The 114374-nt window shown below is 70.4% G+C and carries 101 protein-coding genes and 1 tRNA gene (1 of these 102 cut by a window edge); 54 read left to right on the forward strand and 48 right to left on the reverse strand.

Translation table 11 applies throughout. The features are described from left to right. The 3 genes from pepN to OG787_RS37495 all read left to right on the forward strand — a co-directional run. On the forward strand, positions 1 to 519 hold the 3' portion of the coding sequence (pepN, locus tag OG787_RS37485) for an aminopeptidase N (protein WP_405538218.1). 2001 nt of this gene lie to the left of the window's left edge; only the last 519 of its 2520 coding nucleotides appear in the window; its start codon lies beyond the left edge, outside the window; it ends in the stop codon at positions 517 to 519. A 168-nt stretch (positions 520 to 687) separates the two neighbouring features. Beyond that, entirely contained in the window at positions 688 to 2187 is a 1500-nt protein-coding gene (locus OG787_RS37490; RefSeq protein ID WP_405538220.1) for a pyridoxal phosphate-dependent decarboxylase family protein, read from the forward strand. Then, the gene (locus OG787_RS37495) at positions 2184 to 3659 is read left to right on the forward strand and encodes a lysine N(6)-hydroxylase/L-ornithine N(5)-oxygenase family protein (RefSeq protein WP_369035136.1); all 1476 of its coding nucleotides are present in this window, start codon (positions 2184 to 2186) and stop codon (positions 3657 to 3659) included. Before OG787_RS37490 ends, OG787_RS37495 begins: the two co-directional genes overlap by 4 nt. A gap of 29 nt (positions 3660 to 3688) precedes the next feature. On the opposite strand, the gene OG787_RS37500 is transcribed toward OG787_RS37495, so the two are convergent. Beyond that, positions 3689 to 5494: a bifunctional UDP-sugar hydrolase/5'-nucleotidase gene (locus OG787_RS37500; protein WP_369035137.1), complete on the reverse strand. Its 1806-nt coding sequence runs from the start codon at positions 5492 to 5494 to the stop codon at positions 3689 to 3691. A 150-nt stretch (positions 5495 to 5644) separates the two neighbouring features. On the opposite strand from OG787_RS37500, the gene OG787_RS37505 reads away from it, so the two are divergent. Further along, positions 5645 to 6361 (forward strand): SIMPL domain-containing protein, encoded by a 717-nt coding sequence (locus OG787_RS37505; RefSeq protein WP_369035138.1) that lies wholly within the window; start codon positions 5645 to 5647, stop codon positions 6359 to 6361. Positions 6362 to 6505: 144 nt separating this feature from the next. Further along, complete coding sequence (gene pyk / locus OG787_RS37510) at positions 6506 to 7936, forward strand: pyruvate kinase (protein ID WP_405538223.1); 1431 nt, start codon at positions 6506 to 6508, stop codon at positions 7934 to 7936. A gap of 46 nt (positions 7937 to 7982) precedes the next feature. Here pyk and OG787_RS37515 read toward each other — a convergent pair whose 3' ends face one another. Then, positions 7983 to 8756 carry a transcriptional regulator gene (locus OG787_RS37515; protein ID WP_405538224.1) on the reverse strand — a complete coding sequence of 258 codons (774 nt, stop codon included), beginning with the start codon at positions 8754 to 8756 and terminating at the stop codon, positions 7983 to 7985. A 106-nt stretch (positions 8757 to 8862) separates the two neighbouring features. After that, positions 8863 to 8937, reverse strand: a tRNA-Leu gene (locus tag OG787_RS37520). A 100-nt stretch (positions 8938 to 9037) separates the two neighbouring features. On the opposite strand from OG787_RS37520, the gene OG787_RS37525 reads away from it, so the two are divergent. After that, positions 9038 to 9694: an ANTAR domain-containing response regulator gene (locus OG787_RS37525; protein WP_369035141.1), complete on the forward strand. Its 657-nt coding sequence runs from the start codon at positions 9038 to 9040 to the stop codon at positions 9692 to 9694. 81 nt (positions 9695 to 9775) lie between these two features. Here the strand turns inward: OG787_RS37525 and OG787_RS37530 are convergent, their stop codons facing one another. The 8 genes from OG787_RS37530 to OG787_RS37565 all read right to left on the reverse strand — a co-directional run bounded on the left by OG787_RS37530 (position 9776) and on the right by OG787_RS37565 (position 19496). After that, the gene (locus OG787_RS37530; protein WP_369035142.1) at positions 9776 to 10492 is read right to left on the reverse strand and encodes an ABC transporter ATP-binding protein; all 717 of its coding nucleotides are present in this window, start codon (positions 10490 to 10492) and stop codon (positions 9776 to 9778) included. Beyond that, complete coding sequence (locus OG787_RS37535) at positions 10489 to 11361, reverse strand: ABC transporter ATP-binding protein (RefSeq protein WP_405538225.1); 873 nt, start codon at positions 11359 to 11361, stop codon at positions 10489 to 10491. Before OG787_RS37535 ends, OG787_RS37530 begins: the two co-directional genes overlap by 4 nt. 5 nt (positions 11362 to 11366) lie before the next feature. Then, on the reverse strand, positions 11367 to 13226 hold the full coding sequence (locus tag OG787_RS37540) for a branched-chain amino acid ABC transporter permease (protein ID WP_369035149.1): 1860 nt from the start codon (positions 13224 to 13226) through the stop codon (positions 11367 to 11369). Between the two features lie 5 nt (positions 13227 to 13231). Then, positions 13232 to 14161: a branched-chain amino acid ABC transporter permease gene (locus tag OG787_RS37545; protein WP_369035144.1), complete on the reverse strand. Its 930-nt coding sequence runs from the start codon at positions 14159 to 14161 to the stop codon at positions 13232 to 13234. 157 nt (positions 14162 to 14318) lie between these two features. After that, a complete protein-coding gene (locus tag OG787_RS37550) occupies positions 14319 to 15536 on the reverse strand; it encodes a branched-chain amino acid ABC transporter substrate-binding protein (protein ID WP_369035150.1) in 1218 nt (405 codons plus the stop codon). 109 nt (positions 15537 to 15645) lie between these two features. Continuing rightward, complete coding sequence (locus OG787_RS37555) at positions 15646 to 16431, reverse strand: hypothetical protein (RefSeq protein WP_405538226.1); 786 nt, start codon at positions 16429 to 16431, stop codon at positions 15646 to 15648. A 274-nt stretch (positions 16432 to 16705) separates the two neighbouring features. Continuing rightward, on the reverse strand, positions 16706 to 17170 hold the full coding sequence (locus OG787_RS37560) for a PaaI family thioesterase (protein WP_369033632.1): 465 nt from the start codon (positions 17168 to 17170) through the stop codon (positions 16706 to 16708). Between the two features lie 46 nt (positions 17171 to 17216). Next, a complete protein-coding gene (locus tag OG787_RS37565) occupies positions 17217 to 19496 on the reverse strand; it encodes an FdhF/YdeP family oxidoreductase (protein ID WP_405538227.1) in 2280 nt (759 codons plus the stop codon). Between the two features lie 168 nt (positions 19497 to 19664). On the opposite strand from OG787_RS37565, the gene polA reads away from it, so the two are divergent. Next, positions 19665 to 22391 (forward strand): DNA polymerase I, encoded by a 2727-nt coding sequence (gene polA / locus OG787_RS37570; RefSeq protein WP_405538229.1) that lies wholly within the window; start codon positions 19665 to 19667, stop codon positions 22389 to 22391. Positions 22392 to 22650: 259 nt separating this feature from the next. After that, entirely contained in the window at positions 22651 to 22878 is a 228-nt protein-coding gene (locus OG787_RS37575; RefSeq protein ID WP_405538231.1) for a hypothetical protein, read from the forward strand. Here OG787_RS37575 and OG787_RS37580 read toward each other — a convergent pair. After that, on the reverse strand, positions 22836 to 23771 hold the full coding sequence (locus tag OG787_RS37580) for a DUF4184 family protein (protein WP_405538233.1): 936 nt from the start codon (positions 23769 to 23771) through the stop codon (positions 22836 to 22838). The two genes, OG787_RS37575 and OG787_RS37580, sit on opposite strands and share 43 nt — an antisense overlap. Positions 23772 to 24204: 433 nt before the next feature. On the opposite strand from OG787_RS37580, the gene OG787_RS37585 reads away from it, so the two are divergent. The 3 genes from OG787_RS37585 (at position 24205) to OG787_RS37595 (ending at position 27270) form a co-directional block, all read left to right on the forward strand. After that, complete coding sequence (locus OG787_RS37585; RefSeq protein WP_405538235.1) at positions 24205 to 25953, forward strand: lytic transglycosylase domain-containing protein; 1749 nt, start codon at positions 24205 to 24207, stop codon at positions 25951 to 25953. Between the two features lie 159 nt (positions 25954 to 26112). Further along, complete coding sequence (locus tag OG787_RS37590; protein WP_369033638.1) at positions 26113 to 26247, forward strand: SPW_0924 family protein; 135 nt, start codon at positions 26113 to 26115, stop codon at positions 26245 to 26247. A 30-nt stretch (positions 26248 to 26277) separates the two neighbouring features. Beyond that, on the forward strand, positions 26278 to 27270 hold the full coding sequence (locus OG787_RS37595) for a DUF3068 domain-containing protein (protein WP_369033639.1): 993 nt from the start codon (positions 26278 to 26280) through the stop codon (positions 27268 to 27270). Here OG787_RS37595 and OG787_RS37600 read toward each other — a convergent pair. Continuing rightward, entirely contained in the window at positions 27260 to 30211 is a 2952-nt protein-coding gene (locus tag OG787_RS37600; protein ID WP_405538236.1) for an ATP-dependent helicase C-terminal domain-containing protein, read from the reverse strand. The two genes, OG787_RS37595 and OG787_RS37600, sit on opposite strands and share 11 nt — an antisense overlap. Before the next feature lie 85 nt (positions 30212 to 30296). Next, positions 30297 to 31166: a class I SAM-dependent methyltransferase gene (locus OG787_RS37605; protein WP_369033641.1), complete on the reverse strand. Its 870-nt coding sequence runs from the start codon at positions 31164 to 31166 to the stop codon at positions 30297 to 30299. Between the two features lie 325 nt (positions 31167 to 31491). Between OG787_RS37605 and rpsA the strand changes: the two genes are divergently transcribed. From rpsA to OG787_RS37630, 5 genes are all read left to right on the forward strand, one after another. Further along, positions 31492 to 32994, forward strand: a complete 1503-nt coding sequence (gene rpsA / locus OG787_RS37610) for a 30S ribosomal protein S1 (RefSeq protein ID WP_369033642.1) — start codon at positions 31492 to 31494, stop codon at positions 32992 to 32994. A gap of 262 nt (positions 32995 to 33256) precedes the next feature. Next, entirely contained in the window at positions 33257 to 34864 is a 1608-nt protein-coding gene (locus OG787_RS37615; RefSeq protein ID WP_405538238.1) for a flavin monoamine oxidase family protein, read from the forward strand. Positions 34865 to 34978: 114 nt separating this feature from the next. Further along, positions 34979 to 35917 carry a PAC2 family protein gene (locus OG787_RS37620; protein WP_369033644.1) on the forward strand — a complete coding sequence of 313 codons (939 nt, stop codon included), beginning with the start codon at positions 34979 to 34981 and terminating at the stop codon, positions 35915 to 35917. Positions 35918 to 36001: 84 nt separating this feature from the next. Continuing rightward, positions 36002 to 36610 carry a dephospho-CoA kinase gene (gene coaE, locus OG787_RS37625; RefSeq protein ID WP_369033645.1) on the forward strand — a complete coding sequence of 203 codons (609 nt, stop codon included), beginning with the start codon at positions 36002 to 36004 and terminating at the stop codon, positions 36608 to 36610. Positions 36611 to 36660: 50 nt separating this feature from the next. Then, complete coding sequence (locus OG787_RS37630) at positions 36661 to 37050, forward strand: tetratricopeptide repeat protein (protein WP_369033646.1); 390 nt, start codon at positions 36661 to 36663, stop codon at positions 37048 to 37050. A gap of 22 nt (positions 37051 to 37072) precedes the next feature. Here the strand turns inward: OG787_RS37630 and OG787_RS37635 are convergent, their stop codons facing one another. Continuing rightward, complete coding sequence (locus tag OG787_RS37635) at positions 37073 to 37339, reverse strand: DUF6343 family protein (protein WP_369033647.1); 267 nt, start codon at positions 37337 to 37339, stop codon at positions 37073 to 37075. A gap of 105 nt (positions 37340 to 37444) precedes the next feature. Here OG787_RS37635 and OG787_RS37640 point away from each other — a divergent pair, with 105 nt between their 5' ends. The 4 genes from OG787_RS37640 (at position 37445) to OG787_RS37655 (ending at position 40336) form a co-directional block, all read left to right on the forward strand. Further along, positions 37445 to 38407, forward strand: coding sequence for an acyltransferase domain-containing protein (locus OG787_RS37640; RefSeq protein WP_405538240.1), 963 nt, complete (start codon positions 37445 to 37447; stop codon positions 38405 to 38407). Between the two features lie 74 nt (positions 38408 to 38481). Then, on the forward strand, positions 38482 to 39159 hold the full coding sequence (locus OG787_RS37645) for a class I SAM-dependent methyltransferase (RefSeq protein WP_405538241.1): 678 nt from the start codon (positions 38482 to 38484) through the stop codon (positions 39157 to 39159). Positions 39160 to 39224: 65 nt separating this feature from the next. Further along, positions 39225 to 39767 carry an MOSC domain-containing protein gene (locus OG787_RS37650; RefSeq protein WP_369033650.1) on the forward strand — a complete coding sequence of 181 codons (543 nt, stop codon included), beginning with the start codon at positions 39225 to 39227 and terminating at the stop codon, positions 39765 to 39767. A gap of 89 nt (positions 39768 to 39856) precedes the next feature. Beyond that, a complete protein-coding gene (locus OG787_RS37655) occupies positions 39857 to 40336 on the forward strand; it encodes a DoxX family protein (protein WP_369033651.1) in 480 nt (159 codons plus the stop codon). A gap of 92 nt (positions 40337 to 40428) precedes the next feature. On the opposite strand, the gene OG787_RS37660 is transcribed toward OG787_RS37655, so the two are convergent. Continuing rightward, positions 40429 to 40977 (reverse strand): RNA-binding S4 domain-containing protein, encoded by a 549-nt coding sequence (locus OG787_RS37660; protein WP_369033652.1) that lies wholly within the window; start codon positions 40975 to 40977, stop codon positions 40429 to 40431. Positions 40978 to 41062: 85 nt separating this feature from the next. On the opposite strand from OG787_RS37660, the gene OG787_RS37665 reads away from it, so the two are divergent. Both OG787_RS37665 and pip read left to right on the forward strand, forming a co-directional pair. Beyond that, the gene (locus tag OG787_RS37665) at positions 41063 to 41785 is read left to right on the forward strand and encodes a uracil-DNA glycosylase (protein ID WP_405538243.1); all 723 of its coding nucleotides are present in this window, start codon (positions 41063 to 41065) and stop codon (positions 41783 to 41785) included. A 57-nt stretch (positions 41786 to 41842) separates the two neighbouring features. After that, a complete protein-coding gene (gene pip / locus OG787_RS37670) occupies positions 41843 to 42814 on the forward strand; it encodes a prolyl aminopeptidase (protein WP_369033654.1) in 972 nt (323 codons plus the stop codon). Positions 42815 to 42833: 19 nt separating this feature from the next. Here the strand turns inward: pip and OG787_RS37675 are convergent, their stop codons facing one another. After that, a complete protein-coding gene (locus tag OG787_RS37675) occupies positions 42834 to 43244 on the reverse strand; it encodes a (2Fe-2S) ferredoxin domain-containing protein (RefSeq protein ID WP_369033655.1) in 411 nt (136 codons plus the stop codon). Beyond that, positions 43241 to 43897 (reverse strand): GntR family transcriptional regulator, encoded by a 657-nt coding sequence (locus OG787_RS37680; protein WP_369033656.1) that lies wholly within the window; start codon positions 43895 to 43897, stop codon positions 43241 to 43243. The genes OG787_RS37675 and OG787_RS37680 overlap by 4 nt, the downstream gene beginning before the upstream one ends. A gap of 156 nt (positions 43898 to 44053) precedes the next feature. Here OG787_RS37680 and OG787_RS37685 point away from each other — a divergent pair, with 156 nt between their 5' ends. The 3 genes from OG787_RS37685 to OG787_RS37695 all read left to right on the forward strand — a co-directional run bounded on the left by OG787_RS37685 (position 44054) and on the right by OG787_RS37695 (position 47598). Then, positions 44054 to 45544, forward strand: coding sequence for an NCS1 family nucleobase:cation symporter-1 (locus OG787_RS37685; protein WP_369033657.1), 1491 nt, complete (start codon positions 44054 to 44056; stop codon positions 45542 to 45544). A 2-nt stretch (positions 45545 to 45546) separates the two neighbouring features. After that, a complete protein-coding gene (locus OG787_RS37690; RefSeq protein ID WP_405538245.1) occupies positions 45547 to 46263 on the forward strand; it encodes an aspartate/glutamate racemase family protein in 717 nt (238 codons plus the stop codon). Between the two features lie 279 nt (positions 46264 to 46542). Continuing rightward, entirely contained in the window at positions 46543 to 47598 is a 1056-nt protein-coding gene (locus OG787_RS37695; RefSeq protein WP_405540706.1) for a glycoside hydrolase family 6 protein, read from the forward strand. A gap of 27 nt (positions 47599 to 47625) precedes the next feature. Here OG787_RS37695 and OG787_RS37700 read toward each other — a convergent pair whose 3' ends face one another. From OG787_RS37700 to OG787_RS37715, 4 genes are all read right to left on the reverse strand, one after another. Beyond that, positions 47626 to 48099, reverse strand: coding sequence for an N-acetyltransferase family protein (locus OG787_RS37700; RefSeq protein WP_369033660.1), 474 nt, complete (start codon positions 48097 to 48099; stop codon positions 47626 to 47628). 52 nt (positions 48100 to 48151) lie between these two features. After that, the gene (locus tag OG787_RS37705; protein ID WP_369033661.1) at positions 48152 to 48595 is read right to left on the reverse strand and encodes a RidA family protein; all 444 of its coding nucleotides are present in this window, start codon (positions 48593 to 48595) and stop codon (positions 48152 to 48154) included. Positions 48596 to 48787: 192 nt separating this feature from the next. Beyond that, positions 48788 to 49783, reverse strand: coding sequence for a GNAT family N-acetyltransferase (locus tag OG787_RS37710; RefSeq protein WP_405538247.1), 996 nt, complete (start codon positions 49781 to 49783; stop codon positions 48788 to 48790). A gap of 85 nt (positions 49784 to 49868) precedes the next feature. Beyond that, positions 49869 to 50594, reverse strand: coding sequence for a hypothetical protein (locus OG787_RS37715; protein ID WP_369033663.1), 726 nt, complete (start codon positions 50592 to 50594; stop codon positions 49869 to 49871). A 126-nt stretch (positions 50595 to 50720) separates the two neighbouring features. Here OG787_RS37715 and OG787_RS37720 point away from each other — a divergent pair, with 126 nt between their 5' ends. Beyond that, positions 50721 to 51548, forward strand: coding sequence for a nucleotidyltransferase domain-containing protein (locus tag OG787_RS37720; RefSeq protein ID WP_369033664.1), 828 nt, complete (start codon positions 50721 to 50723; stop codon positions 51546 to 51548). 245 nt (positions 51549 to 51793) lie between these two features. After that, entirely contained in the window at positions 51794 to 53665 is a 1872-nt protein-coding gene (locus tag OG787_RS37725) for an FUSC family protein (protein WP_405538249.1), read from the forward strand. 852 nt (positions 53666 to 54517) lie between these two features. Here the strand turns inward: OG787_RS37725 and OG787_RS37730 are convergent. Beyond that, complete coding sequence (locus OG787_RS37730) at positions 54518 to 55024, reverse strand: endonuclease/exonuclease/phosphatase family protein (RefSeq protein ID WP_405538251.1); 507 nt, start codon at positions 55022 to 55024, stop codon at positions 54518 to 54520. Between the two features lie 179 nt (positions 55025 to 55203). Between OG787_RS37730 and OG787_RS37735 the strand changes: the two genes are divergently transcribed. The 3 genes from OG787_RS37735 (at position 55204) to OG787_RS37745 (ending at position 57639) form a co-directional block, all read left to right on the forward strand. Further along, complete coding sequence (locus OG787_RS37735; protein ID WP_405538253.1) at positions 55204 to 56568, forward strand: amidohydrolase; 1365 nt, start codon at positions 55204 to 55206, stop codon at positions 56566 to 56568. Positions 56569 to 56657: 89 nt separating this feature from the next. Further along, positions 56658 to 57299, forward strand: a complete 642-nt coding sequence (locus OG787_RS37740) for a DUF899 domain-containing protein (RefSeq protein WP_405538254.1) — start codon at positions 56658 to 56660, stop codon at positions 57297 to 57299. A 166-nt stretch (positions 57300 to 57465) separates the two neighbouring features. Continuing rightward, positions 57466 to 57639: a hypothetical protein gene (locus OG787_RS37745; RefSeq protein ID WP_405538255.1), complete on the forward strand. Its 174-nt coding sequence runs from the start codon at positions 57466 to 57468 to the stop codon at positions 57637 to 57639. A gap of 6 nt (positions 57640 to 57645) precedes the next feature. On the opposite strand, the gene OG787_RS37750 is transcribed toward OG787_RS37745, so the two are convergent. Further along, entirely contained in the window at positions 57646 to 58098 is a 453-nt protein-coding gene (locus OG787_RS37750) for a hypothetical protein (protein WP_369033669.1), read from the reverse strand. Continuing rightward, entirely contained in the window at positions 58089 to 58772 is a 684-nt protein-coding gene (locus OG787_RS37755; RefSeq protein ID WP_405538256.1) for an ATP-binding protein, read from the reverse strand. The genes OG787_RS37750 and OG787_RS37755 overlap by 10 nt, the downstream gene beginning before the upstream one ends. A 223-nt stretch (positions 58773 to 58995) precedes the next feature. On the opposite strand from OG787_RS37755, the gene OG787_RS37760 reads away from it, so the two are divergent. The 3 genes from OG787_RS37760 (at position 58996) to OG787_RS37770 (ending at position 61093) form a co-directional block, all read left to right on the forward strand. After that, positions 58996 to 59856, forward strand: coding sequence for a helix-turn-helix transcriptional regulator (locus OG787_RS37760; protein ID WP_369033671.1), 861 nt, complete (start codon positions 58996 to 58998; stop codon positions 59854 to 59856). A 110-nt stretch (positions 59857 to 59966) separates the two neighbouring features. Continuing rightward, positions 59967 to 60182 carry a DUF397 domain-containing protein gene (locus OG787_RS37765; RefSeq protein ID WP_105973954.1) on the forward strand — a complete coding sequence of 72 codons (216 nt, stop codon included), beginning with the start codon at positions 59967 to 59969 and terminating at the stop codon, positions 60180 to 60182. A gap of 107 nt (positions 60183 to 60289) precedes the next feature. Further along, on the forward strand, positions 60290 to 61093 hold the full coding sequence (locus OG787_RS37770; RefSeq protein ID WP_369033672.1) for an SAM-dependent methyltransferase: 804 nt from the start codon (positions 60290 to 60292) through the stop codon (positions 61091 to 61093). Between the two features lie 29 nt (positions 61094 to 61122). On the opposite strand, the gene OG787_RS37775 is transcribed toward OG787_RS37770, so the two are convergent. The 4 genes from OG787_RS37775 to OG787_RS37790 form a co-directional block, all read right to left on the reverse strand. After that, positions 61123 to 61827: a fused DSP-PTPase phosphatase/NAD kinase-like protein gene (locus OG787_RS37775; RefSeq protein ID WP_369033673.1), complete on the reverse strand. Its 705-nt coding sequence runs from the start codon at positions 61825 to 61827 to the stop codon at positions 61123 to 61125. Positions 61828 to 61985: 158 nt separating this feature from the next. Beyond that, positions 61986 to 62912 carry a hypothetical protein gene (locus tag OG787_RS37780; protein ID WP_369033674.1) on the reverse strand — a complete coding sequence of 309 codons (927 nt, stop codon included), beginning with the start codon at positions 62910 to 62912 and terminating at the stop codon, positions 61986 to 61988. Next, positions 62909 to 65206, reverse strand: coding sequence for a PEP/pyruvate-binding domain-containing protein (locus tag OG787_RS37785; protein WP_369033675.1), 2298 nt, complete (start codon positions 65204 to 65206; stop codon positions 62909 to 62911). Before OG787_RS37785 ends, OG787_RS37780 begins: the two co-directional genes overlap by 4 nt. A gap of 237 nt (positions 65207 to 65443) precedes the next feature. Continuing rightward, positions 65444 to 66919 (reverse strand): PLP-dependent aminotransferase family protein, encoded by a 1476-nt coding sequence (locus OG787_RS37790; RefSeq protein WP_405538257.1) that lies wholly within the window; start codon positions 66917 to 66919, stop codon positions 65444 to 65446. Between the two features lie 47 nt (positions 66920 to 66966). Here OG787_RS37790 and OG787_RS37795 point away from each other — a divergent pair, with 47 nt between their 5' ends. Then, positions 66967 to 67473 carry a carboxymuconolactone decarboxylase family protein gene (locus OG787_RS37795; protein WP_369033677.1) on the forward strand — a complete coding sequence of 169 codons (507 nt, stop codon included), beginning with the start codon at positions 66967 to 66969 and terminating at the stop codon, positions 67471 to 67473. A gap of 26 nt (positions 67474 to 67499) precedes the next feature. On the opposite strand, the gene OG787_RS37800 is transcribed toward OG787_RS37795, so the two are convergent. From OG787_RS37800 to OG787_RS37810, 3 genes are all read right to left on the reverse strand, one after another. After that, a complete protein-coding gene (locus OG787_RS37800; protein ID WP_405538259.1) occupies positions 67500 to 68987 on the reverse strand; it encodes a glutamate synthase subunit beta in 1488 nt (495 codons plus the stop codon). 117 nt (positions 68988 to 69104) lie between these two features. Then, positions 69105 to 69584: a DUF1772 domain-containing protein gene (locus OG787_RS37805; protein ID WP_369033714.1), complete on the reverse strand. Its 480-nt coding sequence runs from the start codon at positions 69582 to 69584 to the stop codon at positions 69105 to 69107. Between the two features lie 144 nt (positions 69585 to 69728). Beyond that, positions 69729 to 70460, reverse strand: a complete 732-nt coding sequence (locus tag OG787_RS37810) for a DUF2293 domain-containing protein (RefSeq protein WP_405538261.1) — start codon at positions 70458 to 70460, stop codon at positions 69729 to 69731. A gap of 104 nt (positions 70461 to 70564) precedes the next feature. On the opposite strand from OG787_RS37810, the gene OG787_RS37815 reads away from it, so the two are divergent. Further along, positions 70565 to 71206 carry a uridine kinase gene (locus OG787_RS37815; protein WP_369033680.1) on the forward strand — a complete coding sequence of 214 codons (642 nt, stop codon included), beginning with the start codon at positions 70565 to 70567 and terminating at the stop codon, positions 71204 to 71206. 154 nt (positions 71207 to 71360) lie between these two features. After that, positions 71361 to 71789 (forward strand): CBS domain-containing protein, encoded by a 429-nt coding sequence (locus tag OG787_RS37820; protein ID WP_405538262.1) that lies wholly within the window; start codon positions 71361 to 71363, stop codon positions 71787 to 71789. Positions 71790 to 71861: 72 nt separating this feature from the next. On the opposite strand, the gene OG787_RS37825 is transcribed toward OG787_RS37820, so the two are convergent. Next, positions 71862 to 72989 carry a magnesium and cobalt transport protein CorA gene (locus OG787_RS37825; RefSeq protein ID WP_369033682.1) on the reverse strand — a complete coding sequence of 376 codons (1128 nt, stop codon included), beginning with the start codon at positions 72987 to 72989 and terminating at the stop codon, positions 71862 to 71864. 168 nt (positions 72990 to 73157) lie between these two features. Here OG787_RS37825 and OG787_RS37830 point away from each other — a divergent pair, with 168 nt between their 5' ends. Next, positions 73158 to 73952, forward strand: a complete 795-nt coding sequence (locus tag OG787_RS37830) for a methyltransferase domain-containing protein (protein ID WP_369033683.1) — start codon at positions 73158 to 73160, stop codon at positions 73950 to 73952. Between the two features lie 35 nt (positions 73953 to 73987). On the opposite strand, the gene OG787_RS37835 is transcribed toward OG787_RS37830, so the two are convergent. Further along, on the reverse strand, positions 73988 to 74899 hold the full coding sequence (locus OG787_RS37835) for a carbohydrate kinase family protein (RefSeq protein ID WP_405538264.1): 912 nt from the start codon (positions 74897 to 74899) through the stop codon (positions 73988 to 73990). Beyond that, positions 74896 to 75801 carry a pseudouridine-5'-phosphate glycosidase gene (locus OG787_RS37840; protein ID WP_369033715.1) on the reverse strand — a complete coding sequence of 302 codons (906 nt, stop codon included), beginning with the start codon at positions 75799 to 75801 and terminating at the stop codon, positions 74896 to 74898. The genes OG787_RS37835 and OG787_RS37840 overlap by 4 nt, the downstream gene beginning before the upstream one ends. Positions 75802 to 75903: 102 nt before the next feature. On the opposite strand from OG787_RS37840, the gene OG787_RS37845 reads away from it, so the two are divergent. Beyond that, the gene (locus tag OG787_RS37845; RefSeq protein ID WP_405538266.1) at positions 75904 to 76332 is read left to right on the forward strand and encodes a VOC family protein; all 429 of its coding nucleotides are present in this window, start codon (positions 75904 to 75906) and stop codon (positions 76330 to 76332) included. 67 nt (positions 76333 to 76399) lie between these two features. Here the strand turns inward: OG787_RS37845 and fdhA are convergent, their stop codons facing one another. The 3 genes from fdhA to OG787_RS37860 all read right to left on the reverse strand — a co-directional run bounded on the left by fdhA (position 76400) and on the right by OG787_RS37860 (position 79653). Then, complete coding sequence (fdhA, locus tag OG787_RS37850) at positions 76400 to 77626, reverse strand: formaldehyde dehydrogenase, glutathione-independent (protein ID WP_369033686.1); 1227 nt, start codon at positions 77624 to 77626, stop codon at positions 76400 to 76402. Positions 77627 to 77746: 120 nt separating this feature from the next. Further along, positions 77747 to 79024, reverse strand: coding sequence for an MFS transporter (locus tag OG787_RS37855; protein WP_405538267.1), 1278 nt, complete (start codon positions 79022 to 79024; stop codon positions 77747 to 77749). Positions 79025 to 79077: 53 nt separating this feature from the next. Further along, positions 79078 to 79653 carry a methylated-DNA--[protein]-cysteine S-methyltransferase gene (locus tag OG787_RS37860; protein ID WP_405538268.1) on the reverse strand — a complete coding sequence of 192 codons (576 nt, stop codon included), beginning with the start codon at positions 79651 to 79653 and terminating at the stop codon, positions 79078 to 79080. 313 nt (positions 79654 to 79966) lie between these two features. Here OG787_RS37860 and OG787_RS37865 point away from each other — a divergent pair, with 313 nt between their 5' ends. The 6 genes from OG787_RS37865 to OG787_RS37890 all read left to right on the forward strand — a co-directional run bounded on the left by OG787_RS37865 (position 79967) and on the right by OG787_RS37890 (position 88589). Next, positions 79967 to 80833, forward strand: coding sequence for an MHYT domain-containing protein (locus OG787_RS37865; RefSeq protein ID WP_369033689.1), 867 nt, complete (start codon positions 79967 to 79969; stop codon positions 80831 to 80833). 40 nt (positions 80834 to 80873) lie between these two features. Then, positions 80874 to 83003, forward strand: a complete 2130-nt coding sequence (uvrB, locus tag OG787_RS37870; RefSeq protein ID WP_405538269.1) for an excinuclease ABC subunit UvrB — start codon at positions 80874 to 80876, stop codon at positions 83001 to 83003. 248 nt (positions 83004 to 83251) lie between these two features. Beyond that, entirely contained in the window at positions 83252 to 83818 is a 567-nt protein-coding gene (locus OG787_RS37875) for a TerD family protein (RefSeq protein ID WP_369033716.1), read from the forward strand. Between the two features lie 53 nt (positions 83819 to 83871). Beyond that, positions 83872 to 86046, forward strand: coding sequence for a TerD family protein (locus tag OG787_RS37880; RefSeq protein ID WP_369033691.1), 2175 nt, complete (start codon positions 83872 to 83874; stop codon positions 86044 to 86046). Between the two features lie 284 nt (positions 86047 to 86330). Further along, positions 86331 to 87332 (forward strand): TerC/Alx family metal homeostasis membrane protein, encoded by a 1002-nt coding sequence (locus OG787_RS37885; protein ID WP_369033692.1) that lies wholly within the window; start codon positions 86331 to 86333, stop codon positions 87330 to 87332. Positions 87333 to 87488: 156 nt separating this feature from the next. Continuing rightward, positions 87489 to 88589 (forward strand): calcium:proton antiporter, encoded by a 1101-nt coding sequence (locus OG787_RS37890; protein ID WP_405538270.1) that lies wholly within the window; start codon positions 87489 to 87491, stop codon positions 88587 to 88589. Positions 88590 to 88611: 22 nt separating this feature from the next. Here the strand turns inward: OG787_RS37890 and OG787_RS37895 are convergent, their stop codons facing one another. Together OG787_RS37895 and OG787_RS37900 are read right to left on the reverse strand one after the other, a co-directional pair. Next, positions 88612 to 89916, reverse strand: a complete 1305-nt coding sequence (locus tag OG787_RS37895; RefSeq protein ID WP_405538271.1) for an MFS transporter — start codon at positions 89914 to 89916, stop codon at positions 88612 to 88614. Between the two features lie 59 nt (positions 89917 to 89975). Beyond that, the gene (locus tag OG787_RS37900; RefSeq protein ID WP_369033695.1) at positions 89976 to 91022 is read right to left on the reverse strand and encodes a S66 peptidase family protein; all 1047 of its coding nucleotides are present in this window, start codon (positions 91020 to 91022) and stop codon (positions 89976 to 89978) included. A gap of 102 nt (positions 91023 to 91124) precedes the next feature. Between OG787_RS37900 and aroQ the strand changes: the two genes are divergently transcribed. Beyond that, positions 91125 to 91598, forward strand: a complete 474-nt coding sequence (gene aroQ, locus OG787_RS37905) for a type II 3-dehydroquinate dehydratase (protein WP_405538273.1) — start codon at positions 91125 to 91127, stop codon at positions 91596 to 91598. A 19-nt stretch (positions 91599 to 91617) separates the two neighbouring features. Here aroQ and OG787_RS37910 read toward each other — a convergent pair whose 3' ends face one another. From OG787_RS37910 to OG787_RS37930, 5 genes are all read right to left on the reverse strand, one after another. Then, positions 91618 to 92346 carry an amino acid ABC transporter ATP-binding protein gene (locus tag OG787_RS37910; protein WP_405540708.1) on the reverse strand — a complete coding sequence of 243 codons (729 nt, stop codon included), beginning with the start codon at positions 92344 to 92346 and terminating at the stop codon, positions 91618 to 91620. 47 nt (positions 92347 to 92393) lie between these two features. Next, positions 92394 to 93302 (reverse strand): amino acid ABC transporter permease, encoded by a 909-nt coding sequence (locus OG787_RS37915; RefSeq protein ID WP_369033697.1) that lies wholly within the window; start codon positions 93300 to 93302, stop codon positions 92394 to 92396. Beyond that, positions 93299 to 94183 (reverse strand): ABC transporter substrate-binding protein, encoded by an 885-nt coding sequence (locus OG787_RS37920; protein WP_369033698.1) that lies wholly within the window; start codon positions 94181 to 94183, stop codon positions 93299 to 93301. Before OG787_RS37920 ends, OG787_RS37915 begins: the two co-directional genes overlap by 4 nt. A gap of 304 nt (positions 94184 to 94487) precedes the next feature. Then, positions 94488 to 95144, reverse strand: coding sequence for an MBL fold metallo-hydrolase (locus OG787_RS37925; protein WP_369033699.1), 657 nt, complete (start codon positions 95142 to 95144; stop codon positions 94488 to 94490). Positions 95145 to 95173: 29 nt separating this feature from the next. Continuing rightward, complete coding sequence (locus OG787_RS37930; RefSeq protein ID WP_369033700.1) at positions 95174 to 95860, reverse strand: maleylpyruvate isomerase family mycothiol-dependent enzyme; 687 nt, start codon at positions 95858 to 95860, stop codon at positions 95174 to 95176. A gap of 223 nt (positions 95861 to 96083) precedes the next feature. Between OG787_RS37930 and uvrA the strand changes: the two genes are divergently transcribed. Beyond that, positions 96084 to 99095: an excinuclease ABC subunit UvrA gene (gene uvrA / locus OG787_RS37935; RefSeq protein WP_405538275.1), complete on the forward strand. Its 3012-nt coding sequence runs from the start codon at positions 96084 to 96086 to the stop codon at positions 99093 to 99095. 129 nt (positions 99096 to 99224) lie between these two features. On the opposite strand, the gene OG787_RS37940 is transcribed toward uvrA, so the two are convergent. The 3 genes from OG787_RS37940 to OG787_RS37950 form a co-directional block, all read right to left on the reverse strand. Next, on the reverse strand, positions 99225 to 100136 hold the full coding sequence (locus OG787_RS37940) for a carbohydrate kinase (protein ID WP_405538277.1): 912 nt from the start codon (positions 100134 to 100136) through the stop codon (positions 99225 to 99227). Then, positions 100133 to 101224, reverse strand: coding sequence for a LacI family DNA-binding transcriptional regulator (locus tag OG787_RS37945; RefSeq protein ID WP_405538279.1), 1092 nt, complete (start codon positions 101222 to 101224; stop codon positions 100133 to 100135). The genes OG787_RS37940 and OG787_RS37945 overlap by 4 nt, the downstream gene beginning before the upstream one ends. A 117-nt stretch (positions 101225 to 101341) precedes the next feature. Beyond that, positions 101342 to 102304 carry a hypothetical protein gene (locus OG787_RS37950; RefSeq protein WP_369033704.1) on the reverse strand — a complete coding sequence of 321 codons (963 nt, stop codon included), beginning with the start codon at positions 102302 to 102304 and terminating at the stop codon, positions 101342 to 101344. A 303-nt stretch (positions 102305 to 102607) separates the two neighbouring features. On the opposite strand from OG787_RS37950, the gene uvrC reads away from it, so the two are divergent. The 8 genes from uvrC to tpiA all read left to right on the forward strand — a co-directional run bounded on the left by uvrC (position 102608) and on the right by tpiA (position 114287). Further along, entirely contained in the window at positions 102608 to 104722 is a 2115-nt protein-coding gene (uvrC, locus tag OG787_RS37955; RefSeq protein ID WP_369033705.1) for an excinuclease ABC subunit UvrC, read from the forward strand. Further along, on the forward strand, positions 104719 to 105771 hold the full coding sequence (gene rapZ / locus OG787_RS37960) for an RNase adapter RapZ (RefSeq protein WP_405538280.1): 1053 nt from the start codon (positions 104719 to 104721) through the stop codon (positions 105769 to 105771). Before uvrC ends, rapZ begins: the two co-directional genes overlap by 4 nt. After that, positions 105768 to 106835, forward strand: coding sequence for a uridine diphosphate-N-acetylglucosamine-binding protein YvcK (gene yvcK / locus OG787_RS37965; protein WP_369033707.1), 1068 nt, complete (start codon positions 105768 to 105770; stop codon positions 106833 to 106835). The genes rapZ and yvcK overlap by 4 nt, the downstream gene beginning before the upstream one ends. Continuing rightward, positions 106826 to 107809 carry a DNA-binding protein WhiA gene (gene whiA / locus OG787_RS37970; RefSeq protein WP_105973880.1) on the forward strand — a complete coding sequence of 328 codons (984 nt, stop codon included), beginning with the start codon at positions 106826 to 106828 and terminating at the stop codon, positions 107807 to 107809. Before yvcK ends, whiA begins: the two co-directional genes overlap by 10 nt. Positions 107810 to 107977: 168 nt before the next feature. Next, a complete protein-coding gene (locus tag OG787_RS37975) occupies positions 107978 to 110929 on the forward strand; it encodes a M14 family zinc carboxypeptidase (RefSeq protein WP_405538283.1) in 2952 nt (983 codons plus the stop codon). 225 nt (positions 110930 to 111154) lie between these two features. After that, positions 111155 to 112162: a type I glyceraldehyde-3-phosphate dehydrogenase gene (gene gap, locus OG787_RS37980; protein WP_369033709.1), complete on the forward strand. Its 1008-nt coding sequence runs from the start codon at positions 111155 to 111157 to the stop codon at positions 112160 to 112162. Positions 112163 to 112292: 130 nt separating this feature from the next. Further along, entirely contained in the window at positions 112293 to 113504 is a 1212-nt protein-coding gene (locus OG787_RS37985) for a phosphoglycerate kinase (protein WP_369033710.1), read from the forward strand. 6 nt (positions 113505 to 113510) lie between these two features. Next, positions 113511 to 114287 carry a triose-phosphate isomerase gene (gene tpiA, locus OG787_RS37990; RefSeq protein ID WP_369033711.1) on the forward strand — a complete coding sequence of 259 codons (777 nt, stop codon included), beginning with the start codon at positions 113511 to 113513 and terminating at the stop codon, positions 114285 to 114287. The last annotated feature ends 87 nt before the right edge of the window (positions 114288 to 114374 follow it).

Here is a 114374-nt window from a genome sequence, read left to right on the forward strand (position 1 = left end):
GACCCCGAACTGCGCTGGCGCGTCCTGGCCCGGCTCGCCGTCCTCGGCGCCACCGACGAGACCGAGATCGACGCCGAACTCGCCCGCGACCCCAGCGCCTCCGGCCAGGAGGGCTCCGCCCGCTGCCGCGCCGCCCTGCCCGACCCCGAGTCCAAACTCCGGGCCTGGGAACAGATGTTCACCTCCGACGACCTCTCCAACTACCTCTTCGTCGCCACCGCCCAGGGCTTCTGGCAGCCCGAACAGGCCGACCTCACCGAGGAGTACGTCAAGCGGTACTGGACCGACGCCGTCGCCGTCGCCGCCCGCCGCGGCCCCGCCATCGCCGACGCCGCCGGCCGCTGGGCCTTCCCCGCCCACACCGCCACCCCCGAAACCCTCCGCCTCGGCGAGACATGCCTCCGCGACGCCGACCCCATCCCGTCCCTCCGCCGCAAACTCGTCGACCAACTCGACGACCTGGCACGCGCACTGCGCGTACGCGAAGGGGTCACGGAAGGGGCACGGGAACAGGCGTAAGGCGAACACGGGCACGCTGTGGGGCATGGGGCCACCCCATGCCCCACACACCTCCCCACGACAACCCCCGTACCCCCTTTCGGGTTCCGATCGTTGGTCTTCCCGGGCGCGTCGCCCCCGCCCCGTCCAAGCTGGAACTCCCCAGCCACGCGCCCCGGGAGGACCACCATGAGCACGCCGCCCCTCGCCTCAGGCGCCGAAGGCCCCGACTCCCTGCGGCCGTTGCTCGACACGGTCCTCGACGCCCTCACGGACGGCGCACACGCGCGCGGCGGCCCCCTCCCGGCCGGCGGCCCCGAAACCGTCGCCCAGCGGGTCCGCGACGCCGCCGGAGACGTACTGCCCGACAAGGGCGACCCCAACGCCCTCTACGACCTCGTCCGCGCCCTCGCCGAAGGCGCCGCCGACCCCGCCCACCCCCACTGCGCCGCCCACCTCCACTGCCCACCCCTCGCCGTCGCCACCGCCGCCGACCTCGCCGTCGGCGCCCTCAACCCGTCCCTCGACTCCTGGGACCAGGCCCCGGCCGCCTCCGCACTCGAAGCCCTGGTCACGAGGACCCTCGCCGCCGAGATCTACGGGGGCGCAGAGGCGAGTGAGCCGAAGGGGCGCGCCTGTGTCGAGGGCGTGAGCGCGCGGAGGCCCGAAAGGTCGAGCACGGTCGCGGTCTCGACACAGGCCGCAGCGCCCCGGAGGCGAACCGAGCCGCCAAAGAAAGGTGACGCCCTCGTCACCACAGGCGGCACCGAGTCCAACCAACTCGCCCTGCTCCTCGCCCGCGAGGCACACCCGGGCGTCCGCCTCGTCTGCGGGGCCAACGCCCACCACTCCCTGCCCCGCGCTGCCTGGCTCCTCGGACTCCCCGAACCGGTCATAGTTCCCGCCCCCGCCGGCACCCTCGACCCCGCCGCCCTCGACGAGGCACTGACGGAACTGCCCGGCCCCCGAGGCTCACTCCTCGTCGCCGCCACCGCCGGCACCACCGACGCCGGACTCATCGACCCACTGCCCCAGATCGCCGCCCTCTGCGCGGCCCACGGCGCCCGCCTCCACATCGACGCCGCATACGGCGGCGGACTCCTCTTCAGCGAACGCCACCGCCCCAAAATCGCCGGCCTCGAACACGCCGACACCGTCACCCTCGACCTGCACAAACTCGGCTGGCAACCCGTCGCCGCAGGCCTCCTCGCCGTCAAGAACCCGGACGACCTCACCGCACTCGCCCACCACGCCGACTACCTCAACGCCGACGACGACACCGAAGCCGGCCTCCCCGACCTCCTCGGCCGCTCCCTGCGCACCACCCGACGCCCCGACATCCTCAAGATCGCCGTCACCCTCAAAACCCTCGGCCGCCACGGACTCGGCACCCTCGTCGACCAGGTCTGCGCCCACGCCCACGAGTTCGCCCGCCAGGTCCAGGCCCACCCCGGCTTCGAACTCCACGACGCGCCCACCATCAGCACCGTCCTCTTCCGGCCCACCCGAGCCACCGACGACGCCGTGGCCGCCGTACGCCGACAACTCCTCCACGAAGGCCGCGCCGTCCTCGGCCGCGCCCACCTCGACGGCCGCCTCTGGCTCAAGGTCACCCTCCTCAACCCCCACACCCGGCCGGACGACCTGGCCGCACTCCTGAAGCTGGTGGAAGGAAACACCTCCCGATGACACCACTGCCACCCCCCACGCCCGCCGACAACCCGGCGTCCGCCCCCGACCCCGAAACGCCCCACGACCTCGTCGGCATCGGCATCGGCCCCTGCAACCTCTCCCTCGCCGCCCTCGCCCACCCCCTCACCGAACTCGACGCCGTCTTCTACGAACAACACCCCCGCTTCGACTGGCACCCCGGACTCCTCATCGACGGATCGACCCTCCAAGTCCCCTTCCTCGCCGACCTGGTCACCCTCGCCGACCCCGCAAGCCCCTGGTCCTTCCTCAGCTACCTCAGAACCCGCGAACGGCTCTTCCCGTTCTACTTCGCCGAGCGCTTCCACATCCAACGCGCCGAATACGACGCCTACTGCCGCTGGGTCAGCGAGAACCTCCCCCGGCTCCACTTCGGCCACCAGGTCGACGCCGTCCGCTGGAACCCCGAACGGGACCTCTTCGAAGTCGACTACACCCAGGTCGACGCCGAAGGCGAAGCCGAAGCCCTCGGCCGCACCTACACCAAGAACGTCGTCCTCGGCATCGGCAGCGAACCCCACATCCCCGAACCCCTCAAACCCCTCGTCGAAGCCCCCACCGTGCCCGTCCTCCACGCGGCCGACTACCTCGCCCACCGCGACCGGCTCCTCACCGCCGAACACGTCACCGTCATCGGATCGGGACAGACCGGCGCCGAGATCTTCCTCGACCTGCTGCGCCACCGCCCCCCAGGGCGCGAGAAGATCCACTGGCTCGGCCGCACCGAGGCCTTCGCCCCCATGGAGTACTCCAAACTCGGCCTCGAACACTTCACCCCCGACCACACCCGCTACTTCCACGCCCTCCCCGAACCCGTCCGCGACCGCCTCGTCGCCGCCCAATGGCAACTCCACAAAGGCATCGGTGCCGACACCATCGCCGCCATCCACGACGAGCTCTACCACCGCACCCTCCACGGCGGCTGGCCAGAAGCCGTCCTCACCCCAGGCGTCCACGTCCGCACCGCAGGCCGCGTCGCCACCACCAAAGTCGAGCTCCACCTCGAACACACCCAACAAGGCACCCGCACCCGCCTCACCACCGACGCCGTCGTCCTCGCCACCGGCTACCAGGACCGCCCCCTCGACCGCATCCTCGCCGGCCTCGACCCCTACCTCCGCCGCGACAACAGCGAACGCCCCCGCATCGACGACCAGTACAGACTCGTCCTCGACCCCGCCATCACCGGCTCCGGCAGCCACGTCTACGTCCAGAACGCCGAACTCCACACCCACGGCGTCGGCACCCCCGACCTCGGCCTCGTCGCCTGGCGCAGCGCCTCCATCCTCAACTCCCTCACCGGCCGGGCCCCCTACCCCCTCCCGACCAGAACCGCCTTCACCACCTTCGGCCTCGAACAACCACTGGCCCAGGTCCCCACCCCCCGCCAGAGCCAGGAACGAGGAAAGGGCCAGCACCAAGTGCTGACCCCTCTCGTGGACGGAATCTGAGGCGACCCAGCCACAGACGCCGGACCGGCCTAGAACACAGGCGTACCGTCCCGCGTCAACTTCCAGTCCACCGAAGCGAACTCCTTCGGATCCAGCACACCCTTCGCCGTCACCCACTCGGAGATCCGCGTCCGGATCTCCGTCGACTCCGACCACACCTCCTGCGCCGACGCCACATGCGGGAACGCCCCACCACCATTGGCCCGGTAGTTGTTCACCGCGAACACGAACTGCTGCGCGTCATCCAGCGCGGCACCGTTGTAGGCCAGGTTCTTGATCCGCGAACCCGCCGCCTGCGCGATGTCGATGTCGTACGTCAACCCCGACACATAGTCGTAGTTGTAGTCCGGCCGGTTCGCCGCGTTCGTCAGCTTCTCCACGTCGACCACCGCGTCCGCGGCCGTCTGCACGAAGTACTGCGCCGAGTACTCCAGGTACGCCCGCACCTGCGCACCCGTCATCAACTTCGCGACCAGCGTGTTGTCGTACACATACAGACTCGACAGATCCCGGATCGTCACCTCACCCGCCGGGATCTCCGACGTCCGCGAGAACGGCGACGCCTGCGCGATCACCGGCAGCGACGCGTACGACGTCCCCACCAGCGCCGCCTTCACCACGTCCTCCTGGACCTTCGTGATCAGATCGATGATCGGAGCGTCCTTGTAACGCGCCTCCACCGTCGTCAACGTGTCCGTCGCCGTACCCACCACCTGATTGACGTACGCGACGACCACGTCGTGCTCGTCCTTCAGCAGCTTCGTGATCCTCGGGTCGTCCGCGACCGTCTTCGAGTCACGCACCGTCGCTGCCACCGACTCGACGGTCCACTTGCCCTTCTCGAAAACCAGCTCGATGTCGAACAGCGACAGCCGCTCCGCATACGCCAGCGGCTCCGACAGGACCACCGTCTTCCCCGTCGCCGTGTTCGTCACCTTCAGCTCGGCGATCTCCGTGTGCGCGTGCCCGACCAGAATCGCGTCGATCCCCGGCACCTGCTGCGCCACCAACGCCGCCGAGTTCTCGATGTACGGCAGCTGGTCACCGTACGAAGAAGTCCCCGAAGACCCCGAGTGCGCCGACACCACAACCACATCCGCGCCCATCGAGCGAAGCTTCGGCACCCACTTCGCCGCCTGCTCCTCCAGACCCGGGAACGTCAGCTTCCCCTGCACATACGCCTTGTCCCAGATCGCGATACCAGGATTCGTCAGCCCCAGCACCGCCACCTTTACCGGCGGAGCACCCTTCACATGGAACGTCTTCATGAAGAACGGAGGAAACGCCGGCTTCAGCGTCTTCGCGTCCAGCGCGTTCGCACCCAACAACGGGAAACGGCACTGCGACTCGAACTTCCGCAGCGTCTCGATCCCGTAGTTGAACTCGTGGTTGCCGAGCGCCACCGCGTCGTACCCGATGGCGTTCATCGCCTGCGCCATCGGGTGAACCGGCCCGCCCTTGGCGGTGATCGGGTCCACCTTCGCGTAGTAGTACGTCAGCGGGGTGCCCTGAATCGTGTCGCCCGCGTCGAGCAGCAGCGTGTTGCGACGCCCCTTCTCCTTACGGACCTGCTCCACCAGCGTCGAGATCCGCGCCAGCCCCTGCGCGTTGCCCTTCGCGTCGGAGTACTCCGCGTTCTTGAAGTAGTCCCAGTTGAAGATGTGCCCGTGCAGGTCCGTCGTGCCCATCACGGTCAGGGAGTACCGCTTCGCGGGCCTCGCGGGCTTCTTCGCCTCCGCGGCCTGCGCCGCCGGAGCCACGACAGCGCTGGTCAACGCGACCCCCGCCCCGGTCACAGCGGACTTCGTCAGGAACTTCCGGCGGTTCAACGGCATGTTTCGGGCTCCTCGGGGAATGGTCAACGACGCGCGTAGATTCTGACCCGAGCATGACCGGCCGCAACAGCCCCCGAAGGTTTCGATCTGATGACCGGCAGGGACGGGAACACGGCCCGCACCCCCACCATGAGTGACAGAGTGGGACGTATGACCTCCACCCCGGAGCACCCCACCGCCGTCCCCTACGGCACCCCCGACGCCCCCCGCATAGCCGTCCGAGGCGAAGCCCACCTCGAAGTCGACCCCGAGATCGCCCGCATCGGCATCACCGTCAGCGCACGGGGCACCGACCGCCGCACAGCCCTCGACGACCTCACCCGCCGCAACGCCACAGTGCTCGACCTCGTGAAAACGTACGGCGACGCCGTCGAACGCCTCGAAACAGGCGCCTTCTCCATCGCTCCGGAACTCACCAAACACGGCAGAGGAGAACGAGTCCGCGCGTACCACGGCCGCGTACACCTCACCGCCGAACTCACCGACTTCACCGCCCTCGGCGAACTCACCAGCCGCCTCGCCGACCTTGACCTCACCCGCGTCGACGGCCCCTGGTGGGCCCTGCGCCCCGACTCCCCGGCCCACCGCGACGCCCGCCGACAAGCGGTGCGGGAAGCGGTACAACGAGCCCGCGAATACGCCGAGGCCCTGGGAACCTCACTGGCGGCGCTCGTGGAACTGGCGGACGTGGGCGCGGAGGCAGCACAGCCCATGGGGTACGAGGTCCAGTCACGCTCCCTGCGCCGCGCCGCCTTCGCCGGAGCCGAGGTCGCGGACGAAGCGGCACCACTCGACCTGGAACCACAGCGGCAACAGGTGTACGCGCAGGTGAACGCCCGCTTCACCATGGTGCCGCCGCAGCTGTGAAGAGGGTACTTAAGTAACCGCCTAACGCTCATCGGAGCGACCCTGCGCACAATTCAACACTTGTCAATAACCCTTCACGCAAAGGTTGTTGAGTAGTCATGCAGGGCCAATTCCCTACCCACCGGTAAGGCCTACGCTCGAAACATGCGCCGAGCAAAAATCGTCTGTACTTTGGGCCCCGCCACCGACTCGTACGACCAGATCAAGGCACTGGTCGACGCCGGAATGGACGTCGCCCGCTTCAACCTCAGCCACGGCACCTACGCCGACCACGAGGTGCGTTACCAGCACGTCCGCAAGGCAGCCGACGAAACCGGCCGCAGCATCGGCCTCCTCGCCGACCTTCAAGGCCCGAAGATCCGACTCGGCCGCTTCGCCGAAGGCCCCGTACTCCTTGAACGCGGCGACACCTTCACCATCACCGTCGAGGAAGGCGTCGAAGGCACCCAGCACACCTGCGGAACCACCTACGCCGGCCTCGCCGCCGACGTCACCCCCGGCGAACGCGTCCTCGTCGACGACGGCAAGGTCTGCCTCGAAGTCACCGCCGTCGACGGACCCCGCGTCCACACCAGGGTCGTCGAAGGCGGAGTCATCTCCGACCACAAGGGCCTCAACCTCCCCGGCGTAGCGGTGTCGGTGCCCGCCCTCTCCGACAAGGACGAGGCGGACCTGCGCTGGGCGCTGCGCACGGGCTTCGACGTCATCGCGCTGTCCTTCGTCCGTAGCGGACGCGACATCGAAGACGTCCACCGCATCATGGACGAGGAACACCGCCGCCTCCCGGTGATCGCGAAGGTGGAGAAGCCGCAGGCGGTCGAGGCGATCGACGACATCGTGGCCGCCTTCGACGGCATCATGGTCGCCCGCGGCGACCTGGGCGTCGAGATGCCGCTGGAACAGGTCCCGATCGTCCAGAAGCGAGCGATCAAACTGGCGAAGCGCAACGCCAAGCCGGTCATCGTGGCGACGCAGATGCTGGACTCGATGATCGAGAACTCCCGCCCGACGCGCGCGGAGGCGTCGGACGTGGCCAACGCGGTGATCGACGGCACGGACGCGGTGATGCTGTCCGGCGAGACGAGCGTGGGCAAGTACGCGATCGAGACGGTCCGGACGATGGCGAAGATCGTGGAGGCGGCCGAGGAGGACATCCTGGACAAGGGCCTGCCCCCTCTGACGGAACGCAACAAGCCCCGTACGCAGGGCGGTGCGGTGGCCCGTGCGGCGGCGGAAATGGGTGACTTCCTCGGCGCGAAGTTCCTGGTGGCGTTCACGCAGAGCGGCGACACGGTGAAGCGGTTGTCGCGCTACAGGTCCCCGATCCCGCTCCTGGCCTTCACTCCGGACCCGGCGACGCGCTCGCAGCTGACGTTGACGTGGGGGGTGGAGACGTTTCTTGGCCCGCACGTCGACTCGACGGACGCGATGGTGGACCAGGTGGACGAGCTGTTGTTGAAGTACGGCCGCTGCCAGAAGGGGGATGTGGTGGTGATCACGGCCGGCTCGCCGCCCGGCGTCTCGGGGTCGACGAACCTGGTGCGGGTCCACCACATCGGCGAGGACGACAAGTAGGCGTGGAGTTGGAGGGCCCCTCCTGGGCGGAGGGGCCCTTTGGGGTTCAGTGCTTGGGGCCTACGTGGGCGTCCATGAGGGCTACGGAGGCGCGTCGGGCAACAGAGATGTTGAAAGGGTCGCTGCCGCGGGCGAGGGTGGTCCATTCGACGCCGACTTTGTCGAGGGTGTCGCTGAAGAGCCCACGGATGTCGTCCGACTTGTTGGAGAAGAAGTAGCGGGGATACTCGTAGCGCTTGCGCTCCCCAGCGATGATCTTCGTCGTCCAGTTGGTGATCCGACAGCCGTCGGAGTGGATGAGGCCGCGGATGAATTCCCAGGGGTGCGCATCGACGATGGCTTGCTGCCAGGGTTCTAGGACGATGGGGCGCTCGTGCTTTTTGCCGGGACCGTGTTGGGGAAAGAGGCACGGCCAGTGCTTGCTTGAGCTGGTGACCGCGAAGCAGCCTTGCTTGTTCACCCGGCACACGTTGTTGTCAGGGCGGACCGCGCGGAGCGCCCTTTCACATGCGTCGACGACACCAGGCCATGCCTTGTCCAGGAAGACGCGCATGTAGTAGACCCCCTTTCGATGAGCGCTGATGTAGCCGTCGCCGAGGTAGAGGCCTAGCAGGTAGGCGTACGCGGCTTGATCCTCAGGCGGACGCGGCGGGTCCTCGCATCTGGGGCAGGGCAGACCTCTGCGGCTGTGGGGCTCGATGCGGTGCTGCCAGCTGCGGATCGCGGCCCGGGATATCCCCGTCTCTTTGCTGACGGAGTTCAGGCTGCGTCCCTGGCTCACCAGCACCAGGGCTCGCTTGCGAGTACCAATGTCGTACATGTGGACACCCTGTGCGAGTGATCGCCGCGACACGCAGCAAAAAGCGGACGTTCACCGGAACGGGAACATCCGCTTCTTGGGGGAAACCTTGGAATTGAAGGAAAAGTGCCCCGGGTCGGACTCGAACCGACACTGTATGGGTTTTGAATCCATTGCCTGCTGCCAATTGGGCTACCGGGGCCCAGTGAATCGAAGGTTTGCCTCGACCCGCTGCCCGACTACCTTACCGCAGCTAGGTACGCTCTTGTCAGCAGCACCCCTGGCCTGATCAAGGAGCCCCCGTGACCGCCCCCGAGTCGCCCCAGCCCGCAGACGCGCCCGACGACGACAAGTCGCACGTGCCTCCGCTGACGACCCGTGTCGTCATTGCCGAGGACGAGGCGCTCATTCGGCTCGATCTCAAGGAGATGCTCGAAGAAGAGGGCTACACCGTCGTCGGTGAGGCCGGTGACGGTGAGGAGGCCGTGGAGCTCGCCCGTGAGCACCGGCCCGATCTCGTCATCCTCGATGTGAAGATGCCCAAGCTCGACGGCATCTCGGCGGCCGAGAAGATCGCCGAGGAGTCCATCGCCCCGGTCCTGATGCTCACCGCCTTCTCGCAGCGCGACCTCGTCGAGCGGGCCCGGGACGCCGGCGCCATGGCGTATCTCGTGAAGCCGTTCAGCAAGAGCGACGTCGTCCCGGCGATCGAGATGGCCGTCTCGCGGTTCAGCGAGCTGCGCCAGCTGGAGAACGAGATCGCGGACCTGACCCAGCGTCTGGAGACCCGCAAGCTCGTCGACCGTGCCAAGTCGGTCCTTCAGACGGAGTACGGGCTGACGGAGCCCGCCGCCTTCCGGTGGATCCAGAAGACGTCCATGGACCGGCGGATGTCCATGCAGCAGGTCGCCGAGGCCGTCATCGCCGACGCCGAGGAGAAGAAGGCCGCCAAGGGCTGACGTAGCCCCGCAGACGGAGTACGAGGAGGCCCGCATCCCCAACCGGGGGTGCGGGCCTCCTCGTACATCACGTCGAAGAACTCAGTCCTCGCCGAGGTACGCCTTGCGTACCGACTCGTCGTGGATCAGGTCCTGGCCCGTGCCGGAGAGGACGATGTTGCCGACCTCCATGACATGGCCCTGGTCGGCCAGGGACAGCGCCGCCTGGGCGTTCTGCTCGACCAGGAGGATCGTCGTACCTGTCGATTTCAGCTCGGAGATCGTCGCCATGATCTTCTGCATCATGATCGGGGAGAGGCCCATGGAGGGCTCGTCGAGCATGAGGAGCTTGGGCTGGGACATCAGGGCGCGGCCCATGGCGAGCATCTGCTGTTCACCGCCCGAGAGGGTTCCCGCGGCCTGGTTGCGGCGCTCTCCCAGGATGGGGAAGAGGTCGTAGGCGCGCTGGATGTCCTTCTCGATCCCTTCCTTGTCCTTCCTCAGGAACGCTCCGAGCTGGAGGTTCTCGAAGATGCTGAGGCGGGGGAAGATGTGCCGGCCCTCGGGGGAGTGGGCGAGGCCGAGGGAGACGATCTTGTGGGCCGGGACGCCGTTGAGGGGCTTGCCGTCGAACAGGATCTTGCCGGAGGTCGGCTGGAGCAGCCCCGACAGGGTGCGCAGGGTCGTCGTCTTGCCGGCGCCGTTGGTGCCGATGAGGGTGACGACCTGGCCTGCCTCGACGCTGAAGGAGATGCCCTTGACGGCTTCGATCTTGCCGTACGAGACCCTGAGGTCCTCGACTTCGAGGAGTGCGGTCACTGGCCTTCTCCCTTCGTGCTGGTGGTGCTCGCCGCGTCGGCGGCGGCTTCGGCGGCCTCGACCTCGGCTGCTTCCGCCTGGCCGGGGTCGCCCTCGAAGGGCTCGCCGAGGTAGGCGGCGATAACGCGTTCGTCGGCCTGGACGACCTCGGAGGTGCCCTCGACGAGCTTCTCGCCCTGGACGAGGACGGCGACGCGGTCGGACAGGTTGAAGACGAAGCGCATGTCGTGCTCGATGAGGAGGACGGCGATGCCCTTGTCGCGGATGGCGAAGACCAGGTCCTCGGTCGCCCGCGTCTCCTGGGGGTTCATGCCCGCCGTCGGCTCGTCGAGCAGCAGAAGGCCCGGCTCCGACGCCATCGCTCGGGCGATCTCCAGCTTGCGCTGTTCGCCGTAGGGGAGGTTGCGGGAGAGGTGGTCCCGCTTGTGGGCCAGGCCGATGAACTCCAGGAGTTCCATGGCGCGTTCTTCGCTCGCCTTTTCGGCCTTCTTGAAGCCGGGGCCGCGGAGGAGGGCGGACCAGAGGCCTTCCTTGGTGCGGGTGTGGCGGCCGACGAGGACGTTCTCCAGGACCGTCATGTTGGCGAACAGACGGATGTTCTGGAACGTACGGGCGATGCCTGCCTGGGTGACCAGGTGGGGCTTCGGGGGGAGGACGGTTCCCTTGTAGGAGACCGTGCCCTCGGTGGGGACGTACAGGCCCGTGAGGCAGTTGAAGAACGTGGTCTTGCCGGCGCCGTTGGGGCCGATGAGGCCGACGATCTCGCCGCTGTTGACCGTGAAGTCGACGGAGCGGACGGCGGTGAGGCCGCCGAAGCGCATGGTGACGTTGCGCGCTTCGAGTACGGGGGTGGGTGTGCTTGTGGTCATGGTGGTTACGCCCCCGCCTTGGTGACGGCCGGATCGTCGGCGAGTGTTTCTGTGTCGGGTACGTCGAGCTGGCCGGTCTCGTGGAATTCGAGCTGGTTGCGGCGGTTGGCGATGATGCCCTCGGGGCGGAAGCGCATGAGGACGATCAGGGCGATGCCGAACGCGAGCAGCGACTTGTCCTGGAGGAAGACGAGCTTCTCGGGCAGCAGGTAGAGCAGGGCCGCGCCGAGGATCGGGCCGGCGACCGTGCCCATGCCGCCGAGGACCACCGCGGCCAGGAGGAACGCCGAGTTGGGGGGCGTCGAGCCGGCGAACTGGTACGGGGTGGGTACGACGCTGTAGGTGACGTGGGCGCTGACGGTGCCGGCGAGGCCGGCGAGGGAGGCGCCGAGGGCGAAGGCGATGAGCTTGACGCGGAAGCCGTTGATGCCCATGGCGGTGGCGGCGGTCTCGTCCTCGCGGATGGCGATCCAGGAGCGGCCGATGCGCGAGTCGGCGGCGCGGGTGTAGACGAGTACCACGATCGCCATGATCAGGACCATGAGGAGGTAGTAGTTCGCGAACCGGCCGAGGGTGAATCCGCCGACGTCGTGGGCTTCGCCGAAGTTGAATCCGAAGAAGTCGAGGTCGGGGATGGACGGGATGCCGTTGGGCCCGTTGGTGATGTCGGGTCCTGAGACGCCGTCCATGTTGTTGACGGCGATGCGGAAGATCTCTCCGAAGCCGAGGGTGACGATGGCGAGGTAGTCGCCGCGCAGTCGCAGGGTGGGGGCGCCGATGAGGACGCCGAAGATGAGCGATGCGGCGGCGCCGGAGAGGGCGGCGGCCCAGAAGGGGAACTGGACGCCGGAGAACTTGGAGAACTCGGAGCCGGAGACGAGGGCGGCGGTGTAGGCGCCGACGCCGAGGAAGGCGACGTATCCGAGGTCGAGGAGGCCGGCGAGGCCGACGACGATGTTGAGGCCCAGGGCGACGGTCCCGAAGATCAGGATGTTGACGCCGATGTTGGCGTAGTGGTCGTCGGTCTGGGTGAAGGGGAACGCGATCGCGGCGGCGAAGCCCATGGCCAGTGTGAAGCCGCGGTGGTGGGCGACGAGCCGGGAGAAGCGGTCGGTGAGGCCGGCGGAGTGCAGGGCCCACATGGCGAAGACGACGAGTATGAGGTAGCCGATGAACAGCTCGCCGTACTCGGTGTCGATGCCGTAGGTGAAGACGCCGAGGCCGACGGCGGTGACGGCGGTGATGATGGCGCGCTCGACCCAGGGGGCGAGGGCTTCCGGCGCGGGGACGCGGTCGGGCTTGCCGATGTAGGCGACCAGGCCCTTGAGGCCGGCGATGACTATCCGGCTCTGGGAGGGGATGCCGCCCTTGCGCAGGCCCGCGGCGTAGGCCGCCTTGGCGTTGCGGGTCTCGTCGGCTGCGGCGGGGAGTGCGAAGGCGCCGATGACCGCGAGGAGGGAGGCGACGGCGGCGACGTAGGCGCCCGGTTCGAGGTTGACGAGGCCGTCGAGGTTGACGGCGATCGCGATGACGGTGAACCAGGTGGTGCCGAAGGTGCCCAGGGCGGTGAGGACGGTGGGGCCGTTGTTGCCGGCGGGCAGGAGCCAGCCGAGGCCGCGGATGCCGTAGCCGGCGAGGGCGAAGAGGGTGATGAGGAGGCCACCGGTGAAGGTGAGCCACTGGAGGCCGCCGGGGTAGCCGGTGATGGTGAGGTCGCCGGGGAACTCGGAGGTCCAGGTCCAGGCGAGGAAGGCGGAGGCCGCGGTGGCGATGCCGCCGACGAGGGTGAGGGCGCGGGCCGCCGCTGCGGGCAGGGGGATGAGACCCGGCTCGGGGGCGGTCGTCGTCTTGGTGAGGTCGGTCATCGTGATCACGCCCTGTCCGCGACGCGTTCGCCGAGCAGGCCTTGTGGCCTGACGAGCAGGACGATGATGAGGAGACAGAAGGCCCAGACGTTGGCCCAGCCCTGGCCGCCGAGCTGCTGCATGCCGGGGATGCCGTCGATGTAGGCGGAGGCGAGGGTCTCGGCGACGCCGAGGACGATGCCGCCGAGCATGGCGCCGTAGATGTTGCCGATGCCGCCGAGGACGGCCGCGGTGAAGGCCTTGAGGCCCATCAGGAAGCCCATGCGGTAGTCGACGTTGCCGTACTTGAGGCCGTACGCGACAGCTGCGACGGCGGCGAAGAAGCCGCCGATGGCGAAGGCTATGACGATGATGCGGTTGGTGTCGATGCCCATGAGCTGTGCGGTGTCGGGGTCCTGCGCGGTCGCCTGCATCGCGCGGCCGGTGCGGCTGCGGTTGACGAAGAACGCGAGGCCGGACATGCAGACGATGGCGGCGACGATGAGGAAGATGTCGGCGTCCTTGATGGTGACGGAGCCGATGTCGTGGGTGGCGTCGAGGCCGGGGAAGGCGCGGGCCCGGTCGGCGTCGGGGTAGAAGTTGCGGACGACCTCCTGGAGGGCCAGGGAGAGGCCGATGGCCGTGATGAGCGGTGCCAGTCGTGGTGCTCCGCGTAGGGGGCGGTAGGCGAACCGTTCCGCTCCGACGGCGATGAGGATGGCGACGAGGGCGCCGCCGATCAGCATCAGGGGTACGGCGATGGCCATCGCCGTGTTGTCGGGGAGGACGTAGAAGTAGACCGTGAGGGCGCCGAAGGCCCCGGTCATGAAGATCTCGCCGTGCGCGAAGTTGATGAGCTGGACGATGCCGTACACCATCGTGTAGCCGATGGCGATCAGCCCGTACATCGAGCCGAGGAGCAGCCCGTTGGCCAGCTGCTGCGGCAGGGTGTTCACCGCGTGGCCTCCATGTCGCTGGTGGTCGTGTGCACTGGATGCGTGCCGGGTGGGGGTTGGGGTGTGAAAACGGGCCGCGCGGTGGGGGTCCTCCTGCCGCGCGGCCCGTGATGCGTGGTGCTGGCCGTGGATCAGCCGGTGAGAGCGCTCAGCCTGTTCAGCTGCCGGCCGTACCGGTGTGGACGGCCTTCCAGGCGCCCTTGACGACCTGGTAGACGGTGAGCTGCTTGTTGCCCGTGTCGCCGTACTCGTCGAAGGAGACCTTGCCGGTGATGCCTTCGAAGTCGGACTTCTGGACGGCGTCGACGACCTTGGCACGCAGGTCGTTGGTGTCGGGGAGCTTGCCGTCGTTGGCTTCCTTGACAGCGCCTACGGCCTTGATGATGGCGGTGGCGGCGTCGTAGGAGTAGCCGCCGTAGGCGCCGTAGTCACCCTTGTAGCCCTTGGCCTTGTACTCGGCGACGAAGGCCTTGGCGCCGGCCAGGGTGTCGACGGGGACACCGACGGAGGTGACGAGGTCGCCCTCGGCGGAGGCGCCGGCGGTCTCGATGTAGGTGGTGGCGTACATGCCGTCACCGCCGAAGAGCGGGATCTTGACGCCGGCGTCCTTGAGCTGCTTGGTGATCAGCGCGGACTCGTCGTACTGGCCGCCGTAGTAGAGCAGGTCGGCGCCGGAGGTCTTGATCTTGGTGACGAGGGACGCGAAGTCCTTGTCGCCGGTGTTGACGTGGTCGGTGCCGGCGATGGCGCCGCCGAGGCCCTTGAACTGCTCGTTGAAGATGGAGGCCAGACCGGCGCCGTAGGTCTGCTTGTCGTCGACGACGAAAGCCTTCTTCTTCTTGAGGTTGTTGTACGCGTACTCGGCGGCGAAGGTGCCCTGCAGCTCGTCCGTGGTGGCCGTACGGAAGTACGTCTTGTACGGGCGCTGCTTGTTGGTCTGCCAGTCCTTGCCCAGGGTCAGGGTCGGGTTGGTGTTCGAGGGGGAGATCTCGACCATGTTGGCCGAGGCGAACACCTGCTGCATCGACTGGGCGACGCCGGAGTTCAGGGGGCCGACAGCGCCTACGACGTTGTCGTCGCCGACGAGGGCCGTGGCGTTGGACTGGCCGGTGGCGGGCTGGGCCTTGTCGTCGAGGGCCTTGACCTTGAACTTGACCCCGGGGACGAGGTTGTTCTTGTTGGCGTCGTCGACGGCGATCTGGACGCCGTACTGGATACCGAGGCCGGTGGTCGAGTTCTCACCGGAAAGGGGGGCGTCGACGCCGATGGTCAGGGTGGTGGTGTCTCCGCTGTCGCCGTCACCGCTGTCGTCTCGGGAGCCGCACGCGGTGAGGGTCAGAGCTCCGGTGGTGAGAATGGAGGTGAGTATCACCAAAGAACGCTGTCGCACAATCAGTCCTTTCCGCAGACGTGTCGTCCCTGAGGGATGCGACATATGCGGCGCTGGTACCGAACTCCCGGTGGAGCGGTGACTGGCCGTGACTCTAAGCCCGGTCTACGCGCGGGGGCATCGGAGTGGGCTGGCTTGTGACTTTCTTGTTATGACGTGCTGGTTGGTATGGCTTGGGGGAGTGAGGTTTCAGCCGGTTTGGCCAGAACTGTACTCGGTCCACATTTTGAGAATGTGCACTTCCCGTTGCCCGTGGGCTTGGCCGCGCGGGCAACGGGTCGCAGGCCGCTCTGATCAGCTGGAACAGGTCGTCCGGATAGGCGCCGCCGAAGATGAAGCTGTGGCGTTGTATTGCACGCGTGTTACGGAGCGTTACGTCAAGAAATGGCAGGTCGGCGTCGAGGGGGAAGTCCGCGCAGTCGACCACGGATATCTGGACGGTGATCCGACGGGTGGTCCCGGCGTTGACGGTGGTGGTCTCGGCGGGCGATATCCGGGCGGTGAGTCCGTCGAAGGCGGCGCCGGTGACGCGCACGGTGACGGGCGGCCCGCTGTGTACGGTCACCGCGAACCGGAACAGGCCGCTGGCGGGGGTGGAGTCGAAGGTCGCGGCGAGTCCCGTGTACCGGAACGTGGTGACGGTCGCGGGCCAGGGCATGGGGATGAGGGCCTTGTCCGGTGCGGACGGGCTCGGGGGCAGGAGGACGACGACGCCGGTTGCCGCGGCAGCGAGTGCGGCGCCCCCGAGAGCCGCTCTGCGGACACGCGGGGACAGTGCCTGCCAGCGGTCCGCGAGGCGTGGTGTGTCGGCACCGATGACTTCGTAAGTCTCTTGCGCGTCCGGCGAGTTGACGGGTTCGACGGGGCCGATGCCGGTCATGGTCGCAGCCTCATGGGGGGAACGGTAGTGCCTCCGGCGGAGGGGCGGTGCAGCCCAGGTCTGGTTTGTTCTCGCCCCCGCCGCCCCTACCCGTCCCATCCCTGGGGGCTGCGCCCCCAGACCCCCACTTATCGGCCTGAACGGCCTCGTCCTCAAACGCCGGACGGGCTGGGTATCTCAGCCCGTCCGGCGTTTGAGGACAAAGGGGGTTCGGGGGCGGAGCCCCCGAGGATGGGACGGGTAGGGGCGGCGGGGGCGAAGAAAACCCTGCGCCTCAGCTCGCCGCCGGTGCGTCCCGCAGCAGGCACGTCAGGCGTGCCGTGCACACCCGCTTGTCGTTCTCGTCCGTGATCACGATCTCGTACGTCGCGGTCGACCGCCCCCGGTGGACCGGCGTGGCCACCCCGGTGACCAGACCGGAGCGGGCGCCCCGATGGTGTGTGCAGTTCAGGTCCACGCCCACGGCGATCTTCGTGCTGCCCCCGTGCAGCATCGACCCCACCGACCCGAGCGTCTCGGCCAGCACCGCGGACGCGCCCCCGTGCAGCAACCCGTACGGCTGGGTGTTGCCCTCGACGGGCATCGTGCCGACGACCCGCTCGGCGGACGCCTCCACGATCTGGACGCCCATCCGGTTCCCGAGGTGTCCCGCGGAGAACATGGCGACCACGTCGACACCGAGTGCCGCGTACTCGTCGATGACCTCTTGCGGGAACTTCACGTGCTGCTGCTCACCCATGGGCCCGGCTCCGTTCGTCGCGGTCTGCGTCCGCCTGAGCAAACGCTCAGTCGGTGGCCGATTGTTCCAGACGTACGACAACGGACTTGCTGGCCGGGGTGTTGCTGACGTCCGCGGTGGAGTCCAGCGGGACCAGGACGTTGGTCTCCGGGTAGTAGGCCGCCGCGCAGCCCCGCGCCGTCGGGTAGACCACGATCCGGAAACCGGGCGCGCGCCGCTCGACGCCGTCCTTCCACTCGCTGACGAGGTCGACGTACGACCCGTCGGCGACCCCCAGGGCCCGGGCGTCCTCGGGGTTCACGAGGACGACCCGGCGGCCGTTCTTGATGCCCCGGTAGCGGTCGTCCAGGCCGTAGATCGTGGTGTTGTACTGGTCGTGCGAGCGCAGCGTCTGAAGCAGCAGGCGGCCTTCGGGGAGCTTCGGGAACTCGACGGGCGCCGCGGTGAAGTTGGCCTTGCCGGTGGCCGTCGGGAAGCGGCGCTCGTCGCGCGGGGCGTGCGGGAGGGTGAAGCCCGCGGGGTCGGCGACACGCGCGTTGAAGTCCTGGAAGCCGGGGATCACGCGCGCGATGCGGTCGCGGACCGTGGCGTAGTCCTTCTCGAACTCCTCCCAGGGCGTGCGGGACTCCTCGCCCAGGACGCGCCGGGCCAGGCGGCAGACGATGGCCGGCTCGGAGAGGAGGTGCGTGCTCGCCGGGTCCAGACGGCCCCGGGAGGCGTGCACCATGCCCATGGAGTCCTCGACCGTCACGAACTGCTCGCCGCTGCCCTGGAGGTCGCGCTCGGTACGGCCGAGGGTCGGCAGGATGAGGGCACGCGCGCCCGTGACGACGTGCGAGCGGTTGAGCTTCGTCGACACGTGCACGGTGAGGCTGGCGCGCCGCATGGCGGCCTCGGTGACCTCGGTGTCGGGGGAGGCCGAGACGAAGTTGCCGCCCATGGCGAAGAAGACCTTCGCCTCGCCGTCGCGCAGCGCCTGGATCGCCCGTACGACGTCGTAGCCGTGCTCGCGGGGCGGGGCGAAGCCGAACTCCTTCTCCAGGGCGTCGAGGAAGGCGGGCGCGGGGCGTTCGAAGATGCCCATCGTGCGGTCGCCCTGGACGTTGGAGTGGCCGCGCACCGGGCACACGCCGGCGCCGGGGCGGCCGATGTTGCCGCGCAGGAGAAGGAAGTTGACGACCTCGCGGATGGTGGGCACGGAGTGCTTGTGCTGGGTCAGGCCCATCGCCCAGCACACGATGGTGCGCTCGGAGGCGAGGACCATGGAGAGGGCTTTTTCGATCTCCGTGCGCGTGAGGCCCGTCGCGGTGAGGGTCTCGTCCCAGTCGGCGGCGCGGGCCGCCTCGACGAACTCCTCGTAGCCGTGGGTGTGTTCGCCGACGAAGGCCTCGTCGACCGCGCCCTCTGTGTCGAGGATCAGCTTGTTGAGGAGGCGGAAGAGGGCCTGGTCGCCGCCGATGCGGATCTGTAGGAACAGGTCGGTGAGGGCGGCGCCCTTGAGCATGCCCTGGGGGGTCTGCGGGTTCTTGAAGCGTTCGAGGCCCGCCTCGGGCAGCGGGTTGACGCTGATGATCCGCGCGCCGTTCGCCTTCGCCTTCTCCAGGGCGGAGAGCATCCGGGGGTGGTTCGTGCCGGGGTTCTGGCCGGCGACGATGATCAGGTCGGCCTTGTAGAGGTCCTCCAGGAGGACGCTGCCCTTGCCGATGCCGATGGTCTCGGAGAGGGCGGAACCCGATGACTCGTGGCACATGTTCGAGCAGTCCGGGAGGTTGTTCGTGCCCAGTTCGCGGGCGAACAGCTGGTAGAGGAAGGCCGCCTCGTTGCTGGTGCGGCCCGAGGTGTAGAAGAGGGCCTCGTCGGGCGAGCCGAGGGCCTTCAGCTCTTCGGCGACGATGCCGAAGGCGCGGTCCCAGGAGACCGGTTCGTAGCGGTCGGCGCCCTCGGGCAGGTACATGGGGTGGGTGAGGCGGCCCTGCTGGCCGAGCCAGTAGCCGCTGCGGCCGGCCAGGTCGGTCACGGTGTGCGCGGCGAAGAACTCGGGGGTGACCCGGCGCAGGGTGGCTTCCTCGGCGACCGCCTTCGCGCCGTTCTCGCAGAACTCCGCGGCGTGCCGGTGCTCGGGCTCGGGCCAGGCGCAGCCCGGGCAGTCGAAGCCGTCCTTCTGGTTGACGCGCAGGAGGGTGAGCGCGGTGCGGCGGACGCCCATCTGCTGCTGGGCGATGCGGAGGGTGTGGCCGATGGCGGGCAGTCCGGCTGCGGCGTGCTTGGGGTCGGCGACCTGCGGCGCGTCCTGGACCGGATCACTCTTGGGCGGCTTGCTGGCCATTGCTGAACCCCTTCGCTTGCACGTGTCTCTCCGCCTGCACGTGGTGTGCGTGCGCACGGTTCACCTGTGCGTGTGCCACCTCATCGATCCTCGCACGCGGCACTGACAAGGGTGGTGTCAGGTCCCGGGCGGCCCGCGTTGTCAGTGGCACGTGGCAGGATCGGGGTCGTGGCAGAGACAGCATCGAAGAAGACCGAGAAGACCTCCGGCACGGGCCGCCCCCGGCTGATGCTCATGGACGGGCATTCGCTGGCGTACCGCGCGTTCTTCGCGCTGCCCGCGGAGAATTTCACGACCGCGACGGGACAGCCGACGAACGCGATCTACGGCTTCGCGTCGATGCTCGCCAACACGCTGCGCGACGAGGCGCCCACGCACTTCGCGGTGGCGTTCGACGTGTCCCGCAAGACCTGGCGCTCCGAGGAGTTCACGGAGTACAAGGCGAACCGGTCGAAGACACCGGACGAGTTCAAGGGGCAGGTCGAGCTGATCGGCGAGCTGCTCGACGCGATGCACGCGGAGCGGTTCGCGGTCGACGGCTTCGAGGCCGACGACGTCATCGCGACGCTGACCACGCAGGCCGAGGCCGAGGGTTTCGAGGTGCTGATCGTCACCGGCGACCGGGACTCCTTCCAGCTGGTCACCGAGAACACGACGGTGCTGTATCCGACGAAGGGCGTCTCGGAGCTGACCCGGTTCACTCCGGAGAAGGTCTTCGAGAAGTACGGGCTGACGCCGGCCCAGTACCCCGACTTCGCGGCGCTGCGCGGCGACCCGTCCGACAACCTGCCCGGCATTCCGGGGGTCGGTGAGAAGACGGCGGCGAAGTGGATCAACCAGTTCGGGTCGTTCGCGGACCTGGTCGAGCGGGTCGAGGAGGTCAAGGGCAAGGCCGGGCAGAACCTGCGCGACCACTTGGACGCCGTCAAGCTCAACCGCCGCCTCACGGAGATGGTCCGGGACGTCGAACTCCCGAAGACGGTCACGGACCTGGAGCGCGCCGCGTACGACCGTACGGCGGTGGCGATGGTCCTCGACACCCTGGAGATCCGGAACCCGTCGCTGCGCGAGCGGCTGCTGGCCGTCGATCCGGGCGCCGAGGAGGCCGACGCGGGACCGGTCGCCGAGGCCGGTGTCGAGGTGGACGGGACGGTGCTCGGCACAGGAGAGCTGGCCCCCTGGCTCACCGAGCACGGCACGGCGGTCCTCGGTGTCGCCACGGTCGACACCTGGGCGCTGGGCAGCGGCTCGGTCGCCGAGGTCGCGCTCGCGGCGGGCGGGGGAGCGGCGGCTTGGTTCGACCCGGCGGAGCTGGACCAGGCCGACGAGAACGCGTTCGCGGCCTGGCTGGCCGACGCGGAGCGGCCCAAGGTGTTCCACAACGTCAAGGGCGCGATGCGGGTCTTCGCGGAGCACGGCTGGACCGTGGCCGGGGTGAGCATGGACACGGCACTCGCTGCGTACCTGGTCAAGCCGGGTCGCCGTTCCTTCGACCTGGACGCGCTGTCCCTGGAGTACCTCGGCCGTGAGCTGGCGCCCGCCGCGACGGCGGACGGCCAGCTGGCCTTCGGCGCGGACGACGGCGCGGAGGCCGAGTCCCTGATGGTGCAGGCCCGCACGATCGTCGACCTGGGCGAGGCGTTCGCCGAGCGCCTCCAGGAGGTCGGCGCGGCGGATCTGCTGCGGGACATGGAACTGCCGACGTCGGCGCTGCTGGCCCGGATGGAGCGGCACGGCATCGCGGCGGACCGGGCGCACCTGGAAGCCATGGAACAGATGTTCGCGGGCGCGGTGCAGCAGGCGGTGAAGGAGGCGCACGCGGCGGCCGGCCACGAGTTCAACCTCGGCTCGCCCAAGCAGCTCCAGGAGGTCCTCTTCGGGGAGCTGGGCCTGCCGAAGACGAAGAAGACCAAGACCGGCTACACGACGGACGCGGACGCCCTGGCGTGGCTGGCGGACCAGACGGAGAACGAGCTGCCGGTCATCATGCTCCGCCACCGAGAGCAGGCGAAGCTGCGCGTCACCGTCGAGGGCCTGATCAAGACGATCGCGGCGGACGGCCGTATCCACACGACGTTCAACCAGACGGTCGCGGCGACGGGCCGGCTGTCCTCCACGGACCCCAACCTCCAGAACATCCCGGTCCGTACGGACGAGGGCCGGGCCATCCGGCGCGGCTTCGTGGTCGGCGAGGGCTTCGAGTCCCTGATGACCGCGGACTACAGCCAGATCGAACTCCGGGTGATGGCCCATCTCTCGGAGGACGAGGGCCTGTTGGAGGCGTTCACGTCCGGCGAGGACCTGCACACCACGGTCGCCTCCCAGGTGTTCTCGGTCGAGCGCACGGCGGTGGACGCGGAGATGCGCCGCAAGATCAAGGCGATGTCGTACGGCCTGGCGTACGGTCTGTCGGCGTTCGGCCTTTCCGGTCAGCTGAACATCGACGCGGGCGAGGCGCGGGTCCTGATGGACACGTACTTCGAGCGCTTCGGCGGGGTACGGGACTATCTGCGCCGGGCCGTCGACGAGGCGAGGGCGACGGGCTACACGGAGACCCTCTTCGGCCGCCGCCGCTATCTCCCCGACCTGAACAGCGACAACCGTCAGCGTCGTGAGATGGCCGAGCGCATGGCCCTGAACGCCCCGATCCAGGGCACGGCGGCGGACATCGTCAAGATCGCCATGCTGAAGGTGGGCCAGGCGCTGGAGCAGGCGGAACTGAAGTCCCGCATGCTGCTCCAGGTCCACGACGAAATCGTCCTGGAGATCGCCCCGGGCGAGCGCGAGGCGACGGAGGAACTGGTCCGACGGGAGATGGCGGGGGCGGTGCATCTGCGTGCACCGCTGGATGTGTCGGTGGGCTCGGGGCTGGACTGGGAGTCGGCGGCACATTAGCTCCGCCGGTCGTGCGGTTCGTTGCCGGGCGCGGGCCCGGTGGGGCTTCTCGCGCAGTTCCCCGCGCCCCTAAAGGACCCGGCCCTGCGGGCCGAAAAGCATGGGGCGCAGCCCCTGCTTTTCAGGGGCGCGGGGAACTGCGCGAGAAGCCCCACCGGGCCCGCGCCCGACAACGAACCCGCCCAACCCCCGGAGGGCCCGTCACTCGCGTGGCCCCCGCAGACACGCCTCCTCAGGGCATGCCCACCAGGATGCGGGCATGGGTATACGCATGCTCAGCCGCCGGACAGGTTCCGTGCGGGCATTCGCGGCCGACGCGAGCACCATCCGCGTTCCCGGCAGCAGCCCCGTAACCGCACACCTCGTCCCGCGCACCGACCGGGCCCGGCACTTCTGGGCCGGCTGGAAGAAGCGCCGGTGGCTGCACCACCCCCTCCGCACCGGTCAGCGGGACCCCGTACGCCCCCCGGCGCGCCCACCCGCGTGATCGTCCGCGTGCCCTTCTGAACGACCCTCCGCAGGATCTTCCGTACGGCCTTCCGGGCGGCGGCGCTGGTCCCCAGGGGCAAGATTCCCTGCCCGTTCCCCGGGCCGCCAGGCCCGCACCCCCGCCGCGTACAGGAGCAGTCCCGGCAGCAGGCCCGCGCCGATTCCGAAGCACAGGGTCGGGATGACCTCCCACGGCTTGGCCGTCGAGCCCCAGTGCGCCCACCAGCGCAGCACCCGCTGTACCGCCCCCACCGTCGCGCAGCCGCCGATCACGGCGCAGGCCAGCCACCGGTCCCGTACCGACAGCGCCGGTACGCCCGTCGGCCTGCCCGCGCCGGTCCGCCGTAGGGCGTAGTACACGAACCCCGCGATGACCACCGCGGCCAGCGCCGAGCCGCCGTACTGCAGGTACCAGAACAGAGGCGAGCCGCGCAGTTCGCTGTCGAGCACGGGGAACAGCCGTACCCCCCACCGGTCGTGGTGGGTGAACGCGTCCCAGACGACATGGGTGAGGGCGCCGAGGGCGGCCGAGGCATACCACCGGAGGAACAGGGACGGGGTCACCCGCGCGCGTGGGGTTCCGCAGCCCAGCAGGGTCGCCGTCGGGCCCTGGTGGGCGCGGGGCAGCAGGGCCACCAGGGGCTCGCGCAGGAACAGCCACAGGCCCACCAGTGCCCAGGCGACGGCCACGTCGACGGTGAAGACGCCGGGGAAGGAGTGGGTGAAGGTGCCGAACTCCATCGCCTCGGGCAGGACGCTCGCCGCGAAGTAGGTCAGGTCGGGGGAGAAGGAGCCGGTGACGAGTACCGCCGGTACCAGTCGGCCGCGTCCGGTTCCATCGGCGCGTACGGCGGGCAGTACGGCCGCCGCATGGCTGAGAGTGAACGGCAAGTGGGCTCCCTGGAGCGGATGTTGGTCAAGGGCGAAACCGCCCCGGTGATCATCGGCGTCCAGTATGCGGGACGGCCGCACGCTGCGGCGGGCGGTGACAGGACGGTCGGAGAGGTGAATGAAATGCCGCGTGCGGGCCACCCGCGCCTGCGGAACGCGACAGAATCACAGGTGGTCAATCGGTGAATAACGGGCACGAACGGGTGTCCGTGCAACGCAAGTTGTCGTAGGGTCGCCTGGGTCGGCCTGCTGGGGAGCATGGTCGAACACCGAAGCGCAATGAAGGCGTAACACGCGAACAAGGCGCGAAATCGGGCGAAATGGCCGGATTGCAAGGCTGACCGAGACTGCTCGGGACTGGTCCGGATCGATCGGAACCGGGCAAAAATAGGCGGAACAGGGCGACTTGTCGCCCACGGGAGGGGTTCTCTGTATGGCGGCGTACATCGGCAGGAGGCTCCGCAAGGGAGCGGCGACCACCGCTGTGGCCGCGCTCGCGGTCGCGGCTCTGTCCGCGTCCCAGGCTCCGGGGGTGGTGGTCGACGACCAGGGCAGACGGACCGCCAGTGACTCCCAGCCCACGCCCGACGCGACGGCCGACGACAGCGCGAGCGCGACCGGCAACTCGCCGTACTACACGGACCTTCCGCCCCTGAACAGCCCGAACCCCAGTCCGAGCCCGTCGCAGTCGTCGACCATCGGTACGCCGGTGTCGCGCGGCGAGGCCGAGGCCGGCATCCCCGCGACCGTCCTCGACGCCTACAAGAAGGCCGAGGCGGCGCTGGGCACGGCCAAGCCCCAGTGCAACCTGCCCTGGCAGCTCCTCGCGGCCATCGGCAAGGTCGAGTCGGGCCAGGCCCGCGGCGGCCAGGTCGACGCGAACGGCACCACGACCAGCCCGATCCTCGGCCCGCAGCTCGACGGCAACGGCTTCGCGCTCATCCGGGACACCGACAACGGCGAGTACGACGGCAACAGCAGCTACGACAGCGCCGTCGGGCCCATGCAGTTCATCCCGTCCACCTGGGCGTGGGCGGGCCGCGACGGCAACGCCGACGGCAAGGCGGACCCCAACAACATCTACGACGCGGCCCTCGCCGCCGGCCACTACCTGTGCCGGTACGGCTGGGACCTGTCGACGCAGGCCGACCTGAACCGCGCGATCCTCAGCTACAACAACTCGACGGACTATCTGAACCTCGTGCTGTCGTGGCTGGAGTACTACCGCAAGGGCACCCACGAGGTCCCGGACGGCACGGGCACGGTGCCCGTCAACCGCAGCGACGGCAACTCCGGGTCGAGTTCCACGCCGTCGCCGAGCACGACGACGCCGAGCACCGGCCCGAGCACGCCGGGGACGAGCACCCCGGCCCCGCCGAAGCCGGACAAGCCCACCGTGCCGAGCCCGACCCCCGTGCCCACGCCCACCGACACGGTGCACCACCTGGAGGACGCGGGTACCGCCAAGCTCACCGCCATGGCGGGCGACACGTTCACCAAGAAGATCAGCACGCGCGCGGAGACCTCGGCCGGCAAGGCCGTCGGCAAGGTCAGGATCCGCTTCACGATCGTCGGCGACACCGACACCACCTTCACCGGCGGCGAGAGCGTCGCCACGGTCGTCACCAACAGCGTGGGAGTCGCGGTCGCGCCCGCGCTCGAGGCGGGCGAGAAGACAGGCGACTTCACGGTCCGCGCGGTCGTCGTCGGCCGTACGGTCGGCGCCCTCGACTACTCGGCCACCGTCACCGCCCGCGCCGCCGACACCCTCGCCCGCACCGGCACCACCGCGCTCACCTGCGTGGCGGGCGGCGAGTTCGCCGACCAGGTCGAGGTGAAGGCGACGTACGACGGCGCCGTCGCGGACGGCGTCGCGGCCACCGCCACCCTGATCACCTCGGCGTCCGATGCGACCGTGAACGACAAGGGCCCCTACTTCAAGGACGCGGACGGCAACACGGTCCGCACCCTCACGGGCCTCGAAACGGACGCGAACGGCCTGCTCAAACTGCCGAAGCTGTACGCGGACGACACCGCGGGCACCTTCCTGCTCCGCATCACCACCACCGGCGGCGCCACCCTGACGGTCGAACTGACCGTGACGGCGGCACCCACCCCCACGGAATCGGCGACCCCGACGGAGTCGGCAAGCCCGTCGGCCTCCGCCTCCCCGAGCGCGTAAAGGTTTCTACGCGTTCATACGTACGACTGCGGCACCCCGTTCATGGCGAGGGGTGCCGCTTTCGTGTGTGCGAGTTGTTCTCATCTCGGCCGCCCGTTGCTACGGTGCCCGCGACCTGACGCACCATCAGCTCGTCGTCGCCGACCGGGGAGGCCCCGTATGCGCGCTCTGATCGCCGCCGCGGCCGGTCTCGCCGCCGCGTTCGCGCTCGTCCTCACGATCACCGCCATCGGCACACCGACGGGCACGACGTCCCCGAAGCCGATGCTGACCACGGTTCCGTCACACCCGTAGCCGCCGTACCTCTCCGGGAGGGAGGCCGAGATGCGCCGCAAGTCCGGCCTGGTCCTGCTCGCCCTCGCCGTGTTCTTCGCGGCGCTGTCCCCGCTGCTGCGCTGGTACGCCTTCCCGCGCCTCGCCAAGGTCCCGGCGAACCAGTACCAGGACATGGTGCTGGAGGCGAAGGACGCGACCCTGCTCGACTACAACTCGTTCACGGCCAAGAAGGTCTCCAAGGTCACCATCGTGCAGACCCTCAAGGGCAACGTCGAGGCCTCGGAAGCGATCGAGAGGACGGCGGGCCGGGACGTGGTCGTCTGGGACGGCCTCTCCTATGTCCAGGGTCCCGACGGGAAGATGGTCTCGAAGATCCCCGAGCGCTACATCTTCGACGCGCACACCCAGGAACCGGTCCATGCCACCGGCGAGATGGTCGACGGCGACCCGGTGAAACGGGAGGGCATCGAGTTCAAGTGGCCCTTCCTGGTGGAGAAGCGGGACTACGAGTACTTCGACGCACAGGCGCGCGTGACGGCCCCCATCCACTACAAGGGGACGCAGGACTTCCGCGGCGTGTCTGTCTACTACTTCGAACAGACCATCCCCTGGACGAAGGTCCCCTTCCCCAAGTCCATGCCGGTCAAGGGCATCACGCCCGAGGACGTCGCCGCGACCGGCACGACCCGCTGGTACACCACGGTCCGCAAGTTCTGGGTGGAACCGGTCACCGGGGCGCCCGTCTACGGCGAGGAGATCCACCAGGAGGAACTGCGCGGAGGCAGCCTCCTGGGGGGACGCGAAAAGGTGACGGCCTTCGCCGGGCACGTGAAGATGCGCGAGGACTACATCAGGTCGACGGTCGACCTGGTCAAGTCCCAGCGCGTACTGGTCCTGCTGATGACGTCGTACCTGCCCTGGGGCTTCCTCTCCCTGGGCGTACTCCTGCTGGCCCTCGCCCTCTACCTGGAGGCACGCGGCCGCAGGCCGGCCGACCCCGCCCCCACGAAGACCTCCGCCCCCGAGCCGGTCACCGCCTGAGCCGCGCGTTCGTGTGCCGGGTCGGCTCGGCGGTCGCCGGGTCCTCCGGCCACGGATGCTTCGGATACCGCCCGCGCAACTCCGCACGCACCCCCTTGTAGCCGTCCTTCCAGAAGGAGGCGAGGTCGGCGGTGACGGCCGCGGGCCGCCCGGCGGGCGACAGCAGATGAACGACAACCGGCACCCCGGCCACGACGGGCGACTCCCGCAGCCCGAACATCTCCTGCAACTTCACGGCGAGCACGGGCCGTTCGGGATCGGAGTAGTCGACCCGGATCCTGGACCCGCTCGGCACGGCCAACCGCTCGGGCGCCAGCCCGTCGAGCCGCCCGGCCTCCCCGGAAGCCCACGGCAACAACCGATTGAGGGCCTGCCCGGCCTCGATCCGCCCCAGATCGGCCCGCCGCCGAGCCCGGCCCAACTCGGGCTCCAGCCATTCGTCCACGCGCGCGTGGAGGGCGTTCTCGGAAACGTCGGGCCATGGATCACCCAGATGCAGCCGAAGAAAGGCGAGCCGCTGCCGCAGCACTTCAGCGTCCGCGGACCACCGCAACAACCCGAGCCCGTCCTGCCGCAGCCCCTCAAGAAGGGCCTCGCGTACGAGGGCGGGGTCCGGGTTCCGCAACGGACGCACCGCCAACTCCACCGCCCCGAGCCGCTCGACCCGCCGCGCGACGACGTCCCCGTCGGCCCAGTGGACCTCCTCGCCCGAGGCATACAGGGCACCGGCCGCCGACCGAGCAGTGTCCTCGTCGATACCGACGCCAAGCCGCACACGCGCGTGCCCGGCACCGACCGGCCGATCCGCCACAGCGACCGCGACCCAGGCCGCACCCCGCAACGCCGACCCCTCACCGACCTCCGCCCGGGTACCGGACACCATCAGATACGACCCGCCCTGAGCCCTGCCAACCCGCTCGGGAAAGGCGAGCGCGACGACGAGCCCGACGGCCCGGTCGTCCCCGAAGGCGGGGGCGGGCCCGTGGGGTGCGGTGTCGGGCGCGTCCGGGCGCGGGCGCCGAGCCTCTGTGCGTCGGCGGGCCGCGTCGTCGCCGTGCCGGGCCGCGCGGTCGCCGGCAGCGGGTGCGGGTTCGTGGGGTGCGGTGTCGGGCGCGCCCGGGCCCGGGCGCCGAGCCTCCGTGTGTCGGCGGGCCGCGTCGTCGCCGCGCCTGGCTGCCGCGCGGTCGTCGGGGGTGGTCGGGGCGGGTTCGTGTGGTGCGGTGTCGGGTTCGGCCGGGCTCAGGTGATCGACCTCCGTGGGGCGGCGGGGCAAGTGTGCGAAGTCGCCGCGCGGGGTCGCGCGGTCGTCTCGGGTGGTGGGGGCGGGGTTGCGGGGTCCGTCGGGGCGCGGGCGGCTGCCCGTGCGTGTGTCGTCACCGCTTCGGGCCCCTGCGCGGTCGCCGTCGGCAGTGGGTGCGGGTTCGTGGCGTGCGGCATCCGGTGCCGCCGAGCGCAACCGGCGGGACTCCGTACGCCAGCGGGTCGCGTATGCGTCGTTGGCGTGGCGGGCCGTGCGCCAGGCCGTTGTGAGGTCGTCGCCGTATTCGCGTGGCGGCTCCTCGCTCAGTAGGGCGACCACCTCGGCGGCCCGGGCCGCGCCCACCTCGGGGGCCGCGTCCAGGAGGGCGCGGGCCAGCCGGGGGTGCAGGCCGAGGCGGGACATGCGGGTGCCCCGGTCCGTGGCGCGGCCGGTGGCGTCCACGGCGCCGATCGCCGTCAGTACAGACCGCGCCGCCGCCATCGCACCGCTCGGCGGTGGGTCCAGCAGGGCCAGCCCGGAGGCGTCAGGATCGCCCCAGCAGGCCGCCTGGAGGGCGAACGCCGTCAGGTCGGCCACCTTGATCTCCGGCGACGGAAAACGCGTCAGACGGGCGTCCTCGGCCTCCGCCCAGCAGCGGTACACCGCCCCCGGCGCCTCACGGCCGGCCCGCCCCGCCCGCTGCCGCCCGGCGGCCTGCGAGCCCCGGACCGTCGTCAGCGCGCTCAGCCCGCGCGCGTGGTCCACCCTCGGCTCCCGCGCCAGCCCCGAGTCCACGACCACCCGCACCCCCGGAACCGTCAGCGACGACTCCGCCACGGACGTCGCCAGCACCACCCGGCGGCCCGCCCCGCCCGACAGCACCGCGTCCTGGACGGCAGCCGGAGCCCGCCCGTGTACCTGGAGCACCTCCACGGGGCCGAGGTCCCGCAACTGGCCCGCCACGCGCGCGATCTCGCCGACGCCGGGCAGGAAACACAGCACGTCCCCCGCCCGCTCGGCCAGCGCCCGCCGCACCGTCGACGCCACATGCGTCAGCAGCGCCGGGTCGACACGCATCCCGTGCGGCGGCCGTACGGGACGTACCGGCGGAGCCCACACCACCTCCACCGGATACGACACCCCGGCCGCCTCGACCACCGGCGCGCCGCCCAGCAGCTCCGCCCAGCCCTCGGCGTCGGTCGTCGCCGACGCCGCCACCAGCCGCAGTTCGGGGCGCAGCGCCGCCCGTACGTCGACCAGGAACGCCGCCGTCGTGTCCGCGTCCAGGTGCCGTTCGTGGCACTCGTCGAGCACGACCACGTCGACGCCGGGCAACTCCTGGTCCCGCTGGAGCCGTTGCAGCAGCACACCGGTGGTGACGACCTCCACGCGCGTGTGCCGCCCGATCACCCGCTCCCCGCGCACGGTGTAGCCGACGCTCGCGCCGACCTGTTCGCCCAGCAGCCACGCCATCCGCCGGGCCGCCGCCCGCGCGGCGATCCGCCTCGGCTCGGCGACCACGACCCGCCGCACCGGCCGGCCGTCATCCAGCAGTCCCGCCAGGGCCAGTGGGACCAGCGTCGTCTTGCCGGTGCCGGGCGGGGCCACGAGGACGGCGGTGCCGTGCGCGTCGAGCGCCTCGGTCAGGCCGGGCAGGGCACCGCGTACGGGCAGGACGTCCAGGGCGTCGTAACGGATCACGCCCCCAGTGTCGTACGTCCATGAAAAACGCCCTCCACGCGTGCGTGGAGGGCGTTTTCTCAAGCCGGTTCTCAAGCCGGCCTTCTCAGTCGCGCTCGCAGACGAATATCGCCGTCCCCGGGATGAGGTTGCCGCGCAGCGGGGACCAGCCGCCCCACTCGGACGTGTTCCAGGCCGGCCACTCCGGCTCGACCAGGTCCATCAGACGGAAACCGCCCGCCACGACGTCCCGGACGCGGTCGCCGACCGTCCTGTGGTGCTCGACGTACACCGCGTTGCCGTCGTCGTCCTGCTCGACGTACGGCGTGCGGTCGAAGTACGACCCCGAGACGGACAGCCCTTCGGGGCCGGGCTCGTCCGGGAACGCCCAGCGCAGTGGGTGCGTCACCGAGAAGACGAAGCGCCCGCGCGGGCGCAGCACCCGGCGCACCTCGCGCAGCACCAGCACCGGATCGGCGACGAAGGGCATCGCCCCGTACGCCGAGCACACCAGGTCGAAGGAGCCGTCCGCGAAGGGCAGGGCGCCCGCGTCGGCCTCCACCAGGGGGATGCCGCCGCCGATCCGCAGGGCGTGCTGGAGCTGGCGGTGGGAGAGGTCCAGGGCCACCGGACGGGCGCCCTGGGCGGCCAGCCAGCGGGAGCACTGGGCCGCGCCGGCGCCGATCTCCAGGACGTCCTTGCCCTTGAGGTCCTCGGCCGGACCCAGCAGCTCGGCCTCCACCTCGTCGAGGCCCTCGGGGCACCACACGAAACGGTCGTCGCCGAGGAAGGTGCCGTGCTCGTTCTGGTAGTCGTCCGCGTTCCGGTCCCACCAGCCCCGGTTGGCCCGGGAGCTTTCCGTGACTCCGGCGGCACGCCGGGTGGCCTCGGGCTCGGACGATTCGGGCTCTTGGATGATCGGCTCCCTCGTATTAGTCTGCGGGTCTTCCGTGCGACCTGTTCCGGCGGTCGTCACGAATGGGGTGTCTACACGCGTGCGTGGCCTCCTGGGACACGTCTTGTGCCGGGTATGCGACGATCCGCCCCGGGTGTGCGCCTTCGCGCATTGACCCTGCTCGGCTGCCCCCGTATGCTACAAGTTGCGCTGCGGGCCTGCGCACCTCAGACGTAGCAGGTTGCGCTCGCATCTGTATGTATGTCCCCTCGGTTGTCGAGGCGCCACCGGATCTTCTGGTTCTGGTGTGGCGCTTCCTTGGCTGTCCGGCCTTCTGCAGAGCGAAACGGGCTCCCGGCGTAAGCAGTACCTACGACTCACTGTCCGTACCGGAGCCCTTTCCCACATGACGAGCAGCACCGAGACCACCGCAACGACTCCGCAGGTTGCGGTCAACGACATCGGTAACGAGGAAGCCTTCCTCGCCGCGATCGACGAGACGATCAAGTACTTCAACGACGGCGACATCGTCGACGGCGTCATCGTGAAGGTCGACCGGGACGAGGTCCTGCTCGACATCGGTTACAAGACCGAAGGTGTCATCCCGAGCCGCGAGCTCTCGATCAAGCACGACGTCGACCCGAACGAGGTCGTCAAGGTCGGCGACGAGATCGAAGCCCTTGTTCTCCAGAAGGAGGACAAGGAAGGCCGCCTGATCCTCTCGAAGAAGCGCGCCCAGTACGAGCGCGCCTGGGGCACCATCGAGAAGATCAAGGAAGAGGACGGCATCGTCACCGGTACCGTCATCGAGGTCGTCAAGGGTGGTCTCATCCTCGACATCGGCCTCCGTGGCTTCCTGCCGGCCTCCCTCGTCGAGATGCGCCGTGTCCGCGACCTCCAGCCCTACGTGGGCAAGGAGCTCGAGGCCAAGATCATCGAGCTGGACAAGAACCGCAACAACGTGGTCCTGTCCCGCCGTGCCTGGCTGGAGCAGACCCAGAGCGAGGTCCGCCAGACCTTCCTCACGACCCTCCAGAAGGGTCAGGTCCGCTCCGGTGTGGTCTCCTCGATCGTCAACTTCGGTGCGTTCGTGGACCTCGGTGGCGTCGACGGTCTCGTGCACGTCTCCGAGCTGTCCTGGAAGCACATCGACCACCCCTCCGAGGTTGTCGAGGTCGGCCAGGAAGTCACCGTCGAGGTCCTCGACGTCGACATGGACCGTGAGCGTGTCTCCCTGTCGCTGAAGGCGACGCAGGAAGACCCGTGGCAGCAGTTCGCCCGGACCCACCAGATCGGTCAGGTCGTCCCGGGTAAGGTCACGAAGCTCGTTCCGTTCGGTGCGTTCGTCCGCGTGGACGAGGGCATCGAGGGTCTGGTCCACATCTCCGAGCTGGCCGAGCGCCACGTGGAGATCCCGGAGCAGGTCGTCCAGGTCAACGACGAGATCTTCGTCAAGGTCATCGACATCGACCTCGAGCGCCGCCGCATCAGCCTCTCGCTGAAGCAGGCCAACGAGTCCTTCGGTGCCGACCCGGCCTCGGTCGAGTTCGACCCGACGCTGTACGGCATGGCCGCGTCGTACGACGACCAGGGCAACTACATCTACCCCGAGGGCTTCGACCCCGAGACCAACGACTGGCTCGAGGGCTTCGAGGCTCAGCGCGAGGTGTGGGAGAACCAGTACGCCGAGGCGCAGCAGCGCTTCGAGCAGCACCAGGCTCAGGTCATCAAGTCCCGCGAGGCGGACGCCCAGGCCGAGGCCGAGGGTGTCACCACCCCGGGTGCGGCTCCGGCGGCCTCCGGTGGCGGCGGCTCGTACTCCTCGGAGTCGGACGACACGTCTGGCGCGCTGGCGTCGGACGAGGCGCTTGCGGCTCTGCGCGAGAAGCTGGCTGGTGGTCAGAGCTGACGCTCGCCTCTGAAGCTGAGGCTTAGTCGGTAGCTGAGGGGCCGTACCTTTCGAGGTGCGGCCCCTCAGTCGTTTTGGGGCTGGGGGTTGTCGTTCGGGTGCGGAGCCGTTGCGGCTTGTCGCGCAGTTCCCCGCGCCCCTAGGGGGTTGTCGTTGCCGTTTTTGCAGAAACTTGTGGGATACACGAGTAACTGACGGGTCGTAACGGCTCGTTGGGAGGCTTCCTCGGTCATTCGTGGTCGGGAAAAGGGGAGCCGAAGACATGACGCAGCTTCAGAACGGTTCTGGTGGTAGTCGCCGAGCGTTTTTGCGCAATGTGGGTCTCAGCGGGGGCGCGGGGGCGATGTTCGCCACCATGGGGGCACTCGGCCTCGCGCCCACCGCGCAGGCCGCCCAGCGTGAGCGGTCCTTTCAGGCGCTCAGGCCCGGTGACTTCGCTCTCACCGGACGCGCCGCCGCCAAGGTCGTCATCGTGGGCGGTGGTATCGCGGGGCTGGCCGCGGCGTACGAACTGGGCAAGGCCGGCTACGACTGTACGGTCCTGGAGGCCAGGGACCGTACCGGTGGGCGCAACTTCACCGTGCGGGGCGGTGACTCGACCACCGACCTGTACGGCCACCGGCAGACGGCCCGGTTCGCCGACGGCCACTACATGAACGCCGGGCCCGCACGTCTCCCGCAGTGGATGGTCACCCTCGACTACTGCCGTGAACTCGGCGTCCCCGTGGAGGTGTTCACCAACGTCAACGCGGACGCCTACCTCTACAACGAGTCCGCCGGCATGACCGCGCCGGTGCGCTACCGCACCGCCAAGGCCGATGTGTACGGCTACGTCTCGGAGTTGCTCGCCAAGGCCACCGACAAGGGCGCCCTCGACGAGGAGTTGACGGCCGCCGACCGGGAGCGGCTGGTGGAGTTCCTCAAGGACTACGGGGAACTCGGCGACACCCTGAAGTACGAGGGCGGCGAGCGCCGCGGATACACCACCGTGCCGGGTGCGGCGGGCACCCCCGGTGTGCTGCTGGGCGACGTTCCGACCGCCTCCGAGGTGTTCGCCAGCGGGGTCGGGCGCTACTTCTCCTTCGAGTTCGGCTTCGACCAGGCCATGCTGATGTTCCAGCCGGTGGGTGGCATGGACCAGATTCCCAAGGCGCTCACCAGGGCGATCGGCGCCCACCGTGTCCGTACCGGAGCGGTCGTCTCGGACATCACCGACACCGGGAGCGGTGTTTCCGTCACCTACACCCAGGGCAGCCGTAGGAGGGTGGTCAACGCCGACTACTGCATCGGCGCCCTGCCGCCGAACATCCTCGCGAAGATTCCGCACAACCTCGGCTCCGGAGTGCAGTCCGCCCTGGAGGCGATCACCCCGTCGTCCGCCGCCAAGATCGGCCTGGAGTACCGGTCCCGCTGGTGGGAACTGGACCACCGGATCTACGGCGGCATCACCGAGACCGACCAGGACGTCGCACACATCTGGCACCCGTCGTACGGCTTCCACGGGGAGCGAGGCATCGTCATCGGCTACTACAACTACAGCGCCAACGCGGACTCGTACGCGCGGCTCACGCCCAAGGAACGCGAGAAGCGGGCCGTGGCCGTCGGCGTGAAGATCTACGGCGACAAGTACCGCACCGAACTGGCGTCCTCCTTCTCCCACCACTGGCGTCAGACGCCCCATCTGGAGGCCGCCTGGCACTCCACCCCCGGTGGGCCCGACGACGCCCGCTACAAGCCGCTCAACGAGCCCACCGGGCGCGTGTACTTCGCCGGTGACTGGCTCAGCTACACCGACGCCTGGCAGCACGGCGCGTTCACGTCCGCACGCAGGGCCGTGACCGCGCTCCACGCGCGCGTGCTGTCCTCCTGACGCACCGCGCGCGTGTCGCGGAGGGGTAAGTCGTACCTGTGAGCGGGGTGCGGGCGGGAATGCCCGCGCCCCGTGCCACGTTGTGCAGTACGAACACAAGGAGGAGCGGTCACTGTGCTTGATCCGCAGGGTTTGTACGCATGGGAGCCGAAGGGCCTGGCTGTCGTCGACATGGCGTTGGCACAGGAGTCGGCCGGTCTTGTCATGCTCTACCACTTCGACGGATACATCGACGCGGGCGAGACCGGCGACCAGATCGTCGACCGGCTGCTCGACACACTGCCCCACCAGGTGGTGGCCCGCTTCGACCACGATCGGCTCGTCGACTACCGCGCGCGCCGCCCGTTGCTGACGTTCAAGCGCGACCGCTGGACCGACTACGAGGTGCCCACGCTCGATGTGCGGCTCGTCCAGGACGCCACCGGGGCGCCCTTCCTGCTGCTCTCCGGACCCGAGCCGGACGTCGAGTGGGAGCGCTTCGCCGCGGCCGTCCAGCAGATCGTCGAGCGCCTCGGTGTCCGGCTGTCCGTGAACTTCCACGGCATCCCCATGGGCGTCCCGCACACCCGCCCCGTGGGCCTCACCCCGCACGGCAACCGCAACGAGCTGGTGCCGGGCCATCGCAGCCCCTTCGAGGAGGCGCAGGTCCCCGGCAGCGCCGAGTCGCTCGTCGAGTACCGCCTCATGGAGGCCGGCCACGACGTCCTGGGCGTCGCCGCGCACGTCCCGCACTACATCGCCCGCTCCCCGTACCCGGACGCCGCCCTGACCGTCCTGGAGGCCATCACGGCGGCCACCGGACTGGTCCTGCCCGGCATCGCGCACACGCTGCGCACGGACGCCCACCGCACCCAGACGGAGATCGACCGCCAGATCCAGGAGGGCGACGAGGATCTTGTGGCCCTCGTCCAGGGTCTCGAGCACCAGTACGACGCAGCCGCGGGCGCCGAGAGCAGGGGCAACATGCTCGCCGAGCCGGTCGACATTCCGTCCGCCGACGAGATCGGGCTGGAGTTCGAGCGCTTCCTCGCGGAGCGGGAGGGCGAGGGCTGAGCCCCGAGGGCCGATCCTCAGGAGCCGAGTCCGCTCGGCGCCCTGTCGACGACGCTGTCAGTGGCAGGCCCTAAGCTTCCCGGCATGCTGACAGTGGGCCTGACCGGCGGCATCGGGGCCGGCAAGAGCGAGGTGTCGCGGCTGCTCGTCGCGCGGGGCGCCGTCCTGATCGACGCGGACCGCATCGCGCGCGAGGTCGTCGCGCCGGGAACCGAGGGCCTCGCGGCGGTCGTCGACGCCTTCGGTACGGAGGTGCTCGCCGAGGACGGCGGCCTGGACCGGCCCAAGTTGGGCTCGATCGTCTTCGCCGACCCCGAGAAGCTCGCCCTGCTGAACTCGATCGTGCACCCCTTGGTGGGGGCCCGCTCCCGCGCCCTGGAAGCCGCCGCGGCCGGGGACGACGTCGTGATCCACGACGTACCGCTGCTCGCCGAGAACGGCCTCAAGTCGCTGTACGACCTGGTGATCGTCGTCGACGCGAGCCCCGAGACCCAGCTCGACCGGCTGATCCGGCTGCGCGGCATGACGGAACACGACGCACGCGCGCGGATGGCCGCCCAGGCCACCCGCGAGAAGCGCCTGGAGATCGCGGACGTCGTCATCGACAACGACGTACCCCTGGCAGAGCTGGAACGGCGTGTAACGGACGTATGGGCCGATCTCGTACGCAGAGCCCGGGCGTCCCAGGAATAGCGTTGCCGTGTCCGGGCGTTGAACCGCCGTAGTGAGGGAAGGACTCAGCCGTGCCCGAGACCAGCGGATGGACCGGACGAACTCCGGAGACGCATGTCATCGACTTCCGCGCGGCAGAGCGACTGCTCGCCGCGCGTGATCCCCGTGGCGCGGTCAAACTGCTCGACCCCGTGATCGCCGCCCACCCCGAGAACACGGCCGCCCGGCTGCTGCGCGCGCGTGCGTTCTTCGCCGCCGCCCAACTGCGCCCCGCCGAGCTGGAGTTCACGATCGTCCTGGAGCGCGAGCCGGACAACGCGTTCGCGCACTACGCGCTCGCCCGCACCTACGAGCGCCAGCGCCGCCCGGAGCAGGCCAAGCGCCACTTCCGGCTGGCGGCGGCGCTCGATCCGAACCCGCGCTATCTGGAAGCGGCACGCTTCGACGACTCGCCGTCCTGAGGGTCCGCGCGCGGGTGTGGGGTCACGGGCCGCGCTGTTCCGGCGGCCGGTACGGCGGGATGTCGGGGCCCGGCTGGTAGTGCGGGCCCTGGCGGATGTGCCGGAGGATCATGGCCAGGTCGACCGTGACCACCAGCCACAGGACACCGCAGGCAGCCGCCCACCCGGGGCGCCCGGCGAGCACGAACGCGACCGTTCCCACGATCGCCCAGACCAGCCCCCACACACTCAGCCAGAGACGCGCCCGCAGAGCACTGCGCGCTGTCATCGGCTCACTGCCTGTACGCATCAGGACCACACCGTTCCTTCCTGCAACGTACTCTTCGGTCCGGACGTTCACCAAGGGCCGTCGGACGAGCCGCCGGCCGCCGAAAACGACCGGGGGAACCACACCGTGCTGCCGGACGCCGACGACCTTCCCGAGACCCTGCTCGACCTGGCCGTACCCCATGAGGACATCAACGAACTGATCGCACTGAGACGCCCGTTGACCCACGACTCCGGCGCGATGCGGCTCCTGGAGGAGTGTGTCGAAGGGCTGGTGCGGGACATGGGGGAGATCGGCGGGGCGGCGCCCTGGCCCGGCGAGCGGATCGCTGGCCAGCTCGGCGGGCAGTCGGACAAAGGGGCGGACGGGCGGGCGAGTGGGGAGCCGGGGGCCCTGGAGCGGTACTTCTCCGTGTACGTGTTCCTCGCGGCGCTTCCGTACGTACGTGCCCACCACCACGCGCTCGGGGTGCCGCCCGAAGTGTCCCGCCGTACGCTCGCCGACCTCGGGCGGAACATGGCCGTGTACCGCAGGAGGTACGGCCGGGGCGGCATGCAGGCGCCGTGGTGGATCTCGCTCCACTTCCACGGGGAGCTGTTCCAGCTGGGGCGGTTGCAGTTCCAGCGGGCGCGGGTGGGGGAGCGGACGGCGGAGCTGCTCGCCGGCGCCGGTCTCGCCGCTGACGCCGACGCGATGTGTCTCAGCGTGCACATCCCCGACTTCCACGGGCCGCTGTCCCCGGCCGCCTGCGACCAATCCCTGGCACTGGCCCTGGACTTCTTCGCACGGCACTTTCCGGGGGAGCGGTACACGGCCGGGGTCTGCCACTCCTGGCTGCTGGATCCACAGCTGAAGCGGTATCTGGGAGCGGACTCCAACATCGTCCGCTTCCAGGAACGCTTCCGGATCGCGGGGGAGGCGGGCGAGCCGGCCGACACCGAACCCGTCCAGTTCGTGTTCGGGAATCCCGACCTGCCGGTGGCAGACCTGCCCCGTCGGACCACCGTGGAGCGGGCCGTCGGGGACCATCTGCGGGCGGGCGGCCACTGGTACATCGGGCACGGATGGTTCCCGCTGCCGACGATGTGACTCGAACGAGTGAACAGTCGGGGAGCGGGAACGGCCGTACGGACGTGGGCCGTTGTGCGGGCATGAAGACAGAAATGCGAGAAGGATACGAAGGCACGGGCCCCGGCGCGATCACTCCGGACGGCTGCGCGGTCGAGCTCTACTCTCGGCTGTCGATCGGGGGCGAGCCGGACATCATCGCCGCGGCGGTGCCCGCGGGCGCGCACATCCTGGAGCTGGGCAGCGGCGTCGGACGCATGACGCACCCGCTCCTGGAGCGCGGTTTCACGGTCACGGCGGTGGACGAGTCGGCCGAGATGCTGGAGCGCGTCCGGGGAGCGCGCACGATATGCGCCCCGATCGAGGAGTTGGACCTGGGCGAGACGTTCGACGTGGTCATGCTGGCGTCGTTCCTCGTGCACGCCGGGGACGCCGAGGTACGGCGGGGGCTGCTCCGCACCTGCGTCCGCCATGTCGCGGAGGGCGGCCATGTGCTGATCCAGCGCGAGGGCGCGGACTACCACACGAACCTGCCGCGTGAGCGGGTCGATCCGAGCGGGTTCACCTTGCGGATGGTGTCGTCGGATCCGGTCGGGGATGGCATCAACTCGGTGCGCGCGGAGTACGAGTTCCCGGACGCCGTATGGACACAGACCTTCCTGGCCAGGCCGTTGACCCAGGAACAGTTCGAAGAGGCTCTGGGGGAAGCGGGGTTGAGAGTCGACCGGTATCTGACGGAGGACGGGATCTGGGTGAGGGCGGTGCGTGGGTGAGAGCGGTGAATGGGTAGGGAGAGCGTGTAGCGAACCGGGACACGTGGGCGAGGGGGCTCCGAGGGATGAGCGGCACAGTGGTGGCGGTCAGCAGCAACGGCGGGTATTCGTTCAGCAAACCGAACCGGGACAGCGTCAGACTGCTCACCGGGCTCGGTGTGGAGGGTGACGTGCACGCCGGGACGACCGTCAAGCATCGCTCGCGCATGGCGAAGGACCCCACGCGGCCGAATCTGCGCCAGGTCCACCTCATACACGAGGAACTCCTCACCGAGGTCGGTGCGGACGGATTCGAGGTGGCGCCCGGAGAACTCGGCGAGAACATCACCACCCGGGGCATCGATCTGCTCGCACTGCCGGTCGGCACCCTGCTGCACATAGGCGACGACGTGGTGCTGACGGTGACCGGGCTGCGCAATCCCTGTCTACAGATCGACAACTTCCAGGACGGGCTGCTGAAGCGGGTGGTCGGACGGGACGACGCCGGGAACGTCGTCCGCAAGGCCGGAATCATGAGCGTCGTGAAGGAGGGAGGCGAGGTCTGCCCCGGCGACCCGGTCAAGGTCGAGTTTCCCGGCGGACCGCACCAGGCTCTGGGACCCGTCTGAGAAGTCCCGCCGGACGGCGATGAGTTCCGGGCCGACGGTCGGTCTGTCTCCGTGACAGCAACGCGAACCGCTTCACACAGGAGACCTCCATGTCCGAGACCACCGCTCACGTCACGCCCATCGCGCCCGTCACCTCCGGCGCCTCCACCACCCACGTCACCCGCGCCGGGTCCGGGACCGCTCGCGGGCGGCGCGCCTGGATCGCACTGCGGGCGCTTCAGGTCGTCCTCGCCCTCTTCTACGGGTTCGCGAGCGCGCTGCCCAAGCTGATCGCGCACCCGTCGGCCGCCGAGACCTTCGACAAGCTGGGCTGGGGCAGCGCGGGCATGTACACCATCGGGCTGCTCGAACTGGCCGGAGCCGTCGCGCTGTTGATCCCTGTGCTTCAGTCGGTGGCCGCGACGGCGCTGGGCGCGCTGATGGTGGGCGCGTTCGTCGTGCAGGTCGCCGTCTTCGACGGGCAGTACGCGGCGACACCGCTGATCCTCATCCTGCCGCTCACCCTCATAGCCTGGGCCCGCCGAGGACACAACGCGGAGCTGCTGAGGCTGCTGCGGCGACGGGCGTGATCGGGGCTGCGTACTGCCGCTGGGGCGGCGTCCGACCGGGTCGAGGGGACCTGGTCGGACGGCCGTTGAGGCCGCTGCGGCCGGGGCGGTCCCTACGGGGTGGCGTCGGGGCCGGTAGCGCCTGCCGGTCCGGATCCGGATCCGGGTCCGGGGAGGCCTCGTAGGCGTTCCATGTCGCGGCGGTCGCGCTTGGTCGGGCGGCCCGTGCCGCGGTCGCGGATGCCAGCCGGGGCCACGGCCTCGCGGGGGAGCGGCGGCGGACTGTTGTCGACGTAGCACTGGACGGCCACCGGGGCTCCGACCCGCTTGCGGATCAGGCGCTTCACCACGACGATCCGTTCCTGGCCGGCGTGGCGGAGGCGTACCTCGTCGCCGACGCGCACCGCGTACGCGGGCTTCACCCGATCGCCGTTGACGCGTACGTGGCCGCCCCGGCAGGCGGTCGCACCCATGGAGCGGGTCTTCACGAGACGTACGGACCAGATCCAGCTGTCGATGCGGACGGTCTCGCCGCTCGCGGGACCGGCGGCGTCGGCCGCGGCCACCGCCGGGGAGGCGGGTGCCGGGTCGGTGGCGGTGCCGTCTTCGGTGGGCGCGCCGCCTTCGGTGTCCGGGTCCTCGGAAGCCCTGCCAGATGCCATGCCCCCGACTTTAGTACTCCGGGTCGGACGGGTCGGACGGGTTTTTCCGGCCCTGTGCTCCGGGCCACCGCTCTACCGTGGACGTATGGACACCAGTGATCCGGCCGGGACGACCGGACTGGCCGGGCTCGACGAGCGGATCGCCGGATGCCGGCTCTGCCCTCGGCTGGTCGCCTGGCGGGAGGAGGTCGCTCGTACCAAGCGGGCCGGTTTCGCCGACTGGGACTACTGGGGGCGGCCGGTGCCCGGGTTCGGGCCGCCCGATGCCCGGCTGCTGGTCGTCGGGCTGGCGCCCGCCGCCCACGGCGGGAACCGGACCGGGCGGATGTTCACCGGGGACCGCTCCGGAGACGTGCTGTACGCGGCGCTGCACGAGGTGGGGCTGGCGTCGCAGGCCGGTTCGGTGAGCGTCGACGACGGGCTCGAACTGTACGGCGTACGCATCACCTCGCCCGTGCACTGCGCCCCGCCCGCCAACAAGCCGACGCCCGAGGAACGGGACGCGTGCCGGCCGTGGCTGGTGAGCGAACTGGAACTGCTCCGGCCGACGCTGCGGGCCGTGGTCGTGCTCGGGGCGTTCGGCTGGCAGGCCACGCTGCCCGCTCTCCACATGGCGGGCTGGAACGTGCCGCGTCCGCGTCCCGCCTTCGCGCACGGAGCCCGGGTCACGCTGGGCGGCGGGCTGCGGCTCTTCGGCTGCTTCCACGTCAGCCAGCGCAACACCTTCACCGGTCGTCTCACGCCCGAGATGCTCCGGGATGTGCTGCGGGACGCGGCGAGCGCCGCCGGCCTCCCGCATCAGGGGTGAGAACGCCCGGAGAGAATTGGCGCGACCGGATCGGCGTACGCACGTTACGTTGCCCCGATGGGCCTGTATCCGGAGATCGAACCGTACGACCACGGCATGCTCGATGTCGGGGACGGCAACCGCGTCCACTGGGAGGTCTGCGGAAATCCGCGGGGCAAGCCGGCGGTGATGCTGCACGGCGGGCCGGGGTCGGGGACGAACCCGCGCTTCCGGCGGTACTTCGATCCGGCCGCGTACCGGATCGTGCTGCTCGACCAGCGCGGGTGCGGGCGTTCGACACCGCATGCGAGCGCGTACGACACCGACATGAGCGTCAACACGACGGGCCACATCATGGCCGATCTGGAGCTGCTGCGGCGGCACCTGGGGATCGAGCGGTGGCTGGTGTGGGGCGTGTCGTGGGGGTCGGTGCTCGGGCTGCGGTACGCGCAGACGCATCCGGAGGTGGTGTCCGAGCTGGTGCTCACCGCGGTCGCGACCGGTTCCGACGCCGAAGTGGCCCTGCTGACCAGGGGATTGGGGAACCTGTTCCCCGAGGCGTTCGAGAAGTTCCGCGCCGGGGTGCCCGAGGGCGAGCGGGACGGGAACCTGGCCGCCGCCTACAACCGGCTGCTGGAGTCGCCCGACCCCGAGGTGCGGGCACGCGCCGCGCGGGCGTGGACCGACTGGGAGACGGCCATGGTCCCGGCCCCGCCCCGTTCCGTACCCCGCTACGAGGACCCGGTGTTCCGCATGGGCTTCGCCCGGACCGTCACCCACTACTGGGGTCACGACCACTTCCTGGGCGAGGGGAACGAGGGAGCGGAGGGAGTCGTGCTGCGTGACGCGCACCGGCTCAAGAACGTCCCCGGCACCCTCGTCCAGGGCAGCCTCGACCCCGGGAATCTGCTCGGCACGGTGTGGCGGCTCCAGCACGCCTGGCCCGGCAGCGAGTTGATCGTCGTCGACGAGGTGGGGCACAACGCGGGGGCGCCGGGCATGGTGGACGAGCTGGTCGCGGCGACGGACCGGTACGCCGTGCGCCGCTGAGCGCCTACCGCTGGGCCGGCTACCGTCGGCGGGCTCGGTCGCGCTCGCCCGCCGACTGGACGAACTGGAGTTCCAGCGTGGGTGGGGGAGGGGCGACGCCCGGGCCGCCCGCCTCCGCCCAGCCGAGTATCTCGTCGGTGCAGTCGTCGCCCATCGACCAGCCGATCCAGACGGCCCTGCCGCCACGCCTGCGGCCCTCGCCCGACGGCTGTACGACGATGATGTTCGCCTGGTCGCAGGGGCCGAGGCAGTCCGACGTACGGACCGCGAGGCGTCCGGCGGAGGCGGCGGCGGCCGCGCGCAGCCGGTCCAACTGCCAGTCGTGGTCGTAGCCGGGGTACTTGCGCGGGTCGCCGCAGCAGCAGCCACGGCAGACGATCAGCGTGCAGGGGCGGGTGCGGGCGGCGCCGATCACCGTACGGGCGGTCACAGGTCGCCCTCGGTTCCGAAGAGGTGCCGTACCGTCGAGCGGTGGTTGGCCTGGACGTGGGTCAGGGCGTGCGCGCGGGCCCGCGCCGGGTCGCCGGACGCGATCGCCTCGTACAACTCGCGGTGTTCGGTGAGGAGTTGGGGCCACTCCTCGTTGCGGCGGGTGAGCCAGCGGAGCCGACCGTCGACCGGTTCCATGACCGAGATCAGCAGGCTGTTGCCGGCCGTGGCCAGGATGCGGTCGTGGAAACGGGTGTTGATGTCGGTGATCGTCTCCGCGTCGCCCGCCGCCGTCGCCGCGGCGGCCCGGTCGAGGAGTTCCGCCAGTTCTGCCAGGTCCGCCGGGGTCGCGCGGGACGCGGCGAGGCCGGACGCGTAGACCTCCAACGCCTCGCGCAGTTCGAAGAGTTCATCCACGTCGGTCGGGGTGAGACGGCGGACGACCGTGCGGCGCGGGGTCTCGAAGAGGACGAAGCCCTCGGCGACCAGGGCCCGGATCGCCTCGCGCACGGGGACCCGGGACACCCCGAAACGCTCGGCCAGCTCGCGTTCGACCAGCCGGTCGCCGGGGCCGAGGCGGCCCGCGATGATCTCCTCCCGCAGCGCCGCCAGGACACGCTCGCGCACCGCTCCGAGCGGTTCGATCTTCGTCATGGGCCCATCTTCGCCGACCCGGGCGTGATTTACGGAGCCGTAACGGAGCGGACATCGGACCGGACTCTTGGCGGGGAGACCATGACGGCAGTTTGGTATACCAAACCTGCCGCGCCTCTAGTCCTCGTCCCCGCTCCCTCGCCCATGGAGGACCCCGTGTCCCTCGCCGACCGTGCCGAAGCCACCGGCGCCCCAGCCTTCGTCCCCGATCCCCGGCTCACCAACGAAGACCTCGCGCCCGCGGGCAAGCGCAACTGGAAGGTGTTCGACCTCTTCGCGATGTGGATGTCCGACGTCCACAACCTCGGCAACTACACGTTCGCGGCGGGCCTGCTGGTCCTCGGCATGAACGTCTGGCAGATCTTCACCTCGCTGCTCGTCGGCTTCGTGATCATCTACGTCGGTATGAACTGGATGGGGAAGATCGGCCAGCGGCACGGCGTTCCGTTCCCCGTCGTCAGCCGGATCAGCTTCGGCGTCTGGGGCGCCAACATCCCCGCGCTGATCAGGGCCGTCATCGCCATCATGTGGTACGGCATCCAGACCTATCTGGCCTCCGTGGCCGTCAACGTCATGCTGCTCGCGGCCTGGCCGGGCCTCGAATCCTGGACGCACAACTCGTTCCTCGGCCTTGACGCGCTCGGCTGGCTGTCCTTCGTCTCGCTGTGGCTGATCCAGGCGCTGATCATCAGTCAGGGCATGGAGTCCGTACGGAAGTTCCAGGACTTCTGCGGTCCGGCGATCTGGCTGGTCATGATCGCGCTCGCCGTCTGGGTCCTCTCCAAGGCGGGCTGGACCATCTCGCTCACCTCCACCCCGAACCCGGTCTCCGTCGGTGAGCAGTGGCGGCAGTGGTTCGGCGCGATCGGGCTGATCCTCGCCACGTACGGCACGCTGATGCTCAACTTCTGCGACTTCTCCCGCTTCGCGCCCGACTACAGGACCGTCAAGCGCGGCAACTTCTGGGGTCTGCCCTTCAACTCGACCGCCTTCGTGATCGTCTCGGTCATCGTCACGGCCGGTTCGATCGAGGTGTTCGGCGAGGCCATCACCGACCCGGCGGAACTGGTCGCCAAGGTCGGCAACACCTGGGTGCTGGTCCTGGCTGCCCTGACCTTCGCCATCGCCACCATGGGAGTCAACATCGTCGCCAACTTCGTCTCCCCCGCGTACGACCTGGCCAACGTCTGGCCGCAGAAGATCACCTTCAAGGTCGGCGGCATGATCAGCACGGTGGCCGCGCTGGTGGTGACCCCGTGGAACCTCTTCTCCAACCCCACGGTCGTCCAGTACTTCCTCGGCGGCCTCGGCGCCTTCCTGGGACCGCTGTTCGGAGTGATCATGCTCGACTACTTCTGGGTCAAGAAGGGCCGCATCGACGTCGACGAACTCTTCGACGCGCAGCCCGGATCCCGCTACTACTACCGCAAGGGCGTCAACCCCAAGGCCCTGTGGGCCTTCCTGCCCGCGGCCGGCGTCGCGGCTGTACTCGCCCTGGTGAAGGACTTCAGCGACGTGGCCCCGTACTCGTGGTTCATCGGTACGGCGCTGGCGGCGGGGCTGTACGCGCTCCTGTGCCGCGACGAGCGGGCCGAGGCGGTCGCGGAATCACCGTCCGCTTCTGCTTCCGCTGCTGTGGAGGGCTGAGCGTGCGGATCGTCGTCACCAACTGCAACACGACGCAGGGGATGACCGAGGAGATCGTACGAGGTGCCCGGGCCGTCGCAGGCCCGGGCACCAGCGTGCTCGGGCTCACCCCCGGGTGGGGCCCCGAGTCGGCGGAGGGCTGGCTCGACAGCTACCTCTCGGCCGCCGCGGTCCTCGACACCCTGCGGACGTACGACGGCCCCTACGACGCCGTCGTGATGGCCGGGTTCGGCGAACACGGGCGCGAAGGCGTACGGGAGTTGGTGGACGTGCCCGTCGTCGACATCACCGAGGCCGCCGCGCACCTCGCGTGTCTGCTGGGGCGGCGGTACGGGGTCGTCACCACGCTCGAACGGTCGTGCGGCCAGATCGAGGACAGCCTGGACACGGCCGGCGTCGGCCGGAACTGCGCCGCCGTGGTCGGCACCGGGCTCGGTGTCCTCGACCTCGGCGACGACCGGCGGACCGAGGAGGCGTTCGTCGCGGCGGCCGAGCGGGCGGTGGCCGCCGGGGCCGAGGTACTGGTCCTGGGCTGCGCCGGGATGACCGGACTACAGCGGGCGGTGGGGGAGAAGCTGGGGCTGCCGGTGGTCGACGGGGTGGGCGCGGCGGTCAAGCTGGCGGAGTCGCTGGTCGCGTTGGGGCTGACGACGAGTCGGTCGGGGAGCTATGCGAAGCCGTTGCCGAAGCGGCGGGGGTGGGGGCGGGTGGGGGAGTGAGGGTGTGGTGTGGGTTTCTCGCCCCCGCCGCCCCTACCCGCCCCATCCTGTTCCTGGGGGCTGCGCCCCCAGACCCCCCTTGTCGCGCTGAACGCGCTCGTCCTCAAACGCCGGACGGGCTGAAATGCCCGGCCGGGGGGGCGCCGGTGGGGTGATCTTGGGGTGGCTCGGTGGGGCCGTGCGCGGTGCGGGGCGGCGGTGACCGCAGACTCCGGGGAGGTCGGATCGTCGTTGCCGCGGGGCCCGTCGGCGACGGGAACGGAGTCGCCGGTGCCCGGGATGCGTAGATCGCTCAGGTCGACCACCTTGCCCAGGTGGTTGCCGGGGGCTTGTGTCGTCGTGCTGCTTGTGGGGGGTTGCAGTGTGGGCGCGCTGGGGGAGAGGAGCGCCCGGCTGCCGGGGACGGGTGCTGGTGCCGGGGAGCGTGGGGGTGAGGGGGCGGTGTTCGAGCTGCTCTGGGTGGATCCCCGGTCGCGTGCCGCGCGGCAGGCCGTCGAGTGGCGGGCGGTGGGGCGTGACGCGGACGCCGCGCTGATGGACCGGATCGCGAGCCGTCCCCAGGCGGAGTGGGTGACCGGGGCGAGCCCCAGGACGGCTGTCCAGGCGGTCACCATGGCCGCCGCTCGCGCCGGGCGGACGGCCGTGTTGGTGGCGTACGACATCCCGGGCCGGGACTGCGGACAGTACTCCGGCGGCGGTGCCCTGACCGCGCCGAACTACCGCGCCTGGGTCGACGAGTTCGCGGGCGGGCTCGGTGACCGGGGCGCGTATGTGATCGTCGAACCGGATGCCGTGGCGCAGGTGGTCGCGGGCTGCGCCCAGGTCGTGGCGGCGGACCGGTACGAGCTGCTCGCGTACGCCGTCGAGCGGATCAAACGGCAGCCGAACGCGCGCGTGTACCTCGACGCGGGCAACTCCGGCTGGATCCCGGAGCCGACGCGTCTGGTCGAGGCGTTGCGGGCGGCGGGCGTCGGACAGGCCGACGGGTTCGCCCTGAACGTCTCCAACTTCCGCACCGACGCGGACAGTCAGGCCTACGGCGACGCCCTGTCGAAGGCCCTCGGCGGCACGCACTACGTCGTCGACACCAGCCGCAACGGCAACGGCCCCTACACCGATACCAGTGTCAGTGGCACGGACGCGGAGTCCTGGTGCAATCCGCCGGGGCGGGCCCTGGGGACACCGCCCACGACGGTCACCGGCCATCCGCGACTCGACGCTCGCCTCTGGATCAAACGGCCGGGCGAGTCCGACGGCACCTGCCGGGGTGGCCCGGCGCCCGGCCAGTGGTGGCCGTTGTACGCCCTCGAACTCGCCCGCAACGCACGGCCGTGAGCCAGGTTCGGCCGGGACCGGGGAGCGTCACGGCTGCCAGGCGTACCGCACATCCGGCTCGCGCTCCTCGTTCCCGCTGCCGTCCGTGTGCTCGACGGCGACGAAGCCGTGCCGTTCGTAGAAACGGTGGGCGGGCTTGTTGACCTGGAAGGTCCACAAGGTCAGCCCGCCCGGGCTGCGCTCCTTCGCGAGGGCGACGAAAAGGTCACCGATGCCGCGCCCACGCCAGTCCGGGAGCAGATACAACTGGGCCACCTTGTCACCGGCGAGCACCATCACCCCGACGATCCCGCCCCCGGACGACGCCTCCGCGACCCATGTCTCGCGGTGCGGCACCACCACGTCCCGGAAGTAGTCACGGACCTCGCCGTCGGACCGCGGCCAGGCAACGGTCGGCAGAGCGGAAGCTCTGGACCGCAGCAACACATCGGCCGCGGCGCCGGCATCGTCGGTCACGGCACGGCGGAGGGTGATCTTCGGGGCGGGGGACGAGGTGGTCACGGGGGCGGAGCCTGCCAGAGGGGCTGTACCGAATGCACCTCGATTTACGGGATCACAGGTCGGCAGGCTTCAAAGCCGCCCCCGAGTCCGCTTCCGGCTCCGGGACGGCGGCCGTCGCTGTGATCTCCACCAACTGCCCCGAGTATCCGAGGCAGGCCACTCCGATCAGGGTGGACGAGTGAGGTCCGGCAGACAGGGCGGACGCCTCGACGACCTCCCAGACGGCGGACAGAACCTCGGGCTCGCGGCTCACGACATACACGTCGGTCGACAGGACGTGTGCGAAGTCGCTGCCCACCGCCCGGAGTTGCTCACCCAGGTTGGCGATCACCTGCTCTGCCTGCCGCACGGGATCGTCCACGCCGACGATCCGCCCCTGCGCGTCCAGTGGCACGGAGCCGGCGAGAAACGCGAGACGCGTGCCCGCCTCGACGACGGAGGCGTGGGAGTAGGTGGGCGGCGGGAACAGACCGGGGACGGTGACGCGCTTGAGCATGGCGGGCTCCTCAAGAGGGAGAGGGAGTGCGAGGCGGAACGGTGGATGAAGGGCAGGCGCGCGGGTCGTTTGCAGAGCGATCTCCTGATCATGCGAGTGCCGGGTGGCGGGCGCACCCGGATTTCCGTCGAGGGCGCGTCGTCGTGGTCGAACAGCGGTCGCTGTTCAGCCCGTCCGCGTCGCGGGTGCGTGTCAGTCGGGGCGAGAACGGGACGATCGGTCGTACAGGCCCGTCAGCCGCCAGCCGTCGTCGCGTGCCACCCCCTCGAAGATCTCGATCTTCCGTGCCAGCCCCTCCGGATCGCCGATGTCGCACCACCGGCCCGCCAGCGCCTCGGCCCATTCCTCCTCTCCCCTCACCAACGGGAGTCCGCGCACGGCGAGATGCAGCGTGAGCGTCGACCGCGCGTAGTACCGGACGGAGTCCAACTCCTCACGCATACGGGCGTACTGCTCCGTCTCCCGCAATCGCAGCCGCCCGCCGACGGCATCGGCGACGAGCAGCGGGACCATGGCTCCGGGCGCGCGTGAGTCCTGGTCGCGCCTGTCCGATCCCGCCACCAGGAACGTCAACTCGTCCCCGTTCTCCCTGACTTCGTACCGGGGCAGGTACGACAGCCGGGCGAGCCCGAGCGCGTGCTTCCACGACGTCACCCACAGGCCCCGGTTGAGGTAGTAGCGGACGCTCCGCTGCCAGGTCCAGCAGGTGTCGAGGCGGAAGCCGTTCAGGTTCTCGGCGCGGCACGCCTCGTACACCGTGTCGAGCGTCGACGAGGCGAGGCCGCGTCGCCGGGCGACGGGATGGACGTACAGCGATGAGACGCGCAGTGAGCCCACGCCGCTCGGCCAGGTGTCGACGGCGATGGTCCCGAGCGGTCCCCGTGGCCGCCCGAGCCCGCGAGCCGTGCGGCCGCCGTGATCGTCCTCCGTCGTGTCCCAGATCCAGTACCTCCTGCTGTGGTCGTCGTTGTGTTCGTACTCGCGTCCGGACGCCCCCAGCCGGACGCGTAACCGCTTCTCGTGCGGGGCCGTGAGCGAGTCCGGGTCGGTGCACTCGCCGAGGGCGCCCTCGGCGAGTGAGACCAGGTCCCAGCGGCCGAACCGGGGTCCTTCGGCCTGCCCGACCGGGCGCAGGCCGGGGCAGGACGACAGGCGTTCGTGCACACGCAGGGCGAGATCATCTTCCATGGGCGGAGCGTAGGGACGTGGATGGTGTGCCCGTCCGGTCCGGGAAGGGATCTCACCGGTGGGTTCACCTTGGCGGTGGACCCGCTCATTGATCGTGCGTTTGCCTCTCGCACTCCTGTTCCAGTGGTGGATATGCCTCGGCGATGGCCGCGTAGATCCGCCGGCGCAGCAGTTCCTCGGCCTCGGCCCGGCCGGAGTCCCGCTCGCCTCCCGGCATGCCGTCCAGGAGTTGGCGGTAGTGGCTCATCCGGTGCCGTAGATAGTCGACCTTCCAGGGGGCGAGAGAGGCCCGGCCCGTGCCGTGCGCGGAGTCGTCGTCGGTCAGTTCGATCGTGCCGCCGGCCGCCGCCTCCCGTCGCGCCCGGTGTTCCACTGCCCGCAGCGCCAGCTTGCCCGGTTCCAGGCGTGGTACCTCGATCGGCTCCGTCCTGATCCGTTCCAGGATCTCCAGCCGCCGTCGCCGCACCGCGTTCCGCACCGCCTCCGACCGCCGCGCCGATGACTCCGACACCCGCTGGAAATCGTCGCTCAGCTCAGCCGTCTCGACCCGCTCGGCCCGGTACAGCCGGACCTGCGGCGCCGCCCTGAGCCGTGGATTGACGCTGAGGCGGTCCGGCGCCCCGAGCAGCCGGTGCACCATCCCTCCGGTCCACCCGCGAGCCCGCAGCCCCGCCAGGGAGACGTACCGCTGTCCGTCCTCCTCGTGGTCGTTCTCATGGTCGTTGCCGGGAGGGTCCTGGTGTTCCCGGCCCTTCCCGTGACTCTCCCCGTGACTCTTCTCGTAGCCCCGATCGCCGGCATGGCAGGCCATCGCTACCTCCCCCGTAGCTCCGTCGTGACGCTCTGTGACGACATCTCCTATTGAAGCGCCCACCACTGACAATCACCCGAACCGCACCGGTGCGGACTGCGGCGTTCCTGCCGCAAGCTGGAGAACATGCCGACGGACGACCAGGACTCCGCCGACCAGAACCCTCTCGACCGGACCCTCTCCGACCAGGCCTTTCTCGACCGGCTCGCCGATCGTCTCGCCGACCTGCCCGCCGTCCGGGCCGTGGCCCTCGGCGGCTCGCGTGCGCAGCACACGCATCGGCCCGACAGCGACTGGGACCTCGCCGTGTACTACCGGGGCGCCTTCGACCCGGCCGACCTGCGCGCGGTCGGCTGGGCGGGCGAGGTGTCCGAGATCGGCGGCTGGGGCGGCGGGGTGTTCAACGGCGGGGCCCGGCTGACGGTCGAGGGGCGGCGGGTCGACGTCCACTACCGGGAACTCGACGCGGTCGAGCACGAGTTGGCGGAGGCCGAGGAGGGACGGTTCCGGGTGGAGCCGCTGATGTTCCATCTCGCCGGGATCCCCAGCTACATCGTCGTCGCCGAGCTGGCAATCAACGAGGTGCTCCGGGGGCGGATACCCCGTCCGCCGGCCTACCCCGAGAGGCTCCGGTACACCGCCCGCGAACGCTGGTACGGCACCGCCCGCGCCACGCTCGCGTACACCCGGGCCAACCACGCGCCCCAGGACCGCCGTACGGAGGTCGCGGGAGCCATCGCGGTCGCCGCCATGCAGACCGGGCACGCGGTGCCGGCCGCGAAGGGGGAGTGGGTGACCAACGAGAAACGCCTGCTGGAGCGGGCGGGACTGCGGGGCGTGGACGACATCATCGCCTCACTCGGCGATCCCTCCGAGCTGGCGAGTGTGCGTGCCGTCGACGACGCCGAGCTGCTTTTCGGGGTTGCGGACCGGAATACGGGCACTCGCAAATAGCCCGTCAACTCAACAGCCTTCGGCCCGAGTGCCTGGCCGGGTCCCTGGACCTTGTCCCCCTGGCCCTCGTCTCGCCCTCCGTCCGCCCTTGCGTTCATAAAGAACGCGGCTTTCCGGCGAACCGTCACTTCCCCGAAATACTTGCGCCCCATCTCCTCCGACACGCCGATCTACGGTGGACACCACAGCCCGGCCATCGTCGCCCGAAGGCATCGCACCCCCGCCCTCGTCACGACAGGAGCCCCGTGTCACGCCCCAGCAGCACGCGCCCGCGCTTCGCTCTGCCGCCCTGGCTCGCCCACGCGCTGCGCGCCCAACGCGGACCCGTGCCCTGGAACGCGGTCGTCCGGGGTGCCCTGTCCGCCGGGCCGCTGCTGCTGGTCGGCGTACTGGCCGACCGCACCTCCCTCGGTGTCGTCGCCGCGCTCGGTGCCATGCTCGCCGGGATCAACGACCGCCCGGGCAGCCGGCGTTCCTCCGTCCGGCGGCTCGGCGTGCCCGCGCTGGCCGGGGCCGCCGGACTGATCGTCGGGACGTACGCCGGACAGCAGTTCGGAGCCGTACCGCTGACCCTGGTCCTCACCGCCCTCGGGCTCTTCGCGGGCGGCATCAGCGCGATCGGGCCCGTCGCGTCCGGCGCCGGTACGCAACTGCTCGTCGCCGCCGCCATCGGGGCCGGGATGCCGCTGCCCGAGCCGGGCTGGGAACGAGCGCTGTTCTTCGTCGCGGGCGCCGGCTGGCTGCTCGCCCTGCGTCTCGCGCTGCCCACGCCGGGTGCCACCGCCGGTGACTTCCGCTTCGACGGCGAACGTGCCGCCGTCGCCGCCGTGTACGACGCCGTCGCCCACCTCCTCGACGCCGCCGGAACCGACGAGGCCGGCCCTCGGCGCGTCGCCCTCACCGCCGCCCTCGACCACGCCCAGGACGCCCTCGGCGGGCCCCGGCTCCGCCGGTACGCCACGTCCGCGGACGAGCGACGACTGCGCACCCAGTACGCCGCCGCGCTGCCCCTCGCCGAGGCCGCGACCGCCCTCGCCTGGAGCGGGGACGCCCTCCACGCGCGCGTGGCCGAAGGGCCCCGGCGCCTTGCCGCCGCCGTACGGACCAACACGCACACGGGGCCGCTGCCCGCCCCCGCCCGCTCCGCGCCGGGGCTGCGTGCCCTCGACGACGCGCTGCTGCACGCCGCCGACGCCTTCGACGGGGGCGGCCACACCGATGACCTGCACAAGCGGCGCCGTACCGTCGCGGCCCTGCTGCGCACGGCCGTCGACTCCGGCGGGCGCGAGTACGGGCTGCGCGTCGCGCTCTGCTTCGGGGCCGGCGCGGCCGTCGCACAGGCGACGCACCACGAGCACTGGTACTGGATTCCGGCCACCGCCGTCTTCCTCGTCAAGCCCGACCTCGGGCCGCTCGTGTCACGCGTCCTGTGCCGGGCGGCGGGGACGGTCCTCGGCGCCGTCGTCTTCGCGGGCCTCGCCGCCGTACTGCCCCGTCCCGAGGGGCTCGTCGCCCTCGTCGCCCTGAGCGGCGCGCTGATTCCCGTCGCCACCCGGCACTTCGCCGCCCAGACCGCCGTCGTCACGGTGCTGGTGCTCGCCCTCGTGATGGTCGGCGGGGAGCCCCAGGCGTCGTGGAGCCGGATCGTCGAGACCCTGGTGGCCTGCGCGATCGTGCTGATCGTGGGGCATCTGCCGATGCCCGGGCAACGCGGTGGGGGCGTGAAGGCGCGGCTGGCGCGGGCCGCCGAGGCCGCGCAGGTGTACCTCCAGCATGTGATGAGCGGCTCGGACGACCGCCAGGCGCGCTGGGTGCTGCGCCGCGAGGCCTATCGCGCGCTCGCCGAGGCCCGTACCGCCATTGGCCACTCCGCGGCCGAACTGCCCGCCCTGGCACGGCACACCGAGGGCACGGAGGAGGTCGCCTCCACCCTCGAACGACTTGTCGACACGACGACCGCCTGTGCGGTGCACCTCGACGACACCGGCCGTCTCACCCGCCGGCACACCGAACACCTCACCGAACTCCTGGACGAACTCGCCGAACGGCGCGAGCGCGCGGGGCTGCGCATGCGGGTGCGGGCATCGGGGGTGGGTGAGACGCCTCTCGCGGGCTGAGCACCACTTCGCGTCGGTCGACCCGTATCCACGTCCACACCGGGGTGTGGTGCGAGCCGGATGGGCCTCGGCGGGCTGCGGGTGCGGGTGAGGCGCTTCTCGCGGGCCGAGGACGGCTTGACGTCGGTCGATCCGTATCCACACCCGGCGTGGTGCGAGCCTGGCGCGCCTCGCCCGGACTGCGGATACGTGTCCCGCGCGCGGGTGAGACGCCCCTCGCGGGCTGAGGGCGAGGCGGCCACCCATGTCGGCCGAGGACGGCTCCGCGTCAGCGAAGGTGTGTCCCGCGCGCGGGGTGGGACGCCACCCACCTCTGCCGAGGGCTGCCCCGTGCGGACGGCGTTCGCCGGGTCCGCGCCGTGGGTCTTGCCGAATGTGTGTCCCGCGCGCGGGTGAGACACCTGCGCGTCCGCCGGTGGCGACGCCGCGTCAGTCGATCCGTACCCACACCGGCGCGTGGTCCGAGCCCGGTGCGCCGCGTCGGGCCTCCGGGTCCGGGCCGACCGGGGGAGAGTCGACGCCCCTGTCCCCGGCAGGCCGGTGCCCGCCTCAGCAGCACGGACCGATCAGTTCACGACGGCCCGAGTTGATCCGCGATTGACGCCCTCGCCTGCGTGAACGCGGGCGATTTCGGTCAGCACCGCACGGCGGTACTCCCTTGGGTTCCTGCTTCATTGGCCTCTGCCACTCAAGAGCGGTCTTACAGGGTCTCCACAGGCTTGACTTCCCGCCCGTCCGGCGGTAGATCCGACAACTCTGTTGTCGGACAGGGCTGACGTTAGCAGTGCCGCTGCGTCCCTGTGAGGCGCTGTGCCCAGGGTGCCCTCCACCTCCACTCGGAAGGCTGGAGACCTAGACAAGCGTGCGATACCGGGCCCGTTCGCCCTCGTCGAACGGGTGGAAACGGCCGTTCGGGTACGACAGCAGCTTGGACTTCAGATGGGCGACGGCCGCCCGCACCGGACCGCCCCCGGTGTCCGCCTCCACGGCCATGAAGCCACGGCCCGTCACCGAGACCTCCAGGCCCGAGTCGTCCACCTGCACCGGACGCAGCTTCTCCGGGAACGCGTTCGTGTCGGCGAGCACCTCGAACGCCAGGCGGCCCAGGAAGCCGACCCGGATGCCCCGGCTGTCCGGGAGCCGCGAGGTCGCGAGGCTCCAGCCGCTGCCCAGCAGGTCGATCAGATCGTGCAGCGCCTCGACGTCCCCGACCTCCTGGACGGCGAGCAGCGCCGGGTCGAGTTCCGTGATCACGGCGGCGAGAGCGGCGAGTTTCGCCTCGTATGCCGCCTCGTCCTTCGGGCCGAACGGGCCGCCCGGTCGGTAGAGGTTCTCCAGGTTCCAGGTGGCGACGATCATGCCGGGCTCCCCCTCAGGTCCAGCGACTTCCGGCAACTTCCCGCACGTTCCGGTGAGTTCCGGACGTTGTGTCACGTTGTGCGTCCAGCGTGCCCGCGCCGCCGCCCCCGGCGACAGAGCGGCGCGGGGATGCGCGGTTCACGTCGCCCACCGGTACGAGCGCGTCGTACGGTGGCCGTATGACGCCTTCTCCCGCCGCTCCGGCGGACCTCGTCATCACCGGCTGCACCGCCCTCCGTCACACCGGCGCCGACGAACGGATCGAGTTCGCCGAGGACACCTCGATCGTCGTACGGGGAGGGGTCATCGAGGCGATCGGCGTGGGCGTCGACCTCCCGGACGCCGTCGAACGCATCGACGCGCGCGGGCAGGTGGCCATGCCCGGGCTCGTCAACTGCCATACGCACGCCCCCATGGTCGCGCTGCGCGGGATCGCCGAGGACCTGCCCACGGAGGAGTGGTTCAACGACGTCGTCTGGCCGATCGAGTCCAACCTCACCGCCGTCGACGTGGAGCTGGGCGCACGGCTCGCCTGCGCCGAGATGATCCGCGGCGGCGTCACCTGCTTCGCCGACCACTACTTCTCGATGGACACCGTCGCCGCGGTCGTCGAGGAGTGCGGGATCCGCGCGCACCTCGGTGAGGCGTACTTCTCCTCGCAGGGGCCCCAAGGGCGCGAGAAGTCGCTGGAGTTCGCGCTCCGGCACCGGGGCGGCGCGGGCGGCCGCATCACCACCGCCCTCGCCCCGCACGCCCCCTACACCGTCGACGACGCCGATCTCGCCGCCACCGCCGATCTCGCCCGCGAGCACGGCCTGCCCGTTCACATCCACGCCGCAGAGAACCGCGACCAGACCGACACGAGCCTCGCCCGGCACGGCCGCACCCCGATCGAGGTCCTGGCCCGCACCGGCGTCCTCGCGGGCGACCTCGACGTCCTCCTCGCGCACGGCACCGGCATCGTCGATCGCGACCTCGCCGTCCTGGAGCGCACGAACGGACGTACGGCCGTGGCGACCGCGCCCCGTGGATACCTCAAGTTCGCCTGGCCCACGACCACTCCGGTGCGCGCCCTGCGCGAGATCGGTGTCCCCGTCGGGCTCGCCACCGATGGTGCCGCCTCCAACAACTCGCTCGACGTGTGGGAGTCGATGGCGCTCACCTCGCTGATCCAGAAGTCGACCGAGGGCGACCCTCGTTGGCTGACCTCCCGGCATGCCCTGCACCACGCCACCCTCCAGAGCGCGCGGGCCGTGGGACTCGGCGAGCGGATCGGCAGCCTGGCGCCCGGTCGGAGAGCCGACATCGTCCTCGTCGACCTCACGGGGCCGCACACCCAGCCCGTGCACGACCTCGCCGCCACCCTCGTCCACAGCGCCCGCTCCTCGGACGTGCGTACGACGATCGTCGACGGCCGTGTCCTCATGCGAGACCGCGAGCTGCTGACCCTCGATGTGCCGGGCATCGTCCGGGAGTTGGGGGAGCGGCTGCCCGCGCTCGTCGACCGGAGCCACGGAAAGCGTATCCAGGAGTACGACACCTGAGATTTTTTCCCGGGCGGCGATGAGTTCCGAGCGCCCCGCCGGTCCACCCCTGAGAACGGACCGTTCCACATCGGGGGCCTGGAGGGGCGATGACACTTCCGCGGATCGTTTCGCGCGACGAATGGCGGGCGGCACGCGAGGCGTTGCTGGTCAAGGAGGAGGTCGTCACGCGCGCGCGGGACGCGCTGAACGCCGAGCGGCGCGGGCTGCCCATGGTCGCGGTCGACGAGGAGTACGTGTTCGAGGGCGGCGACGGCAAGGCCCCCCTGCTCGACCTCTTCCAGGGCCGCCGTCAACTCGTCGTCCACCACTTCATGTTCGCCCCCGAGTGGGACGCGGGCTGCGCCGGCTGCTCGGAGTTCCTCGACAACGTCGGTCACCTGGCGCACCTGTGGGCCCGCGACACCTCGTTCGCGGCCGTCTCCCGGGCGCCGTACACCAGGATCCTGCCGTTCAAGGCGCGCATGGGATGGACGGTTCCCTGGTACTCGTCGTACGGCAACGACTTCAACCGCGACTTCCTGGTGACGTCCGGGAGTGCGGGGGAGGTCGTCGAGCGGTCCGGCGTGAGCTGCTTCCTGCGGGAGCGCGACCAGGTCTTCCACACGTACTCGGCGTACGGACGCGGCCTCGACGGCCTCGGCTCGGCCACGAGTTTCCTGGACCTCATGCCATTGGGGACGCCCGACGGCCACGCCCGCGTGCGGCATCACGACGAGTACGAGGAATGATGCGGAGGGTGACAAAAGGGGTGCCGGAGGATGTAACAGGGTGAGGCGATCCTCACATCTGCCGGTGAACGAGTGTCAACTACGTCTCAGTACGGTCACTCGGCGAGGCCTTTTCCCCATGATGAGCGTTTAACTCTACGAGATCAGCGCTACATGGAGGTGCAGGGTGAACGGGCGACAGGTGCTCGAACGCTTTCCCGCCGGCGGGCCGCGCGGTTCCTGGCCGGCCGAGGAGTTCGCACAGGCGTGCCGTCTGGAGGGCAAGCCGGCGGAGGTCGTCATGGACCTGGCGACGGACACGTTCCTCGTGATCGTCCGGGGCGGGTCCGCGGGGGAGTGAAGGCGCTCAGGCGCTGATCGGCCTCGACCACGTGGGAATCGTCCCCGTCACCTGGCACAGGGCCAGGTACAGCGGTATCGGCGGGGTGTACGGGAGGGTGTCCGCCGGGCGGTGCATGAGCGGCGGGACGCGCGGGGCGTCGAGGAGCACCGCTCCCGTGGCGTAGTGCGACGGGGCCGGCCACTCCAGGGCGTAGTCGGAGTCGGCGGGCACCAGCCACCACCAATGGCCCTCATCGGCGTACACACAGCCCACGCGCGGGAGCCTGGGCAGTACCCGGGGGCCGAAGCGGGCGGGTACCGCCACCGCGTCACAGCCCAGAGGGGCGGTCATGCCGTCCGGTATCGGAAGGCGCAGAGGAGTTCTCGGACGGGGTGCGCTCTGTAGGTCGCGCCTCATGCGCACCAGCGTGTCCATGCTGACGACCCGGCCCCCCGTGGACGTACCCCTCACACCCATTCGGCCTCTGTCCCCGTCCCCGTTGTCGCGTGGCGTTGAAACCGGTGCCGCCCGTGGTGCCCGTTCTCGGGCTGTGTGTCGTCGGCGGGTTCCGGTTCCGGGTCGCCGGGCGTACCGGGGCGGGGCGGTGGCGCGCCCCAGCCGAGGTCGCCGCGGGCCGCCGTGCCGTCCTGGGCGTCCGCGGCCGCGTCGGCGCGACGGGCCAGCTCCGCCCAGACCAGCAGGCCGGGACCGTGCTCCTGGGCCCCCCAGGCCCTGCACATGGCCTCGACGAGGAGTAGCCCCCTCCCCTGCTCGTCGTCGGGACGCTGCGGCGACTGATGGGGCACGCCGGGGGCGCAGCCCTCGTCACGCACGGCTATGCGCACCAGCTCGTCGTCGTCGTGCAGCTCGCAGACTATGTGGCTGCTCGCGGTGTGCACGATGGCGTTGGTGACCAGCTCGGTGACGACCAGAGCCGCCGTGTCGCAGGTGTCCTCGCAGACCGACCAGCCCGTGAGCCGGGCACGCGTCAGGCGACGGGCCTGCGCGGGCGAGCCCGGATGGGCGGCCAGCTCGAAGCGGAACCGGCGCTCGGCCGCCGTACCGGGGCGCAGCGAGGCTGCGGACCCGGGACCGGAGCGGTCCGCGGCGGCGTCTGTTCCTAAGGGCGGGGACGGGATCACGCTTGCCACTATCTCCCCGCCGTGAACACTTGGCAAGTGTCACTCTGAAAAATGCAGAGTGCGGTGTGACGGAGTGGAACGGCGTGGCACACTGCTCGCAACAGCACGCGGAGCGGCGCCAGTTGGGACTTTCGGCAGGTTTTCGAATAAACCTTCGAACAGATTCCGGTTTGGCGCCGCCGGGCTGTCAGGAATCTTCACCGGGTGTGCCGGTGCTCGATGGAGGTGGAGCGTGAGCGAACCGCGGTCCGCGCCGACGGTCGGACAGGTCGTCCTCGGCCGGCGCCTGCTGGACCTGCGGGAGCGTGCGGGCCTGCGGCGCGAGGAGGCCGCGCGCATCCTCCGGGTCGCCCCCGCCACCGTCCGTCGTATGGAGATGGCCGAGGTCGCGCTCAAGATTCCCTACCTCCAGCTCCTCCTGAAGTCGTACGGCGTCTCGGACGACGAGGCCGAGGCGTTCGTCCAGCTGGCGGAGGACGCCAACCAGCCCGGGTGGTGGCAGCGGTTCCACGACGTGCTGCCCGGCTGGTTCTCCATGCACGTCAGCCTGGAGGGCGCGGCGAGCCTCATCCGCCAGTACGAGCCCCATTTCGTGCCCGGACTGCTACAGACCGAGGAGTACGCCCTTGGTGTCCTGAAATCGGGCGCCATCGGCCAGACCAGACCCGAGGACATCGAGCGCCATGTCGCGCTGCGCATGGAACGCCAGGGACTGCTCACTCGCGACGGAGCCCCCCGGCTGTGGGTCGTGATGGACGAGACCGTCCTGCGCCGCCCGGTGGGCGGACCGGAGGTGATGCGTGCGCAGATCGACAAACTGCTCGAAGCCACGAATCTGCCCAACGTGACGATCCAGGTCGCGCCCTTCTCGTCGGGGCCGCACCCGGGCACGTACGGGCCCTTCGTGCTCTTTCGTTTTGCCGTGCCGGAACTCCCGGACATGGTCTACAGCGAGTACCTGACCGGCGCCATCTATCTGGATTCGCGCACCGAGGTGGCAACCCACCTGGAGGTCATGGACCGCATGGCGGCTCAGTCCGCTACAGCACATCGCACGAAGGAGATCCTCCGGGATCTCCGCAAGGAGCTCTGAATCTCTGCATGGATCGCATGACGTCCAAGGCCCGGATACGCCACGAGCGAATCAATGAGCTGACCACTGAACGGGTCACCGAGCGGGCGAGCGCCCGCATCTACAACGGCATGCCCGCCGGTGAACTGGGCAGCGAGGGCTGGCACAAGCCGTGGAGCGGCGGCAACGGCGGCAACTGCCTGGAGGCGATGAAGCTCGCCGACGGCCGGATCGCCCTCCGTCAGTCCACCGACCCGGAGGGACCGGCGCTGATCTACACCACCGACGAGATGCTCGCCTTCATCGAGGGCGCGAAGGCGGGAGAAGCGGACTTCCTCCTGTCCTGACAGCTGTTACCGGGGCTCGTTCCCGGCCCTTTGTTCCTATGTTCTTCACTTGGTGCTCAGTTGATCAATTGCCACGCAAGACCCCGAAGAGACTTACGGAGTTCGTCATGACCGGGCAGCCCTCCATCGAGATCGACACCAGCAAGCCCCATCCCGCGCGGATGTACGACTGGTATCTGGGCGGCAAGGACAACTACCCGGTCGACGAGGCGATGGGCCGGCAGATGCTCGCCCTCGACCCGCGCGTGCCGGTGATGGCCAAGGTCAACCGCGCCTTCATGCACCGCGCCACGCGCTGGCTCGCCGGGCACGGCGTCCGGCAGTTCCTGGACGTCGGCACCGGCATCCCGACGGAGCCGAACCTCCATCAGGTCGCCCAGGAGGTCGCGCCCGACGCGCGGGTCGTCTACTGCGACAACGATCCCATCGTGCTGGCCCACGCGGCGGCCCTGCTGCGCGGTACGGAGGAGGGCGTCACCGAGTACCTCCAGGCCGATGTGCGCGACCCGGACGCCATCATCGAGGGCGCGAAGAAGATCCTGGACTTCGAACGGCCGGTCGCGCTCTCCCTCGTCGCCCTGCTGCACTTCGTCTCCGACGAGGACGGCGCGCACGACCTGGTCGGCCGACTGCTCGCCGCGCTGCCCGCAGGCAGCTACCTGATGATGACCCACGCGACCGCCGACTTCAGCCCGGAGGAGTCCGCGGCCGCCACGGCGAAGCTCAAGGCCGCGGGCGTCACCCTCGCCCTGCGTTCCCGCACCGAGTTCGCCCGCTTCTTCGACGGCCTCGACCTGGTCGAGCCCGGCGTCGAGGTGGTCGACAAGTGGCACCCGGAACTGGGCGAGCCGGTCCCGGGTCAGGAGGACGGCGTGATTCCCGGATACGGGGCGGTGGGTCGTACGTCCTGACGGGGAGCAGCGGGTGGTGGGTTAAGGGTTCACAGCCACGACATCATGCGCCGAGGCGCGTCCACCAGCCGGCTGACCGCCACGACCGCGAGCGGCGGCTGCTCCGCCTTGTCCCGGCCGAGGCTCAGCCCGTAGTAGATCTGCTCGATCGACGGCGGTCCGACCGCGAGGTTGCGCCAGACCGCCGCCGACGGCGACTGCTTCTCGGTCTGGACGAGATACGCGGCGGCCATCGTCCCCGTACGGCCGACACCGGCACCGCAGTGCACGAACACCGGCCCGGACGACGAGGCGACGACGTCGAGGAAGCGCTGCACCTGCTGCTCCGTGGGCGTCTGCCCGTCACGGATCGGCAGGTGTACGACGTTCAGCCCGGCCTTGGCCGGTTCGGCGAGCTGGGCCGCGCTCAGGTCCTCGGCGCGCAGATCGACGACGGTGGTGATGCCGAGGCCCGCCAGGGCGCGGTAACCGGCCGGCGAGGGCGCGGCGCCGCGCCACAACCGCCCCTGGGAGTCCACGCGTTCGAAGTGGTGGACGCCCTGGACCGTACTGGTCCCCGGCTGTGCCGGTGTCTCCTCGCCGATCCAGTGCGACACGGCCAGGATGCCGAGCGCGCCGGTGGCCCACAGGGCGAGGTAGCCGATGGCGATTCTGCCGAGGATCCGCAGGATGCGGCGGACCGCAGGGTAGCTACGCAGCGGTAGTACGGGCGGGGGAGCGGTGATGGCAGCCATGGTGACCCGGGGAGGTTGGAGGCGGGGGCGCGTTCGTACGTTCGTTTCAGGGGACGAGAGCGCTTTGCATCGTAACCCGGGCCGCTGACAGCGGAGCCTTTACGTGACGTACGACTCCTTTCTGGGTATATATCCTTTTTACCCTGATTGTGATGCCCCTAGTCGCCGTCCCTGTCCACATCCCCGATACCGACGACCGTGAGGTGCGCGCGGTCGAGGGCGGCGTCCTCCAGGCAGCCGCGCAGCCGCATCAGGTCGTGTTCTGCGAGCGCCGGCCGGACCACACCGGCGAACACCCCGTCACCGAGATCGCCGAGGGTCGCGCGGTTGAGCGGCACGGAGGTGGAGTCCCGGCACTGTTCCCAGACCTGGTGCGCGGCGAGGGCACGCCGCTCCTCTGAGATGACCTTGCCGCTGCCGCGCAGGTCGACCTGGACGAGGACGGAGGTCGCCCGGCTGTCGGCGTCCGCCTTCTGCTCACGGGTCTGGGTGAGGTCAGCGAGCCCGACGACCAGCGCCCCGAGCAGTGCGACCCCGACGACCCCGACGGCCGTCGTCCGCGCGACCTGGCCCGGTGAACGCCGGCCGCCCGCCGGGGGCAGGTCCTCCAGATCGGCGTCGGCCGCCGGATCGGGCGCGGCCAGCACGGCCAGCCGTCCGGCGAGCCGCCGCTCGGCGGGCTTGGCGGTGACCGACGCGACCCGCTGCACCAGCCAGGCGAGCCCGGACAGCAGCACACCGGTGACCATGAGCACCGGCACGAAGACGTAGGTGCGTTCGGCGGGCTCGTCCAGCCAGCGGAAGCGTCCGGCTCCCTGCCGCGCCGGCGACTCCCGCAGTCGGGCCAGCACGTCCTGCTGTCTCCGGCCGGACTCCCGTACCTGTTCCTGGGTCTCGCGCATCTGCTCCTCGATCCGGGAGAGCCGCCCGATCAGCATGATCCCGAGCAGCATCACCTCGACGACGAGCAGCAGCACTCCGCACAGGACGGCCCGCTGCCACTGCCAGCGGTAGAGGTAGATGACGACGTAGGTGCCCGCCCCGGCGGCGGCCAGCCATGCGAACACATAGGCGATTCGCCTCATCGTCCGTCCTCCGTCCCGATCTCGTCCCCGGTACGCACCTCGCCCGTGGTGCCGTCGACCGTGAGGCGCGTGCCCGGTACGAAACGGCTCACGGCGTCCGCCGCACCGACGACTGCGGGCAGCCCGAACTCGCGTGCCAGCACGGCCAGATGGGACAGCGGGCTGCCGGTCTGCGCGACCAGCCCGGTGAGCCCAGGCAGCAGCGGGGCGAGGGCGGGATCGAGGGTGCGGACGACGAGCACCGCGTCCGCCGGCGGGGTCCCGGTGCCGTCCCAGACGGTCCCGGCGGCCCGCCCGCCGGACACACCCCGGCCGCCGTCTCCGGAGGCGTCGGTGCTCCGCTCGGCGATCACCGTCCCGTCCTCGGCGACCCGGAAGGAGTCCGGCAGCGGGGCGGACACGGGCTGCGGCTGCCTCTTCCGCACGTCCTCGGGCAGGGGTCCGCCCTCCAACGCGGTCATGAACTCCGGCCACCGCAGCAGCCCGACCCGTGCGCCGTCGTCCAGCCCTCCGCGTACGACGAGCCTGCGCGCCCCCTCCCGTACGAGCCGCACCTGCAATTCCTGCACCCACCGGACCCGCAGCCGGAGCGCCTCACGAGGCGGGAGCACGGGCGCGACGGCGACCGGCTTTTCGGCGGGGTGCCGGAACGGGCGGATGACGGTGACGGTCGCCGAACGCGGGTGCCCGTCCGCGTCGGGACGGTGTCCCGCGCGCGGGGTGCCGTCGGGGCCGCCCTCCTGTGCCGACGCCTGCGGCGCCGACGGAAGCCGGATCCGTCCGCGCAGGCTCGGTGCCGTCAGGGCCAGGACCACCGGCTCGGCGGTCACGACGTGCTCGTCGGGCAGCCCCTGGGCGCGGGCGTCCGCGAGCGCGGACAGGGCGGCACCGGCTGCCGTACGGCTGCTGCCGCCCGCCCTGCCGCCCGGCTTCTCGTGCAGCAGCGCACCGGCCAGCGCCTCCTGGGCGTGCAGCGCGACCAGCGTCGTACGTGTCCAGCGCAGGGTGGACGCCAGTCCGGTCGCCGGGATCTCGGCGGGTGGCGGGGTCTCGGCCAGCCGGCGGTCGACGTCCGCCACCAGGTCGACGGCGAGCCCGGGCAGCGCCGAGGCCAGCCGTCCCGTCCGCCAGGCGGCGGCGAGGCGGCGCCCGCCCGGCGCCGGGTTGAGCAGCGCGAGCCAGCGGTGCCGGGGCGGAACGGCGCCGAGCAGCTCCAGATCCGCGGCGGCCCGTCCGCCGACCGCGGTGACCACCGGCACGGCACGCAGCCGGCGCCGGGGTGCGGTGCCCCCGATGTCGAGCGCGGCGGCGAGCCCGCGGGCCATCGGGGCCACCCACAGGTCCTCCTCCAGCGGCTCCAGCTGGTCGGGCAGGGTCTCCGCGACCGGGCCGGGGCCCAGCAGCCGGGCCCCGCGCGAGGGGCGGACGGCCATTGCGGTGATGGGGCGGCTCTGGAACAGCCACAGCCGGCCGTGGTCGTCGAACCCGAACTCGATGTCCTGCGGCCCGTCGAAGACCTTGCGGGCCTGCTGCGCGAGGCGGGCCAGCCGGCGCAGTTCGAAGGTGCCGAGGAGCGGCTCGGCGTCCGCCGGTTCCGTGCGCAGCATGCGGCCACGGGGGCTCAGCCAGTAGTTGGTGCCGGCCTGCTCCCCGCTGACCAGGCTGTCGGGGCCGCCGCGCACCGCGCTCACCAGCATCCGGTCGGCGCGCCCCTCGACGGGGTCGGCGCCGAACATCACGCCTCCCACACGCGCGGTGAGCATCGGCTGGACCAGCACCGCCATCGGTGCGGGGGGCTCGCCGGGCCGGTGCGCGGAGTCGAGCACGGTCCGTACCGCCGCGAGGAAACCGGCCCAGCCGCGGACATCGAGCACGGAGGCGAACTGGCCCGCCAGGGACGACTCGTCCGTGTCCTCCTGCGGTGAGGAGGACCGGACGACGAGCGGACGCTCACCGCCGTCGGAGAGCGCGTCCCAGGCGTGGCGCAGCGCGGACAGGTCGCCGGTCAGGGCGTCGGCCGGGCCGTGGGCCTCGGGGACGGACGCGGGGTGCGGTATGACGAATCCGGGCAGTACCGGCAGTCCGGCACGGGCCGCGCGGGCGAGGTTGGCCGCCTTGGAACCGGCAAGCAGGGGGAGTGCGGCGGAGGGCTGGTCCAGGGGGACGGCTTCCCTGCCGTGCGTCCCGACCGGGTCGAGCAGGCTGTGTGCCCCGACCGCGTTCAGGACCGCCCCGCCGCGGGGGTCGTCCCCGTCGCGCGCGCCTTCTCCGTGACGTTCATCGAGCGTCGTCATAGAACACCCTCCAGGACCGACCGCCAACAGGGGGGACGCGTAGGGTTGGCCCTGCGCCTGACGACGGAACGAAGGATTTTGGTGGCAGGCCCGTGGGGCCTGTCTCCTGCGTCAATGATCCCACCGGCGGCTGTATTCCACGTCTGCTGGAAGCCGTTTTCCGGCCGTCGTGAATAAGGTCACCCAGAGCAACCAAGTGCTGGCCGCTCGCGTTGTCGGGGGTCGCTCAACTCGCGCTCAGCCCGGGGGAAGTGCCTGGCAGAGCGCCTCCAGGGCCGCCCCGTAGGCACCCTCCGAGGGTGCCGCGTACCCCACGACGAGCCCGTCGGGCGCGATCGGGTCCCGGCCCCCTTCCGGGTCCCTTTCCAGCCCGCGGAATTCCGGATGCCGGAACTCCGCGAGTCCGTCGAGGGCGATTCCGCGCCAGGCCGCCGCCTTCACCGCCGACCGCTCCGTCCCGGGCGGCAGCCGCAGCACCGCGTGCAGTCCGGCCGCGACCCCGGTGACCTCGACCTGCGGCGCGTGTGCGGCGAGCGCGGCGACGAGCCGGTCACGGCGGCGCCGGTACCGCTGCCGCATCCGCCGCACATGACGGTCGTACGACCCGGACCCGAGGAAGTCCGCGAGCGCCAGCTGATCGAGGGCGCTCGCCCACCCCTCGCGCTCGCCCTTCACCGCGAGCACGGGCGCCACGTACCGCTCCGGAAGCACCATCCAGCCCAGCCGCAGTGCGGGGGAGAGGCTCTTGCTGACCGAGCCGAGGTGGATCACCCGCTCCGGGTCCAGTCCTTGCAGGGCGCCCACGGGCTGGCGGTCGTAGCGGAACTCCCCGTCGTAGTCGTCCTCCAGAATCAGCCCGCCACGCGCGCGTGCCCAGTCGATCACGGCCGCCCGACGTTCGGGGTGCAGCGGGCCGCCGGTCGGGAACTGGTGTGCGGGTGTGAGCAGTACGGCCCGTTCCCGGTCGAGCAGGCCGACCTGTGCGCCGTCCTCGTCGAGGGGCAGCGGCACGGTCCGTACCCCGGCGGCGGCCAGCAGTTCCCGGTGGAAGCCGAGTCCGTACGCCTCCACGGCCAGCGGCCCGCGCAGGACGGCGTCCGCGCCCCCGCTGCCGCTCGTGCCGCCGAAGAGGAGCCGCAGGGCGTGTGCGAAGCCCGAGCAGACGACGATCCGCGCGGGCTCGGTACGGACGCCACGCCCGCGTGCCAGGTACTCCGCGAGCGCCTCCCGCAGTTCGACGCGGCCGGCCGGGTCCCCGGGCCCGAACGCCTCGTTGGGCGCCTGCTGGAGCGCCCGACGGTAGGAGGCCAGCCAGGCGGAACGCGGGAACTCCGACGCGTCCGGCTTGCCCTGGCGCAGGTCGTGCCGTGGCCCCCGCGCGCGTGGGGGTGCCTTTACGGGGACACGGGAGGCCGCTTTTGTCGGTTCGGCGCGTTCCGCGACCCGGGTTCCGGAGCCCTGGCGGGCGGTGAGCCAGCCCTCGGCGACGAGTTCGGCGTACGCGTCGGCCACCGTGTTGCGGGCAACGCCGAGATCGGCGGCGAGGGAACGGTACGGCGGCAACAGGGTGCCGGGCGCCAGCCGGCCGCTCCGGACGGCGTCCCGCAGGGCCCGGATCAGCGCCGCCCGCCGCCCGCCGGGCCCCGACAGGTCCAGTTCCAGATGCAGGTCCGCCCCGATCCGCTCGGCGGAATTGACCCATGTTTCTGCCATGGAAATGCACCCTACAGCCGGTCTTTCCGGCTCGTAGATTCGTACTCATGACGACGAACACGAGCACCGCGAACCCCACGACCGCCCACCTCACGGAGACGGACAGAGCGCCCCGGCTGAACCTCGCGAAGACGGCCCCCAAGGTCTTCCGCGCCCTCGTCGGCTTCGACGCGGCGGCCCGCGAGGGCCTCGACCCGGCGCTGGTCGAGCTGATCCAGATCCGCGCCTCGCACCTCAACCACTGCGCGTACTGCCTCCACATGCACACGAACGACGCGCGCAGGGCGGGCGAGAGCGAGGACCGGCTGCACCTGGTCGCGGTGTGGCGCGAGGCCCGCAACTTCTACACCCCGAGGGAACAGGCGGCACTGGCCCTCACCGAGGCGGTCACCCTGATCGCCGACGCGGGCGTCCCGGACGATGTCTACACCGAGGCCGCCGCCCACTTCGACGAGCGGGAACTGGCCCAGGTCCTGTCCCTGATCCTCACGATCAACACCTGGAACCGGGTGGCCCTGGCGACCCGCAAGGTGGCGGGCACGGACGAGCGCTGACCGGCCTCAGGCGGCGCTGGAGGCGGTCACACGGTCATCGGCCTGTCGGACGGCCCTATGGGCGCCGGCAGCCGTGTGGAGCCCGTCAGGCGGCGGTCCACGGCCGCCGCCACCGCCCGCCCCTCCGCGATCGCCCACACGATCAGCGACTGCCCACGGGCCGCGTCCCCGGCCGCGAACACACCCGGCACGTTCGTCGCGAAGTCCGCGTCCCGGGCGATCGTGCCGCGCGGGTCGAGGGCCAGCCCGAGCTGCTCGACCAGGCCGTCCTCCCGGTCCGGGCCGGAGAAGCCGAGGGCGAGCAGCACGAGGTCGGCGGGGAGCGTCCGCCCGGACCCGGGCAGCGGCCGGCGCTCCGCGTCCACCTCCACCAGGTGCAACTCCCGTACGTGCCCGTCCGCGTCGCCCGTGAAGCGGAGCGTGGACGCCGCGAAGAGCCGCGCGTCGGCGTCGGCCGCGGGCGCCGACTCCAGATCGCGGGCCTCCTCGTGCGCGGCCGACAACCGGTAGACCTTCGGATACGTCGGCCACGGGTCGTAGTCCTCGTCGCGCTCCTCTCCGGGCTGGGCGTAGATGTCCAACTGGGTGACGGAGGCGGCCCCTTCACGCACCGCGGTGCCCAGACAGTCTGCCCCAGTGTCCCCGCCGCCGACGATGACGACATGCTTCCCGGCGGCGGACATCGGGGACGCATCCAGATCCCCCAGGCACACCCGGTTGGCCAGCGGCAGATACTCCATCGCCTGATGCACGCCGACCAACTCCCGCCCGGGCAGCGGCAGTTCACGCCACGCCGTGGCCCCGACGGCCAGTACCACGGCGTCGTAGCGCGCCCGCAGCTCGGCGGCCCCGACATCCCGCCCGACGGCGGTCGACGTACGGAACTTGGTTCCCTCGGCGCGCATCTGCTCGACGCGGCGCTCCAGATGGTGCTTCTCCATCTTGAACTCGGGGATGCCGTACCGCATCAGTCCGCCGAGCCGGTCGTCCTTCTCGTACACGGCGACGGTGTGCCCGGCCCGGGTCAGCTGCTGGGCGGCGGCGAGCCCGGTGGGCCCCGACCCGATCACCGCGACCGTACGCCCGGACAGCCGGTCCGGCGGGCTCGGCGGCGCGAAGCCCTCGGACCAGGCCCGGTCGGCGATGGCCACCTCGACGTTCTTGATGGTCACCGCGGGCTGGTTGATCGCCAGCACACAGCCCGCCTCGCACGGCGCGGGGCACAACCTCCCCGTGAACTCGGGGAAGTTGTTCGTGGCGTGCAGCCGGTCGCTCGCCGCACGCCAGTCCTCCCGGGAGACCAGGTCGTTCCACTCGGGGATCAGGTTCCCCAGCGGACAGGCCTCGTGGCAGAACGGGATGCCGCAGTCCATGCAGCGATCGGCCTGTCTGCTGATGATGGGCAGCAGCGCGCCCGGGACGTACACCTCGTCCCAGTCACGGACCCGTTCCTCGACGGGCCTGCGGGGCCAGTCCTGGCGTGCTGTGGTGAGAAAACCCCTGGGATCGCCCATGGCCGTGTCCTTGCCGTCTTCCCTGCGTACACGTGACGGGGCCGTGCGTCATCGGGCGGCGCGTTCTTTCGGCCACGATACGACTCATCGGGCACCTGTGCCGAGCGGTACGCCGGCTCAGGCGACGGCCAGGACGTACAGCACCGAGGCGGCCCCCGAGGCGACCGTGCGTATGTGGTTCCACAGGGTCCACTCGCGCACGTACACGGGCCAGTACGCGGTGGCCTCCGCCGTGTCCGGCTCCAGCTTCAGCAGCGCGTTGTTGCGCGGCACGTTCGCGCCCATGGTCAGCCCGAACGAGCCGAGCAGATACAGCGCGCTGCCCACCAGCAGCTCCACCGCGCCCTCGTCCGGCCACACCACGAACGTGACCACGACGATCACCAGACACAGGGCGGCCGTGCCGATGAACACGAGCATGAAGGGCGGGTTGAGCGCGGTGACGTTGATCGCCCGCATCGCCGCGACCCCCTGCGCGGGCGGCAGCGCGGCGAGCCCTCTCATCACGAACGTCGAGAACCCGCAGAAGACCCCGGCCACCAGCCCGGTACCGAGCACACCCAGCACCACCAGTACGAAGTACGCCCCATCGATCATGCCGACTCCCAGGTCGATCCCCATCCGTTACCTCCAGTGAACCCCCTGCCACTGACAACGCCCATGGCTGAACGACGCGACGCCGTACGCGGGCGTCCAGGAGCGGTTCCGAAACCGGGCGCGAGCAGGTCAGGGTGTCCGCGCTCAGGCGGACTCGACCCGGCCCTCTCTCGTGTCCGCACCGGTCGTCCCATCCGACTCCGTCCCCCATTCCCGAAGCCTCGCCTCCACGGCACCGGCGATCCGCCGCCGAGCCTCGTGCCGCGCGACCCCGCTCATCAGCAACTGGTCGTACGCCGTGTCCACATGCCGTACGGACGCCACGACCGCCGAGACCACCGCCCCCTCGGACAGCGCACGCCCCGCCGCGCTCCGCCCCACCCGCCCACTGCCCCGCGCCGAGGCGTGCGCGGCGATCGCCTCCGCCCGGTCCGCCGGGCACCCGGGAAGCAGCCGGCGGATCTCCCGCGCGAACGCCTCCGTGAACCGCAGATCCTCCGCGTCCCGCCGCCGCGCGTCCCGCACCCGGCGCCGGCGCCGCGCCTCGGCGTCCGCCAGACACCGCTCCTCGGCCCGGGCAAGCCCGGCCTCCTCGACCAGGACGCCCTGCCGCTCGTACCGCCCCTGCCGCCGGTTGAACCGCACGACCACCGCCGACAGCCCGCTCTCCTCCCGCGACCTGCGCGTCAACGCGGTGTCGCCCCTCGGCAGGAACACCAGATGCCCGAGGTCGGCGCAGTCGAGACACCGAGGTGTCCCCTCCTCCAGCACGAGCAACGCCAACGGCCCTTGCCGGCACTCGGCACAGTGCCGCCGCCTGAGCGGCTGCACGACGAGAAGTCCGGGGTGGACCGGGGGAGTTGTGCGGCTGGTCATAGCTGCTTGATTCCCGCCGGCGACCAGGAATCCCCGCACCGGCCCTGCTTCCCCCGCCTGTTCTCACCAGCTCCGTTCCTGACCACCTGCGGCCACCCGGCATCATGGGCCGTGTGCGACTGGAACCGATCACCTGGGACCGGCTCGGCGACCTCCTCGCCGAACGCGTGCTCGACATGAAGCCGGACGACGGCAGCCCCTGGCCGCGTATCGCCTTCGACGGAGCCCCGGCGGCCCGCCCGGGAGACCTCGCCGAACGCGTGGCCGAGGCACTGCGCGTACGCGGCCGGCCCTCGCTCGCCATCGGCACCGCCGGTTTTCTGCGCCCAGCCTCCCTCAGGCTGGAGTACGGCCACGAGGACGTGGAGGCCTACTACGACGGCTGGTTCGACACCGGCGCCCTCTGGCGCGAGGTCTTCGGCCCCCTCGAACCCGGCGGCGACGGCCGTGTCCTGCCCGACCTCCGCGACCCGCTCACCGACCGCTCCACCCGCAGCCCCTACGTCCGACTCCCGCCCGGCGGCATCCTGTTGCTGCACGGCCCCCTCCTGCTGCGCCACTGGTTCCCGTTCGACCTGACCGTCCACGTCCTCCTCTCCCCGGCGGCCCTGCGCCGCCGTACCCCCGAGGCCGAGCACTGGACCCTCCCCGCCTTCGCGCGCTACGAGAACGAGACGGACCCCGCCGCCACGGCCGACGTCCTGGTGCGCGCGGACGACCCGCGGCACCCGGCGTGGAACGGCTGACCCGGCCCCGCGGCCCGGACCGGCCCCGGACACCGCACCCGAAAAGCCGCGGACTTCCGGGTGCGCATCCCCGGGAGCGCGGCGAGAATGTAGGGCGCCGGGACTAGCGGTGCCCTCCGTGCCGCGCCGGCCGTCCGGCACCGGGAGGTACTTCATGACCACCGCCGGAGACATCATGCACCGCGGCGCCCAGTGGATCCCCGCCCACGAGAGCCTTGACCGGGCCGCCCAGCTGATGCGCGACCTCAACGTGGGCGCCCTACCCATCAGCGACGAGAACGAACGCCTCTGCGGCATCCTCACGGACCGCGACATCGTCGTCGGCTGTGTGGCCATGGGCCACGATCCGGCGAAGGTCACCGCGGGCGAGATGGCCCAGGGCACCCCGCGCTGGATCGAGGCGGGCGCCGATGTCAGCGAGGTTCTCGAAGAGATGAAGGACCACCAGATCCGCCGGCTTCCGGTGATCGAGAACAAGCGTCTGGTCGGCATGATCAGCGAGGCCGATCTGGCCCAGCACCTCACGGACGACCAGATCGCGTCCTGGGCCGAGAGCGTCTACGCCCGGACCACGATGCGCTGATCCCAGCGCCCCGTCACACACGCTCGCCCGGCCGCCCGCGCCGGGCGAGCGTGTGTGACGGGCCCGGCCGTGTCAGAGCCAGCCGTTGCGCCGGAAGCTCCGGTACAGCACCAGACAGACGACGGATATCAGGCCGATCACCAGCGGATAGCCGAACTGCCAGCGCAGCTCCGGCATGTGATCGAAGTTCATGCCGTAGACACCGCAGACCATCGTCGGTACGGCGATCATCGCCGCCCACGCGGTGATCCTGCGCATGTCCTCGTTCTGCGCGACCGTGACCTGCGCGAGGTGCGCCTGGAGAATCGAGTTGAGCAGCTCGTCGAACGCCGCGATCTGCTCCGTCGCCCGCAGCTGATGGTCGGAGACGTCCCGGAAGTAGGCCTGTATCTCCGGGTCGATCACCCGTATCGGCCGCGTCGCCAGCTCCTGCAACGGGCGGTTCAGCGGAGCCACGGCCCGCTTCAGCTCCAGGAGTTCACGCTTGAGCTGATAGATCCGGCCCGGGTCGGCCCGCGCGCCGTTCGTCGCGAACACATCCGTCTCGACCTGATCGATGTCCGCCTGCACCGCGTCCGTGACCTGGAGGTAGTCGTCGACCACATGGTCCGCGATCGCGTGCAGCACGGCGGCCGGGCCTTTGGCGAGCTGCTGCGGATCGGCCTCCAGACCCTCGCGCAGCGGGCCCAGTGAACCGTGCCGGCCATGTCGTACCGTGATCACGAAGTCCTGGCCGACGAAGACCATGATCTCGCCGGTGTTCACCACCTCGCTCGTCGCCGTGAGTTCGGTGTGCTCGACGTAGCAGACCGTCTTGAACACCGCGAACAGCGTTTCGCCGTACCGCTCCAGTTTCGGGCGCTGGTGGGCGTCGACCGCGTCCTCGACCGCGAGCGGGTGCAGGTCGAAGAGCTGGGCGATGCCCGCGAACTCCTGGTCCGTCGGCTCGTGGAGGCCGAGCCAGACGAAGCCCTCGTCGCTCTTGCGGACCCGTCGCACGGCGTCGACCAGGTCCCGGCCGGCCGGGATCCGGACGCCGTCCTCGTAGGCCACGCAGTTCACGACCGCGGAGCCCAGCGGTGACCGGGCGTGGTGACTGAGGTCGACACGCGGGCGCCGCCGTGCCAGCCGTGCCACTCTGCGGAGGCCGCCGACCCTGCCGAGGCTCGTGACCTTCCGCAGATTCCCTGCCATGGACATCTGGTTCTCCTTGCGCCGTACTGTCCGCACCATGCGCCTGGCTCGCCAGTTTGCCAGCCCTTCGCGAACGCCGGAGGGGCCTGGGGGAACGGAAGGTTCCGCTCCGCTTTGACTGATGCGGGAGCGTCGACCCGGCCGAACAAAGCGGATGACTGGGATGATCTCGGCATGACGCGAACCGACGGGTATCTCCTCGACAACCGGCAGACCGAGGCAGGACAACGCTTCGACGCTTTCGCCGCCCTCTTCGATCCCACGACCTTCCGGCACTTCGAAGGGTTCGGCGTCGGAGCCGGCTGGCGTTGCTGGGAGGTCGGCGTCGGGGGCACCTCCGTGGTCTCCTGGCTGGCCAAGAAGGTCGGCCCGACCGGAAAGGTCCTCGCGACCGACCTCGACACCACCTGGGTCGCCCCGGCAGCCCGCCCGCCGGTCGACGTACGCGTCCACGACGTCGGCGCCGACGAGCCGCCGGGGGAGGGCTTCGACCTCGTGCACGCCCGGCTCGTCCTCGTCCATGTGCCGGACCGGGAACGGGCGTTGCGCTCGATGATCAAGTCGCTGCGTCCCGGCGGACGCCTGCTCGTCGAGGACGCCGATCCCGCTCTGCAGCCCCTGCTCTGCCCCGACGAGCACGGCCCCGAGCAGCAGCTCGCCAACCGGCTGCGGCACAGCTTCCGCCAACTGCTCGCGGACAGCGGCGCCGATCTGGCGTACGGCCGTAAACTCCCGCGGCTGCTGCGCGAGGCGGGTCTGCGCAAAGTCCAGGCCGACGCGTACTTCCCGGTCACCTCGCCCGCCTGCGCCGCGCTGGAATCCGCGACGATCCGTCAGATCCGGGAGCGGCTCGTCGCCGGGGGCCACGCCACGGACGAGGACATCGACCGCCACCTGGCCAACGTCGCCGCGGGCGGGATGGACCTGGCGACGGCGCCGATGATCTCGGCGTGGGGGCGCAAGGGGTAGCCATCACCTCTTCGGCCTGTGACCCGTCGGCCCCTTCAACCGGCGACCGGCGGCCTCCCGCCCACCCGTTCCACCGCCCGCGCGCCCGCCCGGCACCCCTCCGCCGCGGCGTCGGCGGGTTCGGCGCCCGTCAGCAGGGCGGCGAGGAACGCGCCGGTGAAGGCGTCGCCGGCGCCCGTCGTGTCCCGGGGTGTCGCGGGCAGGGCCGGGACACGGGCGTGCACGGTCCCCGCGCGGGCCACGATCGCGCCCTCGGCACCCCGCTTGGCGACCACCAGCGGGACGTGGCGGCTCAGCTTGGCCGCCGCGTCCGCCGGGTCCGGCAACCCGGTGAGCAGACAGGCCTCGTCACGGCTCGGCAGCAGCACGTCCACCCCGGACACCAGATCCAGGAAGCGGTCGACACCCAGTTCGACGAGGAACCCCGCCGAGGCCGGATCCAGGCTCACCGGTACGCCACGCGCGCGTGCCGACTCCAGGGCCACCGCCACGAACGCCCGGCTCGGCGCCGAGAACAGGAGATAGCCCGAGAGATGCAGCCGCGCGACACCGTCGAGCAGCGTGTCCGACCAGTCGTCGGGGTTCAGCCGCAGCGAGGCACCGCTCTGGGTCAGGAGGGTGCGCTCGGCCGCCGCGCCGGTGTCCACCAGGCAGATCACCGTCCCGGTCGGCGCCTCGGGATCGACGACGAGGTGGGGCCGTACTCCGCAGGCCGTCAGTTCGCGCTCGTGCCACTCGGCCGCGTCCGTACCCACCCGTCCGATCAGCCGTACCTCGGAGCGCCCCCAATGGGCCGCCCAGCAGGCCACGTTGGCGCCCGCACCGCCCGGCAGGGTCCGGATCGCGGCGGTCGTGTCGGTACGCGGCGCGAGCGGACCATGGTGCCGGGCGACGATGTCCGTGATGACGTCCCCGGCGACGAGCAGCGCCCCGCCCGGCTCCGTCACGCCCCGGCCCAGGCCGCCGCGATCCGCCCCGCGAGCCGTACGTTGCCGCGAACCGCTGCCAGGTTGGCGCTCAGCGAGGCGCCGTCGGTGTGCCGCACCAGGTAGTCGAGCAGGAACGGCGTCACGGCCTGCCCGCTCACACCCTGTTCTTCGAGCGCGTGCAGCGCGTCCGCCAGCACGCGCGCGTGGAGCTCCGGATCCAGTTGCTCCTCCGCGGGCACCGGATTGGCGACGATGAACGCCGACTCCGGGGAATCGAGGGCGTCCTGGGCCCGCATCACGTCCGCGACCTGCTCCGGCGTGTCGAGCGTCCAGTCCACCGGGTGCCCGGAGTCGGACAGGTAGAAGCCGGGAAAGTTGCCGGTGCCGAAACCGGCCACGGCGACCCCGAGGGTCTCCAGCCGCTGCAAGGTGGCCGGCACATCCAGGATCGACTTCACGCCCGCACAGACGACGGTGATCCTGGTGCGCGCCAGCAGCCCCAGGTCGGCCGACTCGTCCTGGGTCACCGTCCACTCACGGTGCACCCCGCCGAGCCCACCCGTGGCGAACACCCGTACGCCCGCGCGTGCGGCCAGCAGCGCGGTCGCCGACACCGTGGTCGCCCCGCTCGCCCCGGCGGCCACCGCGAGCGGCAGATCGCGGTGACCCAGCTTGCGGATGCCGTCCTCGTTCGCGACCCGCTCCAGCTGCTGTTTGTCCAGGCCGACATGGGGGCGCCCGTCCAGCACGGCGATCGTGGCCGGTACGGCGCCCTCCTGCCGTACGACGTCCTCCAGTTCCAGCGCCACCTGAAGATTGCGCGGGCGCGGCAGCCCGTGGGCGATGATCGTGGACTCCAGGGCCACCACGGGTCGACGCGCGTCGACCGCTTCCCGCACTTCTTCGGACACCACCAGCATCACGCGCCTGCTTCCTGTCGTTCGGTCTTCCCTCATCTCTGGCGGGCGGCGCGCGTGGTCAAACCCTTGCGGCCTGTGGCAGACGCCACCAGCCTGGGGTTCATGACGGACAACTCAACACGTCTCGACCATGTGGTCCTCTGGGTACGTGATCCGATCGCCGCCGCCGACTTCTACGAGAAGGCGGTCGGCATGGAGCCCCTGAGGATCACCGAATTCGCCGCGGGGACGGTGTCCTTCCCCTCCGTACGCCTCAACGAGGAGACCATCTTCGACCTCGCGCCCCTCTCCCTGGCGGAGCGCATGAACATGCTCCCCGGGTCCGCCGACAGCGCGGGCCACCCCGTCAACCACGTGTGCCTGTCCCTGCCCGCGGACACCTTCGACGCCCTGCGCACCCGCCTGGAGGAACGGGACGTACCCGTCTCGGAGATCTCGTACGACTCCTACGGCGCCCGGGGCCTGGCGAGGCGCAGCTTCTACTTCCGCGACCCCGACGGCAACGTCTTCGAGGCGCGGCACTACGCGTAGGGCAGGAGAGGGGTACCCGCGCGCGGATACCCCTCTCCTTGTACCGGGGCCGGACCTCAGGAGGAGATCAGACCGGTCGTACGCCGGTCAGCGCCCCGTGCGGATCGAGGACGTACTTGCGGCTCGCGCCCTGGTCGAACTCGGCGTAGCCGCGCGGGGCGTCGTCCAGGCCGATCACGGTCGCGTTGACGGCCTTGGCGATGTGCACGCGCTCGTGCAGGATCGCCCGCATCAGCCCCCGGTGGTACTTCATCACCGGGCACTGTCCGGTGGTGAACGCGTGGCTCTTCGCCCAGCCGAGGCCGAGCCGCATCTTCAGGGTGCCCGACTTGGCGTCCCCGTCGATGCCGCCCGGGTCGTCCGTGACGTACAGCCCCGGGATGCCCAGGGCGCCTCCCGCGCGCGTGACGCCCATCAGGGAGTTGAGGACCGTCGCGGGCGCCTCCGGGGCGTCCGGGCCGTGTGCCCGGGCCTCGAAGCCGACCGCGTCGACCGCCGCGTCCACCTCGGGCTCCCCGAGGATCTGGGCGAGCTGCCCCTCGATGTCGCCGCGTGAGACGTCGACGGTCTCGCAGCCGAAACTCCGTGCCTGGGCGAGGCGTTCGGCGTTGAGGTCGCCGACGATGACGACGGCGGCGCCCAGGAGCTGCGCCGACGCGGCGGCGGCCAGGCCGACCGGGCCGGCCCCCGCGACGTACACCGTCGAACCGACACCCGCGCCCGCGGTGACCGCGCCGTGGAAGCCGGTCGGGAAGATGTCCGACAGCATGGTCAGGTCGAGGAGCTTCTCGCGCGCCTGGTCGGCGTCCGGGAACCTCAGCAGGTTGAAGTCCGCGTACGGCACCATCGCGTACTCGGCCTGACCGCCGACCCAGCCGCCCATGTCGACATAGCCGTAAGCCGCCCCCGGGCGGGCCGGGTTGACGTTCAGACAGATGCCGGTCTTGCGTTCCTTGCAGTTGCGACACCGCCCGCAGGCGATGTTGAACGGTACGGAGACGATGTCCCCGACGTCGACGTACTCGACGTCCGGCCCGCGTTCGACGACCTCTCCGGTGATCTCGTGTCCGAGGACCAGCCCCTCGGGCGCGGTCGTACGGCCCCGCACCATGTGCTGGTCACTTCCGCAGATGTTGCTGGCGAGCACCTTGAGAATCACCCCGTGCCGGCATTTCCTGCCGACGTTCTGGGGAGCGACTCCCGGCCCGTCCTGGAGTTCAAGCGTCGGGTAGTCGATGGTCCTGACCTCGACGGTGCCCGGCTTGAGATACGCGACTGCCCTGTTCCCGCTCATACGTGATCGCCGTCCCTTCGGCCCCGTGACTTCGGATGCCAGCGGCTGTGCGCACGGCGGAGTCTGCTACCGCTCCCGCGTCCCGGCCACCCCTCGCGCGACGACCGGCGCGAACCGGCCTTAGCCGCCCGCTGTCGCGCCCCGGACCCGCCGCAGGCCGTTCCGTGTGAACAGCGCCAGCGCGCCCACGGGTATCAGCAGGCAGGCGGCGGCGAGATTCAGCCACCCGTAGCCCGCCTGTGCCATCACGAGCCCGGAGGCCGCCCCGCCGAGGCCCGCCGCGGTGTTCATGACGAGGTCGGACAGCCCCTGGGCGGCGGCGCGCGCGGCCTCGGGCACGGAGTCCGTGAGCAGGGCGGACCCGGAGACCAGTCCGGCCGACCAGCCCAGCCCCAGGACGAAGAGCCCCGTCGCGGTGCGGCCGTGACTGCCGCCGGCCGTGCCCGCGAGGAACGCGGCGCAGGCCAGCAGCCCCACGGCGAGACCGATGCCGGACAGCCGCCCGACCCGGTCGGACAGCCGCCCCATGAGCGGCGAGAACGCGTACATGCCCGCGATGTGACCGCTGATCACCAGCCCGATCAGATCGATGCCCGCGCCGTGGTGCCCGAGTGCGACCGGGGTCATCGACATCACCGAGACCATGGCCGTGTGGCACATGGCGACCGTCACCAGCGCGAGCCGGGCACGCGGCGAGGCGGTGACGGCGGCGATGCCCGCGCGCAGGGACCGGCCCTCGGCCGACCGCTCCTCCACCGGGGCGAGTGCCCGGGCCGTGAGCAGCGGATCGGGGCGCAGCAGGACGGCCACCGTCACCGCCGCGACCAGGAAGATCCCGGCCGCCCACAGGAAGGGGCCCGCCGTCTCGGGTATCCCGAGTCCGGACACACTGCGCCCCGCAGGAGCGGCGATGTTCGGCCCGAGGACCGCCCCTATGGTGGTCGCCCACACCACGTTCGAGATCGCGCGGGCCCGCCGGTCCGGCTCGGCGAGATCGGCGGCGGCGAACCGCGCCCCCAGATTCGCCGACGAGGCCGCGCCGAACCCGGCCATGCCGCACAGCAGCAGCGGAAAGCTGTCGACGACCGACGCGATCACGACGACGCCCGCCCCCAGGGCGCCGAGGAGATAGCCCAGGACCAGCCCGGGCCGCCGCCCGCGCGCGGTCATCAGCGCCGCCAGCGGCAGGGAGGCGACCGCGGTGCCCGCGACCATCGTGGTGGGCGCGAGCCCGGACAGCGACTCCGTACCGCTGATCCGCTGGGCCAGTACGGAGGCCAGCGCGACGCCGGTGGCCACCCCGAGCCCGCCGAGAATCTGGCTCGCGACCAGCACACCGGAGATCCGACGCCGCAGCACGGCCAGTTCCCCGCCCGTGCGGGCGGAAGATGTGGTCACTGGTGCGATCCCCCCTGCTTCCCCCAGCGTTCCGTTCCCCTGCGGAACCTCTCTCAGAACAGCGGCTCGGGCAACACCCCTTCGAGCGCGAGCAGCTTCCGCTTGGTCTCCAGGCCGCCCCCGAACCCGCCGAGGCCGCCGTCGCTCTCCACGACCCGATGGCACGGCACCACGACGGGCAGCGGATTGGCGCCCATCGCCGCGCCCACCGCCTGGGCCGCGCCGGGCTGACCGACCCGGCCGGCCAGGTCGCCGTACCCGACGACCGCGCCGTACGGCACACCGGACGCCAGTTCGCGCAGCACCTGTCGGTTGAAGCCGGAGATCAGGGACCAGTCGAGCGGCAGCTCGAAATCGTGCCGCTTACCCGCGAAGTACGCCTCGAACTGGGCTGTCGCCTCGGCCAGCAGCGGGGATCCGGGCGCCTCCACGGGCTCCGCGCCCAGCCGCGAGGCGAGCCGCTCGACAGCTTTCTCGCGCACCGGCTCCGTGGCGTGGAACACCACGTTCACCAAGCCCTCGTGCGTCGCGGCCAGCAGCAGCGGACCGATGTCGGTGCCGACAACCGCCCACACGACCTGCTGCCGGTTCCCCGGGTCCCGCCGCTCGTCCCGCCCATCGCTGTCCATGCGCCCCACCGTACGACCCACCACTGACAACGCCCGGTGCGCGGGTGCCGAGCGGGCGCGGACGTGCCGCGAGTGACAGCGGAGTGACAACGGAAAGAGAGGTGCGGCACAGACACAGATTGAACGGAGTTGCCCGAGTCCGCACACGCCTGCCGCACAAGTGGGGCAAGGCCGTGTTTCTTTGCCGGAAAATCGTTCGACCCTTCCGGAGGCAGTCATACTCTCTGCCACAACCCTGACCGCCGGCCGGTTCTGGGGCGGGGGCGCATTTCAGGGAATTACGGGACGCAACAGGGCGGAAGGGCAGCCGCACATGCAGGGCACGGTCGACGGATTCAGCTACGGACTCGTCACACCGCTGGTGGCCTACGTCATGGCCTGCCTGGGCGGTGCGCTGGGCCTGCGCTGCACCACCAGATCGATGCTGGTCGCCCAGTCGTGGCGACCAGGGTGGCTGGCGCTCGGCTCCGCCGCGATCGGCTCCGGCATATGGACCATGCACTTCGTCGCGATGATGGGGTTCAAGGTCAAGGAGACCCCGATCAACTACGACATGTGGCTGACCTTCGCCAGCCTCGGCGTCGCCATCCTCATGGTCGGCATCGGGATCTTCATCGTCGGCTACCGGGGCGCGAGCGGAACCGCGCTGTTCACCGGGGGCACCATCACAGGCCTCGGCATCGCGTCCATGCACTACCTGGGCATGGCCGGCATGCGCCTCAACGGGAAGCTGGAGTACAACACCTTCACCGTCGCCGCCTCCGTCGTGATAGCCGTCGTGGCCGCCACCGCCGCCCTGTGGGCGGCCGGGCAGATCCGTGGCTTCCTGTGGAGCGTGGGTGCCAGCCTCGTCATGGGACTCGCCGTCAGCGGCATGCACTACACGGGCATGGCCGCCCTGAGGGTCCACCTCCACACCGCGACCGGGAGCCCGGACGGCGACTCGCCCGCGAGCCTCCTCGCCCCCCTGATGATCGGCCCGCTCGCCTTCCTCCTGTTGGCCGGCGTCGTCGTGATGTTCGACCCGCTGATGATCATGGGCAAGTCCGACCGGCGCCCCGCCGACAACAAGCCCGGCATCCCGGCCCACCCCGCCGTCCCGCACCCCGGCCGACGGCCCCCGCAGCGCCCCGGCCAGCGACACGGACACCGCAGCTCCCGCACCCCGCAGAACCGGTGATCAGGACCCGTTGTCAGTGGGTGGTCGTACGGTGGATGCCATGCGGCCAGTTTCCAGGATCGAACGCACGGTGGCGCCCTTCGAGGTCGTCAGCCCCTATCAGCCGAGCGGCGACCAGCCGGCGGCCATCGCCGAGCTGACTCGGCGCATCGAAGCAGGTGAGAAGGACGTCGTGCTCCTCGGCGCGACCGGCACCGGCAAGTCCGCCACCACCGCGTGGATGATCGAGAAGCTCCAGCGCCCCACGCTCGTCATGGCGCCGAACAAGACCCTGGCCGCCCAGCTGGCGAACGAGTTCCGGGAACTCCTCCCGAACAACGCCGTCGAGTACTTCGTCTCGTACTACGACTACTACCAGCCCGAGGCGTACGTCCCGCAGTCGGACACCTACATCGAGAAGGACTCCTCGATCAACGAGGAGGTCGAACGCCTGCGCCACTCCGCGACCAACTCGCTGCTCACCCGGCGGGACGTCATCGTGGTCGCCTCCGTGTCCTGCATCTACGGCCTCGGTACCCCGCAGGAGTACGTGGACCGGATGGTCCCCCTCAAGGTCGGCGAGGAGATCGACCGGGACCAGCTGCTGCGCCGCTTCGTCGACATCCAGTACACCCGCAACGACCTGGCCTTCACCCGGGGCACGTTCCGCGTGCGCGGCGACACCATCGAGATCTTCCCGGTCTACGAGGAACTGGCCGTCCGTATCGAGATGTTCGGCGACGAGATCGAGGCCCTCTCCACCCTCCACCCGCTCACCGGCGAGATCATCAGCGAAGACGAGCACATGTACGTCTTCCCGGCCACCCACTACGTGGCGGGACCGGAGCGCATGGCGCGGGCCGTCAACGACATCGAGAAGGAACTCGGCGAACGCCTCGCCGAACTGGAGAAACAGAGCAAGCTCCTGGAGGCCCAGCGCCTGAGGATGCGGACGACGTACGACCTCGAGATGCTCCGCCAGATCGGCTCCTGCTCCGGGGTCGAGAACTACTCGATGCACTTCGACGGCCGCCTCCCCGGCTCCCCGCCGAACACCCTGATCGACTACTTCCCGGACGACTTCCTGCTCGTCATCGACGAGTCGCACAACACGGTCCCGCAGATCGGCGCCATGTACGAGGGCGACGCGTCCCGCAAGCGCACCCTCGTCGACCACGGCTTCCGGCTGCCCTCCGCACTGGACAACCGCCCCCTGAAATGGGAGGAGTTCCAGCAGCGCATCGGCCAGACCGTGTACCTGTCGGCGACCCCCGGGAAGTACGAGCTGTCCCGGGGCGACGGCTACGTCGAGCAGATCATCCGCCCCACCGGCCTCATCGACCCCGAGGTCGTCGTCAAGCCCACCGAGGGTCAGATCGACGACCTGGTGCACGAGATCCGCACGCGCACCGAGAAGGACGAGCGCGTCCTGGTCACCACGCTCACCAAGAAGATGGCCGAGGACCTCACCGACTACTTCCTGGAACTCGGCATCCAGGTCCGCTATCTGCACAGCGACGTCGACACCCTGCGCCGGGTCGAGCTGCTGCGCGAACTGCGCTCCGGTGAGTTCGACGTCCTGGTCGGCATCAACCTTCTCCGGGAGGGCCTCGACCTCCCCGAGGTGTCCCTGGTGTCGATCCTCGACGCCGACAAGGAGGGCTTCCTGCGCTCCGGCACCTCCCTGATCCAGACCATCGGCCGCGCGGCGCGCAATGTGTCCGGCCAGGTCCATATGTACGCGGACAAGATCACCCCGGCGATGGAGAAGGCCATCGAGGAGACCAACCGCCGCCGGGAGAAGCAGGTCGCGTACAACAAGGAGCGGGGCATCGACCCGCAGCCGCTCCGCAAGAAGATCAACGACATCGTCGCGCAGATCGCCCGCGAGGACGTCGACACGGAACAACTCCTCGGCTCGGGCTATCGCAAGTCGAAGGACGGCAAGGGCGCCAAGGCCCCGGTGCCCGCGCTCGGCGGCAAGGCGGCCAAGGCCGGCAAGGGCAAGGCTGCGCAGACGGTGCCGACCGACCGTCCCGCGGCCGAACTCGCCGGCCAGATCGAGGAGATGACGGCACGCATGCGTGCCGCCGCGGCCGACCTCCAGTTCGAGATCGCCGCCCGGCTGCGCGACGAGGTGTCGGAGATGAAGAAGGAGCTGCGGCAGATGAAGGAGGCGGGCCTGGCCTGACCGCCGCACAGGGCACACGGGGTGCCGGCCGCCGCAGCGGTCGGCACCCCGGCCGACGTCGATGAGCTGCGTCGTACGCGCAGTGTTGCAACACCGACACAAAGTGCGCCCGAGGCTTCGGCACTGTCAGTGCCCCTGCGTAGGGTTCAGGTCATCCGCGGACCCCGCGGCAACAGGGGATCGGTTCGAGAGGGGAACAGCGCGTGGTGGACGTATCCAAGGGCGGAACGCCCAGTGGCAGCGTCAATCTGACCAAGGGTCAGGCCATCAACCTGCAGAAGAGCGACGGGGGCACCCTGACCGCGGTGCGGATGGGCCTCGGCTGGCAGGCGGCTCCCCGGCGCGGCCTGTTCGGCTCGCGCACACGGGAGATCGACCTCGACGCCTCCGCCGTGCTCTTCGCCGACAAGCAACCCGTCGACGTCGTGTTCTTCCGCCACCTCGTGAGCGACGACGGCTCGGTGCGGCACACCGGCGACAACCTCGTCGGCGGTGTCGGCCAGGGCGGTGACGACGAGGCGATCCTCGTCGACCTGCCGCGAGTGCCGGTCCACATCGACCAGATCGTCTTCACCGTGAACTCCTTCACGGGCCAGACCTTCCAGGAGGTGCAGAACGCGTTCTGCCGACTGGTCGACGAGACCAACGGCGACGAACTCGCCCGCTACACCCTGGACGGCGGTGGCCAGTACACGGCCCAGATCATGGCGAAGGTGCACCGCGCGGGCGCGGGCTGGCAGATGACGGCCCTCGGTACCCCGGCCAACGGCCGTACCTTCCAGGACCTGATGCCGGCGATCCTGCCGCACCTGTAACCGGGCCCGCGCAGCCCACAGAAGCAAGAGAACGACACGGGGGGACGAAGGCGATGACGGCCGAGCTGGTCCGGGGGCAGAACCATCCGCTCTCCCAGGTCCGCCTCGAAGTGCGGATCTCGGCCGGTGCGCCGATCGTGGCGGGGGCCACGATCGGCGACGAACAGGGCAAGGTCCACGGCGTCGAGTGGGTGGCCCACCCCGGTGCCCCCACGCTTCCCGGCCTGGAGGTCTCCAAGCAGGCGGCCGCCGACCACCGGCTCGCCGTGGACCTGGGTGCCATGCCGGACTCCGTGCACCGGATCAGCGTGCTGCTCGCCCTGCCGTCCGGCGTGGGCGGCCCGGCCCGCTTCGGCGCCGTGGCCGCCCCCTTCGTCGCCGTCACCGGGCTCGACGGCGCCGAGGTCGCCAGCTACACGATCACGGGCCTGGAGGCGGAGTCGGCTGTCGTCGCCCTGGAGCTGTACCGCAGACAGGACACCTGGAAGGTCCGCGCCATCGGCCAGGGATACTCCGGCGGCCTCGCCGAACTCCTCACCGACCAGGGCCTCCCCGAGGCCCGCCGCCTCGCGGACACCATCGACGAGGCGGTGTCCCAGGCCCACTCCCGCTCGGTGGCACCCCCGCCACCCCGTACGCCGGACAGCGACCGCACCCGCAGGACGGCATCCCCCGCACCCGCGCAGTCCGCGTCGCCGTACGCGGCTCAGGGGCCGCAGGACACCCCGACCGCGGGCGGACCGGAACAGACAGGCGCCACGGTTCAGGGTGGCCCTTCTGCCACCCAGCCTTCATCGCCGTACGAGCCTCATGGGCCGCAGGACACCTCCACCCCCGGCGCACCGGAGCGGGCCGGGTCCCCGGTCCAGAACGGCCGGGGCGGCCCTGCTCCCGCACAGCCTTCGTCGCCGTACGCGGCTCAGGACCCACAGAACACCCCGGCGCAGGCCGGTCAACCGGACGCCTCGCCCCAGGCGGGCCACGCCGGGGAAGCCGCACAGGCCGCTGGGCCGGTCAACTACAGCCATCCCGGCCGCCGTACGGCAGCTCCGCCACCGGCGCCGCCGACCGCACCACCCCCGGTCCAGCCCGGACAGCCGTCGCGGCCCGTCGCGGGTGACGCGACCGGGTGGTCCATGGACGAGCGGCTCTACAACCAGGTCTGGGGCATGTTCGAGGACCTGGCGCGCACCGCCGCCGCGTACCGCAGTGCCGTCGACTTCGCCGACTCACGCCTGGAACAGGAGATCGACCGGGCACTGGCCGATCCGCGCAACCGGCTCGGCGGCCCGGGCGACGGCGCCCGGGAAGCGGCCCGCGCCAAGCACGCCAAACTCGTCGACCAGGCCCGCGCCGCCCTCGACCGCGACCTCGCCCAGCTCACCGCCGAGGCCGAGGTCGTCGAGCCCGCGCTGCCCCTGGCGTACGCACGCTGGGACAGCCCTGTCTGGCGTGGCTACCGCGTGCCGATGGAGATGCCCATGGCGCTGCGGCTGGGCGACCTGCGGCTGCCCGAGAGCGTCGACCTGAGCATCCCGATGCTCGTCCGGCTGCCCCTGGAGCGCGGTCTGTGGATCGACAGCGGTGAGTCGCCCGACGGCTCGCTCGTCGACTCCGACGAACTGCGCCGGCTCGCCATGGACACGGCGGTGACACATGCGGCCCGGCTGCTGGCCGTCCATCCGGCGGGCGAATTCGCCGTGCACGTCATCGACCCGGCAGGCGCGGGCGCCCAGGCTCTGGCACCGCTCGTGGGGACCGGCGTGCTCGCGGGTCCGCCCGCAGCCGGGGCCGCGGGTGTCACGGACGTCCTGGGCCGGCTGACCCAGCGCGTCGACCTGGTGCAGATGGCGGTGCGCGCCGGCGCGGCCGACTCGCTGCCGCCCGATCTCGACACCGCTCAGCAGCTGTTGATCGTCAACGACTTCCCGCACGGTTTCGACGACCGGGCCGTGACGCAGCTGCGCTATCTCGCGGACGAGGGCCCGGCCGTCGGTGTCCACCTGATGATGGTCGCCGACCGTGAGGACGCAGCCGCCTACGGGCCGTTGCTCGACCCCCTCTGGCGTTCGCTTCTGCGACTCACTCCGGTGCCCGACGACCACCTCGCCGACCCCTGGGTCGGGCACGCGTGGACGTACGAGCCGTCGGTCGTGCCGCAGGGCAGCCAGGTGCTCCAGCAGGTGCTCAGTCAGGTCGCGGCGGCCCGCCGCTCATGGAACCGCTGACACCCGCAGCGCTTCACCAAGCATCGGTAAAGCCTCCTGACCTGCGCATTTTGGTTTTCTTTTACCAATCTCTTTACCTTTCCTTGGTGATTGGGGTACTGTTTTCCACACGGAGGGGAGTACTCCCTACCTGCTGCGGCGTACCCGTCAATACGGATCAATCCAGATCCCGGGGCGTCGGCCCGCAGGCACCGGGCGCGTGAAGGAGCCGGGTTGTCGCGGGTGGAAGAGACCTCCGGTAGCGACGACGCTGAAATTTGCCGTTACGTACTGCCGGAGGCGCAGTGGATGTTTCCCCGACCCTTTGGGTCCTGACCATCGTGGGTCTCGCCGCTCTGATCGCGGTGGACTTCTTCATCGGGCGCAAGCCCCACGACGTATCGATCAAGGAAGCCGGGATCTGGACGGTCGTCTGGATCGCCCTGGCCGGGTTCTTCGGCCTCGGGCTGCTCGTGTTCGGCGGCGGTGAGGCCGGTGGCGAGTTCTTCGCGGGCTTCATCACCGAGAAGTCGCTGAGTGTCGACAACCTCTTCGTCTTCGTCCTGATCATGGCGAAGTTCGCGGTGCCCTCGCAGTACCAGCAGCGAGTGCTCCTCGTCGGTGTCCTCATAGCGCTCGTCCTGCGCGCGATATTCATCGCCGCCGGCGCCGCGATCCTCGCGAGCTTCGCGTGGGTGTTCTACATCTTCGGTGCCTTCCTCATCTGGACCGCCTGGAAGCTGATCCAGGAGGCCCGTACGGACGACGAGGACGAGGAGTTCGAGGAGAACAGGCTGCTCAAGGCTGCCGAGAAGCGGTTCGGCGTGGCCGACCGCTACCACGGCACCAAGCTGTGGATCGAGCAGAACGGCAAGCGCGTCATGACGCCGATGCTGGTCGTGATGCTCGCGATCGGTACCACGGACGTTCTGTTCGCCCTCGACTCGATCCCGGCGATCTTCGGCCTGACCCAGGACCCGTACATCGTCTTCACCGCCAACGCGTTCGCGCTGATGGGTCTGCGTCAGCTGTACTTCCTCATCGGCGGTCTGCTGAAGAAGCTGGTCCACCTCTCGTACGGCCTGTCGGTCATCCTCGGCTTCATCGGGGTGAAGCTGGTGCTGCACGCGCTGCACGAGTCCGGCGTCCATGTCCCGGAGATCTCCATACCGGTCTCCCTCGGTGTGATCTGCGCGGTCCTGATCGTCACCACGATCACCAGCCTGATCGCCTCCAAGAAGCAGGCGGCGGCCGAGGCGGCGCAGGAGGAGAGCGAAGGCGCTCCGAAGGACAGCATCGGCGCCTGACCGCGTCGGACGCAGGAGCAACCACATCGGGAGCGGTGCGCGGCGAATGGCCGAGCAGCGCTCCCGATGCCTCGTCGGTGTGGAGCCCGGTCTGAGGGGCGGGCGCGGGGCCGGCGTGCGCATGCGGGGCCCGGGTCCCTCTGCGACGATCGCTGAATGATCGTCCGGCTGCGGTCGCTCGTGACGCGGTGGACGGCCGTCGTGCCGGTGGCCGCGGTCGTCCTGCTGGTGTTCACGTGGGGACGCGGCCTTCCCGGTGTCGTCGTCGGGCTGGTGACGCTGGTCCTCGCGGGAGCGGTGCTGGCCGCCGTGCATCACGCCGAGGTGATCGCGCACCGCGTCGGTGAGCCTTTCGGCTCGCTCGTGCTGGCCGTCGCCGTCACGATCATCGAGGTCGCCCTGATCGTCACGCTGATGGCCGACGGTGGGGACAAGAGCTCCACCCTGGCCAGGGACACCGTCTTCGCGGCTGTGATGATCACCTGCAACGGCATCGTCGGACTGAGCCTGCTCACGGCCTCGCTCCGCCACGGGACCGCGGTCTTCAACCCGGAGGGCACCGGCGCCGCCCTCGCGACGGTCGCGACGCTGGCCACGCTCAGCCTGGTGCTGCCGACGTTCACCACCAGCAAGCCGGGCCCCGAGTTCTCCACCGCCCAGCTCACCTTCGCCGCGCTCGCCTCACTGACCCTGTACGGCCTGTTCGTGGCGACCCAGACCGTGCGGCACCGCGACTACTTCCTGCCGATCACCCGGCAGGGCGAGGTCATCACCGCGGACGGCCACGCGCAGTTGCCGACCGCCCGCGACGCCAAGGTCAGCCTGGGACTGCTGGGCCTGGCGTTGATCGGTGTGGTCGGCCTCGCGAAGGGAGTGTCGCCCACCATCGAGTCCGGTGTGGAGGCGGCGGACCTGCCGCATGCCGTCGTCGGTGTGATCATCGCCCTGCTCGTGCTGCTTCCCGAGACGATCGCCGCCCTGCGTTCCGCGCGCCGCGACCGGGTGCAGACCAGCCTGAACCTCGCCCTCGGGTCCGCGATGGCCAGCATCGGCCTGACCATCCCGGCCGTGGCCCTGGCGTCCGTCTGGCTCTCCGGGCCGCTGGTCCTCGGCCTGGGCGCCACGCACATGGTGCTGCTCGCCCTGACCGTGGTGGTGGGTTCGCTGACGGTGGTGCCCGGGCGGGCCACGCCGCTCCAGGGAGGCGTACATCTGGTGCTGTTCGCGGCCTACCTGGAGCTGGCGATCAACCCCTGACCACCGCCACAGGCCACTCCGTTCACTCCGTGGCCGGTACGGCGGCGACGCGGGGCACCGGCCGGGTCTCCGGCAGCAGTGCGAAGCACCCCAGGCTGAACAGCGCGATCCCGGTCAGATACACCCCCACGCCCCACGGGACCCGTCCGACGTCCTCGGCGAGCGCCGTCGCCACGATCGGCGTGAGCGCGCCGCCCAGAACCCCGCCGAGGTTGTAGCCGACTGCGGCGCCCGTGCACCGTACGCGTGGCTCGTACAGCTCCGGGAGATACGCGGCGATCACCGCGAACATCGTGACGAACGCGATCATCGCCACCAGGAAGCCGAAGAACATCAGCAGTGGCTCACCGGTCGACAGCAGCGCGACCATCGGGCACATCCACAGAGCGGCGACGGCACAGCCCGTGAGGCACAGCGGGCGGCGGCCGTAACGGTCCCCCAGGAGAGCCGCCACCGGCGTCAGAGCGCCCTTGATCACCACCGCGGCCATGATGCAGGCCAGCATGACGGTGCGGCTGACGCCGAGCCGTTCCGTCCCGTAGGCGAGGGACCAGGTCGTCACCGCGTAGAACACCGCGTAGCCGACCGCGAGCGCGCCCGCCGTCAGCAGGACCAGCCGCCAATGGTCGCGCACCACCTCGGCGAGCGGCACGCGCGCGTGGTCGTCGATCTCCAGGAAACTCGGACTCTCCGCGAGCGACGAACGCAGCCACAGCCCCGCCACCGCGAGCACCCCGGCCGCCCAGAACGGCACCCGCCACCCCCACGAGGCGAACTGCGCCTCCGTGAGGGACGCCGACAGGGCCAGCATCACGCCGTTGGCGAGCAGGAAGCCCACCGCGGGGCCGATCTGCGGGAAGCTCGCCCACAGGGCGCGCCGTTCGGCGGGCGCGTGCTCCGCGGTCAGCAGGACCGCCCCGCCCCACTCCCCGCCGAGCCCCAGCCCCTGGAGAAAACGCAGCACCAGGAGGAGCACGGGAGCGGCCATGCCGATCGACTCGTACGTCGGTACGCAGCCGACCGCGACCGTCGACGCACCGGTCAGCAGCAGTGAGGCGACGAGGACCGGGCGCCGCCCGCGCCGGTCCCCGATGTGCCCGAACAGCACCGATCCCAGCGGCCGGGCGACGAAGCCCACCCCGAACGTCCCGAAGGCGGCCAGTGTCCCGGCCAGCGGCGAGAACGTCGGGAAGAACAGGGGCCCCAGGACCAGCGCCGCCGCGGTGCCGTAGACGAAGAAGTCGTAGAACTCGATGGCCGTCCCCGCGAGCGAGGCCGTGGCCAGCCGCACCATGGAGGGGGTCTTTACCGTGCGTACATCGTGCATGCCGGGTCAACTACCCACGGTGACCGCGCGTTACGGGGGCGTGCGGGGGCCGACCGGGATCAGTACGTCACGGTGATGCGCCGGTCAGGGCCGTCCACCCGTACCGACCCTCCAAAGGGGATGACGATCTGCGGATCCGTGTGCCCGAAGTCCACGTCGAAGACGGTCATCATGCCGGGAGCGTAGGCGCGCAGGGCGCGTCGGACCGCCTCCCGCTGCTCGGCGGCGTAACGGGCGGCCTCCTCGGGGCTGTTGGGGCGCTCGAAGGACCAGGTCTTCGCGCGGGCCATCAGCAGCGCGGAGAAGCGCTGGAGCAGTCCGCGCTCGCCCATGTTGCGCAGGGTGCGGAAGACCTCCTCCCCGCTCGGCAACTCCTCGGAGGTCTCCAGGAACAGCACTCCGCCGTCGTACTCCGTCAGATCGTGGGAGATCTCGCGGTCGGCCATCAGCAGCCAGGCGACGATCTCCAGACAGCCGCCCCAACTGCGGCCCTCCACCACGCGGTCGGCGTTCTGCCAGGTCCAGCCGGTGCCGGGCCGGGTCTCCGGCTCGCTGTCGAACGTCGTGGGGTCGGCCCAGTCTCGGTTGACGTCGTTCCAGCGCTCGGCGGGCCGCAGTTCGTAGGCGCCCGAGGTGAACAGGGCGGCCCGCAGGGACTCGGCGGTCAGCGGGTCCATGGCCACGGGACGGCCGAGCGCCGTCATCACGGTCGCGCCGTGGTAGCCGACGATCCCGGTGTTGTACAGGTACGCCAGCAGGCAGGTGTTGTCGCTCATCCCGAAGAACGGCTTCGGGTTCGCCCGGATCAACTCCCGGTCCAGGAAGGGCAGCACGGTGATCTGGTCGTCGCCGCCGATCGACGCGATGACCGCTTTGACGTCCGGATCGGCGAACGCCGCGTGGATGTCGTCGGCCCGCTCCTGGGGCGTCGCACCCATCTTCCGGGTCGTCGGATACTCGACCGGTTCGAGGTCGAACTCCTTGCGCAGCCGCTCCAGCCCAAGTTCATGGGGGTGCGGGAAGAGCCCGGGCAGTCCGGCGCCCGGCGAGATGACGGCGATGCGGTCGCCGGGGGAGGGCTTGGGCGGATACGCGGGGGTCGTCATGCCGGGAGCGTACGGGCCACCGCACTGTCAGTGCACCGTGATAAACCGGGGCTGAGCAGCGGTCCTCGACGGGCCGCCACCCCTGAACGGACCGGAGGAACAATGCCCCGCACCCTCGCCGACGCCCCGATCATGATCCTCAACGGGCCCAACCTGAACCTCCTGGGCCAGCGCCAGCCGGACATCTACGGCTCCGGCACGCTCGCCGACGTCGAGGCCCTGTGCGCCAAGGCGGCGGCCGGGCACGGCGGCACGGTGGACTTCCGTCAGTCCAACCACGAGGGCGAGTTGGTCGACTGGATCCAGGAGGCACGCCTCAACCACGCCGGCATCGTCATCAACCCCGGCGCCTACTCCCACACGTCCGTCGCGATCCTGGACGCGCTCAACACCTGCGACGGCCTGCCGGTGCTGGAGGTCCACATCTCCAACATCCACCAGCGCGAGACGTTCCGGCACCACTCGTACGTCTCCCTGCGCGCCGACGGTGTCATCGCGGGGTGTGGTGTGCAGGGGTACGTGTTCGGGGTGGAGCGGGTCGCCGCGTTGGTGGAAGCGGCGACCGTGGAGGCGTGACGCGCGGACGCGACCGCCCCTACAGCCGCCCCGCCTCCACGATCCGTCGCAGGAACTGCTGCGTACGCTCCTGCTGCGGATCGCCGAACACCTGGTCCGCTGTGCCGCGTTCCAGGACGACGCCGCCCTCCAGGAAGCACACCTGGTCCGCGACATCGCGGGCGAAGCCCATCTCGTGGGTGGCCAGGACCATCGTCATGCCCTCGCCCTTGAGGTCCCGGACGACGCTGAGAACCTCGCCCACGAGTTCCGGGTCGAGGGCCGCGGTGATCTCGTCGAGGAGCAGCAGCCGGGGGCGTACGGCCAGGGCGCGGACGATCGCGGCCCGCTGCTGCTGCCCGCCGCTCAGCCGGTCCGGATACTCGCCGGCCTTCGCGCCCAGCCCGAGCCGCTCCAGCAGCTCACGCGCGTGCTGCTCGGCCTCCGCGCGGTCCACGCCGTGCACCCGGCGCGGGGCGAGGGTGATGTTCTCCAGGACGGTCATGTGCGGAAAGAGGTTGTACGCCTGGAAGACCACGCCGATCCGGCGGCGCACGGCGTCCTGGTCGGTCCGCGGATCGGTGATCTCCTCGCCGTCCAGCCAGATCGCGCCGTCGTCGATCTCCTCCAGCAGGTTCGCGCACCGCAGCAGCGTGGACTTGCCGGAACCGGACGCGCCGATCAGGGCGGTCACCGTGTGGGAGGCGACCTCCAGATCGACGTCCCGCAGGACGACCGTCTCGCCGAACGTCTTGCGCACGGACTCCATACGCAGCACGGGGGAGGAGCTTTCGGGGATGCCGCTGGGGATGTCGCTCACAGTGTTCCTCCCTGCGCCCGCTGCCGGTCCATCCGGGCCGTCACCCAGTCCGTGAAGCGGGTCATCGGGATGGTCAGCGCGACGAAGACCAGTCCCGCGACGATGTACGGCGTGTAGTTGAGGCTGCGGCCCACGATGATGTCGGCCGCGCGCACGGCGTCGACCGCGCCGCCGATCGAGACGAGCCCGGTGTCCTTCTGTAGCGACACCAGGTCGTTCAGCAGCGGCGGCACCTGGCGCCGTACCGCCTGGGGCAGCACGACGTGCCGCAGCGCCTGCCGGTTGGTCAGCCCGAGCGAACGCGCCGCCGCCCGCTGCGAGGGGTGCACGGACTCGATGCCGGCCCGGAACACCTCGGCGACGTACGCCGAGTACGTCAGCGTCAGCGCCGTACCGCCGAGGAGGACCGGATCCACGGTGATGCCCTGGAGCCGCAGCGCCGGGACACCCAGGACGACGATCATCAGGTTGATGATCAGCGGGAGGCCGCGGAAGAAGTCCGTGTACGCGGCGGCCAGCGCGCGCACCGGGAAGAACACCGGGCCGCGCAGCGTACGGGCGATCGCGATCAGCATGCCCAGGACGAGCACCGCGACGCCGCAGATCAGCAGCAGCCGTACGTTGAGCCACAGCCCTTCGAGGACCTTGGGGAACGCCTCGCGCGCGTACTGCGCGTTGAAGAACGTCTCCTTGGTGCGCGGCCAGCCCGGCGCGTTGACGACTATCAGGTAGAGGACGACCCCGGTGACCAGGGTGGACACCGCGGCGATCGACGTGGCGCGGCGAGCGCGGGTGCGCTTGAACCGCTCACGGTCGATCCGCCGCTGCGAGGGGACGTAACCGTCGCCCCGGTCCGGCATGTCGCCCGGGTCCTCCTGCCCGGACTCCTCCTTCACTGCGGTCACTTGAGCACCGGTGCGTCGACGGCGTCCGACAGCCACTGCTTCTCGATCGAGGCGAGCGTGCCGTCCTTGCGCAGGGCGTCCACCGCGGACGTCACGCACGAGGTGAGCGCGCTGCCCTTGTCGAGCACGAGCCCGAACTGCTCCGGCGTACCGCCCTGGTTCTCGAACTGCCCGACGATCTTCGCGTCGGTCACCTCGGCGGCCGTGACGTAGAAGGCGGTCGGCAGATCGAGGACGATGGCGTCGACCTGGCCGTTCTGCAGCGCGGCCTTGGCCTGGTCGTTCTTGGCGTACGCGGCCGGCTCCTGGGTCGGCTTCACCACGTCTTCGAGGTAGTTGAGGCTCGTGGTGCCGACCTGGGCGCCCAGCTTGAGGCCCTTGAGGTCCGCGATGCTCGTCGCCTTCGCGGCCTTGGAGTTCTTCAGCGCGACGACGGCCTGGCGCACGTCGTAGTAGCCGGACGAGAAGTCCACGGCCTTCTTGCGCTCGGCGCTGATCGAGACCTGGTTGATGTCGAAGTCGAAGGTCTTCTCCCCGGGCGCGAACGCCTTGTTGAAGGGCACGCTCTGCCAGACCACGTTCGCCTTGTCGTAGCCGAGCTGCTTCGCCACGGCGTACGCGACCGCCGACTCGAAGCCCTCACCGTTGGCGGGCTTGTCGTCCTTGAACCACGGCTCGTACGCGGGCTCGTCGGTGGCGATCGTCAGCTTGCCCGAGGTCTCGGTGGCCAACTTGCCCTTGGCGCAGGTGGTCCCGGCCGACTCGGTGGACGCGGCGCTGCTCTTCTCCTCCGGCTGCGGGGCACAGCCGACAGCGGTGGCGAGCAGGGCGACAGTGGCGGCGGAGACTGCGCGGCGCAGCAGGTGAGGGGCAGAGTGCATGGCGGGAGAGTGGCAGCGAGGCGTGCCATTTGTCCAGGTCACAGGCGGAATTGTCCGCATAGTGGGAACGTGTGTTGCGTTCTTGTGAACGTCTCCTGTGAACGCCGGGGCCGCCGACCGAGGGCGGGGATCGACAGGTCGGCGGCCCGTGCCGCCCAGGAGCCGTCATCCTGTGCGGGGCTGTCTCCAGTGGACTGCGCCCGCGCGCACGCCGGGAGCGCGTGCGCGATGTCAGCGTGTGTGTTCGTTTCACACGGGGCGCGCGTTCATCAACTGCGCGCCCCCGGAACGGGGTTCGGCCCGCTCACCAGCCCCGCGCGTGCCACTCCGGCAGATGGGGTCGCTCCGCACCCAGGGTCGTGTCGTTGCCGTGCCCCGGATAGACCCAGCTCTCGTCCGGGAGAGGCTCGAAGATCTTCGTCTCCACGTCGTGGATCAGGCTGGCGAAGGCCTCGGGGTCCTTGCGCGTATTGCCGACGCCGCCGGGGAAGAGGCAGTCCCCGGTGAAGACGTGCGGATGCCCGTGCGGGTCGTCGTAGACGAGCGCGATCGAGCCCGGCGTGTGTCCGACCAGGTGGCGCGCGGTGAGTTCCACGCGCCCCACGCGGATCGTGTCCCCGTCGTCGACCGGTACGTCGGTCGGTACGGGGATGCCCTCGGCGTCGTCCCGGCCCGCGTACGTACGGGCACCGGTGGCCGCCACTACCTCCGCGAGCGCCTGCCAGTGGTCGCCGTGCTGGTGCGTCGTGACGAGCGACGCGATGCCGTCGTCGCCGATCAGTGTGATCAACGTATGGGCGTCGTTCGCCGCGTCGATCAGCAACTGCTCGTCCGTGGCCCGGCAGCGCAGCAGATAGGCGTTGTTGTTCATCGGGCCGACCGCGACCTTGGTGATCATCAGGTCCTGCAACTCGTGCACATCGGCGGGGCCGCCGACCTTCACCGCTCCGCTGTACGTCATGGAGTTCAGCCTATGCGACGCCGCTGACACTAGAGCGGGGGCAGTGCGGGCAGGGCTCCGCCCGAGACGTCGAGTCCCGCGCCGTCCCGACGGCCGGCGAGCCACCCCAGCAGCTCCGGTGCCGGGCCGGTGACCGTGATGCCGGGCTCGGCCGCTTCGGCGCCCGTGCTCCACGCGCGCGTGCCGTTCGTGATCGTCGTGGGCGGCACCTCGGGGTGCCCCGCGAAGCGCTCGGCGAGGAAGTCGATCTCCCGCTCCACGAACTCCGCCGGGAGATCTTCCAGCTCGTACCCGATCCCCAGGTCCACGTGGTGCAGCTCGACCTCGGCCCACCGCCGGAACGGCACATTGGAGGCGGAGTCGGTGACGCCGTTGCGCAGTTCCACCGTGCGCGTCCAGTCCGCGGGTGCGGCCCCCGCCTCCTGGAAACGGGCCGCGGCCTCTCGCAGGTCCGAGAGCTGGACGTCGAGGGGGCGCGGGGCGTCGCGCTCGATGTCGGCGTCACGCGCCTCCCCGGAGACGTACATGAGACGTCCCTCGAAGACGTTCACGAGGGCGTCCGCGTTGCGGGCGAGGTGGGCGAGGACATGGCCGCGGGTCCAGTCCGGCAGTCGTGACGGCTCGGCCACCGAATCGTTGTTCAATTTCGCGGCTGCGGTGAGCAGTCGTTCCGTCGCGTCACGTACAGATGCCAGGTCGCGCACATGATCAGCCATGGGGCCGACGATAGCCCCGCCACACGTTCGGGTGAAGGTAGTGGCCAGGACCCGTAAATCGAATGTGCGTGCTATATGGTCGGGTGCGGCGTCGGGCATGCTGGATGGCCGGGGATTGTTACCAACCCAGGGATCCGACCGGCGTTGTCAGTGGCTCCCCCTAGTCTGAGAAAGCACGGGGGCCCCGCCCCTGTCACCACTCTCAAGAAAGGTGCGGACCGGCGTGGCCGACCGTCTCATCGTCCGTGGCGCGCGCGAGCACAATCTCAAGAATGTCTCGCTCGACCTCCCGCGCGACTCGCTCATCGTCTTCACGGGCCTGTCCGGGTCGGGCAAGTCCTCCCTGGCCTTCGACACGATCTTCGCCGAGGGCCAGCGCCGCTACGTCGAGTCGCTCTCGTCGTACGCCCGCCAGTTCCTCGGCCAGATGGACAAGCCGGACGTCGACTTCATCGAGGGCCTCTCGCCGGCCGTCTCGATCGACCAGAAGTCGACCTCGCGCAACCCGCGCTCGACGGTCGGCACCATCACCGAGGTCTATGACTACCTGCGCCTGCTCTTCGCGCGCATCGGCAAGCCGCACTGCCCCGAGTGCCGTCGCCCCATCTCGCGCCAGTCGCCGCAGGCCATCGTCGACAAGGTCCTCTCCCTGCCGGAGGGAAGCCGCTTCCAGGTGCTGTCGCCGCTGGTGCGGGAGCGCAAGGGCGAGTTCGTCGACCTCTTCGCGGACCTCCAGACCAAGGGCTACTCCCGCGCGCGGGTGGACGGCGAGACGATCCAGCTGTCCGACCCGCCCGCGCTGAAGAAGCAGGAGAAGCACACCATCGAGGTGGTCATCGACCGCCTCACGGTCAAGGAGGGCGCCAAGCGCCGTCTCACCGACTCGGTGGAGACCGCCCTCGGCCTCGCCGGCGGCATGGTCGTGCTCGACTTCGTCGACCTCCCCGAGGACGACCCCGAGCGCGAGCGCATGTACTCGGAGCACCTGTACTGCCCGTACGACGACCTGTCCTTCGAGGAGCTGGAGCCGCGCTCCTTCTCCTTCAACTCGCCCTTCGGCGCCTGCCCCGAGTGCACGGGCATCGGCACACGCATGGAGGTCGACCCCGAGCTGATCGTCCCGGACGAGGACAAGTCGCTCGACGAGGGTGCCATCCACCCCTGGTCGCACGGCCATACCAAGGACTACTTCGGCCGCCTCGTCACCGCCCTCGCGGACGCCCTGGGATTCCGCACCGACATCCCCTTCGCGGGCCTCCCGCAGCGCGCCAGGAAGGCGCTGCTGCACGGGCACAAGACCCAGATCGAGGTGCGCTACCGCAACCGGTACGGCCGGGAGCGCGTGTACACGACGCCCTTCGAAGGCGCCGTCCCGTTCGTGAAACGGCGGCACAGCGAGTCCGAGAGCGATGCCAGCCGGGAGCGCTTCGAGGGTTACATGCGCGAGGTGCCCTGCCCCACCTGCCAGGGCACCCGCCTCAAGCCGATCGTCCTCGCGGTCACGGTCATGGACAGGTCCATCGCCGAGGTCGCCGCGATGTCGATCAGCGACTGCGCGGACTTCCTGGCCGAGCTGAAGCTCGACGCCCGCGACAAGAAGATCGCCGAGCGGGTGCTCAAGGAGGTCAACGAACGGCTGAAGTTCCTGGTCGACGTCGGCCTCGACTACCTCTCGCTGAACCGCGCGGCCGGCACCCTCTCCGGCGGCGAGGCCCAGCGCATCCGCCTCGCGACCCAGATCGGCTCCGGACTCGTCGGCGTGCTGTACGTCCTCGACGAGCCGTCCATCGGGCTGCACCAGCGCGACAACCACCGGCTGATCGAAACCCTGGTCCGGCTGCGCGACATGGGCAACACGCTCATCGTCGTCGAGCACGACGAGGACACCATCAAGGTCGCCGACTGGATCGTCGACATCGGCCCCGGTGCGGGTGAGCACGGCGGCAAGGTCGTGCACAGCGGCTCCCTGAAGGAGCTGCTCGCCAACGACGAGTCGATGACCGGGCAGTACCTCTCGGGCAAGAAGGCCATCCCGCTCCCCGACATCCGGCGCCCGCAGGACCCGTCCCGTCGGCTCACCGTGCACGGCGCCCGCGAGAACAACCTCCAGGACATCGACGTGTCCTTCCCGCTGGGTGTGCTCACGGCCGTCACCGGGGTGTCGGGGTCCGGCAAGTCGACGCTGGTCAACGACATCCTGTACACACACCTCGCCCGCGAGCTGAACGGCGCCCGCAGTGTGCCGGGCCGTCACACGCGCGTGGACGGCGACGACCTCGTCGACAAGGTCGTGCACGTCGACCAGTCGCCCATCGGCCGCACCCCGCGCTCGAACCCGGCGACGTACACCGGTGTCTTCGACCACGTCCGCAAGCTGTTCGCGGAGACGGTCGAGGCGAAGGTGCGGGGCTATCTGCCCGGCCGCTTCTCCTTCAACGTCAAGGGCGGACGCTGCGAGAACTGCGCGGGCGACGGCACCATCAAGATCGAGATGAACTTCCTCCCGGACGTCTACGTCCCGTGCGAGGTCTGCCACGGCGCCCGCTACAACCGGGAGACCCTGGAGGTCCACTACAAGGGCAAGTCCATCGCCGACATCCTCAACATGCCGATCGAGGAAGCCCGGCACTTCTTCGAGGCGGTCCCGGCGATCGCCCGCCACCTCAACACACTGCACGACGTCGGTCTCGGCTACGTCAGGCTCGGCCAGTCCGCGACGACCCTGTCCGGCGGCGAGGCCCAGCGGGTGAAGCTCGCCAGCGAACTCCAGAAGCGCTCCACAGGGCGCACGGTGTACGTCCTGGACGAGCCGACCACCGGTCTCCACTTCGAGGACATCAGCAAGCTCCTCAAGGTGCTCTCCGGCCTGGTGGACAAGGGCAACACGGTCATCGTCATCGAGCACAACCTCGACGTCATCAAGACCGCCGACTGGGTCGTCGACATGGGCCCCGAGGGCGGCGCGGGTGGCGGTCTCGTGGTCGCCGAGGGCACCCCCGAGGAGATCGCCGGGGTCCCCGCCAGCCACACCGGCAAGTTCCTGCGCGAGATCCTGGGCGCCGACCGGATCAGCGACGGCACCTCGGTGAAGGCCCCGCGCAAGACGGCCGCCAAGAAGGCGGTGGCGGCCAAGTCGACGGCGACGAAGACGGCGACGGCGAAGACCGCCAACAACACGGCGACGAAGAAGGCGACTCCGGCGAAGAAGACGACAACTCGGGCCCGCAAGGCCTGAGCTGACGTCGAACCCGGACAAGGCAGCGAAGGCGGCGGCCCGCAGGAACTCCCTGCGGGCCGCCGCCCGTTGCACAACCGGACACGACCAGCCGCCGCGCGCCCAACCCCGCAGTCCGACGGACCGCCCCTACAGCGCACCCAGTTCAGCCGCGTACGGCGGCTCCGCCCCCGCCCGTGAACAGGTGATCGCCGCCGCCCGCGCCGCGAGGCGGAGCAGGTCTGTCCAGCCGTCGGGGCCCAGGCCGGCCAGAGCCGCCGGGGACAGGGCGTCCCGGACCGACAGACCGTGCAACAGCGCCGCGTTCACGGTGTCGCCGGCGCCGATCGTGTCCACGACGTCGACCTCCTCGCCGGGCACCGAGTGTTCCGCGCCCTCACGGGTGAAGACGGTCAGTCCGTCGCCGCCCCGGGTGACCACGACGGCGGAAGGACCGGCGGCCAGCCATTCGTGCGGAGTCCCGCCGAGCCACTTCGCGTCCTCCTCCGACAGCTTGAGCAGCGACACCGACGGCAGCCAGCTCTTGAAACGGGCCCGATAGGCGTCCGCGTCGGGGATCAGTACCGCCCTGATGTTCGGGTCGAGGGCCGTGAACACCCCCTGTGCGGAGGCGCTCCGCAGCAACTCCTCGTACGCGGTCGCGCCCGGCTCCAGGACCAGCGAACACGTGCCGAACGACACCGCCCGGGCCGCACCGGGGAGTCGGTCGGGTGCCGTGAACAGCCGGTCGGCGGTGCCCTCGACGTAGAAGGAGTAGGCGGCCGAACCGTCCGCACCGATCGAGGCGACCGCGAGAGTCGTCGGCTCGTTGCCGCGCTGTACGGACGACACGTCCACGCCCGCGCCGCGCAGCCCGTCGAGCAGCGCCTCGCCGAAGGCGTCGGACGAGACCCGGGAACAGAACGCGGTGGGGGAGCCGAGGCGCCCGAGGGCCACGGCAGTGTTGTAGGGCCCGCCACCGAGCGCCGGCCGCAGATCCGCGAGGGCGCCCGCCGCACGCGGTACCAGGTCGATCAGTGCCTCACCGGCGACGACGATCACGAGACGGGTCCTTTCTCGGCCTTGGGGAAGTTCGCGGGGCGCGATTGCCGGCCCCGTCGCCCGGCACATCCGCACGACTCGCGATGGACGAACGTGCACGGGAGCCGCACGGTCCGGGTCGGGCGGTCCGGGTCGGCCAGGCGGTCCAGGAGCAGACGTACGGCCTGGGCGCCGATGTCCTTGGCGGGCTGTGCCATCGCGGTGAGCCCGGGGGAGAAGAGGTCCGCCCAGGCGAAGTCGTCGAAGCAGCACAGAGCCAGGTCGTCCGGCACGGTGAGGCCCCGTTCGCGCACGGCACGCAGGGCGCCGATCGTCATCGTGTTGTTGGCGGTGACGAGGGCGGTCGGGGGCGCCGCGAGGGAGAGAAGGGCGGCGGTGGCCCGCTCGGCCCCCTCCGACTCGGAGTCCCCATGGACCACCAGACGCTCGTCGTGGGGGAGCCCGGCGAACGCGAGGCCGATGCGGTAGCCGGTGATCCGCTCCGTCGTCGTGCTCAAGCCGGGGCGGCCCGCGACCAGGCCGACGCGTTCGTGCCCGAGCGCGGTGAGGTGGGCGACCAGCCGGGCCATGGGCTCGGTGTTCTCGGCGCACACCTGGTCGAAGCGCGGGGTGCTGTCCGAGGAGGTGCTTTCCGACGGGGTGTCGAGCAGCCGGTCCAGGATCACCGTCGGTACCTCGTGCCGGGTCAGATAGGCGACCAGGGCGCCGGGAGCCGCCGAAGGGGCCACGATCATGCCGTCCACGCGCCGCTCGTGCAGCAGCTGGACGACCTTGCGCTCGTGCTCGGGGTCGTCGTGCGGGTCGGCGATGAGGAGGCTGTAGCCCTGCTCCAGGGCGCCCGCCTCGACGCCCTGGACGATCTCCGTGAAGTACGGGTTGCTGATCGCAGACACCGCGAGTCCGATGGACCGCGTCCGCGAGGTGACAAGGGAACGGGCCAGCGTGTTCGGCGTGTAGCCCAGCACCTCGATGGCGTCGAGGACGGCCTGCCGGGTCGCGGGACGCACCACACGCGTGTCGTTCAGTACATGGGAGACGGTCGCCACGGACACGCCCGCGTGCCGTGCGACATCGGCCATCGTCGCCATGGGGCTGTGCCCTCCCGTCCGGATTCGGCGTCAATGGCGGCAACGTACCGCATCCGCCGCAGGACGTAAACGCTTACGTAAGCGATTGCGCAATCGCTTACGTCTGCCCCGGGCCGGTCACTCCCAGTCCCAGCCGATGCCCAGGATCCCCGGTCGCAGCCTCGGCTCGACGAGGTGGACCGAGCGGTGGCGGGCGCTCACCGGGAGGTCCTGGCGACCGCTGCGGGGCGCCGCGGCCGAGTGCTGGGCGAACCGGTGGCAGCGCACCGGCAGGGACCCGTCGTCGAAGCGGACCTGGAGCGCGTACTGGCCGCCCGCGACGCCGAAGCCTCGGACGTACTCACGGGACACACCCGCGGTGCCGTCCTCGACGGCGTAACGGAAGAGGAACGTATCTCCGGCACGCAACCGGGTGTCGAAGAGGAGTTCGGCGACCAGCACCCCGGTGTCGTGATGCCGGCGGACCCGTCCCGTGCGGCAGTTCTCCAGAGCGTGGACCGACATACGGTCCGGCGCGCACCCGGGGTCGCCGTGGTGGACGGCGACGAAGCGGTCGGTGCCGTCCCGGTGGGCGCGCACGATGTGGTGGGCCTCGCGGACGAGAAGTTCGCGGTGTGCGCCGATCCGTATCCGTTCGTGCAGGCCAAGGGTGTGCAGACCGCCGTCGAGCGGTGCCTCCAGCTCCGTCAGCAGCTGCTCCAGGACCCCGGAGGCCTCCACCAGGGAGCGGTACGAACGCGCGGCGGGACGCTGTGTGCCGGCGCGTTCGTCGTCCCGGGAGAGCAGCCGGATCAGCGATTCCTCCGGCAGCTGGAGGATCTCCTCCAGGGCCCGCACGGCCCGCAGCGACTCGGGGCGCTGCGGGCGGCGGGCGCCCTGCTGCCAGTAACTCAGGCTGGTGACGCCGACCTTGACCCCGTACCGCCACAGATGGTGCTGGACGCGTTGCAGCGGCAGACCGCGGGCGGTGATCGCCGCCCGCAGGGCCACATGGAAGGGGCCGTTTCGCAGGGCCGTGTCCAGTTCCGCGGTTGCGTCCTCGGCGATGGCGTGGTCCGCGTGCGGTGTGCCTTGGCGCATGCAGGGGCCCTTCTGTGAATGGTCGCGGCGGCTGGTCGGACCGCGCGCGTGGGGCGAACCGGGGCGGTCCGGCGGGCGTACGCGGCGTCGTCCTCGCCCCCGTGTGTCCTCACGTGTGTACGCGGCCGTTCGCTGCCCCGAGTTCCCCCGCATTGAAGCGTGTTGACCAAGGCGCGACAACACCTGAGGCGCAACATGCGCGACTGCTGGGACTCCGACTTCGCCGTTCACCCCTCCGTGGGGGCCGGGGCGTCCGTCCACAGGACCGCCGCGCTGTCACACCCCGCCAGTAGGGTGTGAGACATGGCCGACCCCTCCAGCTACCGCCCCAAGCCGGGACAGATCCCGGACTCCCCCGGGGTGTACAGATTCCGCGACGAGCACCGTCGGGTGATCTACGTCGGGAAGGCGAAAAGCCTGCGCCAGCGCCTGGCCAACTACTTCCAGGACCTGGCCGGACTCCACCCGCGCACCCGCACGATGGTCACCACGGCGGCCTCCGTGGAGTGGACGGTCGTGTCCACGGAGGTCGAGGCGCTCCAGCTGGAGTACTCGTGGATCAAGGAGTACGACCCCCGCTTCAACGTCAAGTACCGCGACGACAAGAGCTACCCGTATCTCGCGGTGACGATGAACGAGGAGTACCCGCGCGTGCAGGTGATGCGCGGTCACAAGCGCAAGGGCGTGCGCTACTTCGGGCCGTACGGGCACGCGTGGGCGATCCGCGACACCGTGGACCTGCTCCTGCGCGTCTTCCCGGTGCGCACGTGCTCGGCCGGCGTCTTCAAGAACGCCGCCCGCACCGGCCGCCCCTGTCTCCTCGGCTACATCGGCAAGTGCTCGGCGCCCTGCGTCGGGCGGGTCTCGGCCGAGGAACACCGCGAACTGGCCGACGAGTTCTGCGACTTCATGGCCGGGCGTACGGGGACGTACATCCGCCGCCAGGAGAAGCAGATGGCCGAGGCCGCCGAGGAGATGGAGTACGAGCGGGCGGCCCGGCTGCGCGACGACATCGAGGCCCTCAGGAAGGCCATGGAGAAGAGCGCGGTCGTCCTCGCCGACGCGACCGACGCCGACCTGATCGCGGTCGCCGAGGACGAGCTGGAAGCGGCCGTCCAGATCTTCCACGTACGCGGCGGTCGCGTGCGCGGCCAGCGGGGCTGGGTGACCGACAAGGTCGAGGAGATCACCACCGGCGCCCTCGTCGAACACGCCCTCCAGCAGCTCTACGGCGAGGAGAAGGGCGACTCCGTGCCCAAGGAGGTCCTCGTCCCCGCACTGCCCGACCCCGTGGAGCCCGTCCAGGAGTGGCTCGCGGAGCGGCGCGGGTCCGGCGTCTCGCTGCGCATCCCGCAGCGCGGCGACAAGAAGGCACTCATGGAGACCGTGCAGCGCAACGCGCAGCAGTCGCTCGTACTGCACAAGACCAAGCGCGCATCCGACCTGACCACCCGCTCGCGCGCGCTGGAGGAGATCGCCGAGGCCCTCGACCTGGACAGCGCCCCGCTGCGCATCGAGTGCTACGACATCTCCCACCTCCAGGGGGACGACGTGGTGGCCTCCATGGTCGTCTTCGAGGACGGCCTACAGCGCAAGAGCGAGTACCGCCGCTTCCAGATCAAGGGCTTCGAAGGACAGGACGACGTCCGGTCCATGCACGAGGTGATCACCCGCCGCTTCAAGCGCTACATCGCCGAGAAGGGGAAGACCGGGGAGTGGGCGGACGGCCAGGAAATCGGCCAGGAAACCGACCCGGAGCCCGTGCGGGAGCTGAAGGACGAGGACGGGCGGCCCAAGCGGTTCGCCTATCCGCCGCAGCTCGTCGTCGTCGACGGCGGGCAGCCGCAGGTCGCCGCCGCCCAGCGGGCGCTGGACGAGCTGGGCATCGACGACATCGCCGTCTGCGGCCTCGCCAAGCGCCTGGAGGAGGTCTGGGTGCCCGGCGACGACGATCCGGTGATCCTGCCCCGCACCAGCGAGGGCCTGTATCTCCTCCAGCGTGTGCGTGACGAGGCGCACCGCTTCGCGATCACCTACCAGCGCGTCAAACGGGCCAAACGCTTCCGGGCGAGCCCCCTGGACGACGTGCCCGGACTCGGCGAAACCCGGAAACAGGCGCTGATCAAGCATTTCGGCTCGGTGAAGAAGCTGCGGTCCGCCACAATCGACCAGATCCGCGAGGTTCCCGGCATAGGCCTGAAGACGGCCGAGACGATCGCCGTGGCCCTCGCGCAGGCGGCCCCGGCCGCACCCGCCGTCAACACGGCGACCGGAGAGATCATGGAAGACGCAGCAGACGCAGCAGACGCGGAAAACACAGCAGACACGCAGGACGGGGAACCCGGGACGCGGACGGGTTCTCCGGGGGAGCCCGTGGCCGCGGGCGCCCCGGACGAGCGACGGGGGCAGGAGAAATGACCGAGCACGAGACACCGAAGGCCGAGCCCACAGCACAGGGCCAGGCAGGTCACAAAGAAGCGGGCGATGATCGCTCGCGGCACGCGGAGGGCCCCGCACCGGGCGGCCCGACGGGCCAGGAACCACCGGGCCAGGAAGACGGAGATCAAGTGGGTACGGGCATCGAGACAGCCGGGGTCGCCGAAGCGGCCATCCCCGAACTGGTGATCATCTCCGGTATGTCCGGAGCCGGCCGCTCGACGGCCGCCAAGTGTCTTGAGGACCTCGGCTGGTTCGTCGTCGACAACCTGCCACCGGCGCTGATCCCCACCATGGTGGAGCTGGGCGCCCGCTCCCAGGGCAACGTCGCCAGGATCGCGGTCGTCGTCGACGTACGCGGCAGGCGCTTCTTCGACAACCTCCGTGAGTCGCTCGCCGACCTGGCGGTCAAGGGTGTCACCCGGCGGATCGTCTTCCTGGAGTCCTCGGACGACGCCCTGGTGCGCCGTTTCGAGTCGGTGCGCCGGCCGCACCCCCTCCAGGGGGACGGCCGTATCGTCGACGGCATCGACGCCGAGCGGGAACTGCTGCGCGAGCTGCGCGGCGACGCCGACCTGGTGATCGACACCTCCAGCCTCAACGTGCACGAACTGCGCGCCAAGATGGACGCCCAGTTCGCCGGCGAGGAGGAGCCCGAGCTGCGGGCCACGGTCATGTCCTTCGGCTTCAAGTACGGCCTTCCGGTCGACGCCGACCTGGTCGTGGACATGCGGTTCCTGCCGAACCCGCACTGGGTCCCGGAGCTGCGCCCGTACACCGGGCTCAACGAGGAGGTGTCGGCGTACGTCTTCAACCAGCCCGGCGCCAAGGAGTTCCTCGACCGGTACGCCGAGCTGCTCCAGCTCATCGCCGCCGGATACCGCCGCGAGGGCAAGCGCTATGTGACCATCGCGGTCGGCTGCACCGGCGGCAAGCACCGCTCGGTCGCCACCTCGGAGAAGCTCGCCGCACGCCTTGCCTCGCAGGGCGTGGAGACCGTGATCGTGCACCGGGACATGGGACGGGAATGACGGGACGTACACCGCGGCTGAGCAGGCTGCGCCGGGTGACCCCCGAGGGACGGGCCGGCCGGCCCGTCGAGGCACGCGGCGCCAGGCCGCGCCGCCGGGGCGCCCAGCCCAAGGTCGTAGCCCTGGGCGGCGGCATGGGCCTGTCCGCCTCGCTCGCCGCACTGCGCCGGATCACCGGCGACCTGACCGCCGTCGTCACCGTGGCCGACGACGGCGGCTCCAGCGGGCGCCTGCGCGACGAACTGGGCGTCCTGCCGCCCGGTGACCTGCGCAAGGCCCTGGCCGCGCTGTGCGGGGACGACGAGTGGGGCCAGACCTGGGCCCGCGTCATCCAGCACCGCTTCCAGTCCAAGGGAGACCTGCACGAACACGCCGTCGGCAATCTGCTGATCGTCGCCCTGTGGGAGCAGCTCGGCGACCACGTCCAGGCCCTCGACCTGGTCGGCAGGCTCCTGGGCGCGCACGGCCGCGTCCTGCCGATGTCCGCCGTTCCCCTGGAGTTGCAGGCACTGGTCAAGGGGCACGACCCGGAGCGGCCCGAGGACGTCGACACCGTACGGGGGCAGGCGACCGTCGCGCTGACGCCCGGCGAGGTGCAGAGCGTGCACCTGGTGCCGCACGACCCGCCCGCGGTCCCGGAAGCCGTCGCCGCCGTCCTGGACGCCGACTGGGTGGTCCTCGGTCCCGGCTCCTGGTTCTCCTCCGTGATCCCCCATCTGCTGGTGCCGGAGCTGCTCGAAGCGCTCACCGAGACGAAGGCCCGCCGGGTACTCTCGCTGAACCTCGCGCCGCAGCCCGGAGAAACCGAGGGCTTCTCCCCGCAGCGTCATTTGGAGGTTTTGGGACGACACGCCCCTAAACTCGCCCTGGACGTGGTGTTGGCCGACGAGGCCGCCGTGCCCGACCGCGATTTGCTGACCGACGCCGCCAAGGGGTTCGGCGCCGCGGTCGAGCTGGCGCCGGTGGCCCGGCCCGACGGATCTCCTCGGCACGATACGGAGCTGTTGGCCGCCGCGTACGACCGTATTTTTCGGATGCATGGAAGGATCGGCCCATGGCGATGACGGCAGCGGTGAAGGACGAGATCTCCCGGCTCCCCGTCACCCGTACCTGCTGCAGGAAGGCGGAGGTCTCCGCCATTCTGCGGTTCGCCGGCGGCCTTCACCTGGTCAGCGGGCGCATCGTGATCGAGGCGGAGCTGGACACCGCGATGGCGGCGCGCCGTCTCAAGCGGGACATCCTGGAGATCTTCGGCCACAGTTCCGAACTGATCGTGATGGCACCCGGCGGACTGCGCCGCGGCTCCCGTTACGTGGTCCGGGTGGTCGCGGGCGGTGACCAGCTGGCCCGCCAGACAGGGCTCGTGGACGGCCGTGGGCGCCCGATCAGAGGTCTGCCCCCGCAGGTGGTCTCCGGGGCCACCTGCGACGCGGAGGCGGCCTGGAGAGGGGCCTTCCTGGCCCACGGCTCGCTCACCGAGCCGGGACGCTCCTCGTCCCTCGAAGTGACCTGCCCCGGCCCCGAGGCCGCGCTCGCCCTCGTCGGCGCCGCCCGGCGCCTCTCGATCGCCGCCAAGGCCCGCGAGGTCCGGGGCGTCGACCGGGTCGTCGTCCGGGACGGGGACGCGATCGGCGCCCTCCTCACCCGGCTCGGCGCGCACGAGTCCGTGCTGGCCTGGGAGGAGCGGCGGATGCGCCGCGAGGTCCGCGCCACGGCGAACCGGCTCGCCAACTTCGACGACGCCAACCTGCGCCGCTCCGCGCGCGCGGCCGTCGCCGCCGGAGCCCGGGTCCAGCGCGCGCTGGAGATCCTCGCCGACGACGTGCCCGAGCACCTCGCGGCGGCCGGCCGGCTGCGCATGGAGCACAAGCAGGCCTCCCTGGAGGAGCTGGGCGCCCTCGCCGACCCGCCGCTGACCAAGGACGCCGTCGCGGGCCGTATCCGCCGGCTGCTCGCCATGGCCGACAAGCGCGCCCAGGACCTCGGCATTCCGGGGACGGAGTCCAACCTCTCCGAGGAGATGGCCGACGCGGGCTGACGGACTCTCAGAGCGGACTGACGGAGCCTCAACACGCCGGGGCCGGTACCCACTTCGGGTACCGGCCCCGGCGTGTTGCCTGTCCTTGGGGCCCCCTTGACTGGATCATGAACTGTCATGAGCCTGGCATCTGTTCGCCATTGTGGTGAACCATCGCAAGGGGGGTTCATGAGACGAAGAGCGAGAACGATCCTCGCTGTCGGCGCACTCCTGCTGGGCGGCGCGGGACTCGCGCCCATCGCCGTGGCCGCGGAGGACGCCGGTACACCGGACGCCGACGAGGTCAAGGTCTTCCGCGCCGAGGTCACGAAGGAGCAGATTCCGCTGCTCCTCGCGACCGGCCAGGACGGTCACGAACTCGGGGAGCAGGCACCGGAGAAGGGCACGGCCACGGTCGAGGTCTACCTCACCGACAAGCAGGCCGAGCAACTGGAGGACAAGGGCGTCGACCTCAAGGAGCACACGCTCACGGCGAAGGCACGCGCGCGCGTGGCCGCCGCCGGCGACGGCGTCTTCCGGCCGTACAGCGGAGCCGGCAACCTCCAGGAGGAGATCCTCCGGACCGCGCAGGAGAACCCGGCCCTGACCAAGGTCGTCTCCATCGGCAAGACCCTTCAGGGCCAGGACATCCTCGCGCTCAAACTGACCAAGGGCGCGAAGAAGACCAAGGACGGCGCCAAGCCGTCCGTCCTGTACGTCTCCAACCAGCACGCGCGCGAATGGATCACGCCGGAGATGACCCGGCGCCTGATGCACCACTACCTGGACAACTACTCCAAGGACCGGCGCATCAAGAAGATCGTCGACTCGACCGAACTCTGGTTCGTCCTGTCCGCCAACCCGGACGGCTACGACTGGACGTTCGAGCCCGAGGGCGACCGCCAGTGGCGCAAGAACATGCGGGACGTCAACGGCGACGGCGCCTACACCATCGGCGACGGCGTCGACCTCAACCGCAACTTCGCCTTCAAGTGGGGCTACGACGACGAGGGTTCGTCCCCGTTCCCCACCAGCCAGACCTACCGCGGCGCAGGCCCCAACTCGGAGCCCGAGACCAAGGCGCTGGACGCCTTCGAGCGGCGCGTCGGCTTCGACTACGGCATCAACTACCACTCCGCCGCCGAACTGCTCCTCTACGGAGTCGGCTGGCAGGTCGCCTCGCCGACCCCCGACGACGTCCTCTACAAGTCGCTCGCCGGCACGCCCGAGAACTCCGCGATCCCCGGCTACCACCCCCAGCTCTCCTCCGAGCTGTACACCACCAACGGCGAGGCGGACGGCCACGCGGCCAACGTCAACGGCACGGCGATGTTCACCCCGGAGATGTCGACCTGCCAGACCGCGTCGAACCTCTATCCGGACGACGCCTGGAACGCGGCCGACTGTGCCTCGGTCTTCACCTTCCCGGACGACGAGAAGCTGATCCAGGAGGAGTTCACCAAGAACATCCCCTTCGCGCTCTCCGTCGCCGAGTCGGCGGCCACCCCCGACCAGCCCAAGTCCTCGGTCGGCGTCGACGCCCCCGACTTCACCCCGGCACCCTTCACCACCTCGTACTCACGCGGCGCCGACCAGGAGGTCTCGGTCGTCGTACGCAAGTCCGTGCGCGACAAGGAACTCAATTACCGCGTCAACGGCGGCCGTACGAAGGACACGACGCTCAAGGCCTGGAAGGGCGGCGAGACCTTCGGCGGTGACGACAACCTGTACTTCGACGAGTACCGCGCCAAGGTCACCGACGGCGACCCGGGCGACAAGGTCGAGGTCTGGTTCACCGGCCGGACCAAGGCCGGGAAGCGCACCAGCAGCACGCACTTCACGTACACGGTCGCCGAACGGCCGCGCGCCGACACGCTCGTCCTCGCCGAGGAGGGCGCGACCGCCACACAGGCCCAGGCCTACGTCGACGCGCTGAAGGCCAACGGCAAAAAGCCGCTCGTCTGGGACGTCGCCGCCCTGGGCGCACCCGACGCGCTCGGCGTGCTCGACCACTTCAAGACGGTCGTCCACTACACGGGCGCCGTACGGCCCGGCAACGCCACCCAGCTCGAACTGCGCGCCTACCTCAACGAGGGCGGCAAGCTGATCGAGGCCGGCGAGACCGCGGGCGGCTCGGTCGACCTGGGCGGGGGCACCCTGTCCAACGACTTCAGCCAGTACTACCTGGGCGCCTACTCCCGTACGACCACACCGTCGGTCACCGCGTTCAACGGCTCCGGGAAGCTCACCGGCTTCAACGGCGCCCTCGGCGACGCGCCGGGCAACCCGCTGAACACGGCAGGGTCCTTCGGCGTCACCTCGGACACCCTGCCCGTGGCGACGTACCCGCAGTTCGCGAGCGCGGGTGCGGGCAGCTATCCCGGGACCGTCAACCCGTACGGGCCCTACGCGGGCGCCTCCATGGCCGCCGTCACGCACACCGACTACGCCTGGAACCGCCTCACCCGCACCATCGACCTCACCGGGGTGACCGCGGCCCAGGCGCCGGCCTTCCGCACCCAGCTCCTGTGGGACACGGAGGAGGGCTACGACCACGCCGTGCTCGAAGCCCACACCGCCGGGGCCGACGACTGGACCACGCTCCCGGACAAGGGCGGCGCCACCAGCACCGCCGTACCCACCGAGTGCGAGGCCGGGTTCTTCATCGCGGGCCACCCCGCGCTCGCCCGCTATCTGACCCTCGGCTCGAGTGCCTGCACGCCCTCCGGGACCAGCGGCTCCTGGAACAGCTTCACCGGGGCCTCGGCGGGCTGGCAGCAGGTCGAGTTCGACCTCTCCGCCTACGCCGGCAAGACGGTCGAGATCTCGCTCAGCTACATCACCGACCCCGGATCCGGCGGCCGCGGTGTCCTCGCCGACAACGCCACCGTCGTCATCGGCGGTACGGCGGGTGCGGTCGAGGGCTTCGAGACGTCCCTGGGCGCCTGGAGCGTCCCCGGACCGCCCGCGGGCAGCCCCGCGGTCATCAAGGACTGGGGTCTTTCGGGCGAGCTGGCCAAGACGTACGGAGCGGTCTCCACGGACGACACCGTGCTGCTGGGCTTCGGCCTGGAGCACGTCACCAAGGCCACCGACCGGACGGCACTCCTCGGCAAGGCACTGGCCGCGCTGAAGGACTGATCAGAACCGTTCACCGACGATCCGATCCTGTCCGTTCATCGGGTAATCGCGGTGCGACAACTGGGCGGTCCGTACCCCTACTGGCGGGTACGGACCGCCCTGCCGTGTATGGGGCATCTCGATGTCACCACCGGGGCCGCAGGGAGGTAGGGTCGTAGGCGGTCGGGGACATCCCATACAACTCGCCGGCATCGAAAGTCGGCGTACCAACGAGGAGATCGGTTCGTGACGATCCGCGTAGGCATCAACGGCTTTGGCCGCATCGGTCGTAACTACTTCCGCGCGCTGCTGGAGCAGGGTGCTGACATCGAGATCGTGGCTGTCAACGACCTGGGTGACACCGCGACCACCGCTCACCTGCTCAAGTACGACACCATCCTGGGCCGTCTCAAGGCCGAGGTGTCGCACACCGCCGACACGATCACCGTGGACGGCAAGACGATCAAGGTTCTCTCCGAGCGCAACCCCGCCGACATCCCGTGGGGCGAGCTGGGCGTCGACGTCGTCATCGAGTCGACCGGCATCTTCACCAAGAAGGCCGACGCCGAGAAGCACATCGCGGGCGGCGCCAAGAAGGTCCTCATCTCGGCTCCGGCCAAGGACGAGGACATCACCATCGTGATGGGCGTCAACGAGGACAAGTACGACGCGGCCAACCACCACGTCATCTCCAACGCCTCCTGCACCACCAACTGTGTGGCGCCGATGGCCAAGGTTCTCGACGAGAACTTCGGCATCGTCAAGGGCCTGATGACGACGGTCCACGCGTACACGAACGACCAGCGCATCCTGGACTTCCCGCACTCCGACCTGCGTCGCGCCCGCGCCGCCGCGGAGAACATCATCCCGACCACGACCGGTGCCGCCAAGGCCACCGCGCTCGTGCTCCCGCAGCTCAAGGGCAAGCTCGACGGCATCGCGATGCGCGTGCCGGTCCCGACCGGGTCGGCCACCGACCTGGTCGTCCAGCTGTCCCGCGAGGTCACCAAGGACGAGGTCAACGCCGCGTTCAAGAAGGCCGCCGACGGCGAGCTCAAGGGCTTCCTGACGTACACCGAGGACGAGATCGTCTCCTCGGACATCGTCGGCGACCCGTCGTCCTGCACCTTCGACTCCTCCCTGACCATGGTCCAGGAGGGCACGTCGGTGAAGATCCTCGGCTGGTACGACAACGAGTGGGGCTACTCCAACCGCCTCGTCGACCTGACGGTCTTCGTCGGCAACCAGCTCTGAGTCCCGGAGCAGGCACTTCGATGTGAGCACAGGGCTCGGGCAGCGCGACGCGGCGCTGCCCGAGCCCTGTCGCACGTGCTGATCGATCCAGCCCCTCCCGGACAAAAGAGCCCTCCCTAGGAGCCCCTTCATGAAGACGATCGACGAACTCCTCGCCGAAGGAGTGGACGGCAAGCGGGTCTTCGTCCGCGCCGACCTGAACGTGCCGCTGGCCGACGGCCTCATCACCGACGACGGCCGCATCCGGGCCGTCCTGCCCACCGTCAAGGCCCTCACGGACGCCGGCGCCAAGGTCGTGGTCGCCTCCCACCTGGGCCGCCCCAAGGGCGCCCCGGACCCTGCCTTCTCCCTGCTGCCCGCCGCGGAACGCCTCGGTGAACTCCTGGACGCCCCCGTGGCCTTCGCCCAGGACACCGTCGGCCCCGCCGCCCACGACGCCGTGAACGGCCTCCAGCCGGGCCAGGTCGCGGTGATCGAGAACCTGCGCTTCAACGCCGGTGAGACCGCCAAGGACGACACCGAGCGCGGCGAGTTCGCCGACCAGCTGGCGGCCCTGGCCGATGTCTACGTGGGTGACGGTTTCGGTGCCGTGCACCGCAAGCACGCCTCCGTGTACGACCTTCCGGCCCGCCTGCCGCACTACGCCGGCTACCTCATCGCCACCGAGGTCGGCGTCCTCAAGAAGCTCACCGACGACGTGCAGCGCCCCTACGTGGTCGCGCTCGGCGGTGCCAAGGTCTCCGACAAGCTCGCCGTCATCGACCAGCTGCTCGGCAAGGCCGACCGCATCCTCATCGGCGGCGGAATGGCGTACACCTTCCTCAAGGCCCAGGGGTACGAGATCGGCGCCTCCCTCCTTCAGGAGGACCAGATCCCGGCCGTGCTGGAGTACGTCGCCCGCGCCGAGAAGAACGGCGTCGAGCTGATCGTCCCGGTCGACGTGGTGGTCTCCGCGGGCTTCCCCGACCTGAAGGCCAAGGCGCCCACGAACCCCACGACCGTCGCCGCGGACGCCGTCCCGGCCGACCGGATGGGCCTGGACATCGGTCCGGAGTCCCGCAAGCTGTACGCCTCCAAGCTCGCCGACGCGGCCACCGTCTTCTGGAACGGTCCCATGGGCGTCTTCGAGCACCCCGACTACGCCGAGGGCACCAAGGCCGTCGCCCAGGCCCTCCTCGACTCCCCGGCCTTCACGGTCGTCGGGGGCGGCGACTCAGCCGCCGCCGTACGCATCCTGGGCTTCGACGAAACCGCATTCGGCCACATCTCGACCGGTGGCGGCGCCTCCCTCGAATACCTCGAGGGCAAGACGCTCCCCGGTCTCGCCGCACTGGAGGACTGACCCAGCATGACCACTCGCACGCCGCTGATGGCGGGCAACTGGAAGATGAACCTCAACCACCTCGAGGCCATCGCCCACGTCCAGAAGCTCGCCTTCGCCCTCGCGGACAAGGACTACGAGGCCTGTGAGGTCGCGGTCCTGCCGCCCTTCACCGACCTGCGCTCGGTACAGACCCTGGTCGACGGCGACAAGCTCAAGATCAAGTACGGCGCCCAGGACATCTCCGCACACGACTCGGGCGCCTACACGGGTGAGATCTCGGGCCCGATGCTGGCCAAGCTCAAGTGCACCTACGTGGCGATCGGTCACTCCGAGCGCCGCCAGTACCACGGCGAGAGCGACGCACTTGTCAACGCCAAGGTGAAGGTCGCCTACAAGCACGGCCTCACCCCGATCCTGTGCGTCGGCGAGGAGCTGGAGGTCCGCGAGGCGGGCAACCACGTCGCCCACACCCTCGCGCAGGTCGAGGGCGGTCTCAAGGACCTCCCGGCCGAGCAGGCCGAGACCGTCGTCATCGCGTACGAGCCCGTCTGGGCCATCGGCACCGGCAAGGTGTGCGGCGCCGACGACGCCCAGGAGGTCTGCGCCGCGATCCGCGCGAAGCTCGCCGAGCTGTACTCCCAGGACGTCGCCGACGCCGTACGCATCCAGTACGGCGGCTCCGTGAAGTCCGGGAACGTCGCCGAGATCATGGCGAAGCCCGACATCGACGGCGCACTGGTCGGCGGTGCCGCTCTGGACGCCGACGAGTTCGTCAAGATCGTTCGGTTCCGCGACCAGTGAGTATGCGCTAGCGGAGATCCGTCGTACCCTGGCGGGGATAAAGTGGCTTGCCACTTTGTCCCCGTCGTCCATCAGAATCCGAGGAAG

The sequence above is a fragment of the Streptomyces sp. NBC_00075 genome, from assembly GCF_045041225.1.
Taxonomy (GTDB): Bacteria; Actinomycetota; Actinomycetes; order Streptomycetales; family Streptomycetaceae; genus Streptomyces; species Streptomyces adonidis.

Coding starts and splice junctions, on each gene's coding strand:
- OG787_RS37490 (WP_405538220.1), top strand. CDS start 688: ATGAGCACGCCGCCCCTCGCCTCAGGCGCCGAAGGCCCCGACTCCCTG.
- OG787_RS37495 (WP_369035136.1), top strand. CDS start 2,184: ATGACACCACTGCCACCCCCCACGCCCGCCGACAACCCGGCGTCCGCC.
- OG787_RS37500 (WP_369035137.1), bottom strand. CDS start 5,494: ATGCCGTTGAACCGCCGGAAGTTCCTGACGAAGTCCGCTGTGACCGGG.
- OG787_RS37505 (WP_369035138.1), top strand. CDS start 5,645: ATGACCTCCACCCCGGAGCACCCCACCGCCGTCCCCTACGGCACCCCC.
- pyk (WP_405538223.1), top strand. CDS start 6,506: ATGCGCCGAGCAAAAATCGTCTGTACTTTGGGCCCCGCCACCGACTCG.
- OG787_RS37515 (WP_405538224.1), bottom strand. CDS start 8,756: ATGTACGACATTGGTACTCGCAAGCGAGCCCTGGTGCTGGTGAGCCAG.
- OG787_RS37535 (WP_405538225.1), bottom strand. CDS start 11,361: ATGACCACAAGCACACCCACCCCCGTACTCGAAGCGCGCAACGTCACC.
- OG787_RS37540 (WP_369035149.1), bottom strand. CDS start 13,226: ATGACCGACCTCACCAAGACGACGACCGCCCCCGAGCCGGGTCTCATC.
- OG787_RS37555 (WP_405538226.1), bottom strand. CDS start 16,431: ATGACCGGCATCGGCCCCGTCGAACCCGTCAACTCGCCGGACGCGCAA.
- OG787_RS37560 (WP_369033632.1), bottom strand. CDS start 17,170: ATGGGTGAGCAGCAGCACGTGAAGTTCCCGCAAGAGGTCATCGACGAG.
- OG787_RS37565 (WP_405538227.1), bottom strand. CDS start 19,496: ATGGCCAGCAAGCCGCCCAAGAGTGATCCGGTCCAGGACGCGCCGCAG.
- OG787_RS37575 (WP_405538231.1), top strand. CDS start 22,651: ATGGGTATACGCATGCTCAGCCGCCGGACAGGTTCCGTGCGGGCATTC.
- OG787_RS37585 (WP_405538235.1), top strand. CDS start 24,205: ATGGCGGCGTACATCGGCAGGAGGCTCCGCAAGGGAGCGGCGACCACC.
- OG787_RS37590 (WP_369033638.1), top strand. CDS start 26,113: ATGCGCGCTCTGATCGCCGCCGCGGCCGGTCTCGCCGCCGCGTTCGCG.
- OG787_RS37595 (WP_369033639.1), top strand. CDS start 26,278: ATGCGCCGCAAGTCCGGCCTGGTCCTGCTCGCCCTCGCCGTGTTCTTC.
- rpsA (WP_369033642.1), top strand. CDS start 31,492: ATGACGAGCAGCACCGAGACCACCGCAACGACTCCGCAGGTTGCGGTC.
- OG787_RS37615 (WP_405538238.1), top strand. CDS start 33,257: ATGACGCAGCTTCAGAACGGTTCTGGTGGTAGTCGCCGAGCGTTTTTG.
- coaE (WP_369033645.1), top strand. CDS start 36,002: ATGCTGACAGTGGGCCTGACCGGCGGCATCGGGGCCGGCAAGAGCGAG.
- OG787_RS37635 (WP_369033647.1), bottom strand. CDS start 37,339: ATGCGTACAGGCAGTGAGCCGATGACAGCGCGCAGTGCTCTGCGGGCG.
- OG787_RS37645 (WP_405538241.1), top strand. CDS start 38,482: ATGCGAGAAGGATACGAAGGCACGGGCCCCGGCGCGATCACTCCGGAC.
- OG787_RS37650 (WP_369033650.1), top strand. CDS start 39,225: ATGAGCGGCACAGTGGTGGCGGTCAGCAGCAACGGCGGGTATTCGTTC.
- OG787_RS37655 (WP_369033651.1), top strand. CDS start 39,857: ATGTCCGAGACCACCGCTCACGTCACGCCCATCGCGCCCGTCACCTCC.
- OG787_RS37660 (WP_369033652.1), bottom strand. CDS start 40,977: ATGGCATCTGGCAGGGCTTCCGAGGACCCGGACACCGAAGGCGGCGCG.
- OG787_RS37665 (WP_405538243.1), top strand. CDS start 41,063: ATGGACACCAGTGATCCGGCCGGGACGACCGGACTGGCCGGGCTCGAC.
- pip (WP_369033654.1), top strand. CDS start 41,843: ATGGGCCTGTATCCGGAGATCGAACCGTACGACCACGGCATGCTCGAT.
- OG787_RS37680 (WP_369033656.1), bottom strand. CDS start 43,897: ATGACGAAGATCGAACCGCTCGGAGCGGTGCGCGAGCGTGTCCTGGCG.
- OG787_RS37695 (WP_405540706.1), top strand. CDS start 46,543: ATGCGTAGATCGCTCAGGTCGACCACCTTGCCCAGGTGGTTGCCGGGG.
- OG787_RS37705 (WP_369033661.1), bottom strand. CDS start 48,595: ATGCTCAAGCGCGTCACCGTCCCCGGTCTGTTCCCGCCGCCCACCTAC.
- OG787_RS37710 (WP_405538247.1), bottom strand. CDS start 49,783: ATGGAAGATGATCTCGCCCTGCGTGTGCACGAACGCCTGTCGTCCTGC.
- OG787_RS37715 (WP_369033663.1), bottom strand. CDS start 50,594: ATGGCCTGCCATGCCGGCGATCGGGGCTACGAGAAGAGTCACGGGGAG.
- OG787_RS37720 (WP_369033664.1), top strand. CDS start 50,721: ATGCCGACGGACGACCAGGACTCCGCCGACCAGAACCCTCTCGACCGG.
- OG787_RS37730 (WP_405538251.1), bottom strand. CDS start 55,024: ATGATCGTCGCCACCTGGAACCTGGAGAACCTCTACCGACCGGGCGGC.
- OG787_RS37735 (WP_405538253.1), top strand. CDS start 55,204: ATGACGCCTTCTCCCGCCGCTCCGGCGGACCTCGTCATCACCGGCTGC.
- OG787_RS37740 (WP_405538254.1), top strand. CDS start 56,658: ATGACACTTCCGCGGATCGTTTCGCGCGACGAATGGCGGGCGGCACGC.
- OG787_RS37750 (WP_369033669.1), bottom strand. CDS start 58,098: ATGGGTGTGAGGGGTACGTCCACGGGGGGCCGGGTCGTCAGCATGGAC.
- OG787_RS37765 (WP_105973954.1), top strand. CDS start 59,967: ATGCCCGCCGGTGAACTGGGCAGCGAGGGCTGGCACAAGCCGTGGAGC.
- OG787_RS37770 (WP_369033672.1), top strand. CDS start 60,290: ATGACCGGGCAGCCCTCCATCGAGATCGACACCAGCAAGCCCCATCCC.
- OG787_RS37775 (WP_369033673.1), bottom strand. CDS start 61,827: ATGGCTGCCATCACCGCTCCCCCGCCCGTACTACCGCTGCGTAGCTAC.
- OG787_RS37780 (WP_369033674.1), bottom strand. CDS start 62,912: ATGAGGCGAATCGCCTATGTGTTCGCATGGCTGGCCGCCGCCGGGGCG.
- OG787_RS37785 (WP_369033675.1), bottom strand. CDS start 65,206: ATGACGACGCTCGATGAACGTCACGGAGAAGGCGCGCGCGACGGGGAC.
- OG787_RS37790 (WP_405538257.1), bottom strand. CDS start 66,919: ATGGCAGAAACATGGGTCAATTCCGCCGAGCGGATCGGGGCGGACCTG.
- OG787_RS37795 (WP_369033677.1), top strand. CDS start 66,967: ATGACGACGAACACGAGCACCGCGAACCCCACGACCGCCCACCTCACG.
- OG787_RS37800 (WP_405538259.1), bottom strand. CDS start 68,987: ATGGGCGATCCCAGGGGTTTTCTCACCACAGCACGCCAGGACTGGCCC.
- OG787_RS37805 (WP_369033714.1), bottom strand. CDS start 69,584: ATGATCGATGGGGCGTACTTCGTACTGGTGGTGCTGGGTGTGCTCGGT.
- OG787_RS37810 (WP_405538261.1), bottom strand. CDS start 70,460: ATGACCAGCCGCACAACTCCCCCGGTCCACCCCGGACTTCTCGTCGTG.
- OG787_RS37815 (WP_369033680.1), top strand. CDS start 70,565: ATGGGCCGTGTGCGACTGGAACCGATCACCTGGGACCGGCTCGGCGAC.
- OG787_RS37820 (WP_405538262.1), top strand. CDS start 71,361: ATGACCACCGCCGGAGACATCATGCACCGCGGCGCCCAGTGGATCCCC.
- OG787_RS37825 (WP_369033682.1), bottom strand. CDS start 72,989: ATGTCCATGGCAGGGAATCTGCGGAAGGTCACGAGCCTCGGCAGGGTC.
- OG787_RS37830 (WP_369033683.1), top strand. CDS start 73,158: ATGACGCGAACCGACGGGTATCTCCTCGACAACCGGCAGACCGAGGCA.
- OG787_RS37840 (WP_369033715.1), bottom strand. CDS start 75,801: ATGCTGGTGGTGTCCGAAGAAGTGCGGGAAGCGGTCGACGCGCGTCGA.
- OG787_RS37845 (WP_405538266.1), top strand. CDS start 75,904: ATGACGGACAACTCAACACGTCTCGACCATGTGGTCCTCTGGGTACGT.
- fdhA (WP_369033686.1), bottom strand. CDS start 77,626: ATGAGCGGGAACAGGGCAGTCGCGTATCTCAAGCCGGGCACCGTCGAG.
- OG787_RS37860 (WP_405538268.1), bottom strand. CDS start 79,653: ATGGACAGCGATGGGCGGGACGAGCGGCGGGACCCGGGGAACCGGCAG.
- OG787_RS37865 (WP_369033689.1), top strand. CDS start 79,967: ATGCAGGGCACGGTCGACGGATTCAGCTACGGACTCGTCACACCGCTG.
- uvrB (WP_405538269.1), top strand. CDS start 80,874: ATGCGGCCAGTTTCCAGGATCGAACGCACGGTGGCGCCCTTCGAGGTC.
- OG787_RS37880 (WP_369033691.1), top strand. CDS start 83,872: ATGACGGCCGAGCTGGTCCGGGGGCAGAACCATCCGCTCTCCCAGGTC.
- OG787_RS37890 (WP_405538270.1), top strand. CDS start 87,489: ATGATCGTCCGGCTGCGGTCGCTCGTGACGCGGTGGACGGCCGTCGTG.
- OG787_RS37895 (WP_405538271.1), bottom strand. CDS start 89,916: ATGCACGATGTACGCACGGTAAAGACCCCCTCCATGGTGCGGCTGGCC.
- OG787_RS37900 (WP_369033695.1), bottom strand. CDS start 91,022: ATGACGACCCCCGCGTATCCGCCCAAGCCCTCCCCCGGCGACCGCATC.
- aroQ (WP_405538273.1), top strand. CDS start 91,125: ATGCCCCGCACCCTCGCCGACGCCCCGATCATGATCCTCAACGGGCCC.
- OG787_RS37910 (WP_405540708.1), bottom strand. CDS start 92,346: ATGGAGTCCGTGCGCAAGACGTTCGGCGAGACGGTCGTCCTGCGGGAC.
- OG787_RS37920 (WP_369033698.1), bottom strand. CDS start 94,183: ATGCACTCTGCCCCTCACCTGCTGCGCCGCGCAGTCTCCGCCGCCACT.
- OG787_RS37925 (WP_369033699.1), bottom strand. CDS start 95,144: ATGACGTACAGCGGAGCGGTGAAGGTCGGCGGCCCCGCCGATGTGCAC.
- OG787_RS37930 (WP_369033700.1), bottom strand. CDS start 95,860: ATGGCTGATCATGTGCGCGACCTGGCATCTGTACGTGACGCGACGGAA.
- OG787_RS37945 (WP_405538279.1), bottom strand. CDS start 101,224: ATGGCGACGATGGCCGATGTCGCACGGCACGCGGGCGTGTCCGTGGCG.
- OG787_RS37950 (WP_369033704.1), bottom strand. CDS start 102,304: ATGCGCCAAGGCACACCGCACGCGGACCACGCCATCGCCGAGGACGCA.
- uvrC (WP_369033705.1), top strand. CDS start 102,608: ATGGCCGACCCCTCCAGCTACCGCCCCAAGCCGGGACAGATCCCGGAC.
- rapZ (WP_405538280.1), top strand. CDS start 104,719: ATGACCGAGCACGAGACACCGAAGGCCGAGCCCACAGCACAGGGCCAG.
- yvcK (WP_369033707.1), top strand. CDS start 105,768: ATGACGGGACGTACACCGCGGCTGAGCAGGCTGCGCCGGGTGACCCCC.
- whiA (WP_105973880.1), top strand. CDS start 106,826: ATGGCGATGACGGCAGCGGTGAAGGACGAGATCTCCCGGCTCCCCGTC.
- OG787_RS37975 (WP_405538283.1), top strand. CDS start 107,978: ATGAGACGAAGAGCGAGAACGATCCTCGCTGTCGGCGCACTCCTGCTG.
- OG787_RS37985 (WP_369033710.1), top strand. CDS start 112,293: ATGAAGACGATCGACGAACTCCTCGCCGAAGGAGTGGACGGCAAGCGG.
- tpiA (WP_369033711.1), top strand. CDS start 113,511: ATGACCACTCGCACGCCGCTGATGGCGGGCAACTGGAAGATGAACCTC.